At 60.2% G+C, this 115,343-nt stretch carries 104 protein-coding genes (2 of these 104 only partly in view); 41 read left to right on the plus strand and 63 right to left on the minus strand.

Going from position 1 to position 115,343, the window contains the following annotated elements; genetic code table 11:
* The 4 genes in view from HU724_RS00785 to hflK (HU724_RS00800) are tightly spaced (each overlapping or abutting the next) and all read right to left on the minus strand, a layout consistent with a single transcriptional unit that may run on beyond the window.
* Positions 1-817: the start of a cation-translocating P-type ATPase gene (locus HU724_RS00785; protein ID WP_186568744.1), read on the minus strand. It extends 1,094 nt beyond the left edge of the window; only the first 817 of its 1,911 coding nucleotides appear in the window; its start codon is at positions 815-817; its stop codon lies beyond the left edge, outside the window.
* A complete protein-coding gene (gene hflK, locus HU724_RS00790) occupies positions 814-1,863 on the minus strand; it encodes a protease modulator HflK (protein ID WP_186568742.1) in 1,050 nt (349 codons plus the stop codon). Before hflK (HU724_RS00790) ends, HU724_RS00785 begins: the two co-directional genes overlap by 4 nt.
* Positions 1,860-2,903 carry a protease modulator HflC gene (gene hflC, locus HU724_RS00795; RefSeq protein ID WP_186568740.1) on the minus strand — a complete coding sequence of 348 codons (1,044 nt, stop codon included), beginning with the start codon at positions 2,901-2,903 and terminating at the stop codon, positions 1,860-1,862. Before hflC ends, hflK (HU724_RS00790) begins: the two co-directional genes overlap by 4 nt.
* Positions 2,900-4,861 carry a protease modulator HflK gene (hflK, locus tag HU724_RS00800; protein WP_186568738.1) on the minus strand — a complete coding sequence of 654 codons (1,962 nt, stop codon included), beginning with the start codon at positions 4,859-4,861 and terminating at the stop codon, positions 2,900-2,902. The genes hflC and hflK (HU724_RS00800) overlap by 4 nt, the downstream gene beginning before the upstream one ends.
* A 210-nt stretch (positions 4,862-5,071) precedes the next feature.
* Between hflK (HU724_RS00800) and lpdA the strand changes: the two genes are divergently transcribed.
* Positions 5,072-6,472 (plus strand): dihydrolipoyl dehydrogenase, encoded by a 1,401-nt coding sequence (gene lpdA, locus HU724_RS00805; RefSeq protein WP_186568736.1) that lies wholly within the window; start codon positions 5,072-5,074, stop codon positions 6,470-6,472.
* Between the two features lie 100 nt (positions 6,473-6,572).
* Here lpdA and HU724_RS00810 read toward each other — a convergent pair whose 3' ends face one another.
* A complete protein-coding gene (locus HU724_RS00810) occupies positions 6,573-7,046 on the minus strand; it encodes an Lrp/AsnC family transcriptional regulator (protein ID WP_186568734.1) in 474 nt (157 codons plus the stop codon).
* Between the two features lie 145 nt (positions 7,047-7,191).
* On the opposite strand from HU724_RS00810, the gene HU724_RS00815 reads away from it, so the two are divergent.
* Positions 7,192-7,821 (plus strand): LysE family translocator, encoded by a 630-nt coding sequence (locus tag HU724_RS00815; RefSeq protein WP_186568733.1) that lies wholly within the window; start codon positions 7,192-7,194, stop codon positions 7,819-7,821.
* Here the strand turns inward: HU724_RS00815 and HU724_RS00820 are convergent.
* The 6 genes from HU724_RS00820 to HU724_RS00845 form a co-directional block, all read right to left on the minus strand.
* The gene (locus tag HU724_RS00820) at positions 7,818-9,953 is read right to left on the minus strand and encodes a hypothetical protein (protein ID WP_186568731.1); all 2,136 of its coding nucleotides are present in this window, start codon (positions 9,951-9,953) and stop codon (positions 7,818-7,820) included. The genes HU724_RS00815 and HU724_RS00820 overlap by 4 nt on opposite strands.
* On the minus strand, positions 9,940-11,124 hold the full coding sequence (locus HU724_RS00825) for a DUF3142 domain-containing protein (RefSeq protein WP_186568729.1): 1,185 nt from the start codon (positions 11,122-11,124) through the stop codon (positions 9,940-9,942). Before HU724_RS00825 ends, HU724_RS00820 begins: the two co-directional genes overlap by 14 nt.
* 88 nt (positions 11,125-11,212) lie before the next feature.
* A complete protein-coding gene (locus HU724_RS00830) occupies positions 11,213-12,364 on the minus strand; it encodes an acyltransferase family protein (RefSeq protein ID WP_186568727.1) in 1,152 nt (383 codons plus the stop codon).
* Entirely contained in the window at positions 12,354-13,292 is a 939-nt protein-coding gene (locus tag HU724_RS00835) for a class I SAM-dependent methyltransferase (protein WP_186568725.1), read from the minus strand. The genes HU724_RS00830 and HU724_RS00835 overlap by 11 nt, the downstream gene beginning before the upstream one ends.
* Positions 13,289-14,593, minus strand: a complete 1,305-nt coding sequence (locus tag HU724_RS00840; protein WP_186568723.1) for a glycosyltransferase — start codon at positions 14,591-14,593, stop codon at positions 13,289-13,291. The genes HU724_RS00835 and HU724_RS00840 overlap by 4 nt, the downstream gene beginning before the upstream one ends.
* Positions 14,587-16,167, minus strand: coding sequence for a glycosyltransferase family 4 protein (locus HU724_RS00845; protein ID WP_186568721.1), 1,581 nt, complete (start codon positions 16,165-16,167; stop codon positions 14,587-14,589). Before HU724_RS00845 ends, HU724_RS00840 begins: the two co-directional genes overlap by 7 nt.
* Before the next feature lie 418 nt (positions 16,168-16,585).
* Between HU724_RS00845 and HU724_RS00850 the strand changes: the two genes are divergently transcribed.
* The 8 genes from HU724_RS00850 to HU724_RS00885 are packed head-to-tail and all read left to right on the plus strand — an operon-like array spanning position 16,586 to position 25,574.
* A complete protein-coding gene (locus tag HU724_RS00850) occupies positions 16,586-17,500 on the plus strand; it encodes a GDP-mannose 4,6-dehydratase (RefSeq protein ID WP_186568719.1) in 915 nt (304 codons plus the stop codon).
* Entirely contained in the window at positions 17,497-18,468 is a 972-nt protein-coding gene (gmd, locus tag HU724_RS00855; RefSeq protein ID WP_186568717.1) for a GDP-mannose 4,6-dehydratase, read from the plus strand. Before HU724_RS00850 ends, gmd begins: the two co-directional genes overlap by 4 nt.
* 3 nt (positions 18,469-18,471) lie before the next feature.
* Positions 18,472-19,914: a mannose-1-phosphate guanylyltransferase/mannose-6-phosphate isomerase gene (locus tag HU724_RS00860; protein ID WP_186568715.1), complete on the plus strand. Its 1,443-nt coding sequence runs from the start codon at positions 18,472-18,474 to the stop codon at positions 19,912-19,914.
* A complete protein-coding gene (locus HU724_RS00865) occupies positions 19,915-20,712 on the plus strand; it encodes an ABC transporter permease (RefSeq protein WP_186568713.1) in 798 nt (265 codons plus the stop codon).
* On the plus strand, positions 20,712-21,965 hold the full coding sequence (locus tag HU724_RS00870) for an ABC transporter ATP-binding protein (protein ID WP_186568711.1): 1,254 nt from the start codon (positions 20,712-20,714) through the stop codon (positions 21,963-21,965). Before HU724_RS00865 ends, HU724_RS00870 begins: the two co-directional genes overlap by 1 nt.
* A complete protein-coding gene (locus HU724_RS00875; RefSeq protein WP_186568709.1) occupies positions 21,962-23,329 on the plus strand; it encodes a glycosyltransferase family 4 protein in 1,368 nt (455 codons plus the stop codon). Before HU724_RS00870 ends, HU724_RS00875 begins: the two co-directional genes overlap by 4 nt.
* Complete coding sequence (locus HU724_RS00880; protein WP_186568707.1) at positions 23,313-24,443, plus strand: glycosyltransferase family 4 protein; 1,131 nt, start codon at positions 23,313-23,315, stop codon at positions 24,441-24,443. Before HU724_RS00875 ends, HU724_RS00880 begins: the two co-directional genes overlap by 17 nt.
* The gene (locus tag HU724_RS00885) at positions 24,444-25,574 is read left to right on the plus strand and encodes a glycosyltransferase family 4 protein (protein WP_186568705.1); all 1,131 of its coding nucleotides are present in this window, start codon (positions 24,444-24,446) and stop codon (positions 25,572-25,574) included.
* A gap of 7 nt (positions 25,575-25,581) precedes the next feature.
* On the opposite strand, the gene HU724_RS00890 is transcribed toward HU724_RS00885, so the two are convergent.
* The 23 genes from HU724_RS00890 to rpmH form a co-directional block, all read right to left on the minus strand.
* The gene (locus tag HU724_RS00890) at positions 25,582-26,208 is read right to left on the minus strand and encodes a glutathione S-transferase family protein (RefSeq protein ID WP_186568703.1); all 627 of its coding nucleotides are present in this window, start codon (positions 26,206-26,208) and stop codon (positions 25,582-25,584) included.
* 104 nt (positions 26,209-26,312) lie between these two features.
* On the minus strand, positions 26,313-27,239 hold the full coding sequence (locus tag HU724_RS00895) for a LysR family transcriptional regulator (protein ID WP_110644606.1): 927 nt from the start codon (positions 27,237-27,239) through the stop codon (positions 26,313-26,315).
* Between the two features lie 76 nt (positions 27,240-27,315).
* Positions 27,316-29,148 carry a glutamine--fructose-6-phosphate transaminase (isomerizing) gene (gene glmS, locus HU724_RS00900; RefSeq protein WP_076564725.1) on the minus strand — a complete coding sequence of 611 codons (1,833 nt, stop codon included), beginning with the start codon at positions 29,146-29,148 and terminating at the stop codon, positions 27,316-27,318.
* A gap of 2 nt (positions 29,149-29,150) precedes the next feature.
* The gene (locus HU724_RS00905; RefSeq protein WP_186568701.1) at positions 29,151-29,927 is read right to left on the minus strand and encodes a DeoR/GlpR family DNA-binding transcription regulator; all 777 of its coding nucleotides are present in this window, start codon (positions 29,925-29,927) and stop codon (positions 29,151-29,153) included.
* A gap of 206 nt (positions 29,928-30,133) precedes the next feature.
* Positions 30,134-31,501 (minus strand): bifunctional UDP-N-acetylglucosamine diphosphorylase/glucosamine-1-phosphate N-acetyltransferase GlmU, encoded by a 1,368-nt coding sequence (glmU, locus tag HU724_RS00910; protein ID WP_016772408.1) that lies wholly within the window; start codon positions 31,499-31,501, stop codon positions 30,134-30,136.
* A gap of 118 nt (positions 31,502-31,619) precedes the next feature.
* Positions 31,620-32,045: a F0F1 ATP synthase subunit epsilon gene (locus HU724_RS00915; RefSeq protein WP_016772407.1), complete on the minus strand. Its 426-nt coding sequence runs from the start codon at positions 32,043-32,045 to the stop codon at positions 31,620-31,622.
* Positions 32,046-32,090: 45 nt separating this feature from the next.
* Positions 32,091-33,470: a F0F1 ATP synthase subunit beta gene (gene atpD, locus HU724_RS00920; RefSeq protein ID WP_016772406.1), complete on the minus strand. Its 1,380-nt coding sequence runs from the start codon at positions 33,468-33,470 to the stop codon at positions 32,091-32,093.
* A 27-nt stretch (positions 33,471-33,497) separates the two neighbouring features.
* A complete protein-coding gene (gene atpG / locus HU724_RS00925; protein WP_007911960.1) occupies positions 33,498-34,358 on the minus strand; it encodes a F0F1 ATP synthase subunit gamma in 861 nt (286 codons plus the stop codon).
* 50 nt (positions 34,359-34,408) lie between these two features.
* Positions 34,409-35,953 (minus strand): F0F1 ATP synthase subunit alpha, encoded by a 1,545-nt coding sequence (gene atpA, locus HU724_RS00930; protein ID WP_016772405.1) that lies wholly within the window; start codon positions 35,951-35,953, stop codon positions 34,409-34,411.
* Positions 35,954-35,974: 21 nt separating this feature from the next.
* A complete protein-coding gene (locus tag HU724_RS00935; protein ID WP_016772404.1) occupies positions 35,975-36,511 on the minus strand; it encodes a F0F1 ATP synthase subunit delta in 537 nt (178 codons plus the stop codon).
* Between the two features lie 12 nt (positions 36,512-36,523).
* Positions 36,524-36,994 carry a F0F1 ATP synthase subunit B gene (locus HU724_RS00940; protein WP_016772403.1) on the minus strand — a complete coding sequence of 157 codons (471 nt, stop codon included), beginning with the start codon at positions 36,992-36,994 and terminating at the stop codon, positions 36,524-36,526.
* Positions 36,995-37,052: 58 nt separating this feature from the next.
* On the minus strand, positions 37,053-37,310 hold the full coding sequence (gene atpE / locus HU724_RS00945; RefSeq protein ID WP_003097235.1) for a F0F1 ATP synthase subunit C: 258 nt from the start codon (positions 37,308-37,310) through the stop codon (positions 37,053-37,055).
* 133 nt (positions 37,311-37,443) lie between these two features.
* Positions 37,444-38,313, minus strand: a complete 870-nt coding sequence (gene atpB / locus HU724_RS00950) for a F0F1 ATP synthase subunit A (RefSeq protein ID WP_016772402.1) — start codon at positions 38,311-38,313, stop codon at positions 37,444-37,446.
* Positions 38,314-38,329: 16 nt separating this feature from the next.
* Positions 38,330-38,737, minus strand: a complete 408-nt coding sequence (locus HU724_RS00955) for a F0F1 ATP synthase subunit I (protein WP_016772401.1) — start codon at positions 38,735-38,737, stop codon at positions 38,330-38,332.
* 148 nt (positions 38,738-38,885) lie between these two features.
* On the minus strand, positions 38,886-39,758 hold the full coding sequence (locus HU724_RS00960; protein ID WP_007960777.1) for a ParB/RepB/Spo0J family partition protein: 873 nt from the start codon (positions 39,756-39,758) through the stop codon (positions 38,886-38,888).
* Positions 39,759-39,767: 9 nt separating this feature from the next.
* Positions 39,768-40,565, minus strand: a complete 798-nt coding sequence (locus HU724_RS00965) for a ParA family protein (protein ID WP_016772400.1) — start codon at positions 40,563-40,565, stop codon at positions 39,768-39,770.
* 18 nt (positions 40,566-40,583) lie between these two features.
* Positions 40,584-41,228 carry a 16S rRNA (guanine(527)-N(7))-methyltransferase RsmG gene (gene rsmG, locus HU724_RS00970; RefSeq protein ID WP_016772399.1) on the minus strand — a complete coding sequence of 215 codons (645 nt, stop codon included), beginning with the start codon at positions 41,226-41,228 and terminating at the stop codon, positions 40,584-40,586.
* Positions 41,225-43,123, minus strand: coding sequence for a tRNA uridine-5-carboxymethylaminomethyl(34) synthesis enzyme MnmG (gene mnmG, locus HU724_RS00975; protein ID WP_186568698.1), 1,899 nt, complete (start codon positions 43,121-43,123; stop codon positions 41,225-41,227). The genes rsmG and mnmG overlap by 4 nt, the downstream gene beginning before the upstream one ends.
* A 552-nt stretch (positions 43,124-43,675) precedes the next feature.
* The gene (mnmE, locus tag HU724_RS00980) at positions 43,676-45,043 is read right to left on the minus strand and encodes a tRNA uridine-5-carboxymethylaminomethyl(34) synthesis GTPase MnmE (protein WP_186568696.1); all 1,368 of its coding nucleotides are present in this window, start codon (positions 45,041-45,043) and stop codon (positions 43,676-43,678) included.
* An 81-nt stretch (positions 45,044-45,124) separates the two neighbouring features.
* A complete protein-coding gene (yidC, locus tag HU724_RS00985; RefSeq protein WP_101159734.1) occupies positions 45,125-46,804 on the minus strand; it encodes a membrane protein insertase YidC in 1,680 nt (559 codons plus the stop codon).
* 2 nt (positions 46,805-46,806) lie between these two features.
* On the minus strand, positions 46,807-47,052 hold the full coding sequence (gene yidD / locus HU724_RS00990; protein WP_027901580.1) for a membrane protein insertion efficiency factor YidD: 246 nt from the start codon (positions 47,050-47,052) through the stop codon (positions 46,807-46,809).
* Positions 47,045-47,446 carry a ribonuclease P protein component gene (rnpA, locus tag HU724_RS00995; protein WP_024014946.1) on the minus strand — a complete coding sequence of 134 codons (402 nt, stop codon included), beginning with the start codon at positions 47,444-47,446 and terminating at the stop codon, positions 47,045-47,047. The genes yidD and rnpA overlap by 8 nt, the downstream gene beginning before the upstream one ends.
* 16 nt (positions 47,447-47,462) lie before the next feature.
* Entirely contained in the window at positions 47,463-47,597 is a 135-nt protein-coding gene (gene rpmH / locus HU724_RS01000) for a 50S ribosomal protein L34 (RefSeq protein WP_003213577.1), read from the minus strand.
* 566 nt (positions 47,598-48,163) lie between these two features.
* Between rpmH and dnaA the strand changes: the two genes are divergently transcribed.
* From dnaA to gyrB, 4 genes are read left to right on the plus strand one after another with little or no spacing between them, the layout of a single operon-like run.
* Positions 48,164-49,687 (plus strand): chromosomal replication initiator protein DnaA, encoded by a 1,524-nt coding sequence (gene dnaA / locus HU724_RS01005; RefSeq protein ID WP_024014947.1) that lies wholly within the window; start codon positions 48,164-48,166, stop codon positions 49,685-49,687.
* Between the two features lie 39 nt (positions 49,688-49,726).
* Positions 49,727-50,830 (plus strand): DNA polymerase III subunit beta, encoded by a 1,104-nt coding sequence (gene dnaN / locus HU724_RS01010; RefSeq protein WP_016772390.1) that lies wholly within the window; start codon positions 49,727-49,729, stop codon positions 50,828-50,830.
* Between the two features lie 14 nt (positions 50,831-50,844).
* Positions 50,845-51,948 carry a DNA replication/repair protein RecF gene (recF, locus tag HU724_RS01015; RefSeq protein ID WP_186568694.1) on the plus strand — a complete coding sequence of 368 codons (1,104 nt, stop codon included), beginning with the start codon at positions 50,845-50,847 and terminating at the stop codon, positions 51,946-51,948.
* A gap of 5 nt (positions 51,949-51,953) precedes the next feature.
* A complete protein-coding gene (gene gyrB, locus HU724_RS01020) occupies positions 51,954-54,371 on the plus strand; it encodes a DNA topoisomerase (ATP-hydrolyzing) subunit B (RefSeq protein WP_024014948.1) in 2,418 nt (805 codons plus the stop codon).
* A gap of 56 nt (positions 54,372-54,427) precedes the next feature.
* On the opposite strand, the gene HU724_RS01025 is transcribed toward gyrB, so the two are convergent.
* Positions 54,428-55,147, minus strand: coding sequence for a response regulator transcription factor (locus HU724_RS01025; RefSeq protein ID WP_186568693.1), 720 nt, complete (start codon positions 55,145-55,147; stop codon positions 54,428-54,430).
* Between the two features lie 164 nt (positions 55,148-55,311).
* On the opposite strand from HU724_RS01025, the gene HU724_RS01030 reads away from it, so the two are divergent.
* A complete protein-coding gene (locus HU724_RS01030) occupies positions 55,312-56,847 on the plus strand; it encodes a sensor histidine kinase (protein WP_186568691.1) in 1,536 nt (511 codons plus the stop codon).
* Between the two features lie 170 nt (positions 56,848-57,017).
* Here the strand turns inward: HU724_RS01030 and HU724_RS01035 are convergent, their stop codons facing one another.
* The 4 genes from HU724_RS01035 to glyQ all read right to left on the minus strand — a co-directional run bounded on the left by HU724_RS01035 (position 57,018) and on the right by glyQ (position 61,429).
* On the minus strand, positions 57,018-57,797 hold the full coding sequence (locus tag HU724_RS01035; RefSeq protein WP_186568689.1) for a lysophospholipid acyltransferase family protein: 780 nt from the start codon (positions 57,795-57,797) through the stop codon (positions 57,018-57,020).
* 83 nt (positions 57,798-57,880) lie between these two features.
* The gene (gmhB, locus tag HU724_RS01040; protein WP_162999871.1) at positions 57,881-58,420 is read right to left on the minus strand and encodes a D-glycero-beta-D-manno-heptose 1,7-bisphosphate 7-phosphatase; all 540 of its coding nucleotides are present in this window, start codon (positions 58,418-58,420) and stop codon (positions 57,881-57,883) included.
* A gap of 4 nt (positions 58,421-58,424) precedes the next feature.
* A complete protein-coding gene (gene glyS / locus HU724_RS01045; RefSeq protein ID WP_024014953.1) occupies positions 58,425-60,479 on the minus strand; it encodes a glycine--tRNA ligase subunit beta in 2,055 nt (684 codons plus the stop codon).
* Positions 60,476-61,429: a glycine--tRNA ligase subunit alpha gene (glyQ, locus tag HU724_RS01050; protein ID WP_003187265.1), complete on the minus strand. Its 954-nt coding sequence runs from the start codon at positions 61,427-61,429 to the stop codon at positions 60,476-60,478. Before glyQ ends, glyS begins: the two co-directional genes overlap by 4 nt.
* An 81-nt stretch (positions 61,430-61,510) precedes the next feature.
* Between glyQ and HU724_RS01055 the strand changes: the two genes are divergently transcribed.
* Both HU724_RS01055 and HU724_RS01060 read left to right on the plus strand, forming a co-directional pair.
* On the plus strand, positions 61,511-62,068 hold the full coding sequence (locus tag HU724_RS01055) for a DNA-3-methyladenine glycosylase I (protein WP_024014954.1): 558 nt from the start codon (positions 61,511-61,513) through the stop codon (positions 62,066-62,068).
* Between the two features lie 41 nt (positions 62,069-62,109).
* Positions 62,110-62,997 (plus strand): lysophospholipid acyltransferase, encoded by an 888-nt coding sequence (locus HU724_RS01060; protein ID WP_024014955.1) that lies wholly within the window; start codon positions 62,110-62,112, stop codon positions 62,995-62,997.
* A gap of 51 nt (positions 62,998-63,048) precedes the next feature.
* On the opposite strand, the gene HU724_RS01065 is transcribed toward HU724_RS01060, so the two are convergent.
* The 5 genes from HU724_RS01065 to def all read right to left on the minus strand — a co-directional run bounded on the left by HU724_RS01065 (position 63,049) and on the right by def (position 67,737).
* Entirely contained in the window at positions 63,049-63,363 is a 315-nt protein-coding gene (locus tag HU724_RS01065; protein ID WP_041476513.1) for a tetratricopeptide repeat protein, read from the minus strand.
* Between the two features lie 145 nt (positions 63,364-63,508).
* A complete protein-coding gene (gene trkA / locus HU724_RS01070; RefSeq protein ID WP_016772381.1) occupies positions 63,509-64,885 on the minus strand; it encodes a Trk system potassium transporter TrkA in 1,377 nt (458 codons plus the stop codon).
* Between the two features lie 21 nt (positions 64,886-64,906).
* Entirely contained in the window at positions 64,907-66,217 is a 1,311-nt protein-coding gene (rsmB, locus tag HU724_RS01075; protein ID WP_186568687.1) for a 16S rRNA (cytosine(967)-C(5))-methyltransferase RsmB, read from the minus strand.
* Positions 66,214-67,173 carry a methionyl-tRNA formyltransferase gene (fmt, locus tag HU724_RS01080; RefSeq protein WP_186568685.1) on the minus strand — a complete coding sequence of 320 codons (960 nt, stop codon included), beginning with the start codon at positions 67,171-67,173 and terminating at the stop codon, positions 66,214-66,216. Before fmt ends, rsmB begins: the two co-directional genes overlap by 4 nt.
* A gap of 57 nt (positions 67,174-67,230) precedes the next feature.
* Positions 67,231-67,737: a peptide deformylase gene (gene def, locus HU724_RS01085; RefSeq protein WP_016772378.1), complete on the minus strand. Its 507-nt coding sequence runs from the start codon at positions 67,735-67,737 to the stop codon at positions 67,231-67,233.
* Positions 67,738-67,896: 159 nt separating this feature from the next.
* Here def and HU724_RS01090 point away from each other — a divergent pair, with 159 nt between their 5' ends.
* The 4 genes from HU724_RS01090 to HU724_RS01105 all read left to right on the plus strand — a co-directional run bounded on the left by HU724_RS01090 (position 67,897) and on the right by HU724_RS01105 (position 71,646).
* A complete protein-coding gene (locus HU724_RS01090) occupies positions 67,897-68,922 on the plus strand; it encodes a LysM peptidoglycan-binding domain-containing protein (protein ID WP_071173929.1) in 1,026 nt (341 codons plus the stop codon).
* Between the two features lie 84 nt (positions 68,923-69,006).
* On the plus strand, positions 69,007-70,104 hold the full coding sequence (gene dprA, locus HU724_RS01095) for a DNA-processing protein DprA (protein WP_130888792.1): 1,098 nt from the start codon (positions 69,007-69,009) through the stop codon (positions 70,102-70,104).
* 56 nt (positions 70,105-70,160) lie between these two features.
* A complete protein-coding gene (gene tsaC, locus HU724_RS01100) occupies positions 70,161-70,718 on the plus strand; it encodes an L-threonylcarbamoyladenylate synthase type 1 TsaC (protein WP_039757175.1) in 558 nt (185 codons plus the stop codon).
* A 259-nt stretch (positions 70,719-70,977) separates the two neighbouring features.
* Complete coding sequence (locus HU724_RS01105) at positions 70,978-71,646, plus strand: hypothetical protein (RefSeq protein ID WP_125927328.1); 669 nt, start codon at positions 70,978-70,980, stop codon at positions 71,644-71,646.
* Between the two features lie 179 nt (positions 71,647-71,825).
* On the opposite strand, the gene HU724_RS01110 is transcribed toward HU724_RS01105, so the two are convergent.
* The gene (locus HU724_RS01110) at positions 71,826-72,803 is read right to left on the minus strand and encodes a quinone oxidoreductase family protein (protein ID WP_186568683.1); all 978 of its coding nucleotides are present in this window, start codon (positions 72,801-72,803) and stop codon (positions 71,826-71,828) included.
* Positions 72,804-72,953: 150 nt separating this feature from the next.
* Here HU724_RS01110 and hemF point away from each other — a divergent pair, with 150 nt between their 5' ends.
* A complete protein-coding gene (hemF, locus tag HU724_RS01115) occupies positions 72,954-73,868 on the plus strand; it encodes an oxygen-dependent coproporphyrinogen oxidase (RefSeq protein WP_071173933.1) in 915 nt (304 codons plus the stop codon).
* Positions 73,869-73,877: 9 nt separating this feature from the next.
* The gene (aroE, locus tag HU724_RS01120) at positions 73,878-74,699 is read left to right on the plus strand and encodes a shikimate dehydrogenase (protein ID WP_186568681.1); all 822 of its coding nucleotides are present in this window, start codon (positions 73,878-73,880) and stop codon (positions 74,697-74,699) included.
* Between the two features lie 75 nt (positions 74,700-74,774).
* Here the strand turns inward: aroE and HU724_RS01125 are convergent, their stop codons facing one another.
* The 3 genes from HU724_RS01125 to betC all read right to left on the minus strand — a co-directional run bounded on the left by HU724_RS01125 (position 74,775) and on the right by betC (position 79,050).
* A complete protein-coding gene (locus HU724_RS01125; protein ID WP_186568679.1) occupies positions 74,775-76,343 on the minus strand; it encodes a SulP family inorganic anion transporter in 1,569 nt (522 codons plus the stop codon).
* Between the two features lie 255 nt (positions 76,344-76,598).
* Positions 76,599-77,519, minus strand: a complete 921-nt coding sequence (choX, locus tag HU724_RS01130) for a choline ABC transporter substrate-binding protein (RefSeq protein ID WP_186568677.1) — start codon at positions 77,517-77,519, stop codon at positions 76,599-76,601.
* A 16-nt stretch (positions 77,520-77,535) separates the two neighbouring features.
* Complete coding sequence (gene betC, locus HU724_RS01135; RefSeq protein ID WP_186568675.1) at positions 77,536-79,050, minus strand: choline-sulfatase; 1,515 nt, start codon at positions 79,048-79,050, stop codon at positions 77,536-77,538.
* 114 nt (positions 79,051-79,164) lie between these two features.
* Between betC and HU724_RS01140 the strand changes: the two genes are divergently transcribed.
* Complete coding sequence (locus tag HU724_RS01140) at positions 79,165-80,115, plus strand: choline sulfate utilization transcriptional regulator (protein WP_186568673.1); 951 nt, start codon at positions 79,165-79,167, stop codon at positions 80,113-80,115.
* Positions 80,116-80,138: 23 nt separating this feature from the next.
* Here the strand turns inward: HU724_RS01140 and HU724_RS01145 are convergent, their stop codons facing one another.
* Positions 80,139-80,804 (minus strand): NAD(P)-dependent oxidoreductase, encoded by a 666-nt coding sequence (locus tag HU724_RS01145; RefSeq protein WP_016772367.1) that lies wholly within the window; start codon positions 80,802-80,804, stop codon positions 80,139-80,141.
* Between the two features lie 81 nt (positions 80,805-80,885).
* On the opposite strand from HU724_RS01145, the gene HU724_RS01150 reads away from it, so the two are divergent.
* From HU724_RS01150 to HU724_RS01195, 10 genes are all read left to right on the plus strand, one after another.
* The gene (locus tag HU724_RS01150; RefSeq protein ID WP_186568672.1) at positions 80,886-81,212 is read left to right on the plus strand and encodes a DOPA 4,5-dioxygenase family protein; all 327 of its coding nucleotides are present in this window, start codon (positions 80,886-80,888) and stop codon (positions 81,210-81,212) included.
* 403 nt (positions 81,213-81,615) lie between these two features.
* Positions 81,616-82,923, plus strand: coding sequence for a CitMHS family transporter (locus HU724_RS01155; RefSeq protein WP_039757164.1), 1,308 nt, complete (start codon positions 81,616-81,618; stop codon positions 82,921-82,923).
* Between the two features lie 86 nt (positions 82,924-83,009).
* Positions 83,010-83,777, plus strand: coding sequence for a TerC family protein (locus HU724_RS01160; protein WP_071173939.1), 768 nt, complete (start codon positions 83,010-83,012; stop codon positions 83,775-83,777).
* Between the two features lie 327 nt (positions 83,778-84,104).
* Positions 84,105-85,763, plus strand: coding sequence for a Na/Pi cotransporter family protein (locus tag HU724_RS01165; protein WP_186568670.1), 1,659 nt, complete (start codon positions 84,105-84,107; stop codon positions 85,761-85,763).
* A 175-nt stretch (positions 85,764-85,938) separates the two neighbouring features.
* The gene (locus tag HU724_RS01170) at positions 85,939-87,333 is read left to right on the plus strand and encodes a M16 family metallopeptidase (protein WP_186568668.1); all 1,395 of its coding nucleotides are present in this window, start codon (positions 85,939-85,941) and stop codon (positions 87,331-87,333) included.
* A gap of 211 nt (positions 87,334-87,544) precedes the next feature.
* Positions 87,545-88,573 (plus strand): DUF5924 family protein, encoded by a 1,029-nt coding sequence (locus HU724_RS01175; protein ID WP_122705410.1) that lies wholly within the window; start codon positions 87,545-87,547, stop codon positions 88,571-88,573.
* A 54-nt stretch (positions 88,574-88,627) separates the two neighbouring features.
* On the plus strand, positions 88,628-89,776 hold the full coding sequence (locus tag HU724_RS01180; RefSeq protein ID WP_186568666.1) for an ABC transporter permease: 1,149 nt from the start codon (positions 88,628-88,630) through the stop codon (positions 89,774-89,776).
* Complete coding sequence (locus tag HU724_RS01185; protein WP_186568664.1) at positions 89,773-90,576, plus strand: ABC transporter ATP-binding protein; 804 nt, start codon at positions 89,773-89,775, stop codon at positions 90,574-90,576. Before HU724_RS01180 ends, HU724_RS01185 begins: the two co-directional genes overlap by 4 nt.
* A gap of 1 nt (position 90,577) precedes the next feature.
* Complete coding sequence (locus HU724_RS01190) at positions 90,578-91,516, plus strand: MlaD family protein (protein ID WP_016772359.1); 939 nt, start codon at positions 90,578-90,580, stop codon at positions 91,514-91,516.
* Positions 91,513-92,139 (plus strand): ABC-type transport auxiliary lipoprotein family protein, encoded by a 627-nt coding sequence (locus HU724_RS01195; RefSeq protein ID WP_186568663.1) that lies wholly within the window; start codon positions 91,513-91,515, stop codon positions 92,137-92,139. The genes HU724_RS01190 and HU724_RS01195 overlap by 4 nt, the downstream gene beginning before the upstream one ends.
* Positions 92,140-92,255: 116 nt before the next feature.
* Here HU724_RS01195 and HU724_RS01200 read toward each other — a convergent pair whose 3' ends face one another.
* The 5 genes from HU724_RS01200 to HU724_RS01220 all read right to left on the minus strand — a co-directional run bounded on the left by HU724_RS01200 (position 92,256) and on the right by HU724_RS01220 (position 96,725).
* Positions 92,256-93,485 (minus strand): nucleoside recognition domain-containing protein, encoded by a 1,230-nt coding sequence (locus HU724_RS01200; protein WP_071173947.1) that lies wholly within the window; start codon positions 93,483-93,485, stop codon positions 92,256-92,258.
* A 202-nt stretch (positions 93,486-93,687) separates the two neighbouring features.
* Positions 93,688-95,019, minus strand: coding sequence for a glutamate/aspartate:proton symporter GltP (gene gltP / locus HU724_RS01205; protein WP_024014978.1), 1,332 nt, complete (start codon positions 95,017-95,019; stop codon positions 93,688-93,690).
* Between the two features lie 715 nt (positions 95,020-95,734).
* On the minus strand, positions 95,735-96,199 hold the full coding sequence (locus HU724_RS01210; RefSeq protein ID WP_016772356.1) for an inhibitor of vertebrate lysozyme family protein: 465 nt from the start codon (positions 96,197-96,199) through the stop codon (positions 95,735-95,737).
* A gap of 2 nt (positions 96,200-96,201) precedes the next feature.
* Positions 96,202-96,366, minus strand: a complete 165-nt coding sequence (locus tag HU724_RS01215; protein WP_003177151.1) for a DUF1328 domain-containing protein — start codon at positions 96,364-96,366, stop codon at positions 96,202-96,204.
* A gap of 74 nt (positions 96,367-96,440) precedes the next feature.
* A complete protein-coding gene (locus tag HU724_RS01220; protein WP_024014979.1) occupies positions 96,441-96,725 on the minus strand; it encodes a hypothetical protein in 285 nt (94 codons plus the stop codon).
* A gap of 428 nt (positions 96,726-97,153) precedes the next feature.
* On the opposite strand from HU724_RS01220, the gene algB reads away from it, so the two are divergent.
* Positions 97,154-98,500, plus strand: a complete 1,347-nt coding sequence (gene algB, locus HU724_RS01225) for a sigma-54-dependent response regulator transcription factor AlgB (RefSeq protein ID WP_024014980.1) — start codon at positions 97,154-97,156, stop codon at positions 98,498-98,500.
* A gap of 10 nt (positions 98,501-98,510) precedes the next feature.
* Complete coding sequence (locus HU724_RS01230) at positions 98,511-100,301, plus strand: ATP-binding protein (protein WP_186568662.1); 1,791 nt, start codon at positions 98,511-98,513, stop codon at positions 100,299-100,301.
* On the opposite strand, the gene HU724_RS01235 is transcribed toward HU724_RS01230, so the two are convergent.
* From HU724_RS01235 to HU724_RS01265, 7 genes are all read right to left on the minus strand, one after another.
* Positions 100,298-101,911, minus strand: a complete 1,614-nt coding sequence (locus HU724_RS01235) for an EAL domain-containing protein (RefSeq protein WP_076564816.1) — start codon at positions 101,909-101,911, stop codon at positions 100,298-100,300. The two genes, HU724_RS01230 and HU724_RS01235, sit on opposite strands and share 4 nt — an antisense overlap.
* A gap of 75 nt (positions 101,912-101,986) precedes the next feature.
* Positions 101,987-102,769: an N-acetylmuramoyl-L-alanine amidase gene (locus tag HU724_RS01240; protein ID WP_186568661.1), complete on the minus strand. Its 783-nt coding sequence runs from the start codon at positions 102,767-102,769 to the stop codon at positions 101,987-101,989.
* A gap of 101 nt (positions 102,770-102,870) precedes the next feature.
* On the minus strand, positions 102,871-104,886 hold the full coding sequence (locus HU724_RS01245) for a GGDEF domain-containing protein (protein ID WP_130903179.1): 2,016 nt from the start codon (positions 104,884-104,886) through the stop codon (positions 102,871-102,873).
* Positions 104,883-105,761 carry an endonuclease/exonuclease/phosphatase family protein gene (locus HU724_RS01250; protein WP_186568660.1) on the minus strand — a complete coding sequence of 293 codons (879 nt, stop codon included), beginning with the start codon at positions 105,759-105,761 and terminating at the stop codon, positions 104,883-104,885. Before HU724_RS01250 ends, HU724_RS01245 begins: the two co-directional genes overlap by 4 nt.
* Before the next feature lie 14 nt (positions 105,762-105,775).
* A complete protein-coding gene (locus HU724_RS01255; RefSeq protein ID WP_016772349.1) occupies positions 105,776-106,417 on the minus strand; it encodes a thiol:disulfide interchange protein DsbA/DsbL in 642 nt (213 codons plus the stop codon).
* Positions 106,418-106,616: 199 nt separating this feature from the next.
* Positions 106,617-107,228 (minus strand): c-type cytochrome, encoded by a 612-nt coding sequence (locus HU724_RS01260; protein WP_186568659.1) that lies wholly within the window; start codon positions 107,226-107,228, stop codon positions 106,617-106,619.
* A 30-nt stretch (positions 107,229-107,258) separates the two neighbouring features.
* On the minus strand, positions 107,259-107,564 hold the full coding sequence (locus HU724_RS01265; RefSeq protein ID WP_016772347.1) for a c-type cytochrome: 306 nt from the start codon (positions 107,562-107,564) through the stop codon (positions 107,259-107,261).
* A 191-nt stretch (positions 107,565-107,755) separates the two neighbouring features.
* Between HU724_RS01265 and yihA the strand changes: the two genes are divergently transcribed.
* Positions 107,756-108,400, plus strand: a complete 645-nt coding sequence (gene yihA / locus HU724_RS01270; protein ID WP_150637305.1) for a ribosome biogenesis GTP-binding protein YihA/YsxC — start codon at positions 107,756-107,758, stop codon at positions 108,398-108,400.
* A 422-nt stretch (positions 108,401-108,822) separates the two neighbouring features.
* Here the strand turns inward: yihA and polA are convergent, their stop codons facing one another.
* Entirely contained in the window at positions 108,823-111,627 is a 2,805-nt protein-coding gene (gene polA, locus HU724_RS01275; protein WP_186568657.1) for a DNA polymerase I, read from the minus strand.
* Positions 111,628-111,701: 74 nt separating this feature from the next.
* Here polA and HU724_RS01280 point away from each other — a divergent pair, with 74 nt between their 5' ends.
* The gene (locus HU724_RS01280) at positions 111,702-111,992 is read left to right on the plus strand and encodes a DUF2782 domain-containing protein (RefSeq protein ID WP_071173956.1); all 291 of its coding nucleotides are present in this window, start codon (positions 111,702-111,704) and stop codon (positions 111,990-111,992) included.
* 53 nt (positions 111,993-112,045) lie between these two features.
* The gene (locus tag HU724_RS01285) at positions 112,046-112,999 is read left to right on the plus strand and encodes a homoserine kinase (protein ID WP_110644676.1); all 954 of its coding nucleotides are present in this window, start codon (positions 112,046-112,048) and stop codon (positions 112,997-112,999) included.
* Between the two features lie 114 nt (positions 113,000-113,113).
* Here HU724_RS01285 and HU724_RS01290 read toward each other — a convergent pair whose 3' ends face one another.
* Entirely contained in the window at positions 113,114-114,034 is a 921-nt protein-coding gene (locus HU724_RS01290) for a zinc ABC transporter substrate-binding protein (protein WP_186568655.1), read from the minus strand.
* Positions 114,035-114,100: 66 nt separating this feature from the next.
* Between HU724_RS01290 and HU724_RS01295 the strand changes: the two genes are divergently transcribed.
* Both HU724_RS01295 and znuC read left to right on the plus strand, forming a co-directional pair.
* A complete protein-coding gene (locus tag HU724_RS01295; protein ID WP_024014990.1) occupies positions 114,101-114,583 on the plus strand; it encodes a Fur family transcriptional regulator in 483 nt (160 codons plus the stop codon).
* Positions 114,583-115,343, plus strand: partial view of a zinc ABC transporter ATP-binding protein ZnuC gene (znuC, locus tag HU724_RS01300; RefSeq protein ID WP_024014991.1) — the 5' portion only. The gene runs 25 nt beyond the window's last position; the window shows 761 of its 786 coding nt (coding positions 1-761); the start codon lies at positions 114,583-114,585; its stop codon lies beyond the right edge, outside the window. Before HU724_RS01295 ends, znuC begins: the two co-directional genes overlap by 1 nt.

A 115,343-nucleotide genomic window follows, 5' to 3' on the forward strand; every position in this document is an offset into this window, starting at 1 on the left:
GTGCATCATGGGTGACGAACCAGGTCACCGCCGCCAGCAACAAGACCAGCACCATGTAGCTGCCGGCATAGCGTTCTAGCAATCGCGTGATCGGCGGTTTCGAGCGCTCGGCGTTTTGCATCAGGGCGATGACTTTGCCCAGGGTGGATTCGTCGCCGGTGCGGGTGACTTCGACGCGCAGCAATCCATCGAGGTTGATTGCGCCGCCGAACACCAGCATGCCGACGCCAGCTTCCACCGGTACCGACTCACCGGTAATCGAAGCGGTATCAAGGCTCGCCTGCCCTGATAACACACGACCGTCCGCCGGCACCCGATCACCGGCCCGCACCTCGACAATATCGCCAGCACTGAGCGTGCCGTTGTCCACTTCGATGATCGAACCGTCCGCTTGCAGCTTGCGCGCATGGCTGCGGGTCAGCCGGCCAAGCGCATTGATCGCTTCCTGGGAACCGATGACGCTACGCTCTTCCAGCACATGGCCAAAGATCATGATGATTGGCAACAACGCCGCGGTGAGCAGATCACCGGTCGCCCAAGCGCCGAGCATGGCCAGCGCAATCAATTGATCGGTGATGCCGTGCAGGCTTGGGTAACGCAGGCTGTACCACGCCGAACGCATCACCGGAACCGCTACCAGCAACGAGGCGAAACCGAGCAGCAACTGGCTGACACCGGTTTGCTCCGGGAGCATCCAGCGCCAGAGCAAACCCAGACCCAGCAACCCGAGCGCAAGCATCGCCAGGGTCAATTGGCGCGCGGCGCGACGTTGTTCGGCCGAGGACAACAGACTCGGAGCAGCGGTGGTCGCCGTCATTGACTGGCTCCTTGAATGATCAACCGGGAATCGTCTTTCGGATTGACGGTGGTGACCGACCCGGCCTGATCAAGGATCTTCGGTATGCGCTCGCGATACAGACGCAGGAGCATTTGCGGGTCGGCAGACGTAGCCAGACTCGAGACGGTTGCGGTATCGGTCGAGGCTTTTGCAAGACGCTCGCCCGCCTGCGCGTGAGCCACCTGGAGCGTGCGGTCTGCCTGTTCGTTGGCCGACTGGGTAAGTTTTTCGGCATCGGTGCGCGCGTTAGCCACAGCTTTGTCAGCCTGCTGACTGGCGGTCAGAACCGCATTGAAGGCACTGACCGCCGGCTCCGGCAGACTTGATTGCACATCCACCCGCGACACCTCGATGCCGATGCCCTGCCCGCTCGCCTTCAGTTCAGCGAGACGCGCGTTGATGCCTTGCACCAGATCACCGCGCAATCGCTCACGGCGCTCGGCCGCCTGATTGTCGGCGCCGATCAATTCCGGGCGAGCGACCAGAATGGTGTCGAGATCTCGCGCGGCGGTCAGGACCACGGCGCTGCGCGTCACTAGCTGATCGAGAGCTGGCAGCACATGCTCGCCTTGCAACACGAATTCGTACGGATCGGAGACTTGGTAAAACACTCGCACGTCCAATTGCACTACGCCGGCGTCACCGGTCAATAAATAACCAGACCCGGCGAGTGCATCGCTCAATGGCGTTGCGAAGGACGCCACCCGGTCAGCCTTCAACGCTTCGTCACTGCGCAACAGATTTTCCACTCGACGCTCGATCACCCGATCCGCCGCCGGCAGCAGAACCACCTGCTCAAAAGGTTGCGGCCATGCCCATAACAGTCCGGCATTCTGAACGCGATCCAGCGCACCGAAGTGCAGTACTACTGCGCGCTTTTGCGGATCAATCTGCCGGACATTGGAGAATGCCCATGCCAGCGCCGCCAGCACCGTGATCGCATACAGCGCGATAAAAGCCAGACGCCCCGCCTGAATCCACGGACTGTTCAACGCATGTGTTCCACGTGGAACTTCTTCGCTCATGGCTGCGATCCGGCTTTGTTGTCGAGCGTCGGTGGGCCGTCGACCAATACGCGGAAAGGTGCGGCATCGGTGCGCAGAATCAATTTGGTGTCCGGCGTAACGATGGTGCCGAGGGTATCGAGGGAGCGCAGCAGGTTGTAAAGCTGCGGCGAGCTGGCGTAGGCGCGACCATAAATCTGCGCAGCCTCGACTCGCGATTGCGCTTCAATGTCAGCGGCTTTCACCGTCGCATCAGCCTGGACGATTCGCGCATCGCGCTCGGCGGCGGAACGGATTTGCGCCGCTTCGCGTTTGCCAACAGCCGTGCGTTCGGTAGCAATGGTTTCACGCTCGGCACGCATGCGGTCGACCGTGGCGCTGAGCGTGACCGAGGGCAAAGTCAGCCGCTCGATGCCGACCTGCACCACGCGCACGCCATATGTAGCGAGCAACTGTTGATCGATCTGCTGACGCAACTGCGTTTCAAAATCGCCGATGCGCACTTGTTTGGCATCAGTGTTGACCAGATTGGCCAGATCGAAACCGCTGGCCGTGGTCTCCAGTGCTGAGCCGACAAAGGTGCGAATCTGCCGCGCTGCTTCGTCCGGCTGATTCTGCACGGCACGCATGAAACGCTGCACGTGTTCAGGATCACCCTGCACCTGCCACGCGACGTAGGCCTGAACGATGATGCGCAAACCATCCTTGGTGCCGACGTCCTGCAAACCACTTGAGGTGGTACGTAGACGCAAGTCCACCGGGATCGCCGCTTCGAACGGTGCCGGCCAGCGCCAATTCAACCCGGGATCGAGCAAGACCCGCGACGGACTACCGAAACGGGTGATGACCGTGGCTTCACCGGAGCGCACTTGCACCAGACTCGCGGCGGCAATGGCAAACGCTACCAGCAACGCAGCCCAGCCCATACGCCGCCAGGGAAATGGTCCAACTTCTGGCACCTCGCCGTGATGGTGGTGATGACCATGATGATGGTGATGCCCGCCGTGGCCGTGATCGTGGCCGCTGTGGTCTTGAACGTCATGAACAGGCGACTGGCTCAATGGGTGGCTCCTGGTTGAGCGGTGGTGCGGGGGGACGACGGATCAGTCGGCAGTGTGAAAGTACGCAGATCGATGGTTGGCGCATTTGCGCTGCCGCCGATTCGATGGTCGAGTATCACCAACTTGGCTTTACTCATGCCCTGACTGAGCTGGCTGAGATATTGCTCCAGCACGAAGGCCTGGCCAGCACTGGCGAAGGCTTTCTGTTCGGCGCTGAATTTCAGGTCGGCGGTTTGCGCGGCTGCATTGATCTCCCGCGCATTGGCCGTAGCCTGATCCCGCGCCGTACTCGCCTGCAACTGCGCCTCGTTAGTGGCCTGCGCAGCCGCCCCGCGTTCACGAGCGATCAACGCCTGCGCGCCGATCTGCGCCGCTTGCACACTGTGATATGCATTCGCCGCGCCGGCCGGTGGATGAATCGCTTCGACGACTGTGGCGAGGATTTCCACGCCACTGTTCAATCTGTTCAGATCGCTTTGCACTGCGCGACCGATTTCCTCGGCCAGCCCTGCCCTGTCGTCGCCGAGCAAACCGTCGAGGGTGCGCGAGGCAAAATCGTGAACCAGGATGCGGCTGGCAGTGCTGCGAATCAGTGTCGGTACATCGGCGCTGTTATAAGTCGCGGCGAGTGCCGCCTCGTCGTTCAAACCGATGCGATAAACGAAGCGCACGTCCATATTGACGATTTGCAGGCCCTGTTGCGCGCCGCGGCTGCTGGCGATGACCTGGGACTTGTCATTAACGTGGCTGGCGTCCCACAAACGGTTGGCGGTCAGCGGCGCCGGGCCTTCAGCGGAGTCGGACTGCACGGCGATTGGCTTGTCGCCGACACTGGTTGCCAGTTCATGAACCACACCGTTTTCAACGGAGATCACACGCCCCAATGGCCAGGGCAAACCGGCATGTAAACCCGGGCCGAACACCTGTACCGGTTTACCGAAGCGCTCGTAGATGCCGCGACCGTGCAGGGGAATTTCATGTACGCCGGTCAGCAGCCAACCGCTCAGGGCGACCACTGCCAACACCGGCAACAAGGCCCGGCGCATGTAACTGAAGGCCCAGATCTGCCGCAGATCGATGCCGAACCGATTGTGCATTTCATGCTGCAACGCCAGCCACGGCTGCGGCGGCCAGCGCAGCATATCGGCGATAAAACTGCGCGCCAGCAGGGTCGGTTCGAGTTGTTCACGCCGCGGGCTGAAGACAGACAGTAACGCGCGCAACAGCAGTTCGCCGGCAACCAACATTGGCACGACTGCGCTGAGCACCGCCACGCGTACCGGCCAGACTGCGCTTTCGCTGACAAACAACAGACATAGCGCACCGACCAACAGGGTGATGATCACCACCCGGGTCAGTTGTGCCAGCGCAGCCGCTTCCGGCCATTGCGCCGGCGGTTCCTGCGCCAGTTGCCGCTCCAGCACCAGCAGGGCAAACGCCAGCAACAACGCCAATGCCCCACCGATGCTCGCCGACAGCCCCAAGGCCGCCGCAGGCAACGTGAGATTCCACACCTGCTCAATACCAAGCAGAACCAGCAACGCCCAGCCGCCGAGCCACAACGTCGGCGCACCGATTTGTCCAAGCAGATGGCGGCTCTGCTGACTCAATCGCTCCAGCAGCCTTTCGTACCAGCCCTCGGCTGCAGCGCCCTCCTCCACAACGGTCGGTTGCGAAGCTGGCGGATGCATCACCCGCGCGCGCCAGTGCGTCACCCACCACGCCGATTGCAGACCGGCGACCAGCACCAGCAACGCCGCGCTCTGATTGACCAACAACGGCAACCACAGGGACTGCGGCGCAAACAGGCCGACGAAAAACGCCAGCACCCAGCCCAAACCGACCAATGCGCCAAGTCCATAAGCCAGCCGACGTAATTCGCGTGACTGCGCAGCTGCTTGCTGAAAGCGCGGCAATCCGTTGACTGGCGTGGCGTCCAACTCAAGATCGACTTGCATAACACCCCGAAAATGTAGGCTCTGCGTTCATAGCGTTACGATATAACGCAAACTGTGAAATATTCGTACACAATTACGCTTATTCAAGGATGCCGCAGCTGTCGCTTGCCTGAAGCCTTGACCGAAATGTTCGGCGCAGCTCATATTACGCACATAATTTTTATCGCGACTAATCTTGGCTATCCCCATCGAGCAATCTGGAGCAAGCGCATGAGCAACTATGACGTAGTGATTCTGGGCGGTGGCCCCGGCGGTTATAACGCAGCGATCCGCGCGGGCCAGCTCGGGCTCAAGGCCGCCTGCGTCGAAGGACGTGCGACCCTCGGCGGCACCTGCCTGAACGTCGGTTGCATGCCGTCCAAAGCCTTGTTGCACGCCTCAGAGCTGTACGCCGCTGCGGTGGGCACGGAGTTCGCCAATCTCGGCATCGAGGTCAAACCGACGCTGAACCTTGCGCAGATGATGAAGCAGAAGGACGAAAGCGTCGCCGGCCTGACCAAGGGCATCGAATTTCTGTTTCGCAAGAACAAGGTCGACTGGATCAAGGGTTGGGGTCACATCGACGGCCCGGGCAAAGTCTCCGTGACCGACGATCAGGGCAACAAGAGCGAGCTCAGCGCCAAGGACATCATCATCGCCACCGGCTCCGAACCCACTCCCCTGCCCGGCGTCGAGATCGACAACCAGCGCATCCTCGATTCCACCGGCGCACTGTCGTTGAGTGAGGTGCCCAAACATCTGGTGGTCATTGGTGCCGGGGTGATCGGCCTGGAGCTGGGTTCGGTGTGGCGGCGACTCGGCGCGCAGGTCACCGTGGTCGAATACCTTGATCGCATCTGCCCCGGCGTCGATGGCGAGGCCGGCAAGACCTTGCAGCGCTCGCTGAGCAAACAAGGCATTGCCTTCAAATTGAGTTCCAAGGTCACCAACGCCACCAGCTCAGCTACAGGCGTGCAACTGAGCGTCGAGCCTGCCGCCGGTGGCACGGCTGAGCTGATCGAAGCCGATTATGTGCTGGTGGCCATCGGGCGCCGGCCATACACCCAGGGCTTGGGGCTGGAGAACGTCGGCCTGAGTACCGACAAACGCGGCATGCTCGCCAACAAGCAACATCGCACCGAAGCGGCTGGGGTCTGGGTCATCGGCGACGTCACGTCCGGCCCGATGCTCGCGCACAAGGCAGAAGATGAGGCCATGGCCTGCGTCGAGCAGATCCACGGCAAGGCCGGCGAGGTCAATTACGCGCTGATCCCCAACGTCATCTACACCCAACCTGAACTCGCCAGCGTCGGCCAGACCGAGGAACAGCTCAAGGCCGAGGGCCGCGCCTACAAGGTCGGCAAGTTTCCCTTCACTGCCAACAGCCGGGCGAAGATCAATCACGAAACCGAGGGCTTTGCCAAAGTCCTCGCCGACGAGCGCACGGACGAAGTGCTTGGCGTGCATCTGGTCGGGCCGAGCGTGAGCGAAATGATCGGTGAGTTTTGCGTGGCGATGGAATTCAGCGCGTCAGCCGAGGACATTGCCCTGACCTGCCATCCGCACCCGACGCGTTCGGAAGCGTTGCGTCAGGCAGCGATGAATGTCGAGGGGATGGCGACTCAGATGTAGGTTCCAAACCTTGCCGCCGTCTTCGCGAGCAGGCTCGCTCCCACTTTGGAATGCGTTCCCCATGTGGGAGCGAGCCTGCTCGCGAATGGCGCCACCCGGTCTACAGCGGCAGATGCCCCAACGGCAACGCCCCCGGCGCTTTCACTGTGTGAATGGCAAAGTTGCTGCGAATATCGCTCACACCCGGAAGCTTGAGCAGATGGCCGCTGACAAAGCGGTCATAAGCGCGCAAGTCAGGCACCACTACCTGCAACAAAAAGTCCGATTCGCCGGACACCAGAAACGCTGAGACCACCTCAGGCAGCGCAGTAACAGCGGCATAAAAAGCCTCGGCGCGTTTTTCGTTGTGCCGCTCAACCTTGACCCCGACAAACACCGTCAGCCCCAGCCCGACTTCATCTCGATCCAGATTGGCCTGGTAGCCTCGGATCACCCCCGCCTCTTCCAGCATGCGCACCCGGCGCAGACACGGCGAAGCCGACAGGCCGATTTCTTCCGCGAGCTCGACATTGCTCAAGCGCCCGTTGCGTTGCAGCGCGGCGAGAATCTTGCGGTCATAGGCGTCGAGTTTCATCTTTGGCAGATCCCGATAGTCTGACGGTTGAAAACCAGCAGGTTATGCCAAAGCTGTGGACAATTGAAGCCGACTACGCAAGCACCTGCCCTGCCCTCTCGCTCTAGACTGGCCCGAGCAAATCAACAACGAAAGGGGGTGTGATGTGGCAAGTCTGTGGCTGTTCGTTCTGACGCTGGCTGTGGTTCTGCTACTGCCGGGACCGGATATGATCCTGCTGTTGCAAACCGGTGCGCGGCAAGGTCGAGCTGCGGCGCTGGCCACCGCGCTGGGCCTGGCCATCGCCCGCGCCTGCCACGTGGCACTGGCGGCATTGGGGCTAGCGGCGCTGTTCAAAACGGCGCCGTGGACGTTTGACGTCGTGCGCATCGCCGGCGCGGCCTATCTGATGTGGATCGGCATCCAGTGTTTTCGCAGCTCGCTGGTGCCGAGCCTGCAAGCCCAAGAGCAGGCACCTGCCCACCGCCAGTGGCGCGGTGCGATCCGTCGCGGTTTGCTGACCAACCTGCTTAATCCCAAGGCGTTGCTGTTCTGCTCGGTACTGTTGCCACAGTTTATCGTCAGCGGCGGCGCGCCGGTGCTGACACAGTTCGCCATGCTCGGCCTGGTGCTGGTCAGCGTCGGCCTGCTGTTCGACAGTGTTGTCGCCATGACCGGCGCGGCACTGGGCCGTTGGCTGCAACACAGTCCAACCGCCCAGCGCGCTCAGCAATGGCTGTTCGGCAGTCTGTTGATTGGCTTCGCCGTACGCCTGAGCTTCATTCAACAGGCCTAGCCTTTGCGCACCTTGCGCTGACGACGGGTGATCAGCAGTAGCGCAGCAACAGCGACCAGGATGACCGCGACGATCTGCACCGGCCACTTGTACGGCCGCAGTGTTTCACGCACGGCATCGGTCACCTGGGTGACGTAGCGCTTGTCGGCATTTTCGAAGTCCGGATACGGGCATTGATTGCCGAAGTCTTGCGCCCACGGCACATAAGGGCCTTCCTTGACGTAGCGCTGATACAGCGCACTCTGGTCTTCAAGGCTGCTGTTCCAGCCGGCGGCATTGCACAACACCGCAGCAAACGCCTGACTGGTGTGCGGCAAATTATCGGCGGCGCGACTGGCCAGTGCCGTGGCGACAAAACGATAGTGATAACGCAGATCCGGTTGCGCGGCGCTGGCCTGCTGGCGCTGCACTTCCGCCGCTGAAATCAGCGGGCCGACATCCAGCTTCGTGCTCTCCAGCGTGTAATTGCCGCCGAAGGTGGCGTAATCAGGCGCCATCTCATAACCGAGGATGTCCATGCCCCACTCCCGGGCCGTCCACGCGGCGTTGTACAACGCACTGGCGCGTTTGCTCGGCCACCACGCCGACTCGGCCTTGAGCCGTTGCTCGCCATAGAGCCGGGCCTTGTGTTGCAGATCATCACTGGCGAAATAACCGACCGCTTCCTCGTAACGGCCCCCACGCAGCAAGCGCCGACCGAGCAGATTGCGCAGATTGGCGGCCACCGACAGCGGCACATAGTTGTCGCGCTCCTGCTGCGTCAATGGCGGCGGCGCCGGCACATTCTCATCGACGTACTGCTTGAGCTCATCGACTGTCAGCACCCGCTCGGCAAGGGTGGCGGCATCGAACCAGTAAAGGCTGTTGCTGCGATACAGCTGCACGAACGCTTGCAGGTATTCGCCGCGTTGCAGCGCCAGGATCGCGCTTTCGCCGTCGACCCGGCATTTTGGCTGCACCGTTTCAAACGCCCAGTCCGGCGTGCGGCGATAGCCCCAGTCTTCATTCTGCGGAAAGGCTTGGGCGGCTTTGGCGTAGGCGGCGGCAGCGGCAGTCGTGTCGCCGTCACGCACTGCCAGTTTTGCGCGCAGCCACCAGGCCAGTCCGCCTTCCCCGGCGTTTACCAGAAAGGCCTTGGCAGACGCGTAGTCGCCCTGTTGATAACTCATCGCCGCCAGTCGATCGGCATTGTCGAGGCTGCCACGGGTGCTGTTTTGCAAGAGTGTGACGAGTTTCTTTTCATTCGGCGGCTGCTCACCGAAAGACCAGCCCTGACGGCTGACCAGCGATGCCGTGACCAGTTGCTGCACCGCTGGCTGCTGCAGCAGTTTGGCCAGCTGAGGTTCCGGCAATTCGGCCAGCTCGTTCATCAGTTGCTTGAGCGAGGTGTAACCGACGGCCGAACCGTGCAGGTTCTGTGCTTCGTACAGTTCGATGGCGCCGCTCCAGTCGCCCGCGCTGCGCAACGCCCGCGCCTCTTCACCGAGGCTGGCAACGCCCAGTTCCAGCGGATCGCTGAAGCCGTCGATGCTCAGTTGCCGGGCCTGGCGGAAGGCATCGCGCGCTTCTTCCAGCGCTTCGATGCGATCGTGCGCCTCGTTGCTCATGGCGAAGGCGATGCGCCCGAGGGAATACGCCGCCCACGTGCTGCGCAACGGGCGCTGGTCTGCCGGCAGCGCCAGCACCTTGTTGAAATACTCCGTGGCCAATTGATGATCGCCGGTGGCAAAGGCCACCGCGCCGGCGACGTACAAACGGATTTCCACCGGCAGACCGGCGCCCTGTTCCTCGGCCTGATGGGCATCGCTGAGCCCGCGCAGGCGCTTGACCACAGCGTATTGCTCGGCGCTCAGGCCCACCTGCTCAGCCTGTTCGCGCGCCAGCTCAGCCGCGTTGTCTTCGGCATAGTCGTTGGGGTTATGGGTCGCCGCTGTGACATTTTTCAGCCCGGCAATGGTTTTACCCAGGCGACTGATTTCGAAGCTGAAACTGCCTTCGGGCAGATCGGCCAAGGTCTGCGCGCGGTTGTCGAGCAGGCGCATCGGGAAGTCCGGGCCGCAGGCCAGCGCCGACCCCAGCGGCAGGCTGAGGCTCAGGCAAAGCAGATGGCGGGGCCAGTTACGGGTCAACATGCGAACCTCCTTGATCAATATGTGCACAACGCGCCCAACCGACAGCGCGCTGTCCGCCCGCCGGCAAGCGGCCGTCACGCAGGCGGGTGAAGGTAAGCAGATTGGCACTTTGTTGCAACGAGTAACCGGCGAGCGCATCGGCACCTGCACAATCCTGCGTCTTTAGGGTGATTTGCGCGGGCCACGGGCTGTCGAGATTGCCGCGGTTATCGAGCTGGATGTCATAGAGACCGCCCTGCTCCTTGAATGACAGGCGCAACTGACCGTTCAACACATCGCCGCGAGCCACGGCGCGCAAAGTAGTCAGGCTCCAGGCGCGACGATCGTTGGCCAGCGGCAGGCGGAACCAGATCAAACCGGTCAGATGCTCAGGCGGATCCTCCCGCAAGGTCTTGGCCAATTGGCTGAGTTGCTGCGGATCGGCGAGCAACTCCCGGCGCTGCCCGCCGCGCTCCAGTTGCACTTCGCTTTCCACTACCGGCGCGCCACCGTCATCGCTCAACAGCGCAACGCCGTAGGCCGGCAGCGCCAGATAGAACGGTTTGTCGCTGATACGTGCCCAGGCCTTGGCCCATTTCAACGCCTGCTCGGGATCGAACAGACCCAGCCGCGGATCGCTCACGGCGTGGACTTGCAGCACGCTGCTGTCGACGCTTCGCAACAGCGCCGGCAACTGCGCGCTATCGAGCCAGGCCGGTAGCGCGGTGATGCTCAAAGGCAACGATGGCGGCAAGACCGCACGCAAGTGTTTGAGGAATTCAGCGTACACGGGCAGCCGTGCATTGCCGGCATCGTGGTCGATTTCGATACCGTTCAGCGTGAGACCTTGCGCTTGCCAATCGGCAATGACCTGCAGAATCTGCTCGGTGACCTGCTGCTGGTCCAGCGACTGCAACTGGCCATCGAGGCGAATCACTGCGATCAGAGCGCGACCATCAGCTTTCAACAACGCCGGATCAACCCGTGCCCTGCGCCACCGCTCGCCGGGAAAGGCCTGCAATGCCAGTACGCGCAGGGTGGAGAAATCATGGCGACTGTCGCGCAATGCCGGTTCATGCGCAGGTGTCCATTGGCGTTGCCAGACGTAGAGTTGCTGGTCGAGGGCCGGCGCGACGTGTTGCTCGCAACCTGCCAGCAAGACGCTAAGGATCAGACCCGCAATAGACCGCATACCTTGAAAATCCCTGAAGCCACAGGGCTGCAAGGTTACACAAAACACGGAATGAGCGAGCCTGCTCCCTCACGCCGTGATGAGTCGATCAGAACGCCGCCTCAGAAGACGTCTTAGGCGTTCGAGACGTACCAAGACGTTGTACGAGCGCAGTACCGCGATTGCGCATAGGCATTTCGATGAAGCGGTAATTCAATTCGCTGAGCAGCGCAATCAATCCGAACGCCAGCAGCAAGGCGACGAGTGGATGATCTGCAGGACTCGGCAGGCCCGCTTCCTGCAAACGGAAAGTAACTTCACGTACCAGGAAATACACGGGAATATGAATCAGGTAGATGCCGTACGACCGACTGCCCACCCATCCCATCAATTGCTGCAAGCGCCCGGCCGATAACAGGTAATCCTGATTGTAAGAGGCGACCCACACCAGCAAGGCACTCAATGAAGCGATAGCGCCAACGCGAAAGTGACTCGCGGAAAATCCATCGGTGGCCAGGTAACTCATCAGCGTTGCGACGACAATCAGCGCTGAGATTCCGGCCCCGTTGCGACTCAGAAACAGTGGCTGCCAACGCCGGTAACTCGGTTGAGCGCTCCACATTGCCAACAGTACGCCAAGGGCCAGCGCGTCGGTTCGAACGACCATCAGCAGCGGCGTTCGCACCGCCAGCAGCTGCACTGCGACCAGCGCCAGCAGCACCCAGACCAAATGTCTTCGGCACAGCAGAATCAGCAACGGAAACAACAGATAAAACTGTTCCTCCAGGGCCAGACTCCAGTAGACGAAACTGCTGCCATATTCGTAGCGGAAGAACGCATCGGCAAAGCGGAAATTGGCGTACTGCAACACTCCTGCGAGCGTCGCCTGCAGATTGGCCTGCAGCGTGCCGAACGCCCCGGAGCGATTGAAAAACATGCACATCAGCAGCACCAGGGCCAGCCACAGCCAGGCCGAAGGCAGCAGGCGAAAAGCGCGGCGTAGCCAGAAATTGCGCGTTTGTTCCCAGTATTGCTGACGGGTGCTGCAATTACGCAGCGCAGGAATCAGGCTGCGGGCAATTACGAAGCCGGAAATGGCGAAAAACAGGTCAACGCCCCACCAGGGTTGTGCCCAAGCATGAATGGCATCGAGCAATGGCACCGGATCGCGGAACAGATTGCCCGCCAGGTGATGGAACAGCACTCCGAGCACGGCAATGGCACGCAGCACTTCGATGTCCATGATGCGTTTACTGCTCATCCGGCATCTCCGCATCCAGCGGTTTACGCGCAATGATCACCTGACTTTTGGGCATGAACTGGTCAAGCACCTGTTTGATCGCAAGTCCGTCGGGCCGGTCGAGCATCTCTTCCCAGGTTCTCGCCCACCCACCCATCAGATGAGGAAAAGGCGCGTGGATCCGATCACGCACCGCACCGCCCGGATCCTTGCCGGCCGCTTTTTCGCTGGCCCAGAAAAAGATCATCCCCATCACCCAGAAAAACCCCGTCGCCTGCCGATGCTCAATGATCAGTCCGGCGTCTTCGACCAGTGCGGCAAAGCGCTCTGGAGTGAAGATCTGCACGTGGTTGGGCGACTGGTAATAACTCTGCGGAGCGATACCTTTTTGCAAGTGCTCGCCAACCGGGGCGGGGACACTGAGCAGGTACAACGCACCGGGACGCCCCATACGCGCCAGTTCGGCCATGAACGCCTCGGGTTCGTCGACGTGCTCCAGCACCTCCATGCACACGACACGGCTGGCGCAGCCGTCGGCCAACGGTAACGGCAAGGTGTTGCTGACCAGTCCCAGATTCGGCCGGGTGCTGCGGTCTTCGACCTGCCGTGCCAGCTCGCGCACTTTGTCGTGTTCACTGTCGGTGAAAATCACCGATGCGCCCTGGCGTACGGCAAACAATGTTGCGGCGCCCTCGCCGCAACCGACGTCGAGCAAGGTGTCGTCAGGCGTAATGGAAAAGCCCTTGAGCAATTCGCCGCTGTCATTGAGAAACCAGCCGTCCAGCACGGCATCACGTAAACCGACATCGCGGGGCGACCAGACAAATAAAGGCTCGGGTTCAGCGTCTGGTGTCGACTCAGTCACCGGTTCCGCTATCGGTTCAGCCACTGGTGGCGGTTGCGAAGATTGCGCTTGGGCAAACAATCGATGAAGCAATCTGCGAATCATGCGCCGATAACCTCCGTCGCCATTTCGGCGCGGACTTGCAGCAGGCTCGCCAGAAACGCCCGTAATCGCTGCTCGGCCACCGCTTGACTGCAAAACGCCTCGAGACTCACGACAGCCTGTGCCGACATGGTGGCGTAACGCTGGAGATCGTTTTGCGCGACGTCGTAACTGGCAGTGTAAGCGGCACAGATCGAAGCCCAGCTCGTTGCGTAGCGCAAGGTTCGATAGGCCGAACGCGGGTCGTGAGGCCAGGCCGTGAATTGCTCGGTTGCCTCGATCAGAAAAGCGTTATCGGCATTCATATAGTCGATCATTGCCGTGGTGCACGGTGCCACCGCCGGCTTGCCGCACGACATGAATTCCATCAGCGGCAGGCACTGGCCTTCGCCGTAGGATGTATTGACGACGTAGCGTGTCGCCTGCACCAGACGCTCGTAATCCGCATCTGCCAGATAGCCGTAGATAAGCACGATGCGGCAGCGATAAGGCTGGTTCTTGTAAAGGTGATGGAGGATGTCGGTGAGGGCTTCTTCGGCATCGTGATGGGTGAGTTTCAGCACCAGGGTTGCATCAGCGTTTTCCCGCATAGCGGCACAGAAGGCACTGATCATGTCCTCCCAGTTCTTGCGCCCGTCCCGGGGGTTGAACACCGAGGTGTACACCACACCTGCAAGCACCAACTCTTGCTCGGTGACCGGCGCGAGGAAATCGATTCCACACCCACGGCGCAACGGCACAGGAGCGAAAGCATCCAAGGCGATCTCGCGACTGTCGACCACCAGGCCTTTGATTTTCAGCCGTACTGAATCGACGTCCGGCTGCCCCTGCAATTGAACGCCGCGCGCTGCGAACCGATCCCAAACCGGCGCGGGGACGGCGACTATCGGGTACTCGACAGACATCGCTTTGCGCACGGCATCGACCGTATAACTGGAGTGCGTGATCGCGGCACCGCAGGCGGCAAGTACTGTGCGCCAGTCGTTCAGCGGATCGCCAGCGAATGGCTCATCGGGAATCGTACTGAACTCCCAGGCAAAGACCGGCAAGGTCGGACACGCCAGATGCACCGGGGTGCGATGCGGTGGCGAGAACGACAGAAATACGCAAGGCTCGCCACGTGACTGGCACTCTGCATACAACGCATCGACTTCGCTGTTCGGGTCCATGACCTCGATCACCCGACCCAGACGTTCGAGCACTGGCCGATACTCCTTGAGCACGAAGTAATAGCTGTACTCCGAGCGCCCCAGATTGCGGCTGATGGTGTGCTGGTTGGTTTCCGAATGGATGATGATCAGCATGGGGCGTTATCCGTGACCTGGGCAACGTGACCGGACTGTAGTTCGAGCCTGAAAAAATCCTCGACGCGCTTTTGCAGAACCGCGATCGCGCTGAAATGCTCCATGCGCTGCGCGGCAGCCAACGACATTCGCTGATAAGCCTGAGGCTGTGTCGTGGCCATCCGGTAACTGTCTTCGTAGGCTTTTTTCAAGGAGCCCCAGTCTGGCCGGTGACGATGCGCACGAAACAGCATGCGCGGGTCGTGGGGCCACGTGCACGCCTCAACGCTGGATTCGACTACGAACGCCACGGACTCATCGATATAGTCCTGCATCGCCGTGTGGTCGGGAGCGATCACCGGCTTGCCGCAGGCCATGAATTCCATCAGCGGAAGGCACAGACCTTCACAATGCGAAGCATTGACGTAAAAACTCGCCGACTGGTAAAGCCGCGCATATTGCGCATCGTCCATGTAACCGTGAATCATCACGACCCGGCAGGAAAAAGGCGCCAGTTGCGCAAGTGGCGTCATCAAGTGTGCATAGACGGCCGCCAGGTCGCTCTGGGTAAATTTCATTACCAGTGTGGCGTCGGACGTGTCACGAAAAGCTGCGCAGAAAGCGGTGAGGATCTGCAGCCAATTCTTACGCCCGTCCTCCGGGCGAAACACCGATACGTAGACGACACCGTTGACCTCGGCTTGAACCTGCAATGAGGTGTCCGGCATATCTCGCGGTGGCGGTTGCACTGCCACTGGCAAAGGTTGAGGACCGGCGATGCCGGGCAGATGCCTGGCAAGCCAGTCATGCCAGGAATGCCGGAGCAAATCGCGGATCCCCTCCCAGTACCAATTCTGCAAAAACCACACCCGCGGCACCGGGGGTGTCTGATCATGCCCGGCATTGAGCAGCCACAGGCGCAGGTAATGTTTTGCGATGACGAAGCGTCGTTTCCACGTCAGCGGTGGTGGTCGCGAGGCCTCCAGCTGAGCTTCAATTTCCGCCAGCTCTTCGGCGGTGAGCGGCTTGGGCAGCAGATTATCCGGATGCAGATTCATCTGGCGGGAATCGAAAATGCACCCCTTGAGTGTCAACGTCGTACCTGTGTTGACCGGTGTGCTGAGGTGCTGCTTACCGATGGACGCAAGCTCCTCTCCGAGTGGGGCGGGCAATACCAGCACAGGGAAATCCTCTCCCATCGAGCGACGAATCGCTCTGGCGGTATGGCTGGACAGCGTGATCACGCGGCCATGCCTTGCCAACATGCGCGTCCAGTCATGACCCGGGTCATCGCTCCACTGTTCATCGGGAATCGAATCGTACTCCCAGGTCACGACGCAAATGGTCGGGCACTGGAGGTCAATCGCGGTTTTTTGTGGTCGGGTGAATGAGAGGAAAACACTCTCTTGGCCGACGGCGCGTAACTGCCGAAAAAGCGGGTCAACCTCTGCGACAGTACTCACCACATGAACTAGCCCGACAGTTTCGAGCAATGAACGGTAAGCCTTCAATACGAAGTAATAACTGGCGTCGGGATGGCCGAGACTTTCCCTGATGGAGTGTTCGTTGATGTCCGAATAAAGAATGAAATTCATGGCATTCCACAATGAAACCGCCTTCCCGGCAGCTTCACCCTAGTGACGGCCAAGCGTAGAACCTGATCGATCTCGGTTCTTCGTCTCAAGTCTCGTCTTGTTCTTGTTTTAGTGGTCGGTCTCACCTTTTCGCACAACGAGCCGGAACATCCCTGGCAAGCGTGATGAGGGCCATTCTAAACACATCCATCGCGAGTCCGGGAACCGCCGGGCGAGAATAAATCGGACTATGCTGACGAGAACTGATCAGTCACGGTTTGCCCGGTTGAAATTGCCGAGCAATTGGCACAGATTGGCAACCAAACAACTACAACAACGGCTTCGCCTGCTGTTTCACCGGATGTTTCCTCCGGTCTGACAGGGCTTTCCTCAAAGCGTGCAAGGAAAGCGGCGCGAGTCATGACCAAGGGGTCGCTGTTTGAAAAAACGTCTGTTCGTCACGGGCCTCAGCGGCTTCGTGGGACAACACATTCAGTCTCGTCTGGCGTCGCCGGGCTCGTCGTGGGAGCTGCTGCCTGCCGCATCGGCCTACGACCTTACGAACGCCGACAGCCTCATCGACCTTTGGCCTGAGTTGCCGGATGCAGTCATTCATCTGGCCGGCCAGACCTTCGTGCCGGAAGCCTTTCGTGACCCGGCCCGCACCTTCGATATCAATCTTTTCGGCACCCTCAACCTGCTGCAGGCGCTCAAGGCGCGCGGCTTTTCCGGCACTTTCCTGTACGTCAGCTCCGGCGACGTTTACGGGCAAGTCGCCGAAGAGCATCTGCCAATCACCGAGCAACAACCGCCGCTGCCGCGCAATCCGTACGCGGTGAGCAAACTTTCAGCGGAGTTCCTCAGTTTGCAATGGGGCCTGAGTGAAGGCTGGGCAGTGCTGGTGGCGCGTCCGTTCAACCATATCGGCACCGCGCAGAAAGACAGCTTCGTCATCGCCAGCGCAGCCCGGCAGATCTGCCGTATCAGACAGGGTCTGCAAGCGCCGCAATTGCAAGTCGGCGATATCGACGTTACGCGGGATTTTCTTGATGTCAGCGACGTGATCGCAGCGTATTTCGCCCTGCTGGAAAACGGCACACCCGGGCAGGTCTACAACATCTGCTCGGGCCGCGAGCAAAGCATTCGCAGCCTGATCGAGCAATTGGCCGATCTGGCCGAAGTCGACGTAGAACTGGTGGCGGATCCGGCGCGCATGCGGCGCGCCGACCAGCGCCGTGTCTGCGGCAGTCACGCAAAACTGGCCAGCGCCACAGGATGGGCGCCAGCCACCACCACACAACAATCCCTGCGGGCGATCCTGTCCGACTGGGAGATGCGAGTACGACAACAATGACAAAAAGTGCACTGATTACCGGGATCACGGGCCAGGACGGCGCCTATCTGGCCAAACTGCTGCTGGACAAGGGTTACAAGGTTCACGGCCTCGTCGCCCGGCGCAGCAGCGATTCACGCTGGCGCCTGCGCGAGACGGGTATCGAAGCCGATATCGTCTACCTCGACGGCGACATGGCGGACGCCTGTTCGGTGCAGCGTGCGGTAATCAAGTCGGCACCGGACGAGGTCTACAACCTCGCCGCACAGAGTTTTGTCGCCGCCTCGTGGGATCAACCGGTGACCACCGGCATCGTCGATGGGCTGGGCGTGACACACCTGCTCGAAGCGATCCGCCAGTTCAGCCCGCACACACGGTTTTATCAGGCCTCGACCAGCGAAATGTTCGGCCTGATCCAGGCTGAGCAACAGGACGAGAACACCCCGTTTTACCCCCGCAGCCCTTACGGCGTGGCCAAGCTCTACGGCCACTGGATTACCGTCAACTACCGCGAAAGCTTCAACCTGCACGCCAGCAGCGGCATCCTCTTCAACCATGAATCACCGCTGCGCGGCATCGAATTCGTTACCCGTAAGGTCACTGACGCCGCCGCGCGCATCAAGCAGGGCAAACAGCAGGACCTGGCGCTGGGCAACATCGACGCGAAACGCGATTGGGGCTTTGCCGGCGATTACGTCGAAGCCATGTGGCTGATGCTGCAGCAGGACAAACCCGACGACTTCGTGGTCGCCACGGGCATCACCACCACCGTGCGCGAAATGTGCCGCATTGCCTTCGATCACGTCGGCCTTAACTACCGCGATTACGTGAAGATCGACCCGGCGTTCTTCCGCCCGGCCGAAGTCGAAGTGCTGCTCGGCAACCCGGCCAAGGCCCAGCGTGTGCTGGGCTGGAAACCGAAAACCGACCTGGATACCTTGATCCGCATGATGATGGATGCGGACATGAAACGCGTCGCCAAGGAGTAGGCCATGCTGATTCCGGTGATTCTGTCCGGCGGTGCCGGCACCCGTTTGTGGCCGGTGTCCCGCGAGGGCCACCCCAAGCCGTTCATGACCCTGCCCGACGGCCAGTCGCTGCTGGGCAAGACCTACCAGCGTGCGGCGGCGTTGCTGGACGGCTGGGGCGACATCGTCACGGTGACCAACCGCGAGTATTACTTCCAGAGCAAGGATCACTACTGCGCGGCGCATGTGTCGCGCCATCGCGGGCACTTTCTGCTGGAGCCAAGCGGGCGCAACACCGCACCGGCGATCGCAGCGGCAGCACTGTCATTGCAGGCGCTGCATGGTGACGATGCAATCATGGTGGTGATGCCGGCCGATCACTTGATCGTCAATCAGGACGCCTTGAAGAGTGCGGTCGAGCACGCAGTGAATCTGGCGAAGGACGGTTATCTGGTGACCTTTGGCGTGGTTCCGACCGCCCCGGAAACCGGCTTCGGCTATATCGAGACCGGGGCGCCGCTGGACGCCAAGGGTGCGGCCAAGGTGCAGCGTTTCGTCGAGAAACCCGACCTGCAGACCGCCACGCATTACCTGGAGAGCGGCAACTTCCTGTGGAATTCGGGGATGTTCTGCTTCACCACCGCGACGCTCATTGCCGAACTGCAACTGCACGCACCCGAGTTGCTGGAACAGACCCGCGCCTGCATGGCCGTCAGCGCACCGGTGGAAACGGTTGGCTGCCTGCAACAGGAGCTGTCGCCAACGCTGTTTGCCGAAATCACCGACATCTCCATCGATTACGCGCTGATGGAGCGCTCGGAAAAAGTCGTGGTAGTGCCTGCCGGTTTCGACTGGAGCGACATCGGTTCGTGGAGCGCGGTCGCCGCGCTGACTCCCGCCGATGCCAACAACAACCGCGCCAGCGGCGAAGCGATCTTCATCGACAGCCACAACAACTTCGTGCAGAGCGAAGGCCGGCTGGTGGCGACCGTCGGTGTGGATAACCTGATCATCGTCGATACCGCCGACGCGGTGCTGGTGGCCCATGCCGACCGTGCGCAGGATGTACGCCGCGTGGCGAAGCAACTCAAGGACAAGTCCCACGAAGCCTATCGCCTGCATCGTACGGTCAGTCGGCCATGGGGCACTTACACCGTGCTTGAGGAAGGCCCGCGCTTCAAGATCAAGCGCATCGTGGTCAAACCCGGCGGCAAGCTGTCGCTGCAAATGCACCATCACCGCAACGAACACTGGGTGGTGGTCGAAGGCATGGCCAAGGTCACCAACAACGGTTCCGGCACGACTCTGGTCGCCAAGAACGAATCGACGTTCATTGCTGCCGGCCACAAGCATCGCCTGGAGAACCCCGGGGTGATCGATCTGGTGATCATTGAAGTGCAAAGCGGCGAATATCTGGGCGAGGACGATATCGTTCGCTTCGAAGATCAATATGGCAGGACGGTCTGAATGCTGCTTTCCCTGTACCGCTCGCTGCATGGCTACCGTGGCTTCATCCTCGGTAGCGTGCAGCGCGAGTTTCAAGCGCGTTATCGCAATTCGCTGTTCGGTGCCCTATGGCCGATCTTCAATCCGCTGTCGATGATCATCGTTTACACCGTGATCTTCTCCCACATCATGCGTGCCCGTTTGCCCGGTGTGGATGACGGCATGGCCTACAGCATTTATCTGTGCGCTGGTCTGTTGGCCTGGGGACTGTTTTCCGAAATTACACTGCGCAGTCAGAACATGTTTCTGGAAAACGCCAATCTGTTGAAGAAAATCAGCTTCCCGAGGATCTGCCTGCCGGTGATCGTCCTGATCAACGCCGGGATCAATTTCGCCATCATCATCAGTCTGTTTCTCGGTTTTCTGCTGATCACCGGGCGCTGGCCGGGAATGGCTTTGCTGGCGCTGATTCCGCTGATTGCTCTGCAAATGATGTTCTGCGCCGGGCTGGGCATGGTCCTTGGCGTATTGAACGTATTCTTTCGCGATGTCGGCCAGCTGTTCGGCATCTGCCTGCAGTTCTGGTTCTGGCTGACACCGATCGTCTACCCGATCACCATTTTGCCGGAGTGGCTGCAAAGTCTGCTGCGATTCAACCCTCTGACAAACCTGATTGCCAGCTATCAGAATGTCTTCCTTTACGGCCAGTGGCCAGCCTGGAGTTCACTATTGCCGGCATTCATGATCGGCGCGGTCTTCTGCGCAATCGGACTGCGCCTGTTCCGCCAGCGAGTCGGTGAAATGGTGGATGAACTCTGATGGGACATATCCGTGTTACCGGGCTGGGCAAAGCCTACAAACAATACCCCAGTCGCTGGAGTCGTCTGGCCGAATGGCTGATTCCCTTTTCCCGATTGCGGCACAACCGGCACTGGGTATTGAAGGACCTGACCTTCGAAATACCTGCGGGCCAGGCCGTGGGCATCGTCGGAGTCAATGGCGCAGGCAAGAGTACGCTGCTGAAGATGATTACCGGCACGTCCCGACAAACCTGCGGCACCATTGAGTTGACCGGCCGGGTCGCCGCATTGCTGGAACTGGGGATGGGCTTTCATCCTGACTTTACCGGCAGGCAAAACGCCGTGATGGCCGGGCAATTGCTCGGCATGCAACTTGAAGAAATCAACGCCTTGATGTCGCAAATCGAGAGCTTCGCGGAAATCGGCGAGGCGATCGATCAGCCGGTGCGTACATATTCCAGTGGAATGCAGATGCGTCTGGCGTTCAGCGTCGCCACCGCTCGCCGCCCCGATATTCTGATCGTCGACGAAGCGTTGTCTGTCGGGGATGCGTATTTCCAGCACAAGAGCTTTGAGCGCATCCGCAGCTTTCGCGAGGCTGGCACAACCTTGCTGATCGTGTCCCACGACCGCTCGGCGATTCAGTCGATCTGCGATACCGCGATCTTGCTTGATGGTGGCCGTCTGGCCATGCACGACAGGCCTGAAGCCGTAATGGATTATTACAACGCTTTGCTCGCCGAGCGCGAGGGCCAGACAGTGCGCCAGGAAATGCTCAGTGGCGGCCACGTGCAGACCGTGTCGGGTACCGGTGAAGCCGGCATTGTGCGGGTGCGCCTGCTCGACGAATCCGAGCGCTTGATCGAGGCCGCCGAAGTCGGCCAGCCAGTGGTCCTGGCAGTGGACGTCGAGGTACGTCAGGACATCGAGAGGCTGGTGCTCGGTTTCATGATCAAGGATCGTCTCGGCCAGCCCATGTATGGGATCAATACCCATCGCCAGAACCAAGCGCTGGAAAATCTGCGCGCCGGTGAGCGCATCAACTATCGCTTCGCGTTTGTGATGGGCCTTGGAAAAGGCAACTATTCCGTAGCGCTGAGCCTGTCGAGGCTGGACTCGCATCTGGATCGAAACTTCGAATGGCGAGACTTCGGTCTGGTGTTTCATGTCATCAACAATCGACGCGAAGATTTCGTCGGCTGCTCATGGCTGAATGCGCAGACCACAATCAGCCGTCATACCGAAGTCAGCCACGTCGAGCACACACCATGACCCGGCTGCTGGTTGAATGCACTCACGTATTCAAACACCCCAAGGTCAATTCGGGGATCCAGCGCGTGGTGCGCAACGTCATCAAGCAGCTGCCCGCCAGCGCTGAAGGCGTCGAGTGCATGCCAGTGGTGGTGATCAATGGCCAGCTCTATCGCGTGTTGCAACTGGCGCCACTCGATACACCATTCTGGAACAGCCTCGAAACCTTCGGTGAACGCCTGGAGCGCCTCGCCCACCGCTTCGGGCAATGGCATCAGCGCCGCGATGCGCTATGCACTTCGAAACTGGCACGGCGGCTCCTTTATGTCAGCTATCGGTTGACCCAGTTTGCCGTGCTCGGCCTGCCGATTCGGCTGGTCAGACGGATCAATCGCAGGCAGCTGCTTAAACGTTGCTCGCCGCTTCAACACCACCCGGGCGATCAACTGGTGCTGCTGGATTCATCCTGGCACTCGGACTTTTTCGCCCATGTCGAGCAGCTCAAACGCGACGGCGTCGGCATGATCGCGGTGATCTACGACCTGATTCCGCTGACGCATCCGCAGTTTTACGACACGCGTCTAGTCGAGGTTTTCAACGAATGGTTTGACTGGATCACCCGCACAGCTGACGGCTACATGGCAATTTCCGCCACGGTGCTTGATCAGGTGCGTGGTGAATTGCAACGCAGAATCGGTGCCGAGCAGTCTGAAAAGCGCTGGTTCGATTACTTTTATCTGGGGTCCGAGCTCGACCTGCATCACGGCGCGGCAACGATCGAACCACGCCTCAAGGATCTGTTCGCTGCATCCGGCCCGGTATTTCTGATGGTCAGCACCATCGAGCCGCGCAAGAACCATGGGTACCTGCTCGACGCCTTCGAACGCGCCTGGGCTGCCGGCTCGACGGCAAGCTTGTGCATCGCCGGGCGTATCGGCTGGAAATGCGACGCGCTGCTCGAGCGAATCCGCAATCATCCGGAACTGAATCGGCGCCTGTTCATGTTCAATGACCTGAGCGACACCAGCCTGGAATACGCATACACGCAGGCCAGCGCGCTGGTCTTCCCCTCGTTCGTTGAAGGCTTCGGCCTGCCGCTGGTGGAAGCCATGCAGCGCGGTTTGCCAGCGATGGGCAGCGACATCGCGGTATTCCGCGAAATCGGTGGCGAGTTCATGGCGTATTTCGATCTGCTGGATCCACAAAGCCTTGCCGATCTGATCGAAACCTATCAACGCAGCGGACAGTTCCCTGCTGCCCGCGACGTCGCTGACTGGCGCTGGATCGGCTGGCGCGAGGCCAGTGAGCAGTTGGCGACACGCAGCCTTGCCCATGTTCAGCAGGCCCCGCGCGTGCAAGCGAGGCCGCATGCGCATTGCTCTTAACGCCCGCATCCTGCAAGCACCGCGCACCGGCATTGGCCACTACGTCGCCGAACTGGTCAACGCCTTGCGCAGCGAACCCGATGTGGACGTAAGCCTGTTTCACGGATGGGGCTGGAGTTCGGCCCTGCCGGCCGCAGCCATGCCCGGCTACTCGCGCATGACGCCATTGCTGCGGCAAATTCCCGGGGCCTATCAGGCACGCCGCTGGCTGGAGCAGAAACGTTTTGATCAGGGGCGTGCACAAGGGCTCGATCTTTATCACGAGCCGAGCCTGTGGCCCCTGGCCTTCGACGGCCCGACCGTGATCACCCTGCATGATCTGACGCACCTGCATTTTCCAGAAACCCAGCCACCAGCACGTTTGAGGGAAATCGAACGTCGTCTGGCCGCGGGCGTGGAGCAGGCGCGGGTCATTCTGACCGATTCGCAGGCGATCGCTGACGAGGCGCAGGCCTACTTCAATCTCCCTGCACAGCGATTCGTGGTGGCGCCGTTGGGTGTGGCCAAACGCTTCCGTCCTCGGCCACTTGAGGAAATCGACAGTGTGCTCAAGGCTCACGCTGTCCAGGCACGGGAATATTTCCTCTGTGTCGGCACCCTCGAGCCACGCAAGAACCTGAGCCTGGCGTTGCAGGCCCACGCCCTGCTGCCAGACGCTGTGCGCCAGCGCTTTCCCTTGTTGATTGCGGGCATGGCCGGTTGGCAGCGCGAGCAGTTCAACGAGCCACTGCGCCAGGCATTGGCCAGCGGCCACGTGTGCCTGCTCGGCTATCTGCCCGATGAGCAATTGGCGCAACTGTTGGCCGGCGCCCGGGCGCTGATATTTCCATCATTGTATGAAGGCTTTGGCTTGCCGGTGCTGGAAGCCATGGCCAGTGGCACGCCGGTGGTGACCACCCGTTCTTCGGCGATGCCGGAAGTGGCCGGTGCGGCTGGCAACTATATTGAAGCGGACGATGCCGAGGGCCTGCGCGATGCAATGAGCCGTCTGCTTGACGACTCGCAGCATTGGCAGGCCTGCCGCGAAGCAGGATTGCAGCAGGCGCGGCTTTTTTCCTGGCAACGTTGTGCACAAGCTACGGCCGGTGCCTATCGCCAGGCCATGGGAGGTTGAATGCGCGTTCTTCATTTCTTCAAGACGTACCTGCCCGATTCGGTCGGCGGCATCGAACAAGTCATCTTTCAGTTGTGCGAAAGCGGCGCCCAGCATGGCATTGATGGGCAAGTGCTGACCCTCAGCACCGATCCGACACCGCCTGTGGTGCAACTGGGCCAGCACGAAGTACATCGGGCGAAGCTGGATATTCAGTTCGCCTCGACCGGTTTTTCCTGGAGCGTGTTCAAGCAGTTCCGTGAGCTGGCCGCCGAAGCCGACGTGATCAACTATCACTTCCCGTGGCCATTCATGGACCTGGTGCATTTCGCCAGCGCCGTGAACAAGCCGAGCGTGGTCACCTATCATTCGGACATCATTCGCCAGAAGCATCTGCTCAAGCTCTATCGGCCACTGATGAATCGCTTCCTCGCCAGCGCCGACCGCATCGTTGCTGCATCGCCGAACTATCTGCACACCAGCGATGTGCTGCAGCAGTTTCAGGACAAGACCCGCGTTATCCCCTACGGCCTGAATAAAGCAGGTTATCCACAGCCTGATACCGAACGCATGAACCGCTGGCGCCAAGAGCTTGGGGATAAGTTCTTTCTGTTCGTCGGGGTGATGCGTTATTACAAGGGGCTGCACATCCTGCTCGATGCGCTCAAAGACATCGATTATCCGGTGGTGATTGTCGGTGCCGGTCCGCTGGAGCAGGAACTGCATGCACAGGCCGCCGCGCTGGGCCTGCGCAATATTCACTTTCTCGGCCGACTGAGTGACGAGGACAAAGTGGCGTTGCTGCAATTGAGTTACGCGATCGTATTTCCTTCGCACCTGCGCTCCGAGGCTTTCGGGATTTCGCTGCTCGAAGGCGCGATGTACGGCAAACCGATGATCTCCAGCGAAATCGGCACCGGCACCAGTTTCATCAATATCCACAACGAAACCGGACTGGTGGTGCCACCGAGCAATCCACAGGCCTTTCGTGAAGCCATGCGTACGCTTTGGGAAAACCCTGAGCGTGCTGCCGAGATGGGGGTCAAAGCGGAAGCGCGCTATCGGCAGTTGTTCACCGCCGATGAGATGGGTCGCAAGTGGACAGAGCTGTATCAGGAACTGCTGGCTGAAAAGGCTCTGTCCTACGCTTGAGTGGAGATCACGCGGTTTTCTGCAACCCTGCCACCGTACGCGGCATCGCGACAAAACCCGGCAACGCTTCGATCCGTGCCAGCCAGGCGCGAACATTGGCGTAGTCATCCAGCGAGACATTGCCCTCCGGCGCGTGAGCAACGTAGCTGTAGGCAGACACGTCAGCGATGGTCGGCTCTTCGCCCGCCAGATACGCTGTTTTGCCCAACTCCAGCTCCATGACCTTGAGCAGGTTGTGCGCACGGCCAATGACTTCCTCGGCATTCAGTTGCGCACCAAACACCGTGATCAGGCGTGCCGCCGCCGGGCCAAAGGCAATCGATCCCGCCGCTGCCGACAGCCAGCGCTGCACATGCGCTGCGCCCACCGGGTCGGCCGGCAGCCAGCGTCCGTTGCCATATTTCTGCGCCAGATAAACCAGAATCGCATTGGAATCGGCCAGCACCACGCCGTTGTCATCAATCGCCGGCACTTGGCCGAAGCTGTTGATCGCCAGGTACTGCGGCTGCTTGTGCTCACCCTTGGCCAGATCGACGAAGATCAGCTCGGTCGGCAGTTGCAGCAGCGACAGCATCAACTCGACGCGGTGGGCGTGGCCGGAACGTGGGAAGTTGTAGAGTTTGATCGCTTGCATGGTCGACTCCGCTGGAAAGTGACGTCGCTACGGGAATGAGCGCGCCGATGGAGTCATCATCCATGGGTTGCCGGAACAACAGAATAACCAGCCGCTGCAATCGATTATTTCATCTCGTGCAATAACGCCGCTGCGCTCAAGGCCGGATGCTCGCGCAGCGCCTTCACGGCGAAGTCGACAAAACTGCGGATCCGCGCCGGTGCCTTGCGCCCGCCTTGATACACCACATGGATCGGCAACGGCGGCAATTCAAACTCGGCGAGGACGATTTCCAACTCCCCCGCCGCGACTTTGTCCGCCACTTGATAGGACAGCACTCGCGTCAGGCCCAGGCCTTTGCGCGCAGCGGTGATCGCCGACTGATTGGCCGTGACGGTCAGGCGCGGTTCGGTGCGCACACTGAGTGCTTCACCGCCGTCGAGAAACGGCCAGTTGCGTTGCTGACCGATCGCCGACGTCGCCACCACCGGCAGCCCGGCCAAGGCCTGCGGATGGTCCGGGCGGCCATGTTCAGCCAGAAAGCCCGGCGAAGCGCAGATTACCCGCCGCACTTCCCCGACGCGAATCGCATGCTGATTGCTGTCCGGCAGCTCACCGATGCGCACCGCGACATCAATGCCCTCCTCGACCATGTTGACGACCCGGTCCAGCAACAGCGCGTTGATCGACACATCCGGATAACGACAAAGGTAATCGGCCATCACTGGCGTCACGAACAGATCGCCGAACAGCACCGGCGCAGTAATCGTCAACTGCCCGCGCGGCAAGGCATGGCTGCCTGCCGCCGAATCCTCGGCTTCCTGCACTTCGGCAAGAATCCGCCGGCAGTCATCGCAGTAACGTTGCCCGGCTTCAGTCAGATGCACTGTGCGCGTGGTACGCACCAGCAACTGCGTACCGATATGCTGCTCCAGCGCCGCCACCGCCCGGGTGACACTCGCCGCCGACAGACCCAGACGCCGCGAAGCCGCCGAAAAGCCTTGCTCCTGGGCGACAACAACGAAGATCTGCATTTCCTGAAAGCGGTCCATCGAATTCCTCCGGGCGGATACGACAATCGCAGCCGAGGCTGCGATTGTGGGAGAGCTTAGATCAACGGTGGATAACTTATTCCACGGTGACCGATTTCGCCAGGTTGCGCGGTTGATCGACGTCGGTGCCCTTGAGCACGGCGACGTAGTACGACAACAGTTGCAACGGGATCGTATAAAGGATCGGCGAGAGAATGTCGTGGATGTGCGGCATTTGCACCACGTGGGTACCTTCTCCGTTGGTCATCGCAGCCTTCTCATCCGCGAACACGATCAACTCGCCGCCGCGAGCGCGGACTTCCTGCAGGTTGGATTTGAGCTTTTCCAGCAGTTCGTTGTTCGGCGCGACAGTGACCACCGGCATGTCGTTATCCACAAGTGCCAGCGGGCCGTGCTTGAGCTCGCCGGCCGGGTAGGCCTCGGCGTGGATGTAGGAGATTTCCTTGAGTTTCAAGGCACCTTCCATCGCGACCGGGAATTGCGCACCACGGCCGAGAAACAGGGTGTGGTTTTTCTCGGCGAACAGCTCGGCGATTTTTTCCACGGTGCTGTCCATCGCCAGCGCTTCGCCGAGACGGGTCGGCAGGCGACGCAGTTCTTCGACGAGTGTGGCTTCGACGCCGTTGGCCAGAGTGCCGCGCACCTGACCCAGCGACAGGGTCAGCAGCAACAGGCCGACCAGTTGTGTGGTAAAGGCTTTGGTCGAGGCCACACCGATTTCGCGGCCGGCCTGGGTCAACAGGGTCAGATCGGATTCGCGCACCAGCGAGCTGATGCCGACGTTGCAGATCGCCAGGCTGGCGAGGAAGCCCAGCTCCTTGGCATTGCGCAGCGCCGCGAGGGTGTCAGCGGTTTCACCGGACTGCGAGATGGTCACGAACAGCGTGTCAGGCTGCACCACCACTTTGCGATAACGGAATTCGCTGGCGACTTCGACCTGGCACGGAATACCGGCCAGTTCTTCGAGCCAGTAACGCGCGACCATGCCGGCGTGATAACTGGTGCCGCAGGCGACGATCTGCACATTGCGCACTTTGGCAAACAGCTCGGCAGCTTGTGGACCGAAGGCCTCAACCAGCACTTGATTGTTGCCCAGACGACCTTCGAGGGTGCGCTGGACCACCGCCGGTTGCTCGTGGATTTCCTTGAGCATGTAGTGGCGGAACTCGCCCTTGTCGGCGGCTTCGGCACCGTCGGTGTACTGCACGGTCTGGCGCTCGACAGCGTTGCCGTTTACGTCCCAGATCTGCACGCTGTCGCGACGGATTTCAGCGATATCGCCTTCTTCCAAATACATGAAGCGGTCAGTGACCTGACGCAGAGCCAACTGGTCGGAAGCGAGGAAGTTCTCGCCCAGGCCCAGGCCGATCACCAATGGACTGCCACTGCGCGCGGCAACCAGACGATCCGGTTGCTGTGCGTTGATCACTGCCAGACCGTAGGCGCCATGCAGCTCCTTGACGGTCGCTTTGAGCGCGGCAGTCAGGTCCGGTTGTTCCTTGAGCTTGTGGGTCAGCAGGTGCGCGATGACTTCGGTGTCGGTGTCCGAGCTGAACGCATAGCCCAGCGCTTTCAGCTGTTCGCGCAGGGCTTCGTGGTTCTCGATGATGCCGTTGTGCACCACCGCAATGTCACCGGAAAAATGCGGGTGGGCATTGCGCTCGCACGGCGCGCCATGGGTAGCCCAACGGGTGTGGGCGATACCGAGGCGCCCGGCCAGCGGGTGTTCGGCCAGCGCGGTTTCCAGTTCGCTGACCTTGCCCGGACGGCGCATGCGTTCCAGGGTCTGGTCATTGGTATAAACCGCCACACCGGCGCTGTCATAGCCGCGGTATTCGAGGCGCTTCAGGCCTTCGAGAAGGATGGCGGTGATGTTACGTTCAGCTACAGCGCCGACAATGCCACACATGGTTATTTCTCCTGACTGACAGCCGCACAGATCAAATTGATCCCGCGGGCCTGAAGCTGATCGCGTGCCTCGACAGACAGGCGATCATCGGTAATGAGGGTATGGATGCTGCTCCAGGGCAGCTCCAGGTTGGGAATCTTGCGACCGATCTTGTCGGCCTCGACCATGACGATCACTTCTCGCGCAACGTCGGCCATCACTCGGCTGAGGCCGAGCAGTTCATTGAAGGTGGTGGTGCCGCGCACCAGATCGATACCGTCAGCGCCGATGAACAGTTGGTCGAAGTCGTAGGAGCGTAGTACTTGCTCCGCGACCTGGCCCTGAAAGGATTCCGAGTGCGGATCCCAAGTGCCGCCGGTCATCAGCAGCACTGGCTCGTGTTCCAGTTCGCTCAAGGCATTGGCGACATGCAGCGAGTTGGTCATCACCACCAGACCCGGTTGCTGGCCCAGTTCGGGAATCATCGCGGCGGTGGTGCTGCCGCTGTCGATGATGATGCGCGCGTGCTCGCGGATGCGTTTGACCGCCGCGCGGGCGATCGCCTGCTTGTACTTGGAAATACTCTGCGCCGTTTCTGCGACCAGCTCTTGCGGCATGGTGATCGCCCCGCCGTAACGACGCAGCAACAGACCATGGGTTTCCAGCGCCGCGAGATCCTTGCGAATCGTAACTTCGGAAGTTTCGAAACGCTTGGCCAGCTCGTCGACACTGACTTCGCCCTGCTCATTGAGCAAGGCGAGAATGTTATGGCGACGTTGAGGAGTATTGCGCTTGGACATGGCAGCTTAAGTTTCGATTCGAAAGATAACGCAAGCAATGAAACTCTATCGAAAGGTTGCCGTCAAGACGCGGGGAGAAAAATTCAGAAAGATTGAAACGACTGTGGGAGCGAGCCCGCTCGCGAAAGGGAGTCTCGGCCAGTGAAGACGTGACTGACAAACCGCATTCGCGAACAGGCTCGCTCCCACAGGAGGTTGTGGATAAATCAGGATTTTTTGATTTTTTCCGGCCGCTTCCAGCCGTCGATGTTCTTCTGACGGGCTCGGCCAACCGCCAACTGAGCGTTATCCACATTTTGCGTGATGGTCGAGCCGGCAGCAGTAGTTGCACCATTGGAAATATCCACAGGCGCGACCAGCGAGTTGTTGGAGCCGATGAAAACGTCAGCGCCCAACACGGTTTTCCACTTGTTCGCGCCATCGTAGTTGCAGGTGATGGTGCCGGCGCCGATGTTGGTGCGTGCGCCGATTTCGGCATCGCCCAGATAGGTCAGATGGCCAGCCTTGGCACCCTCGCCCATGTGGGCGTTTTTCAGCTCAACGAAGTTACCGACATGGGCGCGCGCTTCGAGCACGGTGCCCGGGCGCAAACGCGCGAAGGGACCGGCGTCGCTGCCTTCACCGAGAATGGCACCTTCGATATGACTGTTGGCCTTGATTACCACGCCTTTGCGCAGGGTACTGTCCTTGATCACGCAGTTCGGGCCGATCTGTACGTCGTCTTCAATGATCACCTTGCCTTCCAGGATCACGTTGATGTCGATCAGCACATCGCGGCCTACGCTGACTTCGCCACGCACATCGAAACGCGCCGGGTCACGCAGGGTCACGCCCTGAGCCATCAGGCGACGGCCGGCGCGCAACTGGTAATGACGCTCCAGTTCAGAGAGCTGCTTGCGATCATTGGCGCCCTGCACTTCCATCGGGTCGTGCGGTTGTTCGGTAGCCACCACCAAACCATCGCTGACCGCCATTTCGATTACGTCGGTGAGGTAGTACTCGCCCTGCGCATTGTTGTTCGACAGGCGACTCATCCAGTCCGCCAGGCGATCGGCCGGCACAGCGAGGATGCCAGTGTTACCTTCGGTGATCGCACGTTGCGCTTCGCTGGCGTCTTTGTGCTCGACGATCGCCGCGACCTTGCCGTCAGCATCACGCACGATGCGGCCGTAACCGGTCGGGTCATCCAGCTCGACAGTGAGCAAACCCATCTGGCCCGGCACGACATGCTTGAGCAGACGTTGCAGGGTTTCGACTTCGATCAGCGGCACATCACCGTAAAGAATCAGCACGGTGTCGGCATCAATGAACGGCACCGCCTGGGCGGTGGCGTGGCCAGTGCCCAGTTGCTTGTCCTGCAACACGAAATTCAGGTCATCAGCTGCCAGCCGCTCACGCACCACATCGGCACCGTGACCGATCACCACGTGAATGCGTTGTGGATCAAGTTGCCGAGCGCTGTGGATAACATGGCCGAGCATGGAGTTGCCGGCAATCGGGTGCAGCACCTTGGGCAGCGCCGAGCGCATGCGAGTGCCTTGACCGGCCGCGAGGATAACGATTTCGAGAGACATGACTGGCTACCAATCCTGGGTGGTCAGCAACTGCGACCGGTTTGTGGGAATTCGGAAAAGAAAAAAGGGTAGCCGAGGCTACCCTTTTTTATCAATCGCACAACAAGCGGATGACGGATTAACCGCCAAACTTCTTGCGGATCTGCTGGACGGTGCGCAGCTGGGCTGCAGCCTCGGCCAGACGAGTGGCAGCGGCGCCGTAATCGAAGTCCGCGCCTTTTTCGTTCAGGGCATTCTCGGCAGCCTTGAGAGCTGCCTGAGCCTGAGCTTCATCCAGGTCGGCAGCACGTTGCACGGTATCGGCAAGTACCTTGACCATGTTCGGCTGAACCTCGAGGAAACCACCGGAGATGTAGAACACCTCGGCTTCCCCGCCTTGCTTGATCAGGCGGATCGGACCCGGCTTGAGATTAGTGATCAGCGGCGCGTGACCCAGAGCGATACCAAGATCACCCAGTGCACCGTGCGCAATCACCATCTCGACCAGGCCGGAAAAGATTTCCCCTTCCGCGCTGACGATATCGCAATGGACTGTCATAGCCATCTGATTGCCTCAACCTAAATTAGCGCCCGTTGCCGGGCGCCGGGATTACAGTTTCTTGGCTTTCTCGATCGCTTCTTCGATGCCGCCAACCATGTAGAACGCTTGTTCTGGCAGGTGGTCGTAGTCACCGTTGAGGATGCCTTTGAAGCCAGCAATGGTGTCTTTCAGGGAAACGTATTTACCCGAAGCACCGGTGAAGACTTCAGCCACGAAGAACGGCTGCGACAAGAAGCGCTGGATCTTACGAGCACGGTTAACCAACTGTTTGTCGGCTTCCGACAGCTCGTCCATACCCAGGATCGCGATGATGTCTTTCAGCTCTTTGTAACGCTGCAGAACATACTGAACGCCGCGAGCGGTGTCGTAGTGGTCCTGACCGATCACGTTCGGGTCCAGCTGACGCGAAGTCGAATCCAGTGGATCTACCGCCGGGTAGATACCCAGGGAAGCGATGTCACGGGACAGAACGACGGTGGCGTCCAAGTGGGCGAAAGTGGTCGCTGGCGACGGGTCGGTCAAGTCGTCCGCAGGTACGTATACCGCTTGGATCGAGGTGATCGAACCTTCCTTGGTCGAAGTGATACGTTCCTGCAGAACGCCCATCTCTTCAGCCAGGGTCGGCTGGTAACCTACTGCCGAAGGCATACGGCCCAGCAGTGCGGATACTTCAGTACCGGCCAGGGTGTAACGATAGATGTTGTCGACGAACAGCAGAACGTCGTTACCTTCGTCACGGAACTTCTCGGCCATGGTCAGGCCAGTCAGTGCTACGCGCAGACGGTTTCCCGGCGGCTCGTTCATCTGACCGTAAACCAGTGCCACTTTGTCCAGAACGTTGGAGTCCTTCATCTCGTGGTAGAAGTCGTTACCCTCACGAGTACGCTCACCCACACCGGCGAACACGGAATAACCGCTGTGCTCGATGGCGATGTTACGGATCAGTTCCATCATGTTTACGGTTTTGCCTACACCGGCACCACCGAACAGACCGACTTTACCGCCCTTGGCGAACGGGCAGACCAGGTCGATAACCTTGATGCCAGTTTCCAGCAGGTCGTTGCCGCCTGCTTGCTCGGCGAACGAAGGTGCTGCGCGGTGAATGCCCCAGCGCTCTTCGGTGTCGATCGGGCCAGCTTCGTCGATCGGGTTACCGAGGACGTCCATGATCCGGCCCAGGGTGGCTTTACCGACCGGTACGGAGATGGCTGCGCCAGAGTCGGTGACTTCCAGACCGCGCTTCAAGCCCTCGGTGGAACCCATCGCAATGGTACGCACCACGCCGTCGCCCAGCTGCTGCTGAACTTCCAGGGTGGTTGCGGCCGCGCTTTGTACAGTCAGCGCGTTGTAGATGCTCGGTACGCTGTCGCGTGGAAATTCCACGTCGATAACGGCGCCGATGATTTGAACGATACGTCCGCTACTCATAGCTGGATCCTCTGAATATTTGAACCGTTAAACCGCGGCAGCGCCGCCGACGATTTCCGAGATCTCTTGGGTGATCGCAGCCTGACGCGCCTTGTTGTAGATCAGCTGCAAATCGCTGATCAAATCACCGGCGTTGTCGGTAGCGTTCTTCATCGCGATCATCCGCGCAGCCTGTTCAGCCGCGTTGTTCTCGACCACCGCCTGGTAGACCTGCGACTCGACGTAACGGACCATCAAGCCGTCAAGCAGCTCTTTGGCGTCCGGTTCGTAGAGATAGTCCCAGTGGTGCTTGAGATCCTGATCCGGGGTTGCCACCAGTGGAATCAACTGCTCCACGGTAGGCTGTTGCGTCATGGTGTTGATGAACTTGTTGGACACCACGGACAGGCGGTCGATACGGCCGTCCAGGTAGGCATCCAGCATCACCTTGACGCTGCCGATCAGGTCATTGATCGACGGCTCTTCACCCAGGTGGCTGATAGCTGCAACGACGTTACCGCCGAAGTTGCGGAAAAAGGCCGCACCCTTGCTACCGACTACACACAGATCAATCTCGACGCCGTTTTCGCGGTTTACCGCCATGTCCTTGACCAGGGCCTTGAACAGGTTGGTGTTCAAGCCGCCGCACAGACCACGGTCACTGCTCACGACGACATAACCGACGCGCTTGATTTCGCGGTCGATCATGAACGGGTGGCGGTATTCCGGGTTGGCGTTGGCCAGATGCCCAATTACCTGGCGGATACGCTCCGCATAAGGACGGCTAGCAGCCATGCGCATTTGTGCCTTGCGCATTTTGCTGACCGCCACTTTTTCCATGGCGCTGGTAATCTTTTGCGTGCTTTTGATGCTCGCAATCTTACTGCGAATCTCTTTTGCGCCTGCCATGTAACACCTATCAGGTTAGCAAGCGGGAGCCTCGCGGCTCCCGCTGCGGCTTACCAGGTTTGGGTGGCCTTGAACTTCTCGATACCGGCTTTCATGCCAGCGTCGATTTCGTCATTGAAGTCACCTTTAACGTTGATCTTGGCCATCAAATCGGCGTGATCGCGGTTGAAGAAAGCGATCAGCGCTTGTTCGAAGCTGCCGACCTTGGCGATTTCAATGTCAGTCAGGAACCCACGCTCAGCGGCATACAGCGACAGCGCCATGTCAGCGATCGACATTGGTGCGTATTGCTTCTGCTTCATCAGCTCGGTAACGCGCTGACCATGCTCAAGTTGCTTGCGGGTCGCTTCGTCCAGGTCAGAAGCGAACTGGGCGAATGCCGCCAGTTCACGGTACTGAGCCAGAGCGGTACGGATACCACCGGAGAGCTTCTTGATGATCTTGGTCTGAGCGGCACCACCCACACGGGATACCGAAACACCGGCGTTCACTGCAGGGCGGATGCCCGAGTTGAACATGGCCGATTCCAGGAAGATCTGACCGTCGGTGATGGAAATCACGTTGGTCGGAACGAACGCGGAAACGTCGCCAGCCTGGGTTTCGATGATCGGCAGTGCGGTCAGGGAACCGGTTTTGCCGGTCACTGCGCCGTTGGTGAACTTCTCTACGTATTCTTCCGAAACGCGGGATGCGCGCTCCAGCAGACGGGAGTGGAGATAGAACACGTCGCCTGGGTAAGCTTCACGGCCTGGTGGACGGCGCAGCAGCAGGGAGATCTGGCGGTAAGCCACTGCCTGCTTGGACAGATCGTCATAAACGATCAGCGCGTCTTCACCGCGGTCGCGGAAGAATTCACCCATGGTGCAACCGGAGTACGGTGCCAGGAATTGCAGCGCAGGAGATTCCGAAGCACTGGCAGCCACGATGATCGTGTTGGCCAGGGCGCCGTTTTCTTCCAGCTTGCGAACCACGTTGGCGATGGTCGATTGCTTCTGACCGATGGCTACGTAGACGCAGAAAATGCCGCTGTCTTTCTGGTTGATGATCGCGTCGATCGCCAGAGCGGTTTTACCGATCTGACGGTCACCGATGATCAGCTCACGCTGGCCACGGCCGACAGGGATCATGGCATCGACAGCCTTGTAGCCAGTCTGTACAGGCTGGTCTACCGACTTACGCCAGATCACGCCTGGAGCAACTTTCTCGACCGCGTCGGTCTCGGTGTTGCCCAGTGGACCTTTGCCGTCAACAGGGTTACCCAGAGCATCGACTACGCGGCCCAGCAATTCCTTACCAACAGGAACTTCGAGGATGCGGCCGGTGCACTTGGCGCTCATGCCTTCAGCCAGCGACTGGTAGGAGCCCAATACCACGGCACCTACGGAGTCCTGCTCCAGGTTGAGGGCCATACCGTAGACGCCGCCCGGAAACTCGATCATCTCGCCGTACATGACGTCGGCCAGACCGTGAATCCGCACGATGCCGTCAGATACGCTGACGACAGTGCCTTCGTTACGGGCTTGGGAGGTCACATCGAGCTTGTCGATGCGGCCCTTGATAATTTCACTTATTTCGGAAGGATTGAGTTGCTGCATTGCTCTGCTGCCCCTTCAAACTCAAGATTTCAATGCTTCGGCAAGTTTCGCGATTTTGCCGCGAATCGAGCCATCGATAACCAGGTCGCCGGCGCGGATCACGACACCACCAATCAAGGCAGCGTCCTCCGCAACTTGCAGGCGCACTTCCCGGTTGAGTCGTGCACTGAGAACCTTGGCGAGTTTGTCTTGCTGTTCTTGGTTCAATGCAAATGCACTGGTTACTTCAACGTCTACCGATTTCTCTTGTTCGGCCTTGTACAGGTCGAACAGAGCGGCGATCTCCGGCAGAAGCAGGAGACGGTCGTTCTCGGCAACGACGTTGATGAAATTGCGTGCCTTTTCATCAAACTTGTCGCCGCACACGTCAATGAACGTGGCGGCCTTTTCTGCGCTCGTCAGTCGCGGGGCCTTGAGCACGCGCTGCAGGGTGTCGTCTTGCGACACCGCTGCTGCCAGGCCGAGCATGGCTGACCAATTGGCCAGTTGCTGGTGGGCCTGAGCGTGCTCGAAGGCCGCCTTAGCGTAAGGTCGGGCCAACGTGGTCAGTTCTGCCATGATCGCCCTCGCTTAGATTTCAGCAGCCAGTTGGTTAACCAGCTCTGCGTGCGCGTTTTGATCGATTGTGGCACCCAGGATCTTCTCGGCGCCGCCAACAGCCAGCAAGCCCACTTGGGCACGCAGCTTGTCTTTGACGCTGTTCAGTTCCTGTTCGATCTCGGCTTGAGCCTGAACCTTCACACGGTCAGCGTCGATACGGGCTTTTTCAACAGCCTCTTCGACGATCTGGTTACCGCGTTTCTTGGCTTGCTCGATGATTTCAGCTGCCTGAGCTTTCGCTTCGCGCAGTTGCTGACCCGCTTTCTCTTGGGCCAACTCCAGGTCGCGAGCTGCACGGCTGGCAGCGTCCAGACCATCAGCGATCTTCTTTTGACGTTCGTGCAGAGCAGCGATGACCGGAGGCCATACATACTTCATGCAGAACAGTACAAAAATCAGGAACGCAACGGACTGGCCAATCAGGGTCGCATTAATGTTCACGCCAACACCTCGCAGTTACGTTGTCCATCACACCAAATTACCCGGAAGATCCGAGTAATCAGCCAGCGATCTGACCAACGAACGGGTTCGCAAAGGTGAAGAACAGAGCGATACCAACACCGATCATGGTTACGGCGTCGAGCAGACCGGCAACGATGAACATTTTTACTTGCAGCATTGGAACCATTTCTGGCTGACGCGCTGCGCCTTCCAGGAACTTGCCGCCCAGCAGGCCGAAACCAATTGCGGTACCCAGTGCGCCCAGGCCGATCAACAGTGCAACAGCGATAGCGGTTAGACCAACTACAGTTTCCATCTTTCCTCCCGACTTTTACGTCGTATGGTTTAGGTTTTTTAGATTAAAGCGGTAAAACAAATCGTTTCAGCTGCCCCGCAAGGAGCTCCCTCCCGTTTGACCGGGAGGAACATCAGACTAGTCGAGACTGGTCTTAATGGTTTTCTTCGTGCGCCATCGACAGGTAGACGATGGTCAGCATCATGAAGATGAACGCCTGCAGGGTGATGATCAGGATGTGGAATACAGCCCACGCCCACTGCAGAACAACGCCCAGGCCGCTGAGCCAGAGCAGGCCGCTGCCGAACATCACAGCGATCAGAATGAACACCAGCTCGCCGGCATACATGTTGCCGAACAGACGCAGAGCCAGAGAGATCGGCTTGGCGATCAGGGTGACGAATTCCAGCAGGAAGTTCACCGGGATCAGCAGGGCCTGAACGAAGATGTTCTTGCTGCCGAACGGGTGCAGGGTCAGTTCGCCGATGAAGCCGCCGATGCCCTTGACCTTGATGCTGTAGAAAATGATCAGTGCGAACACCGAGAACGCCATGCCCAGAGTCGCGTTCGGGTCGGTGGTCGACACGGCGCGGAACGGGATATGTGCATCGCCGGAGATCAGGATGGCCAGCTGAGGAATCCAGTCGACCGGTACCAGGTCGACGGCGTTCATCAGGAACACCCAGACGAAGATGGTCAGCGCCAGCGGTGCAATCACCGGGCTACGGCCATGGAAGCTGTCTTTCACGCTGCCATCGACGAATTCGACCAATACTTCAACGAAGTTCTGCAAGGCACCCGGCTGACCCGACGTCGCTTTCTTCGCCGCCATGCGGAAAAGAAGAACGAAGATCAGACCCAGCGCGACCGACCAGCCGAGGGTATCGACGTGGAAAGCCCAGAAGCCCATTTCCTTGGCCTCTGCTGCGGTGTGGGCAAAGCCCCAGCCGCCGTTGGGTAGCTGACCGAAAGTCAGGTTCTGCAAGTGGTGCTGGATATAGCCCGAAGCGGTTGTCTCTGCCATGGTTGCCTCAAACGCCCTAAGGTCTCGAAAGTCTTGTTCTCATCAGCAGGGGAGCGAACCAGCTGACCGACTGCGTCAGCACGAACACGCCGAATACTGCGATCGGCGCCAGTGGCTTCACACCTGCGAACACCAGTGCAAACAGCACTGCCGTCAAAATAAGTTTGCCTGCCTCGCCGGCATAGAAAGACCGGACGATGGACTGGGCTGCTCGGGCGCCGGAAAACCGAAATGCCCTGTGAGCGAAATAAACATTGGGCAGCAAGGCTATCAGGCCTCCGCAAAGTCCCGAGTATCCGGCAACGACTCCATGCCATTGCCAGAGCGCCAAAGCGGCAATGAGCAGAATGACAAATTGAGCCATCAACACCGGAAAAACCGCCAGGCGATGGAAAGGCAAGCGGTTTGGCGTGCGGGTTTCCATCACAGTTGCTCTCCAATGGTCGGCTGCCGAAATTCAATAACTTGGCATAATTTGTGCCGACAAAATGCGCGCAGAGTATAGGGGCGGTTCTGCCCCTATTCAACTGTCAGGTAGTGATTTCCGACTGCGCGCTACATGAGGAAATGTTTCAGCGGATGTGTGCGAGCACACCTTGAAGCTCGTCGAGCGAGTTATAACCAATCACCAATTGGCCTTTGCCCTTCTTGCCATGGCGAATCTGCACCGCAGAGCCTAGGCGCTCGGCCAGACGCTGCTCGAGGCGAGCGATGTCCGGGTCCGGTTTAGCAGCTTCCACAGGCTCCGGTTTGCCACTCAACCACTGGCGAACCAGTGCCTCGGTTTGGCGCACAGTCAGCCCTCGTGCGACAACATGTCGCGCCCCTTCGACCTGCTGATTGTCCGGCAGACCGAGCAAGGCACGCGCGTGACCCATTTCCAGGTCACCGTGCGACAACATGGTCTTGATCACTTCGGGCAGTGCAATAAGTCGCAACAGGTTAGCCACAGTCACCCGCGACTTACCCACAGCCTCGGCAACCTGCTGCTGAGTAAGCTGGAATTCCTGCTGCAAGCGCTGCAAGGCGACGGCTTCTTCAATCGGATTGAGGTCTTCGCGCTGGATATTCTCGATCAGCGCAATCGCAATGGCGGTTTCATCCGGCACATCGCGAACCATCGCCGGGATGGTTTCCTGCCCGGCCTGCTGACTGGCGCGCCAGCGGCGTTCACCGGCAATGATCTCAAAACGACCGCCGCCAATCGGGCGTACCACGATCGGCTGCATCACGCCCTGAGCCTTGATCGACTGCGCCAGCTCTTCCAGGGCCTGCGGGTCCATGTCGCGGCGCGGCTGATATTTGCCGCGCTGCAGCAGGTCCAGCGGCAGGTGTTGCAGTTCGCGGGTGTCGGCCTGCGCGGCTTGTTCTTCCAGCGCGCTGACCGTCGGACCACTCAGCAGTGCATCCAGTCCACGTCCGAGACCTCGTTTCTTGACGGCCATGGGGATTCCTTAAGTTGGCTGAGCAGCAGCAATGCGTGAATTTTTGCGCTGACGACGAACCATCTCGCCCGCCAGAGCCAGATAGGCCAGGGCGCCACGCGATTGCTTGTCGTAAGCCAGCGCCGGCATGCCGTAGCTCGGTGCTTCGGCCAGGCGGATGTTGCGCGGGATCACCGTGTCGTACAGCTGATCGCCGAAGTGTTCCTTGAGCTGCGCCGAAACATCGTTCATCAGGCTCAGGCGCGGGTCGTACATGGTCCGCAGCAGGCCTTCGACTTTCAGGTTCGGATTGAGCAGTTCAGCGATGCGCTTGATGTTATCCACAAGGTCGCTCAAACCTTCCAGCGCAAAGTATTCGCATTGCATAGGGATAATCACCCCGTCAGCGGCGACCAGTGCGTTGAGTGTGAGCATCGACAGCGACGGTGGGCAGTCGATCAGAATGTAATCGTAGTTGTCCCGGATCGGCGCCAGCGCGCTGCGCAGACGGCTTTCCTTCATCTGCATTTCCAGCAGCACCACTTCGGCCGCGGTCAGATCGCGGTTGGCCGGCAGCAGTTGATAACCGCCGTGCTCGGAGAAGTGCATGGCCTGGCCGAGGTCGCATTCACCGATCAGCAGATCGTAGACCGAGTTTTCCAGACCATGTTTATCCACACCGCTACCCATGGTGGCGTTGCCCTGTGGATCGAGATCGATCAACAGCACCCGGCGCTTGGTCGCGACCAGGGATGCTGCGAGGTTGATGCAGGTGGTGGTTTTGCCCACACCACCCTTCTGGTTCGCTATCGCGAATACCTTAGCCATTCTTGCTTGTGTTCCCAATCATGCCGTGCGGCGCAGTATCAGCAGATGGCGTTGGCCTTGGCAACCGGGGACGGCCAGGGCGTGTTCGCTATCGAGTTTGAAATCTGCCGGCAATGCTACCAGCTCATCGGCCGGATGAACGCCCTTCATTGCCAGCCAGCGTGTATCGGCATCGCCCAAGTGGCGAGTCCAGTTGGTGAAGTTTTCCATGCTGCTGAAGGCCCGGGAAATGATCCCGTTGAACGGCTGCGCAGGCTGGAAGGCTTCGACGCGACTGTGGATAACTTGGAGGTTATCCAGTTTCAGCTCCAGTTTGACCTGAGTCAGGAAGCGGGTTTTCTTGCCGTTGCTGTCCAGACAGGTCACCTGCGAGTCCGGGTACAGGATCGCCAGCGGGATACCAGGCATGCCACCGCCACTGCCGACATCGAGCCAGCGACCGTTTTCGATAAACGACATCACGCTGAGACTATCGAGCAAATGCCGCGAAACCATTTCGTCCGGATCGCGCACAGCGGTCAGGTTGTAGGCCTGGTTCCATTTGATCAACAGGGCCAGATAACCCAGCAGCAATTCATGCTGGGTTTCTGTGAGATTGACACCGAGCTCGCGGGCTCCTGTGGATAACTCTTCGGCGTGTTGCGAAGTGACCTTGGCACTCAAGCGCTTTGCTCCAACTGACGGCCCGCGCCGCGTTTTTTCAAATGAATCATCAACAGCGAAATCGCCGCCGGGGTTACGCCCGGGATCCGCGAAGCCTGGCCCAGCGTTTCGGGACGTGTGGCGCCGAGCTTGCTCTGGATCTCCTTGGACAGACCGGAGATGTTGGTGTAATCGATATCCACAGGCAATTTCGTGTCTTCGCTGGCGCGCAGACGGGCGATTTCGTCCTGTTGGCGGTCGATGTAACCGGCGTATTTGGTCTTGATCTCGACCTGCTCGGCGACCTGTGGATCTTCGGCGCCCTGCCCGGTCACTTCGACCAGACCGGCGTAATCGATTTCCGGACGGCTCAACAGGTTGAGCAGGTTGTACTCGTGAGTCAGCGGCGTGCCGAATTTCTCGGCAATCGCATCCCCCTGCGGGGTGTTCGGCCGCACCCAGGTGCTTTTCAGGCGCTGTTCTTCAAGCTCGATGCTTTCGCGTTTCTTGCAGAAGACCGCCCAACGCGCGTCATCGACCAGACCCAGCTCTCGGCCTTTTTCGGTAAGACGCAGGTCGGCGTTGTCTTCGCGCAGAATCAGGCGGTACTCGGCTCGCGACGTGAACATACGGTACGGCTCTTGGGTACCGAGGGTGATCAGGTCGTCGACCAGAACGCCGATGTACGCTTCATCGCGGCGCGGACACCAGGCTTCTTTGCCCTTCGCGCGCAGTGCAGCGTTGGCCCCGGCGAGCAGACCTTGAGCGCCAGCTTCTTCGTAACCGGTGGTGCCGTTGATCTGCCCGGCGAAAAACAGACCACCGATGACTTTGGTTTCCAGGCTGTACTTCAGGTCGCGAGGATCGAAGTAGTCGTACTCGATCGCATAACCCGGACGCACGATGTGTGCGTTTTCCATGCCGCGGATCGATTGCACTATCTGCAATTGCACGTCGAACGGCAGGCTTGTGGATATCCCGTTCGGATACAGCTCATGGGTGGTCAGACCTTCCGGTTCGATGAACACCTGATGGCTTTCCTTGTCGGCAAAGCGATGAATCTTGTCTTCGATCGACGGGCAATAACGCGGGCCGACGCCTTCGATTTCACCGGCAGCGGAATACATCGGCGAACGATCGAGGTTCGCCGCGATGATTTCGTGGGTGCGGGCATTGGTATGGGTGATCCAGCAACTGACCTGACGGGGATGCTGTTCCTTGTTGCCCATGAACGACATCACCGGAATCGGCGTATCGCCCGGTTGCTCGGTCATCACCGAGAAATCCACAGACTTGCCGTCGATACGCGGCGGTGTGCCGGTTTTCAGGCGACCGACACGCAGTGGCAACTCACGCAGACGGTGGGCCAGAGCAATCGACGGTGGATCACCGGCGCGACCGCCGGAGAAATTCTGCAAACCGATGTGGATAAGTCCGCCGAGGAATGTACCAGTGGTCAACACCACGGAATCGGCGAAGAAACGCAGACCCATCTGTGTAACCACACCACGGACTTGCTCCTGCTCGACGATCAGGTCGTCAGCAGCCTGTTGAAATATCCACAGGTTCGGCTGGTTTTCCAGAATTTCGCGAACAGCTGCCTTGTAGAGAATCCGGTCGGCTTGCGCACGGGTCGCCCGTACGGCCGGACCTTTGCGGCTGTTCAACACGCGAAACTGGATGCCGCCCTTATCGGTAGCCATGGCCATCGCGCCGCCGAGGGCGTCGATTTCCTTGACCAGGTGGCTTTTGCCGATGCCTCCGATGGCCGGGTTACAACTCATGGCACCGAGGGTTTCCACGTTATGCGTCAGCAACAGGGTTTTTGCCCCCATGCGTGCTGACGCCAGTGCTGCCTCGGTACCGGCATGACCGCCGCCGATGACGATCACTTCAAAACGGGAAGGGAAATCCACCACGCACCTCGTGCCTGCTTAAGTAGGTCATTCAGGAAATAGTTGAGCTCAGGTTTCTGGACCTGGTCGGCAAGTATAGGGACTTCGCCCTTTCTAAAGAACCCTTTGCACAAAATTTAACCAGCTGTGGAGAACTCGAGGTTAAAAGAATAAAAAAGAGAGAAATTTATAAAACCTTTGTTTTTATGTTTATTCTTACTGAACCACCTTTCTGTGGATACATCGCTACAGGCCTTATTTTTCAACATGTACAGAGATTCAAAACTCTGTGTTCATGTGGCAATGAGGCCATTGGATAACCGGTTTAAGCCTGTGGATGAATGGGGTGGTTATCCACAGCGTGGGTTATCTCCAGTTTTGAGGCCCTGTTATCAACCGCCCTCAGTGGCAGTTATTCACAGGGCTTAATCCACAAAAATTTGATGGACGAAGAGGTACCAGGCAGCCGAAAACCGCTCAGGGAGAAAAAATCTGCCCGGCACTCTTGGAGGATTTTAGAAAAGAGGGAAGCAGACAGGTCGCGAACGGACCTGTCTGTGAATAGCAGGAGGGTTATTTGCCGATGCAGAAGCTGGAGAAAATCCTTCCGAGCAAATCATCAGAGCTGAACGCCCCGGTAATTTCACCCAGCGAATGCTGAGCCTGGCGCAAATCCTCGGCGAGCAACTCGCCAGCGCCCGCCAGGGTCAGTTGCGCGCGGCCATGTTCCAGTGCCGCGCTGGCGTGACGCAGTGCTTCCAGATGCCGGCGACGTGCGCTGAAGCTGCTTTCTGAAGTCTGCTCGTAACCCATGCACGCCTTGAGGTGGTCCCGCAGCAGATCGAGGCCTTCGGCGGACTTGGCGCTGAGACTGATGGTCACGTGGCCGTCGTCACTGGTTTCCAGAGAAACCGCTTCACCGGTCAGATCGGCTTTGTTGCGGATCAGGGTGACTTTCGCCGGGTCCGGTCGAGACTCGAGAAATTCTGGCCACAATGCAAAAGGATCCAGTGCCTCTGGTGCGGTCGCATCGACCACCAGTAAAACCCGATCCGCTTCACCAATGGCTTTCAAGGCCCGTTCAACACCGATCTTTTCCACATGATCATCGGTGTCACGCAGGCCTGCGGTATCGACAACGTGCAACGGCATACCGTCGATGTGGATATGTTCGCGCAGGATATCCCGCGTGGTGCCGGCAATCTCGGTGACGATGGCAGCCTCGCGACCGGCCAATGCATTCAACAGGCTGGATTTACCGGCATTCGGCCGGCCAGCGATGACGACTGTCATGCCATCGCGCAATAACGCGCCCTGCCCTGCTTCGCGCAGCACTGTGGATAACTCATCGCGTACTTTGTCGAGCATGCTCAGTACATGGCCGTCGGCGAGAAAGTCGATTTCCTCTTCCGGGAAGTCGATGGCGGCTTCGACGTAGATACGCAAGCCGATCAGTTGCTCGGTCAGGTTATGCACACGCTGGGAAAACGCACCCTGTAATGAACGCAGCGCATTGCGCGCAGCCTGTGCAGAACTGGCTTCGATCAAATCGGCGATTGCCTCGGCCTGGGCCAGATCGAGTTTGTCATTAAGGAAGGCGCGCTCGCTGAATTCCCCCGGACGGGCCAGACGACAACCCAGTTCCAGGCAGCGCTTGAGCAACATGTCCAGCACGATCGGGCCGCCGTGACCTTGGAGTTCCAGCACGTCTTCGCCGGTGAACGAGTTCGGCCCCGGGAAATACAAAGCCAGACCTTCATCCAGCACTTGCCGGTCGTCACTGAAAAACGGCCCGTAATGGGCGTAACGCGGTTTCAGTTCTCGGCCGCTGATGGCTTTTGCCGCCATGCTGGCCAACGGCCCGGAAATACGGACGATGCCCACACCGCCGCGCCCTTGAGCAGTGGCGACAGCAGCGATAGTTTCACGGGGTGTGCTCATAAAGCGGCATCCAGACAAAAGTGGCAGATAGCAAAACGCCCCACTAGGGGGCGTTTTGAGTGGTGTTATCCACAGTGCAAGTTACGCCTCGGCTTTTTTCGTCGCCGCTTCGATCTTACGCGTGATGTACCACTGTTGCGCAATCGACAGGCAGTTGTTCACAACCCAGTACAGCACCAGACCAGCAGGGAACCACAGGAAGAAGAAGGTGAAGATGATTGGCATCATTTTCATGACCTTCGCCTGCATCGGATCCGGAGGAGTCGGGTTCAGCTGCTGCTGGATGAACATGGTTGCGCCCATGATGATCGGCAGAATGAAGAACGGATCCTTGATCGACAGGTCAGTGATCCACAGCATGAACGGCGCCTGGCGCATTTCCACGCTTTCCAGCAGCACCCAGTACAGCGACAGGAAGACCGGCATCTGTACGAGGATCGGCAAGCAGCCGCCCAGTGGATTGATCTTCTCTTTCTTGTACAGCTCCATCATGGCCTGCGACATTTTCTGCCGGTCATCGCCATGTTGCTCTTTCAGCGCAGCCAGTTTCGGTGCCACGGCACGCATGCGCGCCATCGATTTGTAGCTGGCAGCCGACAGCGGGAAGAAAATCCCTTTGATCAACATGGTCAGGAAGATGATCGACCAGCCCCAGTTACCGACAATGGCGTGGATATGTTGCAGCAGCCAGAAGATCGGCTGGGCAATGAACCACAGAATGCCGTAGTCGACGGTCAGTTCCAGACCTGGGGACAACTCTTTCAGCACAGCCTGGCTTTTCGGACCTGCGTACAGCACCGCGCTGGTTTCAACTTTTGCACCTGGAGCAGCGGTCAGAGTAGGACCGGTGTAACCGATGATGTAGTTGCCTTTGCTGTCTTTACGGGTCTGGACGATGTTGTTTTCGCCCTTGGCCGGAATCCACGCAGTCACGAAGTAGTGCTGCAGCCAGGCTACCCAACCACCGGTGACGGTTTCCTTGAGCTGTGCCTTGTCCATGTCCTTCATCGACACTTTCTTGTACGGCTCGGAACTTGTCCACAGGGCGGCGCCCAGGTAAGTCGCGGTGCCGGTAGCAGTGGTAGACGACGGATCAGCGCTGGCGTCGCGCTTCAACTGGGCAAACATTGCGCCGTTCCAGGGCTGAGCGCTCTGGTTATCCACAATGTAGGAGACAGCAACGTCGTACAGGCCACGTTTAACGGTGAAACGCTTGATGTAGTTGACGCCGTCCTTGCTGAATTTCAGGTCAACGACGAGTTGATCCTGACCGTCAGCCAGTTGGTAGACCTTCTTCTCCGAGGAATAAACCGGACGACCGGCCGGGTTTGCATCCGGGCCGTTGGTACCGATCAGACCGCTTTGCGCCAGATATACACGTTCGCCGCCGTTATCGAACAGCTGGAACGGAACGTCAGGACGATCCTGACGACGCGGATACAAAGGCAGAGTCAGTTGCGCAACGTCGCCACCCTGTGGATCGATCGCCAGATCGAGCACATCGGTCTTGACCTGAATCAGATCCTTGCTGGCGGCGACCGGCGTTTCGGCTGGTGCACTGGTATCGCTGGCGGCGCGCGGAATATCGTCACTGGCGGCATTTGTGCCAGTGGCGGTGTCCGGCAAACCGGATGTAGTCGTACTGGAAGCAACATTCTGAGTCGGCAGGGCAGCCTGGCCATAATCCTGGTTCCATTTAAGAACCATGACGTAGGACACGATTGCCAGGGCGACGATCAGGATCGTGCGTTTGATATCCATGATTACTCGGCCATCGAAGAAGAACGGGAGGTAGGGACAGGTGGAACCGGGTCATAACCACCGGGATTCCACGGATGACAGCGACCTAAACGACGAAAGGTCAGCCAGCCACCGCGCAGAAGGCCATGATTTTCAATGGCTTCATACGCGTAGCAGGAACAACTGGGGTAGAAGCGACAGTGGCTGGCCATTAAAGGACTAATGGCATAGCGATAAAACTGGATCGGAACGAGTGCCAGTTTACGCATCGGTACTGTCTACCCCTACAGTTTCGGTTTTGACTGCCGGAACGGGCTTGTTGCGTGCCAGACGCTTCCAGAGTTTGCCGAAATGCTGAATCAATTCGGGGTTTTCTACATCACCCAAACCTTTGCGCGCGACGATAACGATGTCCCAGCCGACCAGTGAATCCTGGTGCAGACGGAACGATTCGCGCATCAGACGTTTGAGGCGATTGCGCTCAACGGAGAGCTTTACGCTCTTTTTCCCGATAACCAGCCCGAGACGGGGGTGATCAAGATCGTTGTTGCGTGCAAGGAGCAGGAGATTTTTCCCCGGAACCTTGCCGGTAGGGGAGTCAAAGACTGCCTTGAAATGCCGGGGGGTAAGCAGACGCTTTTCCCGACTGAAGTCCTGACTCACCTCCAGTACCGGATTATCAAACTGCCAGACGCGCACGACCTTTGGCGCGACGACGCGACAGGACTGCGCGGCCGTTCTTGGTAGCCATGCGAGCACGGAAACCGTGGGTACGAGCGCGTTTGATAGTGCTTGGTTGGAAAGTACGTTTCATGTCGTGTTACCTGGTTCGTCCACAACGGGCCGGAATGGCCCCCGTTTTAAGAGACCGGGGATTCTAGAGAAAGCAAGCCTTCAGGTCAATTTCCAACCAGCGTTTCCTTATAAATAGATCCGGGCAGGTTTTTAGCTTGAACGCCTGTCAGCCAGATATAGAAATAAAGAAGGGAATTATTTAAAGCTTTTCTGTAAAGCTTGTAAAAGCTAGGCACGCCATATTCTGTGGATAACTGCCATGAAGCCTTATTCCACGGGATGTACAGAGAATGACAACTACAGTGGAAAACCGTGTTCAGCCTGTGCTGCGCTATCGGATAAGCTGTGCGTGGAATGGCCTGTTATCCACAGGCTGGTTATCCACCGGGTTTAGCCCCCAGTTGTCCAGTGCCCTCAGAGGCGTTTATCCACAGGGCTTATTCACATGCCGTTGGTCGCCTTTTAATGCGTTAACGCGTTGATAAATGATGGTGACGAACCTACCTGCATGTGGATAAGTGAATCGCTCGCCGCTACAATGGCCGCTTGTTTTTGCCTCACCGGCTTTCAACTTAGGGGATATCCGTGTCAGTGGAACTTTGGCAGCAGTGCGTGGAGCTTTTGCGCGAAGAGCTGCCTGCCCAACAATTCAACACCTGGATCCGTCCACTACAGGTCGAAGCCGAAGGCGACGAGTTGCGCGTCTACGCACCGAATCGTTTCGTGTTGGACTGGGTCAACGAAAAGTACCTGGGCCGCGTCCTTGAACTGCTGGATGAGCACGGCAATGGCTCGACGCCGGCGCTGTCCTTGTTAATAGGCAGCAAACGCAGCTCGGCACCTCGTGCCGCACCCAATGCGCCACTGGCTGCCGCGCAGGTTGCTCAGGCGCAGGCCAATAATGTGCCAGCGAGCAATCCGGCACCGACGCCAGCCCCTGCTCCGGCCAAGCGTTCCACACAGAAGGCCGCTGAAGTCAGTGAAGAGCCTTCCCGCGACAGCTTCGACCCGATGGCCGGTGCCGCTTCGCAGCAGGCCCCGGTTCGCGCGGAGCAGCGCACCGTGCAGGTAGAAGGTGCGCTCAAGCACACCAGTTACCTGAATCGCACGTTCACCTTCGAAAACTTCGTTGAAGGTAAATCCAACCAGCTCGCCCGTGCGGCGGCCTGGCAGGTGGCGGACAATCCCAAGCACGGTTACAACCCGCTGTTCCTTTATGGTGGCGTCGGCTTGGGTAAAACCCACTTGATGCACGCGGTGGGCAACCATCTATTAAAGAAGAATCCGAATGCCAAGGTCGTGTACCTGCATTCCGAGCGTTTCGTGGCCGACATGGTCAAGGCGCTGCAACTGAACGCTATCAACGAATTCAAGCGTTTCTACCGTTCGGTGGACGCCTTGCTGATCGACGATATTCAGTTCTTCGCTCGCAAGGAGCGTTCTCAGGAAGAGTTTTTCCACACCTTCAACGCGTTGCTTGAAGGTGGTCAGCAGGTCATTCTCACCAGTGACCGCTACCCGAAAGAAATTGAAGGCCTTGAAGAACGCCTAAAATCCCGCTTCGGCTGGGGCCTGACCGTTGCGGTCGAGCCGCCTGAGCTGGAAACCCGCGTGGCGATTTTGATGAAGAAAGCCGATCAGGCCAAAGTCGAGCTGCCCCATGACGCCGCGTTCTTCATTGCCCAGCGCATTCGCTCCAACGTCCGTGAGCTGGAAGGTGCGCTGAAACGCGTAATCGCCCACTCGCACTTCATGGGCCGCGACATCACCATCGAGCTGATCCGCGAATCCCTGAAAGACTTGCTGGCGTTACAGGACAAACTTGTTTCTGTGGATAACATTCAGCGCACCGTCGCCGAGTATTACAAGATCAAGATTTCCGACCTGCTGTCCAAGCGCCGTTCGCGCTCGGTGGCTCGTCCGCGTCAGGTGGCCATGGCGTTGTCCAAGGAACTGACCAACCACAGCCTGCCGGAAATTGGCGATGTGTTTGGCGGCCGCGACCACACCACCGTGTTGCACGCCTGCCGCAAGATCAACGAACTTAAGGAATCCGACGCGGACATCCGCGAGGACTACAAGAACCTGCTGCGTACACTGACCACTTGATGAACACCAGCGCAGCTTATTAAGGCAAGGGACTAGACCATGCATTTCACCATTCAACGCGAAGCCCTGTTGAAACCCCTGCAACTGGTCGCAGGCGTCGTCGAGCGCCGACAGACCTTGCCGGTACTGTCCAACGTGCTGTTGGTCGTCGAAGGCCAGCAACTGTCGCTGACCGGTACCGACCTGGAAGTCGAACTGGTCGGTCGTGTGCAACTCGAAGAGCCGGCCGAAACGGGCTCCATCACCGTGCCGGCGCGCAAGCTGATGGATATCTGCAAAAGCCTGCCCAACGATGCGCTGATCGACATCAAGGTCGACGAGCAGAAGCTGGTGGTGAAGGCCGGTCGTAGCCGCTTCACCCTGTCGACCCTGCCGGCCAACGATTTCCCGACCGTCGAAGAAGGCCCGGGCTCGCTGACCTGCAGCCTGGAGCAGAGCAAACTGCGTCGCTTGATCGAACGCACCAGCTTCGCCATGGCCCAGCAGGACGTGCGTTACTACCTCAACGGCATGCTGCTGGAAGTTTCCGCTGGTGTGATCCGCGCTGTGGCCACCGACGGACACCGTCTGGCGATGTGCTCGATGCAGGCCGATATCGGTCAGCCGGATCGTCATCAGGTGATCGTGCCGCGCAAAGGTATCCTCGAACTGGCGCGTCTGCTCACTGAGCCGGATGGCAATGTCAGCATCGTCCTCGGCCAGCACCATATCCGCGCCACCACGGGCGAGTTCACTTTCACCTCGAAACTGGTCGACGGTAAATTCCCCGATTACGAGCGCGTCCTGCCGAAAGGTGGCGACAAACTGGTACTCGGCGATCGTCAGGCACTGCGTGAAGCGTTCAGCCGTACCGCGATTCTGTCCAACGAGAAGTACCGCGGTATCCGTCTGCAACTGGCCAGCGGTCAGTTGAAGATCCAGGCCAACAACCCGGAGCAGGAAGAAGCGGAAGAAGAAGTGGGCGTTGAGTACAACGGCGGCTCGCTGGAGATCGGTTTCAACGTCAGCTACCTGCTCGACGTGCTGGGTGTGATGACCACCGAGCAGGTTCGCCTGATCCTGTCCGACTCCAACAGCAGTGCGCTGGTGCAAGAGTCCGACAATGACGATTCGGCTTACGTTGTCATGCCGATGCGTCTGTAATCAGCTGATCCTGAATGTCGTTAAGTCGTGTTTCGGTCACCGCGGTGCGCAATCTGCACCCGGTGACCTTCTCCCCCTCCCCCCGCATCAACATTCTTTACGGCGCCAACGGCAGCGGCAAAACCAGTGTTCTGGAAGCCATTCATCTGCTGGGGCTTGCCCGTTCGTTCCGCAGCACGCGGCTGTTGCCGGTCATTCAGTACGAACAGCTCGCCTGTACTGTATTTGGTCAGGTTGAGCTGGCTGAAGGCGGGCACAGTGCGCTGGGGATTTCTCGCGACCGTCAGGGCGAGTTCCAGATTCGCATCGATGGCCAGAACGCCCGTAGTGCTGCGCAGCTGGCGGAGATCCTGCCACTGCAGTTGATCAACCCGGACAGCTTTCGTCTGCTGGAAGGCGCGCCGAAGATTCGCCGGCAGTTTCTCGACTGGGGCGTGTTCCACGTTGAGTCGCGTTTCATGGCCACCTGGCAGCGTTTGCAGAAGGCGCTGCGCCAGAGAAACTCCTGGCTGCGGCATGGTACACTTGACGCCGTTTCGCAAGCGGTTTGGGACAGGGAACTGTGCCAGGCCAGCGCTGAAATCGATGAATACCGCCGCGCTTACATCACAGCCTTGAAACCGGTCTTCGAACAGACCTTGAGCGAACTGGTTGAGCTCGAGGGTTTGACGCTCAGCTATTACCGAGGCTGGGACAAGGACCGCGAATTGAGCGCCGTACTCGCCGGTTCCGTGCAACGGGATCAGCAGATGGGGCACACCCAGGCCGGACCGCAACGAGCTGATTTGCGTCTCAGATTGGGCGCACACAATGCCGCGGACATCTTGTCCCGGGGTCAGCAGAAGTTGGTGGTCTGTGCGCTACGGATTGCCCAAGGGCACCTGGTCAGCCAGGCCCGCCGCGGACAGTGTATTTATCTGGTGGATGACTTGCCGTCCGAGCTGGACGAGAGCCACCGTCGCGCGCTGTGCCGCTTGCTGGAAGACTTACGCTGCCAGGTGTTCATCACCTGTGTAGATCACGAATTACTGAGGGAAGGCTGGCAGACGGAAACGCCAGTCGCTTTGTTCCACGTGGAACAGGGCCGTATCACCCAGACCCACGACCATCGGGAGTGAAGGCATTGAGCGAAGAAAATACGTACGACTCAACGAGCATTAAAGTGCTGAAAGGCCTGGATGCCGTACGCAAACGTCCCGGTATGTACATTGGTGACACCGACGATGGCAGCGGTCTGCACCACATGGTGTTCGAGGTGGTCGACAACTCGATCGACGAAGCCCTCGCCGGCCATTGCGACGACATCAGCATCATCATCCACCCGGACGAGTCCATCACCGTTAAAGACAACGGTCGTGGCATCCCGGTAGACGTGCATAAAGAGGAAGGCGTTTCTGCCGCTGAGGTCATCATGACCGTCCTCCACGCTGGCGGTAAGTTCGACGACAACTCCTACAAGGTTTCCGGCGGTCTGCACGGTGTAGGTGTTTCGGTAGTGAACGCACTGTCCGAAGAGCTGGTCCTGACCGTTCGTCGCAGTGGCAAGATCTGGGAACAGACCTACGTCCACGGCGTGCCTCAGGCACCGATGGCCATCGTTGGCGACAGCGAAACCACCGGTACCCAGATCCACTTCAAGGCGTCCAGCGAAACCTTCAAGAACATTCACTTCAGCTGGGACATCCTGGCCAAGCGCATTCGTGAACTGTCCTTCCTCAACTCCGGTGTCGGCATCGTCCTCAAGGACGAGCGCAGCGGCAAGGAAGAGCTGTTCAAGTACGAAGGTGGCCTGCGTGCGTTCGTTGAATACCTGAACACCAACAAGACTGCGGTCAACCAGGTATTCCACTTCAACATCCAGCGTGAAGACGGCATCGGCGTGGAAATCGCCCTGCAGTGGAACGACAGCTTCAACGAGAACCTGTTGTGCTTCACCAACAACATCCCGCAGCGCGACGGCGGCACCCACCTGGTGGGCTTCCGCTCGGCACTGACGCGTAACCTGAACAACTACATCGAGCAGGAAGGTCTGGCGAAGAAGCACAAAGTCGCCACCACCGGTGACGATGCCCGTGAAGGCCTGACCGCGATCATCTCGGTGAAAGTACCGGATCCGAAGTTCAGCTCGCAGACCAAAGACAAGCTGGTGTCTTCCGAAGTTAAGACCGCGGTGGAACAGGAGATGGGCAAGTATTTCTCCGACTTCCTCCTGGAAAACCCCAACGAAGCCAAGCTGGTGGTCGGCAAAATGATCGACGCCGCCCGTGCCCGTGAAGCGGCGCGCAAGGCTCGTGAGATGACCCGCCGCAAAGGTGCACTGGACATCGCCGGCCTGCCGGGCAAACTCGCGGACTGCCAGGAAAAAGACCCGGCGCTGTCCGAACTGTACCTGGTGGAGGGTGACTCCGCGGGCGGCTCTGCCAAGCAGGGACGTAACCGCAAGACCCAGGCGATCCTGCCGTTGAAGGGCAAGATCCTCAACGTCGAGAAAGCTCGTTTCGACAAAATGATCTCTTCACAGGAAGTGGGCACGCTGATCACTGCGCTGGGCTGTGGCATCGGTCGCGAAGAGTACAACATCGACAAGTTGCGCTATCACAACATCATCATCATGACCGATGCTGATGTCGACGGTTCGCACATCCGCACCCTGCTGCTGACCTTCTTTTTCCGTCAGCTGCCGGAGCTGATCGAGCGCGGCTACATCTACATTGCCCAGCCGCCGCTGTACAAGGTCAAGAAAGGCAAGCAAGAGCAATACATCAAAGACGACGACGCCATGGAAGAGTACATGACGCAGTCGGCCCTGGAAGATGCCAGCCTGCACCTGAACGAAGAAGCCCCGGGCATTTCCGGTGAAGCGCTGGAACGTCTGGTGAATGACTTCCGCATGGTCATGAAGACGCTCAAGCGTCTGTCGCGCCTGTACCCGCAGGAACTGACCGAGCACTTCATCTACCTGCCGGCCGTCAGCCTGGAAACCCTTGGCGACCACGCAGCGATGCAAGAGTGGCTGGCCCAGTACGAAGTCCGCCTGCGGACCAACGAGAAGTCTGGCCTGGTCTACAAGGCCAGTCTGCGCGAAGACCGTGAACGTGGCGTCTGGCTGCCAGAGGTCGAACTGATCTCCCACGGCCTGTCGAACTACGTCACCTTCAACCGCGACTTCTTCGGCAGTAACGACTACAAAACCGTGGTCACCCTGGGCGCGCAGCTGAGCACCCTGCTCGACGAAGGCGCGTACATCCAGCGTGGCGAGCGCAAGAAAGCCGTTACCGAGTTCAAGGAAGCCCTCGACTGGCTGATGGCCGAAAGCACCAAGCGCCACACCATCCAGCGCTATAAAGGTCTGGGCGAAATGAACCCGGATCAGCTGTGGGAAACCACCATGGACCCAAGCGTGCGGCGCATGCTGAAAGTCACCATCGAAGACGCCATCGGTGCAGACCAGATCTTCAACACCCTGATGGGTGATGCGGTCGAACCTCGCCGAGACTTCATCGAGAGCAACGCACTGGCGGTTTCCAACCTGGATTTCTGATCCTGATTGCTATCCGCTCATGAAAAACCCCGGCCAATGCCGGGGTTTTTTTTGCCTCACTCATTCCCAGTGCCGACACTTTCCAACCGATACCCATACCCATAAATCGTCAGCAGCTGCCAACCCCGATCCGCTGTCAGCCCGAGCTTGTTGCGCAATCGGTAGATGTGCGTATCCAGTGGCCGCGAGGAAGTCGTCTCTTCGTTCGGCCAGAAGCGCTCGTACAGGTAATCCCGCGACAATGGTCGACCCAGGTTGCTGAACAGGCAGCGCGCCAAGCGGTATTCGCGTTCGGTCATGAGGATCGGTTTGCCTTCACGGGTGACGGTCAGTTCGGCGTCGTCGAAAGTCAGATCGTGAAACGTCTGTATTTCGCCCGCCGCGCTGCGCGGTTGGCTATGCCGACGCAATACCGCTGCCACCCTCGCCTTCAACTCATTCGGGCGAAACGGCTTGCTGACATAATCGTCGGCCCCGGCATTCAAGGCTTGAACGATATCGCTCTCGCCGTCGCGGCTGGTGAGCATGATCGCTGCCGGTGGCGCGTCCATGTGTTCGCGGGTCCAGCGCAGCAGTGCCAGGCCCGTGAGATCAGGAAGTTGCCAATCGAGGATCAGCAGGTCAAAAGTCTCCCGACGCAACTGGCGCAACAAGTCTTCGCCGCGCTCGAAGCCGTGCAGTGACCACGGCTGTTCGCCAGCTTCGGCCATTTGCTCCAGGGTTTGCTCGACCCGGCGCAGTTCGGCAGGTTCGTCGTCCAGAATGGCAACGCGCATCGGCGGTGTTCCTTGTCGCTGGGGCTGGGATGTCGACAATAGCGACTCCGCGGCCGCGATGAAAGAAGCAGCCCGCCGGATGTCGACGTCCGCTATGATTCTTCGGGTCTACGCCTCAGACCCGAGACCTATGAAACCATTCCCACTGCCCTGCCCTGTGCCTCATGCATAACACTCAACGCCGACGTGAAAGTCGTGAGCCGAGCCAGGTCCAGCGTCTGTTCCGCCGGCTGGTGCGCGAGTGGTTGTGGATAAGTCTAGTGCTGTTGCCGCTGACTGCCTTGTTGTCTCATCGCGCCCAGATCAATCTGCATAATCCGTCGCCAGCGCCCGGCGCGCTGTTGTCCGTGGCGATGATCGCCGGTGTACTGGGATTATTGCTGTGGCGTCCGCGTTGGGCGCTGTGGGTCACCTTGATCGGCATGGCCTGTGCGCTGATCGCCAGCGCCCTCCTGGCCGAAGTCCGCTACTGGTGGTCGCCAACGCCAGCAGCGCTGGGGATGTTGTTCGGTTACCTGATCTGGAACTGGCGACGCCTGAGCGTGGTGCTGACCTATTTCGGCTGGGAGCTGGCACGTCTGGACAGCGAACCGAAAGTCTTCCCAGAACGCCGCCGGACCCGCTTCACCGGTGCCGACCGTTTGCAGGGCCAGATCATGGCGCTCGAACAAGCCATGAGCCGCACCCGCGACACCCGGCGGTTCATTGCCGATGGCCTGGAATACCTGCCGGTGGCGACGCTGATCAGTGATCCGCTGGGCAAGATTCTGCTGGGCAATCGCAAGGCGCGCGAACTGTTCGAAGATTCGCTGGTGGGCGATGACGTACTCGAGCAACTGGCGCGGCTCGGCTATCCGGAATTATCCACAGCGCCGCGACCGCCGCTGGCCACCCTGCCGCTGCTGGAATTTCGCGATCACAAGGAGCGCAGTCTGCGCCTGGAAAGAGCGGCGCTGCTGCCGGTCGACGGCGATACGCCGATCGGTTGGCTGCTCAGCCTGACGGATTTGAGTGCCGAGCGTGCGGCCGAGGAGCAGCGCGGCGTTCTGCTGCGTTTTCTGTCCCACGACCTGCGGGCGCCGCATTCGGCAATCCTCGCCCTGCTGGATGTGCATCGTCATCAAGCGGGCGCTGATGCGCCGTTGTTCGAGCAGATTGAGCGTCAGGTGCGTCGCGCGCTGGATCTGACCGATGGTTTCGTCTTGTTGGCGCGGGCTGAGTCCGAGACCTATCAGTTCCGCCCGACATTGTTCGCGATGCTGGTATTGGACGTCCTCGATCAGGCCCTGCCCATCGCCCAGCAGAAACGCATCGAGCTGCTCAACGAAGTTGATGAGGAATGTCAGGAGCGGCTGATTCTGGCCGATCAGGGATTGCTGACTCGCGCCCTGTTCAACCTGCTGGAAAACGCGATCAAGTACAGCCCGGCAGACAGCACGGTGCAACTGACGGTCAGCTGTGATGGGCAGTGGCTGCGCTGCGAATTGTCCGATCAGGGCAAGGGCATTGCCGCCGATGAATTGCCTGACCTGTTCAGCCAGTATCGGCGTTTCTCCTCCGCCCAGGGCATCGACGGTGTGGGCCTGGGTCTGTCGATGGTCAAAGCCGTGATTGATCATCATGGCGGCACAATCGAGTGTCGCAGCGTGGTCGACGCGGGAACCACATTCCGCATCGATTTGCCGCTGATTTCTGAATGAAAAAGAGGCACAAAAAAACCGGCTATAACGACCGGTTTTTTTACATCCGAATAAAACTTATGCACGGATTTCGTTCAACTTGTCGATTTAAAAATATCGATGAAAATCAATAAGTTACAAAACGATCACGGACTTTTGAAGCAAAAGCGTACACAGGTTATCCACAAAATTCAGACAGCCAGTTGATCACTCGCGGCCGGTGCCTGTGGCGCCGGTGGCAGCGAGCCCATATCGCGCTGGGTCTTCTCGTTCCACGCCTGCACACGGTCATTGAGATCAGCGATGGCGCGCGGCCCGCTGCCTTCGGCATACATCGGTTCGCCAATGACCACGGTGATCACTCCGGCCTTTTTGCCCCAGCCGATTTTTGGCCAGAATTTGCCGGCATTGTGTGCAATCGGCAGCACCGGAAGCGCCGCATTCACCGCCAATGCGCTGCCACTGCGGGAGAATTTTCCGACAGTGCCGTAGGGGACTCGTGTGCCTTCGGGGAAGATCAGCACCCAGACGTTGTCCTTGAGCAGCTCGTCGCCTTTGGCCGCGACTTGTTTGAGCGCGGCCTTCGGGTTGTCGCGGTCGATGGCGATCGGGCGCAGCATGGCCATGGCCCAGCCGAAGAACGGCACGTAAAGCAATTCGCGCTTGAGCACTTGGCTCAATGGCGAGAAATAAGCGGAGAGAAAAAACGTCTCCCATGTGCTCTGGTGGTTCGATTGAATCACGCAGGGCCGGTCCGGCACGTTTTCCGCGCCTTTGATTTCGTAGCGGATACCGAGGAAAACCTTGGTCAGCCACAGGGCGCAACGGCACCAGTACACGTTGATGAAACGATAGCGCGCCTTGAAGGACAGAAACGGCGCGATGAAAAAGCTCAGGCTGCACCACAGCAACGCTGTTGTGCCCAGCAGCAGATAGAAAAGAAAGATTCTGAAGGCCCGCAGTATCGACATGGCGACGGTTACCGTTACGGGGCAATGCCCGACTGTTCAAGCGCACTCCCGAGCAATCCCTGGCCAGGAATTTCAGAAGTACTCTAGTTGTGGATAAGTTCTGCGGCTATCGCCGCCAGATCGTCAAAAATCAGAGTGCCAACCGGCAGGGTTTTGCCCTGAGTCTTTTCGCCTTTCCCGGTCTTCACCAAAACTGGCTGTGAATCGACGGCTTTGGCGGCCTCCAGGTCACCAAGGCTGTCGCCGACGAACCAGACGTTGGTCAACGGCACCGTGTAATGCTCGGCAATGGCTTTCAGCATTCCCGGTTTCGGTTTGCGGCAATCGCAACCTTCGTCCGGGCCGTGCGGGCAATACACGATCAGACCGACTTCGCCGCCCTGCTCCGCGACCAGCTCGCGCAGGCGCGCGTGCATGGCCTCGAGGGTGGCGAGGTCGTAGTAGCCGCGAGCAATGCCCGACTGGTTGGTGGCCACCGCCACCGTCCAGCCGGCCTTGCTCAACTGCGCAATCGCTTCGATCGAGCCGGGCAACGGAATCCACTCCTCCACCGACTTGATGTAGGCATCGGAGTCGTAATTGATCACGCCGTCACGATCGAGAATCAGCAGTTTCAACAGCAATCCCTCAACCCAGCAGCGAAATGTCGGCAACACCGAGGAACAGACCACGCAGACGCGCCAGCAGCGCGTAACGGTTGGCCCGCACATTGGCGTCGTCGGCATTGACCATCACCGCGTCGAAGAACGCATCGACCGGCTCGCGCAGTGCCGCCAGGCGTGCCAGCGATTCGTTGTACTGACGCGCCGCGGCCATTGGCTGAACCGCTTGATCCGCTTGCTGGATTGCCGAATACAGCGAGAACTCGTTGGCGTTGTCGAAATACTTGGCCTCGACCACGGTCGGTACCGAGCCTTCGACTTTGCTCAAAAGGTTCGATACGCGCTTGTTCACCGCCGCCAGCGCTGCCGCTTCCGGCAGTTTGCGGAAGGCCTGCACCGCCTGCACACGCTGGTCGAAGTCCAGCGCCGAGCCTGGCTTGAGCGCACGTACCGACAGGTAAGTGGCGACGTCGACGCCTTCATCTTCATAACGCGCACGCAGACGGTCGAAGATGAATTCCAGCACGGCTTCGTTGAGGCCGGCCGCCTTGACCTTGCCGCCGAACGCATTCACCGCGAAAGCCACGGCGTCGTTCAGGTCCAGATCCAGTTGTTTCTCGATCAGGATCCGCAGCACGCCCAGTGCCGCACGGCGCAGGGCATAAGGGTCTTTGCTGCCGGTTGGCAGCATGCCGATACCGAAGATGCCGACCAGAGTGTCGAGCTTGTCGGCGATGGCGACAGCTGCACCGGTCAGGGTCGCTGGCAATTCGGCGCCGGCACCGCGTGGCATGTACTGCTCGTTCAGTGCCAGCGCGACATCCTGTGGCTCGCCGTCATTGAGGGCGTAGTAGTAACCGGCGACACCTTGCATCTCCGGGAACTCGCCGACCATTTCGGTGGCCAGGTCGCACTTCGACAGCAGGCCCGCACGGGCAGCCCACGAGGCGTTGCCGCCGATGCGTGCGGCGATGTACGCGGCCAGTTTCGATACGCGCTCGGCCTTGTCGTAGACGCTGCCGAGTTTTTCCTGGAACACCACGTTCTGCAGGCGCAGGTTGAAGTCTTCGAGCTTCTGCTTCTTGTCCTGCTTGAAGAAGAACTCGGCGTCGGTCAGGCGTGGGCGAACCACTTTCTCGTTACCGGCGATGATCTGCTGCGGGTCTTTGCTTTCGATGTTGGCCACGGTAATGAAACGTGGCAGCAACTTGCCGTCGGCATCCAGCAGGCAGAAGTACTTCTGGTTGTCCTGCATGGTGGTGATCAGCGCTTCCTGCGGCACGTCGAGGAAGCGTTCCTCGAACGAGCACACCAGCGGCACCGGCCATTCGACCAGCGCGGTCACTTCGTCGAGCAGCGCCGGCGGTACGATCGCCGTGCCTTCCTGACGGGTGGCCAACTCTTCGGTGCGCTTGCTGATGATCTCGCGACGCTCGTTGGCATCGGCCAATACGTAAGCGGCACGCAGGTCGGCGAGGTAGCTCGACGGCGAACCGATGCGTACGGCTTGCGGATGGTGGAAACGGTGACCACGGGATTCACGGCCAGCCTTCTGCGCGAGGATCGTGCAGTCGATGACCTGATCACCGAGCAGCATCACCAGCCACTGGGTCGGACGCACGAATTCTTCCTTGCGCGCACCCCAACGCATGCGTTTCGGAATCGGCAGGTCGTTCAGCGAATCTTCGACGATGGTCGGCAGCAGGCTCGCAGTCGGCTTGCCGGCGATGTTCTGGCTGTAGCGCAGTTTCGGACCGCTCTGGTCGATTTCGCTCAGCTCGACGCCGCACTTCTTGGCGAAACCGAGCGCGGCCTGAGTCGGATTGCCGTCAGCGTCGAACGCGGCCTGACGTGGCGGGCCATCGAGGTTGATGCTGCGATCCGGCTGCTGAGTAGCCAGCGCAGTGATCAGCACGGCCAGACGACGTGGCGCGGCATACACGGTTTTGCTTTCGTAGCTCAGGCCGGCGGCTTGCAGGCCCTTGTCGATACCGGCGAGGAACGCATCAGCCAAAGTGTTCAGGGCTTTGGGTGGCAGTTCTTCGGTGCCCAGTTCAACCAGAAAATCTTGCGCACTCATTGTGCAGCCTCCAGCTTGGCCAGTACTTCATCACGCAGGTCCGGGGTCGCCATCGGGAAGCCCAGCTTGGCGCGGGCCAGCAGGTAGGCTTGCGCAACGGAACGCGCCAGGGTGCGTACGCGCAGAATGTATTGCTGACGCGCAGTCACCGAGATCGCCCGGCGCGCATCCAGCAGGTTGAAGGTGTGCGACGCCTTCAGCACCATTTCGTAGCTCGGCAACGGCAGCGGCTGGTCGAGTTCGATCAGGCGCTTGGCTTCGCTTTCATAGAAGTCGAACAACTCGAACAGTTTGTCGACGTTGGCGTGTTCGAAGTTGTAGGTGGACTGCTCCACTTCGTTCTGGTGGAACACATCGCCATAGGTGACTTTGCCGAACGGACCGTCAGCCCAGACCAGGTCGTAGACCGAATCGACGCCTTGCAGGTACATCGCCAGACGCTCGAGACCGTAGGTGATCTCGCCGGTCACCGGGTAGCACTCGATGCCGCCCGCTTGCTGGAAGTAGGTGAACTGGGTGACTTCCATGCCATTGAGCCAGACTTCCCAGCCCAGACCCCAGGCGCCGAGGGTCGGCGATTCCCAGTTGTCTTCGACGAAGCGGATGTCGTGCACCAGCGGGTCGAGGCCGACATGCTTGAGCGAGCCCAGGTACAGTTCCTGGAAGTTGTCCGGGTTCGGCTTCAGGACTACCTGGAACTGGTAGTAGTGCTGCAGACGGTTCGGGTTTTCGCCGTAACGGCCGTCAGTCGGACGGCGGCTTGGCTGCACGTACGCGGCGTTCCAGGTTTCCGGGCCGATGGCGCGCAGGAAGGTCGCGGTGTGGAAAGTGCCGGCGCCTACTTCCATATCGTAGGGCTGAAGTACCACACAACCTTGCTCGGCCCAGTATTGCTGGAGCGCGAGGATCAAGTCTTGGAAGGTACGCACGGCTGGCGTAGGCTGGCTCACGAAATTCACCTGTTTCTTGGGCTGCGATTTAAAGAGCGGGAGTATACCCGATTCGTTGCTGCGCACGCCCCCTGGAGCCTTATGCCACGCTGCTTTTGGTGTACCGAAGATCCGTTGTACATGGCTTATCACGATCAGGAGTGGGGCACGCCGCTGCGCGATGCGCAGGGTTTGTTCGAGTTGCTTTTGCTCGAAGGGTTCCAGGCCGGGCTGTCGTGGATCACTGTGTTGCGCAAACGTGAGCGCTATCGCGAGGTGCTGTTCGGCTTTGACGTGCAGCGCGTGGCGCAGATGAGTGACGCCGAAATCGACGAGCTCATGCTCGACCCGGGCATCATCCGCAATCGCCTGAAACTCAACGCCGCCCGGCGCAATGCCCAGGCGTGGCTGGCGCTGGAGGATCCGGTGGCGTTGCTCTGGTCATTCGTGGGCGACCAACCGATCATCAATCATTTCAAGGATCGCAGCGAAGTCCCGGCGATCACCCCCGAAGCGCTGGCAATGAGCAAAGCGCTGAAAAAAGCCGGATTCACCTTCGTCGGTCCGACCATTTGCTACGCGCTGATGCAGGCCTCGGGCATGGTCATGGACCACACCCAGGATTGCGACCGCTACGCGCAGCTCGCCAACGCCGGTTAGAATGCCCGCCTCGCGCACAGCACAAAGATCAGGAGTGACCTGTGGAAAAGTTTAAAGGCGCCTTGCTGGTAGGCGCTCTGCGGCTGTTTGCCCTGCTGCCATGGCGAGCCGTGCAGGCCGTGGGTTCGGCGATCGGCTGGATCATGTGGAAAACCCCCAACCGTTCCCGCGACGTGGTGCGGATCAACCTCGCCAAATGTTTTCCACAGATGGATGCGGCCGAACGCGAGCGTCTGGTCGGTCAGAGTCTGAAGGACATCGGCAAGTCACTGACCGAAAGCGCCTGCGCGTGGATCTGGCCGGCGCAGCGCTCGATCGATCTGGTCCGTGAAGTCGAAGGCCTCGATGTGTTGAAAGACGCGCTGGCCTCGGGCAAAGGCGTGGTCGGCATCACCAGCCACCTCGGCAACTGGGAAGTGCTCAACCACTTCTATTGCAGCCAGTGCAAACCGATCATTTTCTACCGTCCGCCGAAGCTCAAGGCAGTGGATGAATTGCTGCGCAAACAGCGTGTGCAGCTGGGCAACAAGGTCGCGGCGTCGACCAAGGAAGGCATTCTCAGCGTCATCAAGGAAGTGCGTAAGGGCGGTGCCGTGGGCATCCCCGCCGACCCGGAACCGGCCGAATCCGCAGGGATTTTCGTGCCGTTCTTTGCCACTCAGGCACTGACCAGCAAATTCGTGCCGAACATGCTGGCCGGCGGCAAAGCGGTGGGTGTATTCCTGCACGCCCTGCGCCTGCCTGACGGCTCGGGCTACAAAGTCATTCTCGAAGCCGCGCCAGAAGCCATGTACAGCACCGATACCGCGGAGTCCTGCGCAGCCATGAGCAAAGTGGTCGAGCGTTACGTCGCGGCGTATCCGAGCCAGTACATGTGGAGCATGAAGCGCTTCAAGAAGCGTCCGCCGGGCGAGGCGCGCTGGTACTGAGCGGCTTCGATCTGATGACGGTCATTGGAGACGCCTTGTGCTGTCTATAGCTCAAGGCGCCTGCCGCTCGAGCTTCTTCAGGAACACCGTCATCTCCTTTTCCGCCTGTTTGTCACCGTGGGCGCGGGCCGCTTCCAGGCCTTGTTCCCAGGCCTGGCGCGCAGCGGCGTGATCGCCTAGCGCCAGCTGCGCCTTGCCCAGCAGCTTCCACGCCGCCGAGTATTTCGGATCGAATGCGACGCAGCGCTGAAAATGCTCGGCAGCCTTGGCGTTTTCACCCAAGTCCAGATAACCCTTGCCCAGACCGAAGCGCAACAGAGCGTTATCCACACCCTTGGCGAGCATTTTTTCCAGGGATTCGAGCATTTTATTCAGCCTCGTTTGAGTGATCGTTCCCACGCTCCGCGTGGGAATGCCTCAATGGACGCTCTGCGTCCGCTTATGGGACGCAGAGCGTCCCGGGCTGCATTCCCACGCAGAGCGTGGGAACGATCAAAACGTTGTTATCAGGTCAGAAAAAGCTCAACCCCACATGAAACAGCTTCTCCACATCGCGAATATGCTTTTTATCCACAAGGAACAGAATCACGTGGTCGCCCGCTTCGATCACCGTGTCGTCGTGGGCGATGATCACTTTCTCATTGCGGATCACCGCGCCGATGGTGGTGCCGGGCGGCAGGCCGATCTTCTCGATCGGCTTGCCGATGACCTTGCTGGATTTCGCATCACCGTGGGCAATCGCCTCGATCGCTTCCGCCGCGCCGCGCCGCAGTGAGTGCACGCTGACGATATCGCCGCGGCGCACATGGGCGAGCAAGGTGCCGATGGTCGCCAGTTGCGGGCTGATGGCGATATCGATGTCGCCGCCCTGGATCAGGTCGACGTAGGCCGGGTTGTTGATGATCGTCATGACCTTCTTCGCCCCCAGCCGTTTGGCCAGCAGCGACGACATGATGTTGGCTTCGTCATCGTTGGTCAGGGCGAGGAAGATATCGGCGTCGGCGATGTTCTCTTCCAGCAGCAGATCGCGGTCCGAGGCACTGCCTTGCAACACTACGGTGCTGTCGAGGGTGTCAGAGAGGTAGCGGCAACGCGCCGGGCTCATCTCGATGATCTTCACCTGATAACGGCTTTCGATGGCCTCGGCCAGGCGCTCGCCGATCTGCCCGCCACCGGCGATGACGATGCGTTTGTAGGTTTCGTCGAGGCGGCGCATTTCGCTCATCACCGCGCGAATGTCCTCACGGGCGGCGATGAAAAACACCTCGTCATCGGCTTCGATCACTGTGTCGCCCTGGGGCAGGATCGGCCGGTCACGGCGGAAGATCGCCGCCACGCGGGTTTCGACGTTCGGCATGTGCTCGCGCAACTGCCGCAGTTGCTGGCCGACCAGCGGCCCGCCGTAGTAGGCGCGCACCGCTACCAGTTGCGCCGCGCCTTCGGCGAAGTCGATCACCTGCAACGCGCCGGGGTGCTGGATCAGGCGCTTGATGTAATTGGTCACGACCTGCTCGGGGCTGATCAGCACGTCGACCGGAATCGCTTCGTTCTGGAACAGCTGTTCCTCGCGATTGAGGTACGACGCTTCGCGCACGCGAGCGATCTTGGTCGGCGTGTGGAACAGCGTGTGGGCGACCTGGCAGGCGACCATGTTGGTTTCGTCGCTGTTGGTCACCGCGACCAGCATGTCGGCGTCGTCGGCACCGGCCTGGCGCAGCACCGACGGCAGCGAGCCCCGGCCCTGCACGGTGCGGATGTCGAGGCGGTCGCCGAGGTCGCGCAGGCGCTCGCCATCGGTGTCGACCACAGTGATGTCGTTGGCCTCGCTGGCCAGATGTTCGGCCAGCGAACCGCCGACCTGTCCCGCACCGAGGATGATGATTTTCATCCAGTCACTCCATGAATCCGTTTAGCCGCGCGCAGCGGCGATCTTGATCAGCTTGGCGTAGTAGAACCCGTCATGCCCACCCTGCTGGGCCAGCAACTGGCGACCATGGGGCTGCTTGATGCCGGCCGCGGTGGCCAGATCCAGTTCCCGCGCGCCGGGCGTGCGTTCGAGAAACGCAGCGATGACTTCGGTGTTTTCGGTCGGCAGCGTCGAGCACGTGGCGTAGAGCAGGATGCCGCCGACTTCGAGGGTTTTCCACATGGCGTCGAGCAGTTCGCCTTGCAGTTGCGCGAGGGCGACGATGTCGTCGGGCTGGCGGGTCAGCTTGATGTCCGGATGGCGACGAATTACCCCGGTGGCCGAGCATGGCGCGTCGAGGAGGATGCGCTGGAACGGTTTACCGTCCCACCATTTGTCGATATCGCGACCGTCGGCGGCGATCAGTTCAGCGTCGAGGCCGAGGCGCTCGAGGTTTTCCTTTACGCGCAGCAGACGCTTGGCTTCCAGATCCACCGCCACCACCCCGGCCAGCGCCGGTTCGGCTTCGAGGATGTGGCAGGTCTTGCCGCCAGGGGCGCAGCAGGCGTCGAGCACCCGCTGCCCCGGCGCCAGATCAAGCAGGTCGGCAGCCAGTTGCGCGGCTTCGTCCTGCACGCTGATCCAGCCTTCGGCGAAACCCGGCAGGCTGCGCACGTCGGCAGCGGCTTCGAGGACGATGCCGTCGCGGCTGTAAACGCACGGCGTCGCGGCGATCCCGGCTTCGCCCAGCAGCGCGAGATAAGCATCGCGACTGTGATGGCGACGGTTGACCCGCAGGATCATTGGCGGATGCGCGTTATTCGCTGCGCAGATGGCTTCCCACTGTTGCGGCCAGAAGGCCTTCAGGGATTTTTGCAGCCAGCGCGGATGAGCCGTGCGCACCACCGGGTCGCGCTCCAGTTCGGCGAAGATCGTCTCGCTTTCGCGCTGGGCATTGCGCAGCACGGCGTTGAGCAGACCTTTGGCCCAGGGCTTTTTCAGCTTGTCGGCACAACCGACGGTTTCGCCGATCGCGGCATGGGCCGGTACGCGGGTGTAGAGCAGTTGATACAGACCAACCAGCAGCAACGCCTCGACATCAGCGTCGGCGGCTTTGAAAGGTTTCTGCAGGAGTTTTTCCGCCAGTGCAGACAGGCGTGGCTGCCAGCGTGCGGTGCCGAAGGCCAGATCCTGAGTGAAACCGCGATCGCGATCCTCGACCTTGTCCAGTTGCGTCGGCAGGGAGCTGTTCAGCGAAGCCTTGCCGCTGAGGACGGCGGCGAGGGCCTTGGCGGCGGCCAGACGCGGGTTCATTGCGCCTCCACCGCAGCGCCGAGCACGCTGCCGACGGCGAATTTCTCGCGGCGGCTGTTGAACAGGTCGCTGAAGTTCAGCGCCTTGCCGCCGGGCAATTGCAGGCGGGTCAGGCACAGCGCTTGTGCACCGCAGGCGACAATCAGGCCGTCCTTGCTGGCGCTGAGGATTTCACCCGGAGCGCCAGTGCCGTCGGCCACGGTCGCGGCCAGCACTTTCAACGCTTCGCCATTGAGCGTGCTGTGGGTGATGGGCCATGGGTTGAACGCGCGGACCAGACGTTCCAGCTCCACCGCCGGACGGCTCCAGTCGATGCGTGCTTCGTCTTTGTTGAGTTTGTGTGCGTAAGTAGCGAGTTCGTCATTCTGCACCTCCCATTGCAGGGTGCCGGCAGCCAGACCGGCAATCGCCTGCACCACTGCGGGCGGCCCCATCTCGGCGAGGCGATCATGCAGGGTGCCGCCAGTGTCATCGGCGCTGATCGGGGTGACGACCTTGAGCAGCATCGGCCCGGTGTCGAGGCCGGCTTCCATGCGCATCACCGTTACACCGCTTTCGGCGTCGCCGTGTTCAACCGCGCGCTGGATCGGCGCCGCACCGCGCCAGCGTGGCAGCAACGACGCGTGGCTGTTGATGCAACCCAGACGCGGAATATCCAGCACCGCTTGCGGGAGGATCAAACCGTAGGCGACCACCACCATCAAGTCCGGCTTCAGCGCGGCCAGTTCCGCCTGGGCGTCGGCATTGCGCAAGGTCGGCGGCTGCAACACCTGGATATTATTTTCCAGGGCGAGTTGTTTGACCGGGCTTGGCATGAGTTTTTGCCCTCGGCCGGCCGGGCGATCCGGCTGGGTGTAGACCGCGACGATCTCGTATGGGCTGCTCAGCAGGGCCTTGAGGTGTTCGGCGGCGAATTCCGGGGTACCGGCAAAAACAATGCGCAGTGGCTCAGTCATGAAGGACGTCTCATAAAAAGAAAAAGGCTTGCCGCAGCAAGCCTTTGAAGAGGGGCATCAAGCGTTCTGGCGGTGCAGCTTTTCCAGCTTCTTCTTGATCCGGTCGCGTTTGAGCGTGGACAGGTAATCGACGAACAATTTGCCGTTGAGGTGGTCGCATTCGTGCTGGATGCACACCGCGAGCAGACCTTCGGCAATCAGCTCATAGGGCTTGCCGTCGCGGTCCAGCGCCTTGATTTTGACCTTCTGCGGGCGGTCGACGTTTTCGTAGAAGCCCGGTACCGAGAGGCAGCCTTCCTGGTACTGATCCATCTCGTCGGTCAGCGGTTCGAACTCGGGGTTGATGAACACCCGTGGCTCGGTACGGTCTTCGGACAGGTCCATCACGACGATACGTTTGTGCACGTTGACCTGGGTCGCGGCGAGGCCGATGCCCGGCGCTTCATACATTGTTTCAAACATGTCGTCGACCAACTGACGCACTTCGTCGTCCACTACAGCCACTGGTTTGGCGATAGTGCGCAGACGCGGGTCCGGAAATTCGAGGATGTTTAAAATGGCCATAGGCTTCGATTGCTGCACACGTTGAGTAAAGTCGGGTCGATGGCCTGGCGGGTCCGAAGATGCAGGCTACCGTTGTGAAGCGTAGCTTCTGAAATACAGAAGTGAGCCACGGGGGCTCTGACGATTCACGCGAGTGCACATGATAAAGGGATTCACTGCATGAGGAAAACACTACTCGCCCTGCTGCTTCTGGCTTCGGCCGGCGCCGCGCAAGGGCAAGTGCAACTCAGGGATGGTTTTCCACAGCAATACACGGTGGTTTCCGGGGACACGCTCTGGGATATCTCCGGCAAATACCTGCGCGAGCCCTGGCAGTGGCCACAACTGTGGCGGGCCAATCCGCAGATCGAAAACCCCAACCTGATCTATCCCGGCGACACACTGACCCTCAGCTACGTCAACGGCCAGCCGCAACTGACCGTCCATCGTGGCGAGTCGCGCGGCACCATCAAACTCTCGCCACGGATTCGCACCAGCCCGGTGGCCGAGGCAATTCCGAGCATTCCGCTGAAATCGATCAACAGCTTTCTGCTGAGCAACCGTATCGTCGACAAGGCCGAAGACTTCGACAAGGCGCCGTACATCGTCGCCGGCGATGCCGAACGGGTGCTCAGCGGTACAGGCGATCGCATCTTCGCCCGTGGCCATTTCGATCCGGAGCAGCCGGTGTACGGCATCTTCCGCCAGGGCAAGGTCTACACCGACCCGCAGACCAAGGAATTCCTCGGCATCAACGCCGACGATATCGGCGGCGGCGAGGTTGTTGCCACCGAAGGCGACGTCGCCACCCTCGCCCTGCAACGCACCACCCAGGAAGTACGCCTCGGTGACCGCTTGTTCGGCGGTGAAGAACGTTCGATCAATTCGACTTTCATGCCCAGCGCGCCGAAGCGTTCCATCGACGGGCTGATCATCGACGTGCCACGTGGCGTCACGCAGATCGGTGTGATGGACGTGGTTACCCTGAATAAAGGCAAACGTGACGGTCTGGCCGAAGGCAATGTTCTGGCGGTGATGAAAACCGGCGAAACGGTGCGTGATCGGATCACCGGCCAGCCGCTGAAAATTCCCGATGAACGCGCCGGCCTGCTGATGGTGTTCCGCACCTACGACAAACTCAGTTACGGCCTGGTCCTCAATGCTTCACGCTCGCTGGCGGTGCTCGACAAGGTGCGAAATCCGTAAGCGTGCTTAACAAGTTACCAACAGAGTTATCCACAGCTTGTTCCGAATGGTTCGGAGCATAGAACGATCAAGGATGATCCATTCATGTTGTCTGTCAGTACGGCCATTTCCCCGGCGGAACTGGAAGCGCGTCTGCGCCTGCACCGCATGCCGGATATCGGCCCCAAGCGTTTTGCCAAATTGCTCGAAGCCTTCGGCTCGGCGTCGAAAGCCCTCAGCGCGCCGGCCAGTGCCTGGCGCTCACTGGGGTTGCCGGCGGCCTGCGCCGAAGCACGGCGTTGTCCAGCGGTGCGCGACGGCGCCAGCCACGCAATGCGCTGGCTAGAGCGTCCCGATCAACATTTGCTGATGTGGGATCAAGCGGATTACCCAGCGTTGCTGGCGCAAATTGCCGATCCGCCGCCGCTGTTATTCGTCGCGGGCGATCCGTCGATTCTGGAAAAACCGCAACTGGCGATGGTCGGCAGCCGCCGCGCTTCGCGCCCGGGCATGGATACGGCGGCGGCGTTTTCCCGCAGTCTGGCCGGGGCCGGTTTTGTCATCAACAGTGGTCTGGCGCTGGGCATCGATGCCGCTGCCCATCAGGCTGCTCTGGATGTTGGCGGCTTGACCGTGGGTGTGCTCGGCACGGGGCTGGAAAATTTTTATCCACAACGCAATAAACGCCTGGCCGAGGCGATGATTGGCTCGGGCAGCGCGGTGCTCTCGGAGTTTCCGTTGGACGCCGGGCCGAGCCCGAGCAACTTCCCCCGGCGCAACCGCATCATCAGCGGGTTGTCCCTCGGCGTGCTGGTGGTCGAGGCCAGTGTTGCCAGCGGTTCGTTGATCACCGCGCGGCTGGCAGCCGAACAGGGTCGCGAGGTTTATGCCATTCCGGGCTCGATCCATCACCCCGGCGCGCGCGGTTGTCACCAATTGATTCGCGACGGGGCGGTGCTGGTGGAGACTATCGAACATATCCTCGAAGCCCTGCGCGGCTGGCAGCAGCCGTTGCTATCCACAGCGGCGGTGCAGGCCGATCACCCGTTGCTGGCGCTGCTGCACGCGGCGCCGCACACCAGCGAGGCCTTGGCCGCGAGTTGTGGCTGGGCGTTGCCGAAGGTGCTGGCAACGTTGACCGAGCTGGAAATCGAAGGCCGTGCGGTATGCGAAAACGGTCGCTGGCTGGCGCGGTCGAGCTAGGTTTTACGAGGAAGATCGGTAAACTGCGCGAAACCTGTTTGTGGGAGAGTTTTTTCATGGTCAACAGTTGGCGTGTGCAACAAGCCGCGCGTGAAGTTCGCGCCGGCGCGGTGATTGCCTATCCAACCGAAGCCGTCTGGGGGCTGGGTTGCGACCCGTGGAATGAAGACGCGGTGGACCGCTTGCTGGCGATCAAGAATCGCTCGGTGAGCAAAGGGCTGATCCTGGTCGCCGACAACATCCGCCAGTTCGATTTCCTCTTCGAGGACTTCCCCCAGGACTGGATCGACCGCATGGCCAGTACCTGGCCGGGGCCGAACACCTGGCTGGTGCCGCATCAGAACCTGTTGCCGGAATGGGTCACAGGCGTGCATGACACCGTGGCGCTGCGGGTCAGCGATCACCCGCAGGTGCGCGACCTGTGCTCGCTGGTCGGGCCATTGATTTCCACATCGGCCAACCCACAGGGGCGACCGCCGGCGCGCACGCGTTTGCGCATCGAGCAGTATTTCCGTGGTCAGGTCGATCTGGTGCTGGGCGGCAGCCTTGGCGGGCGCAAGAATCCCAGCGTGATCCGCGACCTGGCCACCGGTAACGTCGTTCGTCCTGACTGACGCCATTCTTTTTATTTTTGCGGACTCCTCGGCGCCATCGACGAGGAGTTCTGCGCATGCCCGCAGTTTATTCCCGCATTTATTAAAACTTGTCCGTTGCCATTGTTCTTTCATGCGTCAGACGAATCTTTGAGTCTGAAATATCTGTAAGTTTTCCCACGTGATTATCAGAACGCGTGCAGTGGCGAGATTTCCAAAAGCATCCATTCTTTCAATGTGCTTGAAGCAACTTCGAAATATTAATGGCTGCGGAGAAGTAATGGATATTACCGATTTACACCTCAAGGATTATCTGCAGGGCTTTCAGGAGACACTCAAGAATCAACAGGCCGACTATCGTGTGGCCATTGTCGAGGCAGGATCGGATGCCGGGGAATTTGAACGCTTCATCAATCGACAGTTTCGCCTGCGATTGCAGCATTACATGCTCACCTCCAGAGCCCGGGCGCTGGAAACTCGACTGGCGATCACCTCACGCAGCACGCACTTTCTGTTGTATCAGCGTGATCAGCTTATTGCGGTGCTGCGGGCAACTCCGGCGCCCTTCGAATGGGCTTCACTGGCGCAGCATCATGTGTCTCCCACTGTGGCATTGGCGCGCCACGTCGAGTTCAGCCGTCTGATCACCCATTCCCAGCAGCACCGGCCGGTGTCGGTCAATGGTCTGCTTGCCACCGCTGCGGAATGGGCGATTGATCGCGGATATCAGGGAGTCACGGCCTTGTGCAGATCGCCACAGCGGCAAATGTATCAGCGCTTCGGCCTGACACCGATCGCTTCGCAGGCAATGCATATCGAGCAACGTGCCCGTGGCGATTATTGGCTGTTGTCTGCCGAGTGGCGACAAATCCTGATGGCCCTGGATCAGCCTGTGAACATGAACGCGCATCAGCCGGAGTATCGTGATGTTTTTAACCGTCAGTATTGATCCGCCAGTGATTGAAGAGTGGGCTGAGAAATGGCTCGTATATGAATCGAAGAAGTTGCGCAGGAAGTTCGCCGGTCGTAGACCAGCGGCGAAGAAACTTCACCGCAAGATGTACTTGATATAGCCGCAAGATACTCGGCGAACTCATGGAAGAGTTCACCGAGTATCAACTTGAAGCGTTATGGCAGCAGAATCGTGGAACCGGTCGTGCGCCGTGCCGACAGTTCAGTTTGTGCTTTCGCCGCATCCGCCAGTGCATGGCGCTGGCTGATGTCGACCTTCAGTTTGCCACTGATGATCATCTCGAACAGCTCGTCGGCCATGCGCTGCAGGTTCTCGGCGTTGTTGGCGTAGGTCGCCAGCGTAGGCCGGGTGACGTAGAGCGAACCCTTTGCGGCGAGAATGCCCAGATTGACGCCGTCGACCGCGCCGGAAGCATTGCCGAAACTCACCACCAGGCCACGTGGTGCGACGCTGTCCAGAGACGTGAGCCAAGTGTCCTTGCCGACGCCGTCATACACCACCGGGACTTTCTTGCCGTCAGTCAGTGCCAGCACGCGCTCGGCAACGTTTTCATGGCTGTAGTCGATGGTGGCCCAGGCGCCGTTGGCTTTGGCCAGCTCGGCTTTCTCCTTCGAGCTGACGGTGCCGATCAGCTTCACGCCCAGCGCTTTGGCCCATTGGCAGGCCAGCGAGCCGACGCCACCGGCTGCGGCGTGGAACAGAATGGTTTCGCCGCCCTGCAGTTGGTAGGTCTGGCGCAGCAGGTATTGCACGGTCAGGCCCTTGAGCATGACGCCGGCGGCAGTTTCGAAACTGATTTCATCGGGCAGGTGCACCAGATTGTCCTGCGGCAGCACATGCAGCTGGCTGTAGGCGCCGAGCGGGCCGCTGCCGTATGCCACGCGATCGCCGACCTTGAACCGGGTAACGTCGCAGCCCACCGCTTCGACCGTGCCGGCGCCTTCCGATCCCAGGCCGGACGGCAACGCGGGTGGCGCATAGAGGCCGCTGCGGTAATAGGTGTCGATGAAGTTCAGGCCGATCGCCTGATTGGCCACGCGCACCTGATTCGGCCCGGGTGCAGCGGGTTCGTAGTCAACATATTCGAGCACTTCGGGACCGCCGTGGGCGCGGAACTGGATACGCTTTGCCATCTGCCTGCTCTCCTTGGGTCGTTGCTAAGCCCTCTATCCAACTCCCCTGCTTGATCTTCGTCAACTGCGGCGCGCCGGTCTGCGATGGTATGCTACGCGCCCATTTGCGCCGCCCGCCTGCCGGGGCGCCGCCCGATTCAAGGTGAAGCCATGACGACCCGCACCGACGCCGTAAAGGCCTATCTGCTCGATCTGCAAGACCGCATCTGCGCTGCACTGGAAACCGAAGACGGCGGCAAATGCTTCGTCGAAGACGCCTGGACCCGGCCGGCGGGCGGTGGCGGGCGCACCCGCGTGCTGGAAAATGGCACGCTGATCGAAAAGGGCGGCGTCAATTTTTCCCACGTGTTCGGCAGCGGGCTGCCGCCGTCGGCCAGCGCCCATCGGCCGGAACTGGCCGGGCGTGGTTTCGAGGCGCTCGGCGTGTCGCTGGTCATTCACCCGCACAACCCGCATGTGCCGACCTCCCACGCCAACGTGCGTTTTTTCATTGCTGAAAAAGAAGGCGAAGAACCGGTCTGGTGGTTCGGCGGCGGTTTCGACCTGACCCCGTACTACGGCGTTGAAGAAGACTGCATTCATTGGCACCGCGTCGCCGAGCAAGCCTGTGCGCCGTTTGGTGCGGACGTCTATCCGCGTTACAAGGCCTGGTGCGACACCTATTTCCATATCAAGCATCGTCATGAGCCGCGCGGCATTGGCGGTCTGTTCTTCGACGATCTGAACGAGTGGGATTTCGACACCAGCTTCGCCTTCATGCGCGCCATCGGCGATGCCTACATTGAGGCCTACCTGCCGATCGTGCAGCGGCGCAAGAACGACGCCTTCACTGCTCAGCAGCGCGAATTCCAGGAATTCCGTCGTGGCCGCTACGTCGAATTCAACCTGGTTTACGACCGTGGCACGCTGTTCGGCTTGCAGTCGGGTGGCCGTACCGAATCGATTCTGATGTCGCTGCCACCGCAAGTGCGCTGGGGCTATGACTGGAAGGCCGAACCTGGCAGCGCAGAAGCGCGTCTGACCGAGTATTTCCTGCAGGATCGTGACTGGCTGGCCGAGGCCTGAGGACGGGTGATGGATCGTTACGTTGTTTTCGGTAATCCGATCGGCCACAGCAAGTCGCCGATGATTCACCAGTTGTTCGCCGAACAGACCGGCCAGCGCCTCGATTACAGCACGCTGCTGGCGCCGCTGGATGATTTTACCGGCTGCGCCACGGCATTCTTTCGCGAAGGCCGCGGCGCCAACGTGACAGTGCCGTTCAAGGAAGACGCTTACCGGCTGGCCAACAGCCTGACCGCCCGCGCGCAGCGCGCCGGTGCGGTGAACACCTTGAGCAAACTGGACGACGGTTCACTGCTCGGCGACAACACCGATGGCGCCGGCCTGGTCCGTGATCTGACGGTGAATGCCGGGTTCAGCCTGACCGGCAAGCGCATCCTTTTGCTCGGCGCCGGCGGCGCGGTGCGCGGTGCGCTGGAGCCGTTGCTGGCAGAGAAACCGGCCTCGGTGATCATCGCCAATCGCACGGTGGACAAGGCTGAGCTGCTGGCGGAGTTGTTCGGCGATCTCGGGCCGGTGTCGGCCAGTGGTTTCGACTGGCTGCGCGAACCGGTGGACGTGATCATCAACGCCACCTCCGCGAGCCTGACCGGTGATGTGCCACCGATCGCGCCAAGCCTGATCGAGCCGGGCCAGACCCTGTGCTACGACATGATGTACGGCAAGGAACCGACCGCGTTCTGCCGCTGGGCCACTGAGCACGGCGCGGCGCTGGCGATGGATGGTCTGGGCATGCTCGCCGAGCAGGCGGCCGAGGCATTCTGGCTGTGGCGCGGAGTGCGCCCGGATACTGCGTCGGTACTCGCCGAGCTGCGCCGCCAGCTGGCCCTTTAAGCTCTGCTCCCACATTGAAATACGATCAATGTGGGAGCGAGCCTGCTCGCGAATCGCATCACCACCAATGTCAGCTCAATCCTCAAACCTGATCGGGCACTTCTCCGCCCCCTCCAGTTTGCGCAGTTCCTCCACCACTGGCGGCCGCGCCCGGCGCAAGGTCAGGCTGCGACCCTGGCCCAGCAGCCGTCGCGCTTCCTGGTGCAGCATCTCTACCCCTGAATAATCGATGAAGTTGATCTGCTGTGCCTCGATTACCACCCGCGCGCCATGCAGGCGTTGCAGGCGTACTTGCAGGTAATGGCTGGCGCCGAAAAAGATCGAACCGCCCACACGCAGCACATCGTCGTCACCGTCGCGCCAATGCTGCACCCGTGGTTGCGAGGTGCGCTTGAGGTAAAAGAACAACGACGCCAGCACCCCGGCGTAAATCGCCGTCTGCAATTCCAGCAGCAAGGTCGCGAGACAGGTCAGGGCCATCACCACGAACTCGGCACGGCTGACTCGCAGCAAAGCGCGAATGCCCCGGTGATCGACCAGACCCCAAGCGATCAACAGGATGCTGCCGGCCATGGCCGGGATCGGAATGTGCGCGATCAGCCCGGCGCCGAACACCGCGAACAGCGCCACCCAGAGCGCCGAAAACACTCCGGCCAGTGGCGAGCAGGCACCCGCCTCGTAACTCAGACCTGAGCGGGTAAACGATCCGGCTGACAGCGACCCGGAAAAGAACGCACCGACAATGTTCGACAGACCCTGTGCGCGGACTTCCTGATTGGCGTCGAGCAACTGTTGCGAGCGCGCCGATATCGAACGGGCGATCGACAGACTGGTGACCAGCCCGAGCATGCCCACCGCCACGGCGCTTGGCAGCAGGCGCAGGATCACCTCCAGATCCAGCGTCAAGGCGCTCAGCGGCGGCAGGCGTCCGACGAAAGCGCTGACCAGATGCACATGACCGAACATTCCTGGCCAGATCCACACCAGCAGACTGGCCAGCACCAGTGTGAGCAACAGCGTCGGCCAGCGCGGCAAGAGTTTTTTCAGGGCCACGCCGACGATCACTGTAGCAACGCCGAGCATCAGCGAGGGCTTATCCACAGCCCCCAGATGTCGTAGCAGATCCATCAGGCTGGCGAGCGCGGTGGTGTTGGCCGGCAACTCCAGCCCGAGCAGATTGGGCAATTGCCCGATGGCGATCACCACGGCGGCACCGAGGGTGAAGCCGAGCACTACCGAATGCGAAACGAAATTCACCAGCGCGCCGAAGCGCAGCAAGCCGAGCAACCATTGGAAAATCCCGGCGAGGAACGTCAGCAGCAGGATCAGAGTGATGTAGTCCTCGGAAGCCGGCACCGCGAGCGGGCTGACGCTGGCGTACAGCACGATGGAAATCGCCGCTGTCGGGCCGCAGATCAAATGCCATGAGGAACCCCACAGGCAGGCGATCAATACCGGAATGATTGCGGCGTACAGCCCGTATTCCGGTGGCAGCCCGGCGATCAGTGCGTAGGCAATCGACTGGGGTAAGGCGAGAATCGCACCGCTGAGGCCGACGATCAGGTCCCGCCCGACGCTGGCGCGGGTTTGCCGTGGCAACCAGCTCAGGAAAGGAAAAAGTGAATGGCGGCTGGGTAAGGCCATGGGTCCTCGCGGTTGGGGTTTTGTTCAAGGTTATCAGGGTGTCAGGTGTAAAAGCCCTCACCCTAGCCCTCTCCCTGAGGGAGAGGGGACTGACCGAGCTGTTTGTTGAAGATTCACCGACCTGCGATTTCGGCGTTGAACGCAGGTCTTGATTCAACAGCGATCGGCTCCCTTTCCCCCTCGCCCCCTTGGGGGAGAGGGCTGGGGTGAGGGGGCAAAAATCTCCAGCCGAACGCTATTCCAGCAACCCTGAGATCAAAGCTTGGCCTTCACCGCCACCAACGCATCCTTGCCATCCACGGTCTCCACCCCATCCAGCCACTTGTCCAGCACCGCCGGATTGGCCTTGATCCACGCTTTCGCTGCCTCGGCATTGCTGATCTTCTTGTTCACCACCTCGGCCATGATGCTGTTCTCCATGTCCTGAGTGAACGACAGATTGGTCAGCAACTTGCCCACATTCGGGCAGGCCTCGGCGTAGCCCTTGCGGGTCAGGGTGAAAACGTTGCCAGTGTCGCCGAAGTATTTTTCGCCGCCCTTGAGGTAACGCATTTTCAGCTGCACGTTCATCGGGTGCGGGGTCCAGCCGAGAAAGGTGACGAATTTCTGTTTCTTCACCGCCCGCGACACTTCGGCGAGCATCGCCTGTTCGCTGGACTCGATCAGCTTCCACTGGCCCATGTCGAAGTCATTCTTCTTGATGATCTCCTGCAACGAAATGTTCGCCGGCGCGCCTGATCCGATGCCGTAGATCTTCTTGTCGAACTTGTCGGCAAATTTGTTCAAGTCGGCAAAATCATGCACACCCGCCTCCCAGACATAGTCGGGGACGGCGAGGGTGAATTCGGTGCCTTCGAGGTTCTTGGCCAATTGCGTCACATCGCCGGTAGCGACGAACTTGTCATAGAAGCCCTGCTGCGCCGGCATCCAGTTGCCGAGGAATACGTCCACCTGGCCATCCTTCAAGCCGCCAAAGGTGATCGGCACCGCGAGGGTGTCGACTTTGGCCTTGTAGCCCATGCCGTCGAGCAGAAATCCGGTGATGGCATTGGTCGCGGCGATGTCGCTCCAGCCCGGATCGGCCATCTTCACGGTTTCGCAACTTTGCTCGGCGAAGGCCGAGGTGCTGCTCAATGCGATCAGGCCAACAGTGACAGCTGTGGATAACTTGCGCATGGACTTCCCCTTAACGTTATTGGTTTTGGCAGGGTTGTGGATAACGGGCCTTGCGCTCCAGATCATCAAGGTCGATGTGGTTGCGCATGTACTGCTGACTGGCATCGACCAGTGGCTGGTGATCCCAGCTCTTCAGCTTGCCGATGGTTAACGCATCGGCGACGAAACGGCGTCGGCGCTGGCTGGCCAGTACGTCCCGATGGATCGCCGGAATGTCCCACTTGGCCCGCGCTTCAGCGAGAAAATCGTCGAACAGCTGACGATGTTGCGGCGATTGGCTCAGTTCCTCTTCTTCGCGCGGATCGTTATCCACATCGAAGAGTAGGCACGGGTCGCTTTCGCTGTAGATAAATTTGTAGGCGCCCCGGCGGATCATCATCAGCGGGCTGACAGTGCCTTCGGCCATGTATTCGCCGAACACCTCGTCATGCCCGCCCTGCCCTTGCAGGTGCGGCAGCAACGAACGACCGTCCAGTGGCAAGCCGGGCTCAAGCGTGCCGCCGGCCAGATCCACGAAGGTCGGCAGCAGGTCGGCGGTGGATACGGCGGCGCTGACTCGGCCGGCCTCGAATTGTCCCGGGGCGCTGATCAGCAGCGGCACTCGCGCGGCCATCTCGAACCAGTGCATTTTGTACCAGAGGCCCTTCTCGCCGAGCATGTCGCCATGGTCACCGGAGAAGACGATGATGGTGTCATCGATCAGCCCGGTTTCCTCAAGGGTTTGCAGCAGTTTGCCGACATTGGCGTCGATATAGCTGCAAGCGCCGAAGTAGGCGCGACGGGCATCGCGGATCTTATCCACAGGCAGCGGCTTGTCCCACAGGTCGTAAACCTTGAGCAGACGTTGCGAGTGCGGATCGAGTTCGTCCTGGTTCAAGGCTGTAGGCAACGGAATATCAGCATCGTCATACAGATCCCAGAAAGCCTTGGGAATCGTGTACGGATCGTGCGGGTGGGTCATCGACACGGTCAGGCAGAATGGCTGGTCGCCATCCTCGCGGATGTGATCGAACAGATACTGCTGCGCCTTGAACACCACCTCTTCGTCGAAATCCAGCTGATTGGTGCGCACGCACGGCCCGGCCTGCAATACCGAAGACATGTTGTGATACCAGCTCGGCCTTACGTTCGGCTCGTCCCAGTTCACCGCCCAGCCGTAATCGGCCGGGTAGATGTCGCTGGTCAGGCGTTCTTCATAACCGTGCAACTGGTCCGGCCCGCAGAAATGCATCTTGCCCGACAGCGCGGTGCGGTAGCCGAGACGCCGCAGGTAATGCGCGTAAGTTGGAATGTCGGCGGGGAAATCGGCCGCGTTGTCGTAGGCGCCGATCTTGCTCGGCAACTGGCCACTGACCAGGGTGAAGCGCGACGGCGCGCACAGCGGGCTGTTGCAATAGGCAGCATCGAACACCACGCCTTGGGCGGCGAGGCGGGACAGATTCGGCAGTTTGATCGGCGATGGGCCGTAGAACGGCAACATTGGCGCGGCCATTTGATCGGCCATGATGAAAAGAATGTTCTTGCGCTTCATGTGATCGCGGCATTCCATGTTGAATATTTATGCGAGAGTGCTGCGATCGAGCATGGATTCCATGCCTGTTCCGGTAAAGCCCGCGCCCGACAATGACTAGGATAAGTACAGCTTATGTATGACGCCCTCGGTGACCTTTCCCTCGATCTGCTGCGCGCTTTTGAAGCGGCGGCCCGCCATCGCAGTTTTACCGCTGCTGCGGTGGAGCTTGGCACTACGCAGCCGGCGATCAGCCAGCAAATGAAACGTCTGGAACAGCAGCTCGGTACGCGCCTGTTCGACCGGATTTACCGGGGTATCGAGTTGACAGAGGTTGGTGCCCTGCTGTTCGAGCAAGTTACCCTCGGTTTGCAGAATATCGACGCAGGATTGAGCGCAATCAGCACTCAGCAGCAACATGAAGTGCTGCAAGTGGCCACGGATTTCGCTTTCGCCGCTTATTGGCTGATGCCGCGCCTGCACCGCTTTCACGAGGCCAATCCGCACATCGATGTCAGCCTGGTCACCAGCGAGCGCAACCACAACATGCTGCGCACCGACATCGACGTGGCGATCCTGTTTGGCGATGGTCGATTCAAGCAGGGCGAGAGCCACTGGCTGTTCAGCGAAGAGGTGTTCCCGGTGTGCAGTCCGCTGCTGCTCAAGGAGCGTTCATTGCCGCTGCCCGCGCAGGCACTGCTGGAATTTCCGCTGTTGCATCTGCGTGGGGAAAACAGCAGCAACTGGTTCGACTGGAGTGGCTTGTTTCGTCAGTTGGGCCTGACTACGCCGCCAGCGCCGGGGCAATTGCGCTTCGACAATTACACCTTGCTGATTCAGGCGGCGATTGGCGGACAAGGCGTGGCGATTGGCTGGCGGCACCTTGTGGATAACTTGCTGCTGCAGGGATTGCTGTGCCGGCCGCTGGCGGAAACCACGCTGTCGCGGCTGGGGTATTACGTGGTGTTGCCGCAACGCAAGCGTCGGGGTGCGTTGATTCAGGAATTTGTTGATTGGTTAATGGCGGAACAGGCCAGCAGTGCCGAATCGCTTAACGGTCTGGCCCTGCCCTCGATTGCGATGTGAAGAGCAAAAGATCGTCCGATCTTTTACGAATCAGAAGCCGCCACAAAATTCACATGCTGCCCCACATGCAGGTTCAACCGCAGTTCATCGGCGATGCCCACCGCGACACGGTTCAATCGCTCCAGCGGTTCGGCCAGCCCCGGTTCGAGATTGCCGCCGACCTGACTGAAGTGCTCGATGGTCAACCCGGCCACGCCATGGGGCGCATTGACCAAGGTCCAGCGCAGTGAGCTGCTTTGTACCGCCTCGAGAATTTCTTCGGCAGCGTGACGTTGCAGACGCTCGTCATTTTCTGGCTCGTCGAGCACACCGAAGTTACCGACCAGAAACAGGCGCGGCACGCTGGCCAGTTGCAAACCTTCGACCAAGGCGTCGACTGCCAGCACTTGTTCCACCGGCCCCAGCGTCACCGAGCGCTCAACGTGGTCGCTGCTGAACGGCAACCCCGGAGCGTCCAGCAGGCAGATCACCGCCGAACTGCCGGCAACGCTCTGATTGACCCGCTCGGCATCGAACAGATCGCCGGTCTTGGTGCGCAACCCCGGACGCGGCGCGAGTGCGGTGAGATCGTCGAGAATGGCGATGACTTCGTGTTGGCGACGGAGCAATTCAGCCATCAATGCACCGCCCAAGCTGGCCATGGCACCATAAAGCACCACTTTGACCACTGGGGTCTCGGCATTTTTCATGGCTGTTTTCCTTATAGTTGTCCTATATGACCTGTGACGGTGGAAACAGCCAAGGGTTCGAATCGATTGGGAGGCGACACGATGCAAGGGATCAAGGGCTATCACGCCCATGTCTATTTCGACGCGCGAACCATCGACCAGGCGCGGGCCTTGTGCGAACAGGCCGCGCAGTTGTTTGCGCTGAAAATGGGCCGCGTGCACGAACGACCGGTGGGGCCGCACCCCGACTGGAGCTGCCAATTGGCCTTCGGGCCCGAGTTGATCGGCGAGGTGCTGCCATGGCTGGCGCTCAACCGCAAAGGTCTGGTGGTGTTCCTACACCCCGATACCGGTGATGACTTGCTCGACCACACCGAGCACGCCATCTGGATGGGCGCGGTACGGCCGCTGAATCTGTCGATTTTTTAACCAGATGCTGACGCTGAACTGATAACGGATATGTCCAGACTGCCAGCCAGCGCTGACTGTCCGTTTATCCGCATCGCTACCAACCCCGTATTCATTGGCTGTCGTTGCATCCGACCGCCGGTTGATCATTCACTGATCGCTTTCGCTCGCGAAAGGTAGCTGAAAGCTTCCCCGATTAGGATCGCCCCACTCCCGGCAACAGACCGGTTGGCCCAAGCCCTGTGTTTTTTCCACAAGCCCGGCCCAATTAACAACAACAATGGTGATTCTGATGTCTTCTGCAACCCGCCGTTTCTCCCGCTTCCTGCTGGTCACTCCGCCCGTACGCCTCGCGCCTCCCGTTCTGCGCTGATCCCGCCCGATCCGCTCATTCCATTAGCCGCGCTACGCCTGGAGTATTCCCATGCTGACTTTCCTTGGCTTCGCCATGGTCATCACGTTCATGTTCCTGATCATGACCAAGCGCCTGTCCGCGCTGATCGCCCTGATCATCATCCCGATTCTGTTCGCGCTGTTCGGTGGTTTCGCGCCGAAGATCGGCCCGATGATGCTCGAAGGCATCACCAAACTGGCGCCGACCGGCGTGATGTTGATGTTCGCCATTCTGTATTTCGCCCTGATGATCGACTCTGGCCTGTTCGACCCGGCCGTGCGCAAGATTCTCAAACTGGTCAAGGGCGACCCGCTGAAGGTTTCGGTCGGCACCGCCGTTCTGGCGCTCGTCGTTTCCCTCGATGGTGACGGCGCGACCACTTACATGATCTGTGTGGCCGCGATGCTGCCGCTGTACAGCCGCATCGGCATGAGCCCGCGGATCATGGCCGGTCTGATCATCCTCGCCGGTGGCGTGATGAACATGACCCCATGGGGCGGCCCGACCGCCCGCGCCGCGAGTGCCCTGCATGTCGACCCGTCGGACATTTTCGTGCCGATGATCCCGGCCATGGCCGCTGGTGTCGTCGCGATCCTGCTGATTGCCTACTTCTACGGCAAGCGTGAGCGTGCCCGCCTCGGCGAGCTGCACCTGGTTGGCGACGAGATCGATCACAGCGAAATCAGCGTCTCGCAATTCCCTGACGCACGCCGTCCGAAGCTGATCTGGTTCAACGCCGCACTGACTTTCGGCTTGATGTGCACACTGATCGGCGGCCTGTTGCCGCTGCCGGTGCTGTTCATGGTGGCGTTCAGTATCGCGATGATCGTCAACTACCCCTGCCTGCAAATGCAGAAGGATCGCGTCGCCGCGCATTCCGGCAGCGTGCTGGCAGTGGTCGGGCTGATCTTTGCGGCCGGTATCTTCACCGGTATCCTGTCGGGCACCGGCATGGTCGATGCGATGTCGAAGAGCCTGTTGGCGGTGATTCCGGACTTCCTCGGCCCGTACCTGGCGGTGATCACGGCACTGGTGAGCATGCCGTTCACCTTCTTCATGTCCAACGACGCGTTCTACTACGGCGTGTTGCCGGTGTTGGCCGAAGCGGCCAGCCACTATGGGATCACTGCGGTGGAAATGGCCCGTGCCTCGATCGTCGGCCAGCCCGTCCACTTGCTGAGCCCGTTGGTGCCGTCGACCTACTTGTTGGTGGCGCTGGCCGGTATCGATTTCGGTGATCACCAGCGTTTCACCCTGAAATGGGCGATCCTGGTGTGCATCTGCATTCTGATTGCTGCACTGCTGTTGGGGACTTTCCCGGTGTTCAGCACTCTATAAGCCCAAGACTCACCGTTACGGGTCCTGGCTTCGCGGTTTGGAGCCCGGACCTTTTTCGGTTCAACAAATTGCTCAAAGGAATACACATGGATTGGCTGACCAACCCCGAAATCTGGGTTGCCTTCTTTACCCTGACCGCCCTGGAAATCGTCCTCGGTATCGATAACATCATCATGATTTCGATCCTGGTCAGCCGCATGCCCAAACACATGCAGCAGCGCACGCGGATCTTCGGTCTTGGCCTGGCCATGATCACGCGGATCCTGTTGCTGCTGTCGATCACCTGGGTCATGCGCCTCACCGCCGACCTCTTCGAAGTGTTCGGCCAAGGCATTTCCGGGCGCGACCTGATCCTGTTCTTCGGTGGCCTGTTCCTGTTGTGGAAGAGTTCGCAGGAGATGTACCACGCGCTGGAAGGCGAAGACGAAAGCGACGACGCGCCGTCGGGCAAGGGCGGCAACTTCCTGTACACCATCATCCAGATCGCGATCATCGATATCGTCTTCTCGCTGGACTCGGTGATCACCGCCGTCGGCATGGTCTCCCACGTTCCGGTCATGGTCGCGGCGATCGTCGTGGCAGTGCTGGTGATGATGCTGGCCTCGGGCAAGATCAGCGAATTCATCGACAAGCACCCGTCGCTGAAAATGCTCGCCCTGTCCTTCCTGCTGGTGGTCGGTACCGTGCTGATCGCCGAATCGTTCGACGTGCACGTGCCAAAAGGCTACGTCTACTTCGCCATGGCGTTCTCGCTGGCGGTTGAGGCTATCAACATCAAACTGCGCGGCGCGATGGCCAAGAAGAGACAGCAACAGGATCCGGTGAAACTGCGCAAGGATGTTCCGGGCCAATAATCCGGTAGTCCCGGCAGCACGCTACACCCCTGTGGGAGCGAGCCTGCTCGCGAAGATGGAGTGCAAGTCGACAACAATGTTGGCTGGCCCACCGCTTTCGCGAGCAGGCTCGCTCCCACAGTTGTTTTGGGCAACAGAGGGGAAACGTGTCGGATTCGGTGAGTGGATGCATTTGTTTTGATGACACTTTTGTTTCAATCCACTCTTTAGCTGTGCAATGCTGGCGCCGAGGCCGTTAGCCAACTACAGCTTAAGTATCAAAAACGTAGAAACCGCGCGGTGCCGTCCACTTGCCCCTCTGGGGCGCTGCTACTACAGGGGGTCTGCATGCTCACCCTGCTCAATCTGTTGTCCGCCGTCGCCCTGTTGATCTGGGGCACGCACATCGTCCGAACCGGCATCCTGCGGGTTTATGGCACCAATCTGCGACATGTCATCGGCCAGAACATGTCGAAGAAATGGCTGGCGTTCATCGCCGGTATTCTCGTCACCGCCATGGTGCAGAGCAGCAACGCCACGGCGATGCTGGTCACTTCGTTTGTCGGGCAAGGTCTGATGGCGCTGACCCCGGCGCTGGCGACCATGCTGGGCGCCGATGTCGGTACCGCGTTGATGGCGCGGGTGCTGACCCTCGATCTGTCGTGGCTGTCGCCGCTGCTGATTTTCCTCGGGGTGATTTTCTTTCTGTCGCGCAAACAGACGCGGCTCGGGCAGATGGGCCGGGTGTCGATTGGTCTCGGGCTGATCATTCTCGCCCTGCAATTAATCGTCGAGGCCGCCGCGCCGATTACTCACGCGCAGGGGGTGAAGGTGATTTTTGCCTCGCTGACCGGCGACATTCTTCTCGACGCCCTGGTCGGCGCGCTGTTCGCGATGATTTCCTACTCCAGCCTCGCCGCCGTGCTGCTCACCGCTACATTGGCCGGTGCTGCGGTGATCAGCTTGCCGGTGGCGATCGGTCTGGTGATCGGCGCCAACATCGGCAGCGGCATCCTTGCCTTCATGAGCACCAGCATGCAGAACGCCGCCGGCCGCCAGGTTGCGCTGGGCAGTCTGTTGTACAAACTGATCGGCCTGCTGCTGATCATCCCGGTGCTCGACCCGCTGGTGCACTGGATCGACAGCCTTGATTTCAGCCCGCAGGAAATGGTCATCGGCTTCCACCTGCTCTACAACACCGCGCGCTGCCTGATCCTGCTGCCCAGCGTCGGGCCGATGGCGCGGCTTTGTGCGTGGCTGCTGCCAGAGCGGCCGGAGGTCAACGGCACCGCCAAGCCGCGCCATCTCGACCCGACCGCGCTGGTCACGCCGAGCCTGGCGCTGGCCAATGCCGCGCGGGAAACCCTGCGCATGGGCGATCTGCTCGACAACATGCTCGACGCCTCCCTCGACGTGCTGCGCGGCAAGCAGACCGCCGTCACCCTGGAGATGCGCCGCCTGACCGATGACGTCGAAGCGCTGTACAGCGCGATCAAGCTTTATCTGGCGCAGATGCCCCGCGAGGATCTCGGCGAGCAGGACAGTCGGCGCTGGGCCGAGATCATCGAACTGGCGATCAACCTGAAGCTCGCCGCCGACCTGATCGAGCGAATGCTGCGCAAGATCCAGCAGCAGAAGACTTCGCAGCGTCGTTCGTTTTCCGAAGAAGGCCTGGAAGATCTTGCCGGGCTGCAACAGCAACTGATCGCCAACCTGCGCCTGGGCCTGTCGGTGTTTCTCAGTGGCGACCGCGAAAGCGCGCGGCAGTTGTTACGGGAGAAACGCCGCTTTCGTGCGCAGGAACGGCGTCTGGCCCACGCACATGTCAGCCGTTTGCAACGCAAGATCGTGCAGAGCCTGGAGACCAGCTCGCTGCATCTGGAGTTGATCGCCGACATGAAACGGCTCAATTCGCTGTTCTGCAGCAGCGCTTATGTCGTGCTGGAAACCGCGGACACCGGCGCGCTGGCGGTGGATGACATGGCCGACATTACGCATTCGCCTTGAACGTCTGGGGCTGGGGCCAGTCAGTTACAGTGGTTCAGCCTTGAGACCGTCATCGCTGGCAAGCCAGCTCCCACAGGGTTTTGTAAGCGCCACAGATCCTTGTGGGAGCTGGCTTGCCAGCGATGGGGCCTGACTGACGACACGGATCTCCAAATCAGCCGTATGGAAGCCTGTTATGCGTTGCCTGTTGTTCGCCTGTCTGTTGCTCGGTTCCCTGCCCGCCTTTGCCCTGGATCGCTTTCAGGTCGAAGGCTATGCGCTGCCCAACGGTTTGCAACTGATGCTCAAGCCCGGCACCGAACGCGGGCATGTGGCGATCCGGCTGGTGGTCGGCGTCGGCCTCGATGACTTCGACTGCGACGAAAAAGAGCTGCCGCATTTGCTCGAACACTTGCTGTTCAGCGGCATCGACGCTACCGGTGAAGGCGGTTTGGAAGAGCGTATGCAGGCGCTGGGCGGGGACTGGAATGCGTTCACCAGCAATGCCGACACCACGTTCGTCATCGAAGCCCCGGCGAAAAACCAGCGCAAGGTGCTCGACCTGCTGCTCGCGCTGCTGACCCAGACACGCATCGACGACAACGCAATCAACGCGGCGAAACGGGTGGTCGAGCGTGAGGACGGCGGGCATTACACAAGGCTGCAACGTTTCCTCGACCGTCAGGACCTCGGTCATACCGCGAGCAATCAACTGGCTGTCGAGCTGGGACTGAAATGCCCGCAGCGTGCCGAAGTCGGCCATCTGACCCAGGAGCAATTGGAGAAGGTGCGCAAAGCCTGGTACGCGCCGAACAACATGACCCTGATTGTCGTCGGCGAACTCGACAAACTGCTGCCGGCCTATCTTGAGCGTACCTGGGGCGAGCTGGAGCCGGTCGAGCCCACCGAACACCGCGCGCTGCCGAACATCCGCACCAGCGCCGCCCATGAGCGCACCCTCACCCGTGGCTTTGTCGGCGACAGCGCCAAGCTGCACTGGCTGGTGCCGGAACCGGTGCTCGACGATCAGTACGACCAGACGTTCGACATTCTCAAGGATTACCTCGACTGGGCGCTGTACCGGCAGATTCGTCTCAACCATGGCTTGTCGTACGGGCCGTGGGCCGAGCGTGAAGTGTTCGGCGGTGTCGGTTTCATGAGCCTCAACGCTGACCTGGATCGCGATGACGTCGACGAAGCCATCCAGGTACTCGATGACCTCAAGGCCGACCTGCTGAAAAACGGCCTCGACCCGAGCACCTTTGCCCGGATCAAACAAGCCGCCATTGCTCACCAGGCCTGGGCCGTGCAGGGCAACAGCGCACTGGCCGACTATTACTGGAGCGCGTTGGCCGACTATCAGGATGGCCGCTTTGCCAATCCCGCGCGGGAGTTGCAAGGGGTGACGCTGGAAGCGGCGAACAAGGCGATGCGCGAGCTGCTGTTGCAGCCGGGGTATATCCGGATCGAGAAGCCGTTGATCAGTGATGATCAGGTGTTGTGGCTGGTCGCTGGTGGAATCGGATTGTTGCTGCTGATCGTGATCGGCTGGCGCCTGCATCGCCGCCAGAAAATTGCTGGAAGCCATTAATCCTGTGGTGAGTGAGCACCTGTGGCGAGGGGATTTATCCCCGATGGGCTGCGCAGCAGCCCCAATAAGGGCAGCTCGGTATAGCCAGACAAAATTCGCTTGCAGGCTCTGCGACGGCTGCGCCGCCGTTCGGGGATAAATCCACTCGCCACAGGGGGCATGCAGCGTTAACCTTTCCGGGATTTTCCCCATATCGTCGTGAACCGCCAAAATGCCAAAACTGACCCTCCTTATCCAGCGCCTTCTCGAGCTGATGAAGCGCTACCCCGGGTTGATCGCGGCGGGTGGTTTCATTTCCGGCGTCGGCAGTTTCATCCTCGTCGATCGCCAACAGGGGCTGGCCAGCTGGATCACGGTGATCATGCTGCTCAGCTGGATCTGGCTGATGCTGGAAAACACCCTCACCGGCCTGTTCACGAGAATCTTTAAACGCGAGATTCCCCAGCCGCTGCTGCGCTACGCGACGCAGATGATCCATCAGGAAAGCCTGTTTTTCGTTCTGCCGTTCTTCTTCATCACCACCACGTGGAACAGCGGCCAGTTTGTCTTTACGGGGCTGCTCAGCGTTGCTGCACTGATCTCTATCGTCGATCCGCTGTACTACAAATGGCTGGCGCCACGGCGCTGGGCGTTTCTCGCGCTGCACACCCTGACCCTGTTCGCCGCCCTGCTCACCGCGCTGCCGGTGATCATGCACCTGACCACCGCGCAGAGTTTCAAATGGGCGCTGGGGATTGCCGTGCTGCTGTCGTTCCCGAGCCTGGCGTCGATCTTCCCGATCCGCACGGTGCGCAACGCCCTGGCGATTCTGTTCATCACAGTCGGCATCGGCGGCGTCGGTTGGGCGCTGCGTTCGTGGGTGCCACCGGCAACGCTGTGGATGACCGACGTAGCGATCAGCACGCAGCTGCAGGATCGCACCCCCGGCGCCAGCCTCGAAACCGTCAGCGCCGAGCAGATCCGCAGCGGCGGGCTCTACGCCTACACTGCGATCAACGCGCCGCGCGGTCTCGACGAGCGGATTTATCACGTGTGGACCTTCAACGGCAAAGAGGTCGACCGCATCGCCCTCGACATCCATGGCGGGCGCAAGGAAGGCTACCGGGCGTGGACGCACAAGCAGAACTTCCCCGGCAACCCGGCGGGCAAATGGCAGGTGCGGGTGTTGACCGAGGACGGGCAGTTGATCGGCGTGCTGCGTTTCGCAATCACCGACAGCACACCGGCCAAAGAAAAGTAACCCGGTTCGTGCTATTACGTAGGATCTCGTAACGGCCGTACAAGCACGGAGCTTATGACCAGCAGCCCAACCCCCGGCAGTGCCCACTTGGACACCGCGCTCAGCCCTGCCCGTCTGCGCGTCAGCGGCGACTGGACGCTCGCCCACTACACCGCGCTCAAGCACCTGAGCGAAAAGCTCCGCGGCCAGTATGACGCCAACACTTCCATCGATCTGAACGGCCTCGGTGCCCTCGACACCGCTGGCGCGTCGTTGCTGGTCGAGCTGCTCGGTTCCGAGCGCTTGGGCAAGACCGCCGAACACCCCGATTGCACCCTTTCAACTGCCGACCGCGCCTTGCTGCAAACCGTGTACTGCTCGCTGAGCGATTTCTGCGTACCGATCAAGGAGCCGGAAGTCAGCGTCAGCGTGCAACTGCTGACGCGCATCGGCCGCGCGGTGGACAAGGTCTGGACTGACACGCTGCAACTGCTCGGCTTCGTCGGCCTGATTCTCGAAGTCATCGCCCGTGGTCTGTTGCGGCCCAAGCGCTGGCGCATCACACCGATGATCGCGCACATCGAGCAGACCGGCCTCGATGCCGCGCCGATCGTGGCCTTGCTGACGTTTCTAGTCGGCGCGGTGGTGGCGTTTCTTGGCGCCACAGTGCTGGCCAGTTTCGGCGCGACGATTTTCACCGTGGACCTGGTCGGCTTCTCGTTCCTGCGCGAATTCGGCGTGCTGCTCACGGCGATCCTGATGGCCGGGCGCACCGCCAGTGCTTTTACCGCACAGATCGGCTCGATGAAGGCCAACGAAGAAATCGACGCGATCCGTACTCTCGGCCTCGACCCGATCGAATTGCTGGTGGTGCCGCGCGTGCTGGCGCTGCTGGTGGCGCTGCCGATGCTGACGTTTCTGGCGATGCTCTCGGGGATCGTCGGCGGCGGTGTGGTCTGCGCGGTGTCGCTGGACATCTCGCCGGCAATGTTCCTGTCGCTGCTGCAATCGGACATCGGCATTCAGCATTTTCTGGTCGGGCTGGTGAAGGCGCCGATCTTCGCCTTCCTGATCGCGGCAATTGGTTGCCTGGAAGGTTTCAAGGTCAGCGGCAGCGCCGAATCGGTCGGCGCGCACACCACCTCCAGCGTGGTGCAGTCGATTTTCGTGGTGATCGTGCTCGATGCGGTGGCTGCGCTGTTTTTCATGGAGATGAGCTGGTGAGTCGTCTACCCCGCGCGCCCTCGGAGGCGGTGATCGAAGTCCGTGGCCTGTGCAATCGCTTCGGCCCGCAGAGCGTGCACGAAAGGCTTGATCTGGACGTGTACAAAGGCGAAATCCTCGCCGTGGTCGGTGGCTCCGGTACCGGTAAATCGGTGCTGCTGCGCAGCATCGTCGGGCTGAATCGGCCGAGCGAAGGCATGGTCAAGGTCTTCGGCCAGAACCTGCCGAATCTGCCCGAGCATGAGCGCTCATTGATCGAAAGGCGCTTTGGTGTGTTGTTCCAGAAAGGCGCGCTGTTTTCCTCGCTGACCGTGACCGAGAATGTCGCCCTGCCCCTTATTGAACACGCCGGCCTCAGCCGTCACGACGCCGAGCATCTGGCGGCGGTGAAACTGGCGCTGGCCGGGCTGCCGTTGTCGGCGGCGGACAAATACCCGGCGTCGCTGTCCGGCGGCATGATCAAGCGTGCGGCGCTGGCGCGGGCCCTGGCGCTGGATCCGGACATTCTGTTTCTCGACGAACCCACCGCCGGCCTCGATCCGATTGGCGCGGCGCAGTTCGATCAATTGATCCTGACCCTGCGTGATGCGTTGGGTCTGAGTGTGTTTCTGGTCACCCACGACCTCGACACGCTGTACACCATTACCGATCGCGTGGCGGTGCTGGCGCAAAAGAAAGTACTGGTCGCCGGCCCTATCGACGACGTCTCGGAAACCGCCGACGCGTGGATTCACGAGTACTTCCACGGCCCGCGCGGCCGCTCGGCGCTGGATGCCGCCAAACAGCTCAACGAGGTCTGATATGGAAACCCGAGCCCATCATGTGTTGATCGGCCTGTTCACGGTGATCGTCGTGGCCGGCGCCCTGCTCTTCGGCCTGTTTCTGGCCAAATCCAGCGTCGACACCGAGTTCAAGGATTACGAAGTGGTGTTCAACGAGGCGGTCAGCGGTCTGTCCAAGGGCAGTTCGGTGCAGTACAGCGGGATCAAGGTCGGTGACGTAGTCAGCCTGCGCCTCGACCCGCAGGACCCGCGTCGGGTGCTGGCGCGGATTCGTCTGGCGGGCGACACGCCGGTCAAGGAAGACACCCAGGCCAAACTGGCACTGACCGGCATCACCGGCACCTCGATCATCCAGCTCAGCGGCGGTACACCCGAGAGCCCGAAACTGCGCGGGCATGACGGCAAGCTGCCAACTCTGGTCGCCTCGCCCTCGCCTATCTCGCGTCTGCTCAACGACAGCAGCGACTTGATGACCGGCATCAGCGCCCTGCTGCAAAACGCCAACCACATGTTCTCCGCGGAAAATGTCGAGCGTGTGAGCAAGACCCTCGCCCATCTGGAACAGACCACCGGCACCATCAACGACCAGCGCGGCGACATCAAACAAGCCATGCAGCAACTGGCGACCGTCGGCAAACAGGCCGGCAGCATGCTCGAGCAGACCTCACTGCTGATGCGCAACGCCAACGGCCTGCTCAACGATCAGGGCAAGCAGGCCTTGGGCAGTGCCGAACAGGCGATGAAGTCGCTGGAGCAAAGCAGCGTGACCATCAACGGCTTGCTCAGCAAAAACCAGAACTCGCTGGATAACGGCATGCAGGGCCTCAACGGCCTGGCCCCGGCGATTCGCGAACTGCGCGAGACGCTGACCTCGCTGCGCGCCATTTCCCAACGGCTTGAGGCCAACCCCAGCGGCTACCTGCTGGGCAGCGACAAGAACAAGGAATTCACCCCATGAAGTTGACTCGAATCGCCCTGCTCGGCGCTGGCCTGACCTTGCTCGGCGCGTGCTCGATCCTGCCCAAGTCGGAACCCTCGGACGTCTACCGCCTGCCCGCTGCATCGGCGCCCGCCTCGGCCAGCCCGGCGACGGTTCAGCCGTGGTCGCTGCGCTTGAATAAATTGCAGGCCAGCGAAGCGTTGAACCGGCCGAGCATTGCCGTGATTCCGCAGGGCGATGTGATCAGCAGCTACAAAGGCTCGCGCTGGAGCGATCCGGCGCCGGTACTGCTGCGCAATCGCCTGCTCGATGGATTCCAGCGTGATGGTCGAGTGACGCTGCTGAGCACCGACGACAGCAACTTCCAGGCGGATCTGGAACTGGGCGGCAGTTTGCAGGCGTTTCAGACGGAATATCAGGGCACCCAGGCCGGCGTCGTGGTGCGGGTCGATGCATTGCTGGTGCGCGGCTATGACCAGCGCATCCTCGCCAGCCGCCGTTTTGAAGAGCGCCAGTCGCTGAATGATGTGCAGGTGCCAGCGGTGGTCGCCGGGTTTGGTAAGGCCAGTGATCGCCTTACGGCCAAGGTTGTGGCCTGGGCCGTGGAGCAAGGGCAGAAACTCGCCCCCCGAAGGCCTTAAGCCCAACACAATCCCTGTGGGAGCGAGCCTGCTCGCGAAAGCGGTGTATCAGTCACTTAAGCGTTGACTGACACTCCGTCTTCGCGAGCAGGCTCGCTCCCACATGGGAATTTTGCTCAGCCGAAGAACCAGTAGCAGACCCCGATAGCGCCCACCACTCCGGCAAACTCAGCCAGCAACGCACACCCCACCGCGTGCCGTGCGCGCTGAATGCCCACCGCGCCGAAGTACACCGCCAGCACATAGAACGTGGTTTCGGTACTGCCCTGCACCGTCGCCGCGACCAGCGCCGGGAAGCTGTCGACGCCGGAAGTCTGCATGGTCTCGATCAGCATCGCCCGTGCGGCGCTGCCGGAGAACGGTTTGACCATCGCCGTCGGCAGCGCATCGACGAAGCGCGTGTCCCAGCCGGCCCACTCGACCAGATGGCGAATGCCGTCCAGGCCGAAATCCAGCGCACCAGAGGCGCGCAGCACGCCAACCGCACAGAGCATCGCCACCAGATACGGCAAGAGATTCTTCGCCACATCGAAGCCCTCTTTCGCGCCTTCGACGAACGCCTCGTACACCTTGACCTTGCGCAGCGCGCCGATCAGCAAAAACAGCATGATCAAGCCGAACAGCGTGAGATTGCCGAGGATCGACGACAATCCCGCCAGCGCTGTCGCGGAAAGGGTGCCGAGCAGGGCCATGAAGCCGCCAAGGATCAGTGCGCCGGGCAGCAGATAGGCGAGCACCACCGGGTCCCAGATGCGCAGGCGTTGCATGAAAGCTACGGAGAGGAAACCGACGATAGTCGAGCAACTGGTCGCCAGCAGAATCGGCAGGAACACCAGCGTCGGATCCGGCGCGCCTTGCTGGGCGCGGTACATGAAGATGGTCACGGGCAGCAGGGTCAACGACGAGGCATTGAGCACCAGAAAGAGGATCTGCGCGTTGCTGGCGATGGTGGCGCTGGGATTGAGCTCCTGCAGCGCTTTCATGGCTTTCAGGCCGATGGGTGTGGCGGCGTTGTCCAGGCCGAGGCCGTTGGCGGCGAAGTTCAGCGTGATCAGGCCGAGGGCAGGGTGACCGGCCGGGACTTCCGGCATCAGCCGCAGAAACAGCGGGCCGAGGACCTTGGCCAGCCACTCGACGATTCCGGCTTTCTCGGCGATGCGCAGAAAGCCCAGCCAGAGGGTGAGGGTGCCGAACAGAAGCACCATGACTTCGACCGAGAGCTTGGCCATGGCGAAAATGCTTTCCACCATCGCCGCGAAGATCCCGGCGTTGCCGCCGATCAGCCACTGCGCCAGCGCCGACACGGCTGCAACGATGAAGAAGCCAAGCCACAGGCCATTAAGCATCAGTCAAATCCCCCGAAGAATGCGGCGAATGATAGCGGGGTCGCCAGAAACGACAAACCCCGGATTGCTCCGGGGTTCGTTGGTGGGGCGTGCATCAATCACTGTGGGAGCGAGCCTGCTCGCGAAGAGGCCGGCACATTCAACATCTCTGTAGATTGATACACCGTCTTCGCGAGCAGGCTCGCTCCCACAGGGTTTTGCATCAGTTCTTGGAAATCTCGCCAGCCGGCAGTTTTTCCTTGCTGCGCCAGTGCGGCAGGGAGTTCCAGTAGCGCTCGCCCTTGGCGTCGTCGTACATGCCTTCCCAGCGCGCGATAACCAGCACCGCCAGAGCATTACCGATCACGTTCAGTGCGGTACGCGCCATGTCCATGATGCGGTCGACACCGGCGATGAATGCCAGGCCTTCCAGCGGGATGCCAACGCTGCCCAAGGTTGCCAGCAGCACCACGAAAGACACGCCCGGTACGCCGGCGATACCTTTGGAGGTGACCATCAGCGTCAACACCAGCAGCAGTTGCTGGCTGATCGACAGGTCGATGCCATACAGCTGGGCAATGAAGATCGCCGCGATCGACTGGTACAGGGTCGAGCCGTCGAGGTTGAACGAGTAACCGGTCGGTACCACGAAGCTGCAGATGGCTTTCGGCGCGCCGTAGGCTTCCATTTTCTCGATGACACGTGGCAGCACGGTTTCCGAGGAGGCGGTGGAGTAGGCCAGTACCAGCTCATCCTTGAAGATGCGCATCAGCTTGAGCACCGAGAAGCCGAACAGCTTGGCGATCAGGCCCAGCACGACGAAGGCGAAGAAGGCGATGGCGACGTAAACCAGGATCACCAGTTTCGCCAGCGGCAGCAGCGAGGCGAAGCCGAAGTTGGCCACGGTCACCGCGATCAGTGCGAACACGCCGATCGGGGCGTAGTTCATGATCATGTGGGTGACCTTGAACATGCTTTCCGAAACGCCCTGGAACATCTTCACCAGCGGCTCGCGCAGGTCCGACTGCAGGCTCGACAGGCCGAGACCGAACAGCACGGAGAAGAAGATGATCGGCAGCATTTCGCCGCGAGCCATGGCCGCGAAGATGTTCGACGGGATCAGGTTGAGGATGGTTTCGATGAATGCATGTTCATGCTGCACTTCGGCGGCGGTCGCCTGGTACTTCGAAATGTCGACCGTGCCCAGGGTGCTCATGTCGATGCCGGTGCCCGGATGGAACACGTTGGCCAGCACCAGACCGACAACGATGGCGATGGTGGTGACGATCTCGAAATAGATGATCGTCTTCAGGCCGATACGCCCGAGTTTCTTGGCGTCGCCGACGCCAGCGATGCCGACGATCAGCGAGGAAATGACGATCGGGATCACGATCATCTTGATCAGACGGATAAAGATATCGCCTGCCGGTTGCAGGACGTTGCTGATCCACCAGGCCTTTTCAGCACTGAAGTGGTTGAGCAACGCACCAATTGCAATCCCCAGAATCAGACCGATGAGGATCTGCCAGGCGAGGCTGATTTTTGCCTTCTTCATTATCTTTACCCTTACTTGCGTTTGACTCAGGCACATGCAGGAACTGGAACGCTCATCAGCGGAAAAGTCTGTGCATCTGCCTCCGTATAAGGTGCCCCGAAGCGCGTATTTACGGCTCTTCGGCAGGCGAAAAAAGGCGCAACTATTCCGATGCAAGGTGGCGCCGTCTAATGCCGTAAACGCCTACCCTATGCCTAATCGGCATGAGCTTTTTCATTTGAAACTGGCGTCCCAAGCGGTTCGATTGTGACATTTGTGCCGGCATAAGTGCCGTGAACCGGCCGTTACAGCGTAGGCTGGTTAAATTTTGCACAGGTAAAACCGGCGGAAATTTTCGGAAAAAGTCTGAATCGCAAGACTAGAAGTCACACGGAACGAGCGCGATCTTTGTCGATATACGGTCGCCAGGAAACACCGCGAAATGTTTTCCTCGCAGTGTCGACGATTGAAAAAAGGAATTTGGCGTGCTGGATCAATGTTTTAGCGGATTCAAAGCCCAGCGCAGATTCGTCAGACCACCGGGTCGACGAACCTGCGGCGCAGCTTTTACCCTGACCCGGCCCTTGCGCAGGTACTCCTTGTACCCGTAGGTCACTCCGACCCTGTATCAGTCAGAACGTCCCGGCCCCCTGGTCATGTACCGACCCTCATCGGGCGGTGCAACGGAAAGCAGCGGGGCGCTGCTTTCGTGTTCGAAACCTTTGCGCGTCCTGCGTCAGTACCACTTCGGATCTTTCTTCAGGGTTTCCATCAGCAGATCCTGCATGCCCTGATCAGGTTTGCCGAAGAAGCGATAAGTCGCGTGTCGCGTCGGCGACTTGTCCTGCGGCAGACCTTCCGGGACATCGACCAGCATGGCGTAGGCGTCATCCTTGTCGAAGCTGAAGGCCACGATCAAGCGGTGATTCAGACACTTGTCCTGACTCTCGCAGAGCGGACCGACCAGATACTGATCGCCATCTTCCGTAACGGCATGCATCTGTTGTTCGGAGGTGCCGGACAGGTTGATCACCCATTCCGGTACGCGCTCTTCCTTTTTGATCACGCCTTCCCAGGTTTCACGGTACTGCGCGTCGGAGGCGAGCAGTTCGTTGACCCGGGTCTGGCCGTCATTGGCCGCCATGGCCATGGCACTGCCGCCCAGAAGCAGGGCGGCGGCCAATGTCTTGAGACCGATCATCGTTAACCTCGGCCGCGACGGCCAAAGAAGAAGGAAGCGATGAACATCACCAGGAACACGACAAAGAGAATCTTGGCGATACCCGTGGCGGTGCCCGCGATACCACCGAAGCCCAGAACGGCGGCGATGATGGCAATGATCAAGAATGTAATTGCCCAGCTCAACATGGTGATTCTCCTTACTTCTCTATTTAGGGGTGTTTCCGGTTTCCGGCGCTACGCGCCCGAATGTGTTCAAAGGCTTAGAAAACCCAGCGCTCTTCCCGTGGCAATTGATCCAGCGGTTGCGCCTGGTCGACATCGATCATGTGCATCGAAGCGTTCTCGGCCTGGCTGCTGCTCACGGCACTGAAGTGCGTTTGAGTGCTGTGCTGCATCGAAATCAGTGGCTCGGGTTTGCGGCTGTTTTCCCAGCTCATGTACTGCTGGCAGACGATCAGGGTGATCAGCAACGCCAGTACACCGAACAGACCTTGCTGGATCTGCAGTGGCGAAATACGTACTTGGGCGGCGATTGGGCGAGTCATCCTGTGTTCCTCACGCTTGTTCGGTTGGGGCAGTGCTGTTCTGCCCGGGCTGAGTAAGGTATTGCAGCCTGCATGCCAGTTTTTTAATCTGTGAAAAAACCAATAAAAACAATAAGTTATACGTGATTGAGAAATTTCCTAAGACGCATCCTGCACGATGGCTCTTCTGCGGTCGTGCGCAATGCACGATTATTTCGTGGGAAATTTCGATGATATGGAATTGCTACCGGTACGCAGATGTCAGAAGAGGACGCAGGATCTGCCCTGCAAAACGCAGAATGCTTTAAAACTCAACGAAATCAATGAATTGGCCGTTATGGCAGTAGAGAGCTACCCTCCTATGGCTGGTATCGTTCAGAATCAACCATGCAACTTGCCCGATTTTTCCGGGACTAACCCAAGACTAATCACTATGGAGCGTAGGAAAAATGGAATCTGCCACTGAGCAACAAGGCCGCATTCTGCTGGTGGACGATGAATCCGCCATCCTGCGTACGTTTCGTTATTGCCTCGAAGACGAAGGCTATACTGTAGCCACCGCCAATAGCGCAGCCCAGGCCGATGCTTTGCTGCAACGTCAGGTCTTCGATCTGTGCTTCCTTGATTTGCGCCTGGGCGAGGACAACGGTCTCGACGTCCTCGCGCAGATGCGCATTCAGGCGCCGTGGATGCGCGTAGTGATCGTCACCGCCCACTCGGCGGTCGACACCGCGGTTGATGCCATCCAGGCTGGCGCCGCCGATTATCTGGTCAAGCCGTGCAGCCCTGATCAACTGCGCCTGGCCACCGCCAAGCAGCTGGAAGTGCGCCAGCTCTCCGCGCGCCTTGAAGCGCTGGAAGGCGAGATCCGCAAACCGAAAGACGGCCTTGATTCCCACAGCCCGGCGATGAAGGTCGTGCTGGAGACGGCCCGTCAGGTCGCAAGCACCGACGCCAACATTCTTATCCTTGGCGAGTCCGGCACGGGTAAAGGTGAACTGGCCCGTGCGATCCACGGCTGGAGCAAGCGCGAAAAGAAATCCTGCGTCACTATCAACTGCCCGTCGCTGACTGCCGAGCTGATGGAAAGCGAGCTGTTCGGCCATAGCCGTGGCGCGTTCACCGGCGCCAGCGAAAGCACGCTGGGTCGAGTCAACCAGGCCGACGGAGGCACGCTGTTTCTCGACGAGATCGGCGACTTTCCGCTGACGTTGCAACCCAAGTTGCTGCGTTTCATTCAGGACAAGGAATACGAGCGGGTCGGCGATCCGGTCACTCGCCGCGCCGATGTGCGCATCCTCGCTGCGACCAACCTCAATCTCGAAGACATGGTCCGCGACGGACGTTTCCGTGAAGACCTGCTCTATCGCCTCAACGTCATCACCCTGCATCTGCCGCCCCTGCGCGAGCGCGCCGAAGACATCCTGACCCTCGCCGATCGTTTCCTTGCGCGTTTCGTCAAAGAGTACGCACGCCCAGCGCGCGGCTTCAGCGATGAGGCCCGGGAAGCACTGCTCGGTTATCGCTGGCCGGGCAACATTCGCGAACTGCGCAACGTCGTCGAGCGAGCCAGCATCATCTGCCCGCAGGAACGCGTGGAAATCAGCCACCTGGGCATGGCCGAACAACCGGCCAACAACGCGCCACGGGTCGGCGCGGCGCTGAGCCTGGACGAGCTGGAGAAAGCGCACATCGGCGCGGTGCTGGCCACCGCCGGCACTCTGGATCAAGCGGCGAAAACCCTCGGCATCGACGCCTCGACCCTGTATCGCAAACGCAAGCAGTACAACCTGTGAGCACTGCGCGATGAAACTGGCGATCAAGCTGCGCACGCGCCTGTTCCTGAGCATTTCTGCGTTGATCACCGTGGCCTTGCTCGGGCTCTTGCTCGGGCTGGTCAGCGTGATGCAGATGGCCGGGTCACAGGAAGCGCTGGTGCGCAGCAACTTCGTCACCCTGGATCTGGGGCTCAAGCTGCGCCAGACCCTCGGTGATCAATTGATCATCATGCTCGCCGAAAAACCCGATCCCGTTGCGTTCGAAGCGTCCAAACAGCACTACTTCGAGTTGCTCGACCAAGGCATCGCCCAGCAGCCGGAGGGCGATGACCAGCCTTACGGTTTCCGCCAGGCCAAGGCCGACTACCTGAACTTCCTCGCCTCATTCGACGTGACCGCCGAAGCGGCGAAGAACGCCAGCACCACCGCGGATTTCCGCGAGCGCTTCAACATTCTGCGTAATGGCCTGATTGCTGAGCACAAACATGCGCTGGAAACCATTAACGCGGTCCAGCACGCTGCCCGTGAACGCGCGTTGCTGATTGCCGGGCTGCTTGGCCTGGTCGGGCTGGCGGTACTGATCATCGGTTTCGTCACCGCCCAAGGCATCGCCCGACGCTTCGGCGCGCCGATCGAAGCGCTGGCCAAGGCTGCCGACAACATCGGCCAGGGCAACTATGACGTGACCCTGCCGATTTCCACGGCCATGGAAGTCAACCTGCTGTCGCGACGCTTCGGCCTGATGGCCGAGGCGTTGCGCGAACACCAGGCGATGAATGTCGACGAACTGTTGGCTGGTCAGCAGCGCTTGCAAGCGGTGCTCGACAGTATCGACGACGGTTTGTTGATGATTGATCGCCAGGGCCAGCTCGAACACCTCAATCCTGTGGCTCAGCGCCAGTTGGGCTGGGAAGACGACCGGCTCGGCCAGGGCTTGGGCACCGCACTCGGGCGCCCGGAGCTGGATGCGCAACTGCAATTGGTCCTGCGCGGCGGCACGCTGGAGCGCGCGCCGGAAGATCTGAGCATCGAAGTCGATGGCGAATCGCGCCTGCTGACCTACAGCCTGACGCCGGTCAGTCATACCCAGGGGCATATTCTCGGCGCGGTGATGGTGCTGCACGACGTCACCGAGCAACGCGCGTTCGAGCGCGTGCGCAGTGAGTTTGTCTTGCGCGCTTCCCACGAGCTGCGCACGCCGGTGACGGGCATGCACATGGCCTTCGGGCTGTTTCGCGAGCGGGCCAAGTTCCCGGCGGAATCGCGCGAAGCCGACCTGCTGGATACGGTCAACGAAGAAATGCAGCGTCTGATGCAGTTGATCAACGACTTGCTCAACTTCTCGCGCTACCAGAACGGCCTACAGAAACTCACTCTGGCGCCATGTTCCATTGAAGACTTGCTGGAGCAGGCGCAGCTGCGCTTTGCCGACGTGGCTGCGGCCAAAGGTGTTGCGCTGAACGTCGAGATTCAAGGCCCGCTGCCGAGGTTGCAGGCTGATCAGGCGCAACTTGATCGCGTCCTCGACAACTTGATCGACAACGCCCTGCGGCACACCGCCCGCGACGGGCAGATCCGTCTGCAGGCACGCCGCCATGGCGAGCGGGTCATCATCAGCGTCGAAGACAATGGCGAAGGCATTGCCTACGGCCAGCAGGGGCGGATTTTCGAGCCGTTCGTGCAGGTCGGGCGCAAAAAGGGTGGTGCCGGCCTTGGGCTGGCGCTGTGCAAGGAAATCGTCCAGCTGCACGGCGGGCGCATGGGCGTTTATTCGCGGCCGGGGCAGGGCACTCAGTTCTACATGGCGCTGGCGGTTTAGGCTTCATCGTCCATACGCCGTCCGGCCAGGCGTCGTCCACGGGTGATCAGTTCAATGAACTGCACGGCGCTCAGTGCGTGAGCGAACAGCCAGCCCTGACCGAACTTGACCCCCTCACTGCTGAGCAGCGCTGCCTGGGATTCCAGCTCGATACCTTCGGCAATCACTTTCAGATCCAGCGCCTGCGCCATGTGAATGATGTGCGGAGCGACGCCGCTGCTCGCTGCGTCATGGCCCAGCGCATCGATGAACGCCTTATCGATCTTCAGGCAGTCCACTGGCAAGGTCTGCAGATAGGCGAGGCTGCAATAGCCGGTGCCGAAATCATCGATCAGCACCTGATGGCCAACGTCGCGCAAGGCTTGCAGGTTTTCCCGCGCCACCACCACATCGATCAGACCCCGCTCGGTGACTTCGAAGGCTATCTGCCGCGCGGCGACACGGTGCAGCGCGAGCAGCCGCGCCATGACCTGGCCGATGCGCGGCACCATGACATCGCAGGCCGCGAGGTTCACCGAGATATACAGCTGCGGATTGGCGCGCAGTAACTGACCCAGCTGTTCGAGCAGACGCTGCAAGACGAAGTCGGTCATCTGCCGGATCTGCCCGGTGTTCTCCGCCATGGGAATGAACAGGTCGGGGCTGGTCAGCGTGCCGTCCGGGCGCCGCCAGCGCAGCAGCGCTTCGGCGCCGACGCAGTTGCGGCTGTCGAGATCGAAGATCGGCTGATACAGCACCTGCAACTCACCCCGGCGGATCGCCCCGTGCAGCTCGGCATCCAGCGACTGGCGCTGACGCACCAGCAGCAAGGTCAGAAAGCCGACAACGGCCCCGGCGATCAGGCACACCGGCAACAGCCACCACCACACCGCCGGGACGTGCATGCCCGTGCGCGGCGTAATCAGCACCAATTGATATTCCGGGTTGTCGGTGGGCATGCGATAGATCAGCCGCGTTTGCGTGACTTGCAGCGCATCAGGGCTCTTCGGTGGCCAGGGTTCGGTCGGTGGCCAGGTCTGTGCGGTGCCGAGCACCGGAATCGCGCGAGTGCCGTGATCGAGTACCACCAGCAGGCTGCTGCCGGACGACAGATCGACCATGTCGGTCAAATGCCCGCGCGAGGTAGCGACACGAAAGTTGCCGCGACCGAGCATCAGCGCCGCGCGGTTTTCATCGGGTTCGGTGGTGGTATTCAGCCAATAGCTGTAGGTTGGGCCCTGAATGTCCGGCGCGCGCACCAACGACAGTCCTTCCTGGCGTGGACGGTTGGAGCAGAACCGCGAGGCGTCCATGTACGCGGCTTCGTAGACGAAGCGGTAGTTGAAGGTGACTTGCTGCAAGGTCGCGATCATTTCTTCGTCGCAGCCGCGCAAGGGCTGGGCTTCAAGGTCGTCGAGACTTTCGCGCAACTGGCCGAACAATTGTTCGAGGCGCGCGAGGAAACGCTCGCCTTGGGCGTTCATTTCCTGGCTCTCGCGCATTTCCATCTGGCGCATCGCCGCGAACATACCGCCGGCGATCAGCAGGCTGGCGCTGAGGACAGCCGCGATCATCGCCAAAAAAACAGGGCGATAAAACCAGCTACGCAGCGTCTCTCGGGTCGCAGCCATCAGGGATTTTCCGAAGAATTACCATGAGTTATAGCTGCTGATTGCGATTTCGCCCTTACCGTCGGGCGGGCGTCATTATTTTGTCTGATTGAGGACCAAAAGAAGTGCCGCGGTTTGTGCATCCGGGGTGCCGTCGAAGCGGGCAGGGCGGTAATGCATCTGGAACGCGGCGAGGACATGGCGCGTGGCGACGTCCAGTTCGCCAGTCTGCGGCGTGTCGTAACCCAGACGCGCGAGTTGCGCCTGGAACCAGCCGATCTCCGGCAACGGGTTGCTGTTGAACACCGCCTGCTGACGCGCCACTGCTTGCTCGTTCGGCCACAGGCCGAGACCTTCGGCGGCGAGACGTTTCCAGGGGAACAGTGGCCCCGGATCAAGCTTGCGCAACGGCGCGATGTCACTGTGACCGATGATGTGCCGCGGGCTGATGCCGTTGCGTTTGCTGATGTCCTTGAGCAGGGTGATCAACGACTGGATCTGCGCTTCGCTGTACGGATACCACAGGCGCCCGGTCGGGGTGTCCTTGTAGCCGGGATTGACGATTTCGATGCCGATGGAACTGGAGTTCAGCCAGGTACGGCCCTGCCACTGACTTTCGCCGGCGTGCCAGGCGCGCTGGTTTTCGTCCATCAGCTTGTACACGGTGGCGCTCTTGTCATCGCCAATCAGGTAATGGCTGCTGACGTCGCCATGGGTCAGCAATTGCAGCGAACGCTCCAGAGACGCGGAGGTGTAATGCACCACAACGAACTGGATGCGGCTGTCGTAATTGGCCGAAGGATGGCTGGTGTCGTAACGCGGGCCGCTGGCGCAACCAGCGAGGACGAGCAGCGAGGCAACAAGGGCAAGGAATTTCATGGCAGAGGACGATACGCTGAAAACGATAATGCAACAGTGTAACGTACGGATTTGCTCAGAGTCCGCCAGCGGGCGGATTTAAACAAAATGGAACAATTGCCTTAGCCGAGCTCGACTCGGTTGCGCCCGGCGTTCTTTGCTCGATACAGCGCCTGATCGGCTCTTTTCAGCACCAGATCGCTGTGTTCTCCCACCCGGAATGACGCGAGTCCCATGGAAATGGTGATAGTCACTCGCTCGCCCTTGAAATGAAACGGGCAGGCTTCGATCGCCGCGCGCAGGGTTTCCAGCAGTTTCGCGCCCACCGCCGGTGGCGTCGCGGGCAGCAACAGCACGAACTCTTCACCGCCGAAACGGGCGATGAAATCCGAGCCGCGCAGGCGTTTGCGCAATACCGTGGCGATGATCTTCAGAACTTTGTCGCCGGCCAGATGGCCATAGCTGTCGTTGATCCGCTTGAAGTGATCGAGGTCGAGCATGGCCAGGCTGAGGGTGTTGCCGTGCTGCTGCCATTGCTGGATTTCATGCTCGAGGCGCTCGCTCCACGCCGCACGGTTGGGCAGGCCGGTCAACGGATCGATCAGGGCTTTCTGCCGCTGCTCTTCAAGGTGTTCACGGAAGCCCATGGCTTCCTGTTCCATATGCGCCACTCGCTCCGACAGGCTCTTCAATCTGGCAGCGACTTCCTGTTCGCGGGCGTCGCGCTGCTTCTGGTGCTGGTCCATCGTTCCCAGCAGGCCTTCCAGATGATTCTCCAGCACATGCTTGAGGTCATCGAGGTCGGCTGCTTGCTGGACGCTGCTCTGCAAGCCGTCGACCTGCTCGCGAATCTGCGTGTCCATGGCCCGCGCCGCCGAGCTGTTGTCGGCATGCCCTTCGCTGGCCGCTTGCAGATTGCTTTGAAACGCTTCGAGGCGTTCGTTGAGTTGCTGCAGATAGGCTTCGAATTCGTGCTGACCGCTGTCGGTAATCGCCAGCATCAAGGTTGCGAGATCGTCGAGGATCGGCAGCAGTTCGTACCAGTTCAGTCCGTGTTTGAGCCGTTCGCGCATGGCTTCGGCTTGCGGCCGGTGGCGCTCGGGCAGGGTCAGGTCGTCGAGCAGGCCGATCAGCGTGTCTTCGATATGTCTGGCTACGGAGCTGTAGGACGGCTCCGGGGAATCCGGCAGCGCGAAGAGGATGTCGTGTTCCGACTGCTCCGGGTCGATGGCGGCCAAGGCCTGAGCAATCGGTTCGGGCAGGGGCAGGCTGTCGAGGAGCAGCGGCGACGGATCGCCGGGGTGGATCAGTTCGTCGGGGTTGAGTGCTTCGGTTGCTTGCGCAGCGACGGTTATCTCGGTGTCAGCTGCTGGCTCAACCTGCGTTGGCTCGGCTTCAACGGCGACCACAGGCGTAGCGAACGCAACGACTTGCGGCTCATCAGGCGGCGTCTGGACAGGCGCCTCGATGACGGTCTCGGGCGCTGCGATCGCTGGCTCAGCTTGGGCCACCGGTGCCGATTGCACAGGCTCCGGTTCAGATTGTCGGGCTTCGACCGGTTGCGGCACTGGTGTTGCTGGTATGTCGGCCGCCGGTGCAACGGCTTCTTCACTGTCGCGACTACCAAACAAACGCTGCAACAACCCCGGCCGCCCCGGCTCGGCAGGCGTTTCCAACTGACTCAAGGCCTTGCCCTGCAAGCCACTGAGTTCGCTCAACAGCAGCGGCATTTCCCGTGCCTGACCGACGCGGCTGTCCAGTTGTTTGGCGAATTTCTTCAGCGGTTGCGCGACTTCGCGCGGCAGCGGCAAAGCCTGCAACTGGGTGACCAGCGCGGTCAGTGCGGTGCTGACCTGATCAATGCGCGTTTCACGGCGCTGCTCGGAGTCGAGCACGGCTTTTTCCAGACGCGGCAGCAGGGCGGCGAGGCCGGCGTCCATGTCATCGGTACGCACGACTTCGCGCATTTCCTTCATGCACTGATCGACGACCTTGTCGGTGCCCTCGGCCGCCAGCGTGCTGCGCACCAGACCGCGCCGCAGCAGGTCGAGTCGCGCGGCCCAGCGGCGTTCGAGCTTGTCCTGCTGTTCGATGCTCTTGAGGTACTTCTCTTTCCAGCGCTGGGCGTCGTCGCTCATTCACAGGTTCCGCGAGGGGCAGGGCTCAACGCGGGCAATGCGTCAGCCGTGAGCGAACCCGGCAGACGAATTTCCACCGCGACCGGCAGGTGATCGGAAATGGGCTGGGCCAGCACCTCGACCTTTTCCAGGGTCAGGGTCGGGCTGAGCAGAATATGATCAAGGCAACGCTGTGGGCGCCAGCTGGGGAAGGTCGCTTCCACCTGCGGGGCCAGCAGGCCGAGATCGCGTAACGGCGAGTGTTCGAGCAGGTCGCTGGCATGGGTATTCATGTCGCCCATCAGCACCTGATGCTTGTACCCGCTGATCAAATCACGAATGTAGGCCAGTTGCAGGCTGCGCGTCCGCGCGCCGAGGGCCAGGTGCATCATCACCACCACCAGTGCCTCCGGACCTTCGCCGAAGCGCAGCAGGATCGCGCCGCGACCTTTCGGGCCGGGCAGCGGGTGATCCTCGATCGCCAACGGCTTCAGGCGACTGAGCACGCCATTGCTGTGCTGGGCCAGTCGACCGAGGTTGCGATTGAGTTGTTGATACCAGTAGGGAAAGGCGCCGAGGTGGGCCAGATGTTCGACCTGATTGACGTAGCCCGAACGCAGGCTGCCGCCATCGGCTTCCTGCAGCGCGACCAGATCGAAGTCGCCGAGCAGGTCGCCGATCTTTTGCAGATTGCCGGAACGCCCGGTGTGCGGCAGCAGATGCTGCCAGCTGCGGGTCAGGTAATGCCGATAGCGCTCGGTGCTGATGCCGACCTGAATGTTGAAACTGAGCAAGCGCAGACGCTGGTCTGCGGGCAGGCCCGTAGACGCCAGATGATGCTCGTTGACCTGCGGATCATGCAGGCCAACGATGCGTTCGGACTTCCAGCGGCGCATGGCGAATGCCGCGCTTAGTTGGCAGCAGCCTTGTTAGCCGCTCGCTCTTTGGCGACCAGATCGTCAGCCAGCTTCAATGCTTGCTCGGCACCACCGGCAGAGCCGATGTCGAAGCGGTATTTACCATTGACGATCATGGTTGGCACGCCAGTGATTTCGTACTTCTTCGCCAGCTCACGGGCCTTGACGATCTGGCCTTTGATAGCGAACGAGTCGAAAGTGGCGAGGAACTTGTCCTTGTCCACGCCTTGAGTGGCGAGGAAGTCAGCCATGTCGTTCTTGTCGGTGAGCTTCTTGTGTTCTTTCTGGATCGCGTTGAACACGGCGTTGTGCACCTGGTGCTCGACACCCATGGCTTCCAGAGTCAGGAACATCTGGCCGTGAGCGTCCCATGGGCCGCCGAACATGGCGGGAATGCGCACGAAGTTGACGTCGGACGGCAGTTTTTCAACCCATGGATTGATCACTGGCTCAAAAGCGTAGCAATGCGGGCAGCCGTACCAGAACAGCTCGACCACTTCGATTTTGCCAGGCTTTGCCACCGGCACCGGGTTGGCCAGTTCGACGTAAGGGGCGGCAGGGGCTTCAGCGGCCTGGGCGGTGACGCCGAACAGGCTGGCAGCGACGAGGGCGGCGCTGATGATCAGATTACGCATGCTTTACTCCTGAACAATTTGGGTCGCCTCGCTCGACCTGTTGCGACACAGATCCTGGCGGGCATGAGTGCTGTAGTGTAACGGCAGCGGCCACAAAAAAGGGCGGCCAAAGCCACCCTTTTTATACTTGCTGCGAAGGATTAATCGAGCGTTAACGTGGCCGGCGCTGCGCGCCTCGTTCAGCCCTCGATTCAGGGCCTCAGTGCAGGCCCTGGATGTAGCTGGAAACCGCAGCGATGTCTTCGTCGCTCAGCTTGCGTGCGATGGTGCGCATGGTCATCGCGTCGCCGTCGTTGGCGCGACCGCCGTCTTCCTTGCGGAAATCGGTCAGCTGCTTGGCGATGTATTGCGCATGCTGGCCACCCAGATGGGGGAAGCCTGCTGCAGCATTGCCGGAGCCGTTCGGCGAGTGGCAGCCGGTGCAGGCTGGCAGACCTTTTTCCAGGTTGCCGCCACGGAACAGCGCTTCACCGCGAGCGACGATCTTCGGATCGGCGGCGCCGACGCTGCCTTTCTGGCTGGCGAAGTACGCAGCGATGTCGGCCAGATCCTGGTCATTCAGGTTGGTCAGCAGCCCGGTCATTTCCAGCACCACGCGCTTGCCCGACTTGATGTCGTGCAATTGCTTGTCGAGGTAGCGTTCACCTTGACCTGCCAGTTTCGGAAAGTTTGGCGCCATGCTGTTGCCGTCCGGGCCATGGCAGGCTCCGCACACGGCAGCTTTGGCCTGGCCTGCTGCGGCATCGCCGGCAGCATGGGCGAGACCTGAAATTCCCACGGTCAACAGCAGACTCACGATCAATTTGTTCATCAGCTAATCCAACTACGGCTAAGGGTTAAGTTATGGACCGGGCTTACTCTCGCTCATCCAAAGGATGATGGCCTGGTAATCCTCGGCACTGCAGTCCATGCACAAACCACGCGGCGGCATCGCCTTGAAACCCTGGGTCACGTGTTGCACCAGCGTCCCCATACCTTTCGCCAACCTCGGCGTCCAAGCTTCCTGATCGCCTCTTGCGGGCGCCATGGGTAGTTGGCCGGAATGACAGGCACCACAAACACGGTTGTACACAGCTTCCGGATCCTGTGTAGCCTGTGCGCTGTAAAGCGGCATCAAGACTCCGGCAGCCAGCAGCCATTTCGTCATAAAACGACCTTTTCAGGGTTGAGAGCGTTCTGCGTTCTAATGCGCAATCAAAGTCTGTCGCTCTCGTGAGCTTCATCCTTCGCTGGGACAAAGCACACACAAAATCTGCGGCATTATATACTGGCGTCACTGAAACGGAAGCGACACCGCGTTCCGCGCCCAATCCCGGCGCCGCCCACATCGGAAATCCCATGCAACTCAAGAATCCCATCCTCGGCCTGTGCCAACAGTCCACGTTCATGCTCAGTGCCGCCAAAGTCGATCAATGCCCTGACGACGAAGGCTTCGAAGTGGCGTTTGCCGGTCGTTCCAACGCCGGCAAATCCAGCGCGCTGAACACCCTGACCCACGCCAGCCTGGCGCGCACCTCGAAAACTCCGGGTCGCACACAGCTGTTGAACTTCTTCAAGCTAGACGAAGATCGCCGTCTGGTCGACCTGCCGGGGTACGGTTATGCAAAAGTACCGATCCCGCTCAAGCAACACTGGCAGCGCCACCTCGAGGCTTACCTCGGTGGTCGGGAGAGTTTGAAAGGACTGATCCTGATGATGGACATCCGCCATCCGATGACCGACTTCGACCTGCTGATGCTCGACTGGGCCGTCGCCGCCGGCATGCCGATGCACATCCTGCTGACCAAGGCCGACAAGCTCACCTACGGCGCAGCCAAGAACACCCTGCTGAAAGTACAGTCGGAAATTCGCAAAGGCTGGGGCGACTCGATTACCATCCAGTTGTTCTCCGCACCAAAACGCATGGGCCTGGAAGAGGCCTACACTGTACTGGCCGACTGGATGGAACTGGCAGACAAAAACACCGAGGCCGCTGCCGAGTAAATTCAGAATGGGGAAAAATTGGTTGTGGTGTGGCCAGGCAAGGCAAAAGTAGCGCTAAAACGGCCGGGGTCGCGCTCGACTTTAGGGTACCTAAATGAGCATTTTTAGCGATGCTTTTAACGCAGCATGGCCGCGCTACAGCCGATTTTTTGGCAAAAAAAGCCCCGGATTTCATTGGGGAGGGAGAAATTCCGGGGTTCAAGTTCCGAACCGCTAGGGCGGGGTTCAGATATCTGCCAACACTTAACACAACATAGGAGCATCGAAGGGCTTCACCAGCCATTCAGTACCTCTGAGTGTTCGATCGACAGATTAGTTCAGATTTTTTTCAAAAAGCTTTGGAATAGCCTCAAGCATTTATCGGTCTAAGCCCGGTTCCCGGGGCTTGCCGCGACGGCGCGTCGCGGCAACTCTGCCAATATTCAGTGCGCCTCATCCCAGTTGTTGCCCACGCCAACTTCCACCAGCAGCGGCACATCCAGTTTCGCCGCTTCGCTCATGTGCGTACGAATCTCGGCGCTGACCTGCTCGACCAGATCCTCGCGAACCTCCAGCACCAGTTCGTCGTGCACTTGCAGGATGACTCGGGCATCCAGACCCGACGTGGTCAGCCAGTTATCCACAGCCACCATGGCTTTCTTGATGATGTCCGCTGCCGTGCCCTGCATCGGCGCGTTGATCGCCGTGCGTTCAGCGGCGGCGCGTTCCTGCGGCTTGTTCGAGTTGATCTCCGGTAGGTAGAGGCGACGGCCGAAGAAAGTTTCGACGTAACCCTGATCCGCCGCCTGCGCACGGGTGCGCTCCATGTATTCGCGCACGCCTGGATAACGGGCGAAGTAGGTGTCGATGTAAGCCTTGGCGGTCTTGGTGTCGACGCCGATGTCCTTGCCGAGCTTCTGCGCGCCCATGCCGTAGATCAGGCCGAAGTTGATCGCCTTGGCGCTGCGGCGCTGGTCGGATGTCACTTGATCAAGCTCGACCTTGAATACTTCGGCAGCGGTTGCAGTGTGCACGTCGAGATTGTTGCGGAAGGCGTCCATCAAGCCTTCGTCACGGGACAGGTGGGCCATGATCCGCAGTTCGATCTGCGAATAGTCCGCCGCCAGCAGTTTGTAGCCTTTGGGTGCGACGAACGCCTGACGAATGCGTCGGCCTTCGGCGGTGCGCACCGGAATGTTCTGCAGGTTCGGATCACTGGAGGACAGGCGCCCGGTCGAAGCCACAGCCTGGTGATACGAGGTGTGGATGCGCCCGGTGCGCGGGTTGATCTGCTCCGGCAGGCGATCGGTGTAAGTGCTTTTCAGCTTGCTCATCGAGCGGTGCTCCATCAGCACCTTCGGCAAGCGGTGATCGTCTTCGGCGAGTTTCGCCAACACTTCTTCAGCGGTGGACGGCTGGCCTTTGGCGGTTTTCTTCAGCACCGGCAGGCCGAGCTTTTCATAAAGAATCACGCCCAGCTGCTTCGGCGAGCCGAGGTTGAATTCTTCCCCGGCGATTTCGAAGGCTTCACGCTCCAGCGCGACCATTTTGTTGCCCAGCTCGATGCTCTGAATGCCCAGCAACTCGGCATCGACGAACGCGCCCTGGCGTTCGATGCGCGCCAGCACCGGTACCAGCGGGATTTCGATGTCGGTCAGCACGCTGGCCAGACTCGGAATCGCGCTGAGCTTGTCGAACAGGGTCTGATGCAGGCGCAGGGTGATGTCGGCGTCTTCGGCGGCGTACGGCCCGGCCTGTTCCAGGGCGATCTGGTCGAAGGTCAGCTGCTTGGCACCTTTGCCGGCGATGTCCTGGAAGCTCACCGTGGTGTGATCGAGGTATTTCTGCGCGAGGCTGTCCATGTCATGGCGGGTCGCGGTGGAGTTGAGCACGTAGGACTCGAGCATGGTGTCGAAGGCGATGCCGCGCACGCTGATGCCTTCACTCTGATCGCCGCCAATGGCGCAGTTGGCCAGAATGTTCATGTCGAACTTGGCGTGCTGGCCGACCTTGAGTTTGTTCGGGTCTTCCAGAATCGGCTTGAGTGCGCGCAGCACGGTGTCGCGATCCAGCTGCTCCGGCACGCCGATGTAGGAATGGGTCAGCGGGATGTACGCGGCTTCGTTGGCCTGTACGGCGAACGACAGGCCAACCAGTTGCGCCTGCTGCGCGTCGATGCCGGTGGTTTCGGTGTCGAAGGCGATCAGCCTGGCGTTGCGCAGTTTTTCCAGCCAGACGTCGAAGCGGGCCTGATCGAGGATGGTTTCGTATGCGGCCTCGAAAGGAGCAACAGGTGCCTCGGCTTGCGGGGCGCTGAACAGATCATGGGCGGGCGCAGGTTCGGCAGCCGCGCTCAGTTCCTGACGCTTGGCATCGCGATCCAGATCATTGAGCCAGCTCTTGAATTCCAGCAGGGTGTACAGCTCGTAGAGTTTGGCCGGGTCTTCCTGGCCCATTTGCAGATCGTCGAGGCCGATATCCAGCGGCACGTCGACCTTGATGGTCGCCAGTTGATAGGACAGGAAAGCCATCTCCCGGTGCTCTTCGAGCTTGGCCGGCAAGTTTTTTGCGCCACGGATCGGCAGGGTCGGCACGATATCGAGGTTGGCGTACAGCTCGGTCAGGCCGCCGTTGACGCCGACCAGCAGGCCGGACGCCGTCTTCGGGCCGATGCCCGGCACGCCCGGAATGTTGTCGGACGAATCGCCCATCAGCGCCAGATAATCGATGATCTGCTCCGGTGCGACGCCAAATTTCTCCTTAACGCCCTCCACATCCATCGAGCTACCGGACATGGTGTTGACCAAGGTAATGTGGCCATCGACCAGTTGCGCCATGTCCTTGTCACCGGTGGAAATGATCACCGGGCGATCCGCCGCTGCGCTACTGCGGGCGAGGGTGCCGATTACGTCGTCGGCCTCGACGCCGTCGACGCACAGGAGCGGGAAGCCGAGGGCGATCACGCTCTGGTGCAGCGGCTCGATCTGCACGCGCATGTCATCGGGCATGCTTGGCCGGTTGGCCTTGTATTCGGCGTACATCTCATCGCGAAATGTCCCGCCCTTGGCGTCGAACACTACGGCGAAGGGGCTGTCCGGGTACTGCTTGCGCAGACTCTTGAGCATGTTCAGCACGCCTTTGACCGCACCGGTCGGCAGGCCTTTGGACGTGGTCAGTGGTGGCAGTGCATGAAAGGCGCGGTACAGGTAAGACGAACCGTCCACCAGGACGAGGGGGGCTTGGCTCATGAGCAGGATCAACCTTTTCGGCGGGTCCGGGGCTAGAATAGCGGGACCGTTGACGACAAAGGGACAAGGTTATCATGCGTACGTTAAATCGCTTGCTGCTGGTCGGGTTGATCGCTGTCTCACCACTGGCCGCGATCGCGGCGGATGATGCGCCGGGCGGCGACCCCGAGGTCACCATTCGCACGGAGGGCGACAAGACCATTGAGGAGTACCGCCAGAACGGTTTCCTCTATGCGATCAAAGTCACGCCAAAGGGCGCGCCGCCTTACTTTCTGGTGCGCGCCGACGGGACGGATGCCAATTTCATCCGTTCGGATCAGCCGGATATGCTGATCCCGTCATGGAAGATCTTCGAATGGAAGTAGGTTTTTAATTCACTCGGCGCCGCCGTTGCGGCGCCCGTACTGGCAGTTAAGACATGTCTGTGTTCACTCCCCTGGCTCGGCCCGAGCTGGAAACCTTTCTCGCCCCTTACGGGCTCGGCCGTCTGCTTGATTTCCAGGGGATCGCCGCCGGCAGCGAAAACACCAATTTCTTCATCAGTCTGGAGCAGGGCGAGTTTGTCCTGACCCTGGTCGAGCGCGGCCCGGTGCAGGAGATGCCGTTCTTCATCGACCTGCTCGACGTGCTGCACGAAGCCGAACTGCCGGTGCCTTACGCCCTGCGCACCACCGACGGCTTGGCCCTGCGTGAGCTCAAAGGCAAACCGGCGCTGCTGCAACCGCGCCTGTCCGGCAAGCACATCAAAGTCGCCAACGCCCAGCATTGCGCCCAGGTCGGCGAGTTGCAGGCGCATCTGCACCTGGCGACTCAGGGCGAACGCATGATCAAGCGCAAGACCGATCGCGGTCTGGACTGGATGCTGGAGGAGGGCACTGAATTTCTCTCGCACCTGAGCGATGAGCCGCGTGCGTTGCTGCAAAAGGCGCTGGATGAGATCACCGAGCGCAAAGACAAGATTCTCGCGCTGCCTCGGGCGAACATTCACGCCGACCTGTTCCGCGACAACGCCATGTTCGAAGGCACCCACCTGACCGGCCTGATCGACTTCTACAACGCCTGCTCGGGGCCGATGCTGTACGACGTGGCAATTGCCTTGAATGACTGGTGTTCGGACGAGGAGGGCGTGATCGATGGCCCGCGCGCCCGAGCATTCCTCGGTGCCTACGCGGCGTTGCGCCCGTTCACGGCGGCGGAGGCTGAGCTCTGGCCAACGATGTTGCGTGTGGCCTGTGTGCGGTTCTGGCTGTCACGCTTGATCGCCGCCGAGCAGTTCGCCGGGCAGGATGTGTTGATTCACGATCCGCAGGAATTCGAGCAGCGCCTGGCGCAGCGGCAGAAGGTCAATACACCATTGCCCTTCGCCCTCTGAGTAGATTCGCCAAGCAAACACGAGCCTGCTCGCGAAGGCGGCGGCCCGTTCAGCATTTTTGCTGACTGACCCACCGCTTTCGCGAGCAGGCTCGATCCCACAGGTTTTGTGTTGTTACAGCGATTCCAGGCACCCGGCCAGATCATTGCCGAGTTTTTCCAGCACCTGCTCATAACCCTGAGCCGTCGCCGGCGTATAACCACCCAGCGCATCCAGCTCGGCGAGTTTCACCGGCAAACCGGCCACCAGGGTTTCCGCCAGGCGCGGACGCAACGGCGGTTCGCTGAACACACAGGTCTTGCCCACTTCCTGCAAACGCTTGCGCATCGCCGCGACATGCTGGGCGCCGGGCTGGACTTCAGTAGCGACGGCGAACACCCCGGCGTGCTTCAGGCCATAAGCGTCTTCGAAATAATCAAAGGCCTCGTGAAAGACGAAGTACGGCTTGCCTTCGACATTGGCCAGACGCTTCTTCAAGCGCTGATCCAGCGCATCCAGACGTGCATCGAAGGCTTTGGCATTGCTCTGATAACGCTGGGCATTGGCCGGGTCGGCGGCGCTGAGGTCGGCGGCCATTTTGTCGGCGATCACCCGCGCATTGACCGGTGACAACCACAAATGTGCATCCAGCGAGCCGGGGCGATGGTCGTGATCATGCTCGTCGGCCTCTTCGGCGTGGGAATGGTTGTCCGCGCCGAAATGCCGCAGCTTGAGCCCCGGCAGATCCTGCACCGCGACGCTCGGCAGGCTGCGACCGCCGAGTACGCGCGGCAGGAAACCTTCCATGTCCGGGCCGATCCAGTAGAGCAGATCGACCGACTGCACCTTCCGTACGTCGGATGGGCGCAGGGCGTAATTGTGCGGCGAGGCCCCCGGCGGCAGCAGCACCTCGGGAATCGCCACGCCGTCCTGCACGGCAGCGGCAATCAACTGCAACGGTTTGATGCTGGTGAGCACTTTGACCTCGGCCTGAGCCGTACCGATCAGCAGAAAACTGGCAACAAAAGCCACAAAAACAGAAAAAAGTCGGGACACGATGACCACTCAAGTAAGCGAGAACGGGTAACATAATAACGTCTCCAGCAAATCTCGTCGCCGCTCATGCCTATTACCCCGATTGCCAGCCGTCCCCACGACCACTCCCATTGCGTGCACAGCGCTTTGTCCGAGGCCGATACCTTGTGCGCGCAGAAAGGTTTGCGTCTGACTGCCCTGCGCCGCCGCGTGCTGGAACTGGTCTGGCAGAGTCACAAGCCACTGGGCGCCTACGACATCCTCGCGGTGCTCAGCGAGCAGGACGGCCGCCGCGCCGCGCCGCCTACCGTGTACCGCGCACTGGATTTCCTGCTGGAAAACGGCCTGGTCCATCGCATCTCTTCGCTGAACGCCTTCGTCGGCTGTGTACACCCGGAACACGCGCATCAGGGCCAGTTCCTGATCTGCCGCGAGTGCCACGCCGCTATCGAACTTGAGCAAAAAGTGATCAGCGACGCGATCATCAGCAGCGCCAAAGACGTCGGTTTCATCGTCGAAGCGCAGACGGTCGAAGTGGTCGGCCTGTGCGCCGGTTGCCAGGGGGCCTGATGAGCAACGCGCTGATCCGTCTGGAACAGGTCGCCGTCACGTTTGCCGGGCAGACCGTGCTGGACAACATCGAGCTGAGCGTCGAGCCGGGGCAGATCGTCACCCTGATCGGCCCCAACGGCGCCGGCAAGACCACGCTGGTGCGCGCCGTGCTCGGGCTGTTGAAGCCGAACAGTGGCAGCGTCTGGCGCAAGCCGAAGCTGCGCGTTGGTTACATGCCGCAGAAACTGCATGTCGATCCCACGTTGCCGTTATCAGTACTGCGCTTCCTGCGCCTTGTGCCTGGCGTCGATCGTTCGCGCGCATTGGCCGCGTTGAAGGAAGTCGGCGCCGAACACGTGATCGACAGCCCGGTGCAGAGCGTTTCCGGCGGTGAAATGCAGCGCGTATTGCTGGCGCGGGCGCTGCTGCGCGAGCCGGAACTGCTGGTGCTCGACGAGCCGGTGCAGGGTGTCGATGTGGCCGGGCAGGCCGAGTTGTACAGCTTGATCACCCGCCTGCGCGACCGCCACGGTTGCGGTGTGTTGATGGTCTCCCACGATTTGCATCTGGTGATGAGCACCACCGATCAGGTGGTCTGCCTCAACCGCCACGTCTGCTGCTCCGGCCATCCCGAGCAGGTCAGCGGCGATCCGGCATTTGTCGAGCTGTTCGGCAAGAATGCGCCGAGTCTGGCGATCTATCACCACCATCACGACCACGCCCACGACCTGCACGGTTCGGTGGTCAAAGGTCCGCTCGGCGGGCAACCTCATGTTCA

This window comes from Pseudomonas iranensis (assembly GCF_014268585.2).
GTDB classification, from domain to species: domain Bacteria; phylum Pseudomonadota; class Gammaproteobacteria; order Pseudomonadales; family Pseudomonadaceae; genus Aquipseudomonas; species Aquipseudomonas iranensis.

Bases quoted from the DNA above. Each gene is read 5' to 3' on its own strand.
- hflK (WP_186568742.1), bottom strand. From the start codon at position 1,863: ATGAGCGAAGAAGTTCCACGTGGAACACATGCGTTGAACAGTCCGTGG.
- hflK (WP_186568738.1), bottom strand. From the start codon at position 4,861: ATGCAAGTCGATCTTGAGTTGGACGCCACGCCAGTCAACGGATTGCCG.
- lpdA (WP_186568736.1), top strand. From the start codon at position 5,072: ATGAGCAACTATGACGTAGTGATTCTGGGCGGTGGCCCCGGCGGTTAT.
- HU724_RS00810 (WP_186568734.1), bottom strand. From the start codon at position 7,046: ATGAAACTCGACGCCTATGACCGCAAGATTCTCGCCGCGCTGCAACGC.
- HU724_RS00820 (WP_186568731.1), bottom strand. From the start codon at position 9,953: ATGTTGACCCGTAACTGGCCCCGCCATCTGCTTTGCCTGAGCCTCAGC.
- HU724_RS00825 (WP_186568729.1), bottom strand. From the start codon at position 11,124: ATGCGGTCTATTGCGGGTCTGATCCTTAGCGTCTTGCTGGCAGGTTGC.
- HU724_RS00830 (WP_186568727.1), bottom strand. From the start codon at position 12,364: ATGAGCAGTAAACGCATCATGGACATCGAAGTGCTGCGTGCCATTGCC.
- HU724_RS00835 (WP_186568725.1), bottom strand. From the start codon at position 13,292: ATGATTCGCAGATTGCTTCATCGATTGTTTGCCCAAGCGCAATCTTCG.
- HU724_RS00840 (WP_186568723.1), bottom strand. From the start codon at position 14,593: ATGCTGATCATCATCCATTCGGAAACCAACCAGCACACCATCAGCCGC.
- HU724_RS00845 (WP_186568721.1), bottom strand. From the start codon at position 16,167: ATGAATTTCATTCTTTATTCGGACATCAACGAACACTCCATCAGGGAA.
- gmd (WP_186568717.1), top strand. From the start codon at position 17,497: ATGACAAAAAGTGCACTGATTACCGGGATCACGGGCCAGGACGGCGCC.
- HU724_RS00860 (WP_186568715.1), top strand. From the start codon at position 18,472: ATGCTGATTCCGGTGATTCTGTCCGGCGGTGCCGGCACCCGTTTGTGG.
- HU724_RS00865 (WP_186568713.1), top strand. From the start codon at position 19,915: ATGCTGCTTTCCCTGTACCGCTCGCTGCATGGCTACCGTGGCTTCATC.
- HU724_RS00870 (WP_186568711.1), top strand. From the start codon at position 20,712: ATGGGACATATCCGTGTTACCGGGCTGGGCAAAGCCTACAAACAATAC.
- HU724_RS00875 (WP_186568709.1), top strand. From the start codon at position 21,962: ATGACCCGGCTGCTGGTTGAATGCACTCACGTATTCAAACACCCCAAG.
- HU724_RS00880 (WP_186568707.1), top strand. From the start codon at position 23,313: ATGCGCATTGCTCTTAACGCCCGCATCCTGCAAGCACCGCGCACCGGC.
- HU724_RS00885 (WP_186568705.1), top strand. From the start codon at position 24,444: ATGCGCGTTCTTCATTTCTTCAAGACGTACCTGCCCGATTCGGTCGGC.
- HU724_RS00890 (WP_186568703.1), bottom strand. From the start codon at position 26,208: ATGCAAGCGATCAAACTCTACAACTTCCCACGTTCCGGCCACGCCCAC.
- HU724_RS00895 (WP_110644606.1), bottom strand. From the start codon at position 27,239: ATGGACCGCTTTCAGGAAATGCAGATCTTCGTTGTTGTCGCCCAGGAG.
- glmS (WP_076564725.1), bottom strand. From the start codon at position 29,148: ATGTGTGGCATTGTCGGCGCTGTAGCTGAACGTAACATCACCGCCATC.
- HU724_RS00905 (WP_186568701.1), bottom strand. From the start codon at position 29,927: ATGTCCAAGCGCAATACTCCTCAACGTCGCCATAACATTCTCGCCTTG.
- glmU (WP_016772408.1), bottom strand. From the start codon at position 31,501: ATGTCTCTCGAAATCGTTATCCTCGCGGCCGGTCAAGGCACTCGCATG.
- HU724_RS00915 (WP_016772407.1), bottom strand. From the start codon at position 32,045: ATGGCTATGACAGTCCATTGCGATATCGTCAGCGCGGAAGGGGAAATC.
- atpD (WP_016772406.1), bottom strand. From the start codon at position 33,470: ATGAGTAGCGGACGTATCGTTCAAATCATCGGCGCCGTTATCGACGTG.
- atpG (WP_007911960.1), bottom strand. From the start codon at position 34,358: ATGGCAGGCGCAAAAGAGATTCGCAGTAAGATTGCGAGCATCAAAAGC.
- atpA (WP_016772405.1), bottom strand. From the start codon at position 35,953: ATGCAGCAACTCAATCCTTCCGAAATAAGTGAAATTATCAAGGGCCGC.
- HU724_RS00935 (WP_016772404.1), bottom strand. From the start codon at position 36,511: ATGGCAGAACTGACCACGTTGGCCCGACCTTACGCTAAGGCGGCCTTC.
- atpE (WP_003097235.1), bottom strand. From the start codon at position 37,310: ATGGAAACTGTAGTTGGTCTAACCGCTATCGCTGTTGCACTGTTGATC.
- atpB (WP_016772402.1), bottom strand. From the start codon at position 38,313: ATGGCAGAGACAACCGCTTCGGGCTATATCCAGCACCACTTGCAGAAC.
- HU724_RS00955 (WP_016772401.1), bottom strand. From the start codon at position 38,737: ATGGAAACCCGCACGCCAAACCGCTTGCCTTTCCATCGCCTGGCGGTT.
- HU724_RS00960 (WP_007960777.1), bottom strand. From the start codon at position 39,758: ATGGCCGTCAAGAAACGAGGTCTCGGACGTGGACTGGATGCACTGCTG.
- HU724_RS00965 (WP_016772400.1), bottom strand. From the start codon at position 40,565: ATGGCTAAGGTATTCGCGATAGCGAACCAGAAGGGTGGTGTGGGCAAA.
- mnmE (WP_186568696.1), bottom strand. From the start codon at position 45,043: ATGAGCACACCCCGTGAAACTATCGCTGCTGTCGCCACTGCTCAAGGG.
- yidC (WP_101159734.1), bottom strand. From the start codon at position 46,804: ATGGATATCAAACGCACGATCCTGATCGTCGCCCTGGCAATCGTGTCC.
- yidD (WP_027901580.1), bottom strand. From the start codon at position 47,052: ATGCGTAAACTGGCACTCGTTCCGATCCAGTTTTATCGCTATGCCATT.
- rpmH (WP_003213577.1), bottom strand. From the start codon at position 47,597: ATGAAACGTACTTTCCAACCAAGCACTATCAAACGCGCTCGTACCCAC.
- dnaN (WP_016772390.1), top strand. From the start codon at position 49,727: ATGCATTTCACCATTCAACGCGAAGCCCTGTTGAAACCCCTGCAACTG.
- recF (WP_186568694.1), top strand. From the start codon at position 50,845: ATGTCGTTAAGTCGTGTTTCGGTCACCGCGGTGCGCAATCTGCACCCG.
- HU724_RS01025 (WP_186568693.1), bottom strand. From the start codon at position 55,147: ATGCGCGTTGCCATTCTGGACGACGAACCTGCCGAACTGCGCCGGGTC.
- HU724_RS01030 (WP_186568691.1), top strand. From the start codon at position 55,312: ATGCATAACACTCAACGCCGACGTGAAAGTCGTGAGCCGAGCCAGGTC.
- HU724_RS01035 (WP_186568689.1), bottom strand. From the start codon at position 57,797: ATGTCGATACTGCGGGCCTTCAGAATCTTTCTTTTCTATCTGCTGCTG.
- glyS (WP_024014953.1), bottom strand. From the start codon at position 60,479: ATGAGTGCGCAAGATTTTCTGGTTGAACTGGGCACCGAAGAACTGCCA.
- HU724_RS01055 (WP_024014954.1), top strand. From the start codon at position 61,511: ATGCCACGCTGCTTTTGGTGTACCGAAGATCCGTTGTACATGGCTTAT.
- HU724_RS01065 (WP_041476513.1), bottom strand. From the start codon at position 63,363: ATGCTCGAATCCCTGGAAAAAATGCTCGCCAAGGGTGTGGATAACGCT.
- trkA (WP_016772381.1), bottom strand. From the start codon at position 64,885: ATGAAAATCATCATCCTCGGTGCGGGACAGGTCGGCGGTTCGCTGGCC.
- rsmB (WP_186568687.1), bottom strand. From the start codon at position 66,217: ATGAACCCGCGTCTGGCCGCCGCCAAGGCCCTCGCCGCCGTCCTCAGC.
- fmt (WP_186568685.1), bottom strand. From the start codon at position 67,173: ATGACTGAGCCACTGCGCATTGTTTTTGCCGGTACCCCGGAATTCGCC.
- def (WP_016772378.1), bottom strand. From the start codon at position 67,737: ATGGCCATTTTAAACATCCTCGAATTTCCGGACCCGCGTCTGCGCACT.
- HU724_RS01090 (WP_071173929.1), top strand. From the start codon at position 67,897: ATGAGGAAAACACTACTCGCCCTGCTGCTTCTGGCTTCGGCCGGCGCC.
- dprA (WP_130888792.1), top strand. From the start codon at position 69,007: ATGTTGTCTGTCAGTACGGCCATTTCCCCGGCGGAACTGGAAGCGCGT.
- tsaC (WP_039757175.1), top strand. From the start codon at position 70,161: ATGGTCAACAGTTGGCGTGTGCAACAAGCCGCGCGTGAAGTTCGCGCC.
- HU724_RS01105 (WP_125927328.1), top strand. From the start codon at position 70,978: ATGGATATTACCGATTTACACCTCAAGGATTATCTGCAGGGCTTTCAG.
- HU724_RS01110 (WP_186568683.1), bottom strand. From the start codon at position 72,803: ATGGCAAAGCGTATCCAGTTCCGCGCCCACGGCGGTCCCGAAGTGCTC.
- hemF (WP_071173933.1), top strand. From the start codon at position 72,954: ATGACGACCCGCACCGACGCCGTAAAGGCCTATCTGCTCGATCTGCAA.
- aroE (WP_186568681.1), top strand. From the start codon at position 73,878: ATGGATCGTTACGTTGTTTTCGGTAATCCGATCGGCCACAGCAAGTCG.
- HU724_RS01125 (WP_186568679.1), bottom strand. From the start codon at position 76,343: ATGGCCTTACCCAGCCGCCATTCACTTTTTCCTTTCCTGAGCTGGTTG.
- choX (WP_186568677.1), bottom strand. From the start codon at position 77,519: ATGCGCAAGTTATCCACAGCTGTCACTGTTGGCCTGATCGCATTGAGC.
- betC (WP_186568675.1), bottom strand. From the start codon at position 79,050: ATGAAGCGCAAGAACATTCTTTTCATCATGGCCGATCAAATGGCCGCG.
- HU724_RS01140 (WP_186568673.1), top strand. From the start codon at position 79,165: ATGTATGACGCCCTCGGTGACCTTTCCCTCGATCTGCTGCGCGCTTTT.
- HU724_RS01145 (WP_016772367.1), bottom strand. From the start codon at position 80,804: ATGAAAAATGCCGAGACCCCAGTGGTCAAAGTGGTGCTTTATGGTGCC.
- HU724_RS01150 (WP_186568672.1), top strand. From the start codon at position 80,886: ATGCAAGGGATCAAGGGCTATCACGCCCATGTCTATTTCGACGCGCGA.
- HU724_RS01155 (WP_039757164.1), top strand. From the start codon at position 81,616: ATGCTGACTTTCCTTGGCTTCGCCATGGTCATCACGTTCATGTTCCTG.
- HU724_RS01160 (WP_071173939.1), top strand. From the start codon at position 83,010: ATGGATTGGCTGACCAACCCCGAAATCTGGGTTGCCTTCTTTACCCTG.
- HU724_RS01165 (WP_186568670.1), top strand. From the start codon at position 84,105: ATGCTCACCCTGCTCAATCTGTTGTCCGCCGTCGCCCTGTTGATCTGG.
- HU724_RS01170 (WP_186568668.1), top strand. From the start codon at position 85,939: ATGCGTTGCCTGTTGTTCGCCTGTCTGTTGCTCGGTTCCCTGCCCGCC.
- HU724_RS01175 (WP_122705410.1), top strand. From the start codon at position 87,545: ATGCCAAAACTGACCCTCCTTATCCAGCGCCTTCTCGAGCTGATGAAG.
- HU724_RS01180 (WP_186568666.1), top strand. From the start codon at position 88,628: ATGACCAGCAGCCCAACCCCCGGCAGTGCCCACTTGGACACCGCGCTC.
- HU724_RS01190 (WP_016772359.1), top strand. From the start codon at position 90,578: ATGGAAACCCGAGCCCATCATGTGTTGATCGGCCTGTTCACGGTGATC.
- HU724_RS01195 (WP_186568663.1), top strand. From the start codon at position 91,513: ATGAAGTTGACTCGAATCGCCCTGCTCGGCGCTGGCCTGACCTTGCTC.
- HU724_RS01200 (WP_071173947.1), bottom strand. From the start codon at position 93,485: ATGCTTAATGGCCTGTGGCTTGGCTTCTTCATCGTTGCAGCCGTGTCG.
- gltP (WP_024014978.1), bottom strand. From the start codon at position 95,019: ATGAAGAAGGCAAAAATCAGCCTCGCCTGGCAGATCCTCATCGGTCTG.
- HU724_RS01210 (WP_016772356.1), bottom strand. From the start codon at position 96,199: ATGATCGGTCTCAAGACATTGGCCGCCGCCCTGCTTCTGGGCGGCAGT.
- HU724_RS01215 (WP_003177151.1), bottom strand. From the start codon at position 96,366: ATGTTGAGCTGGGCAATTACATTCTTGATCATTGCCATCATCGCCGCC.
- HU724_RS01220 (WP_024014979.1), bottom strand. From the start codon at position 96,725: ATGACTCGCCCAATCGCCGCCCAAGTACGTATTTCGCCACTGCAGATC.
- algB (WP_024014980.1), top strand. From the start codon at position 97,154: ATGGAATCTGCCACTGAGCAACAAGGCCGCATTCTGCTGGTGGACGAT.
- HU724_RS01230 (WP_186568662.1), top strand. From the start codon at position 98,511: ATGAAACTGGCGATCAAGCTGCGCACGCGCCTGTTCCTGAGCATTTCT.
- HU724_RS01235 (WP_076564816.1), bottom strand. From the start codon at position 101,911: ATGGCTGCGACCCGAGAGACGCTGCGTAGCTGGTTTTATCGCCCTGTT.
- HU724_RS01240 (WP_186568661.1), bottom strand. From the start codon at position 102,769: ATGAAATTCCTTGCCCTTGTTGCCTCGCTGCTCGTCCTCGCTGGTTGC.
- HU724_RS01245 (WP_130903179.1), bottom strand. From the start codon at position 104,886: ATGAGCGACGACGCCCAGCGCTGGAAAGAGAAGTACCTCAAGAGCATC.
- HU724_RS01250 (WP_186568660.1), bottom strand. From the start codon at position 105,761: ATGCGCCGCTGGAAGTCCGAACGCATCGTTGGCCTGCATGATCCGCAG.
- HU724_RS01255 (WP_016772349.1), bottom strand. From the start codon at position 106,417: ATGCGTAATCTGATCATCAGCGCCGCCCTCGTCGCTGCCAGCCTGTTC.
- HU724_RS01260 (WP_186568659.1), bottom strand. From the start codon at position 107,228: ATGAACAAATTGATCGTGAGTCTGCTGTTGACCGTGGGAATTTCAGGT.
- HU724_RS01265 (WP_016772347.1), bottom strand. From the start codon at position 107,564: ATGACGAAATGGCTGCTGGCTGCCGGAGTCTTGATGCCGCTTTACAGC.
- yihA (WP_150637305.1), top strand. From the start codon at position 107,756: ATGCAACTCAAGAATCCCATCCTCGGCCTGTGCCAACAGTCCACGTTC.
- polA (WP_186568657.1), bottom strand. From the start codon at position 111,627: ATGAGCCAAGCCCCCCTCGTCCTGGTGGACGGTTCGTCTTACCTGTAC.
- HU724_RS01280 (WP_071173956.1), top strand. From the start codon at position 111,702: ATGCGTACGTTAAATCGCTTGCTGCTGGTCGGGTTGATCGCTGTCTCA.
- HU724_RS01285 (WP_110644676.1), top strand. From the start codon at position 112,046: ATGTCTGTGTTCACTCCCCTGGCTCGGCCCGAGCTGGAAACCTTTCTC.
- HU724_RS01295 (WP_024014990.1), top strand. From the start codon at position 114,101: ATGCCTATTACCCCGATTGCCAGCCGTCCCCACGACCACTCCCATTGC.